Genomic DNA, 115,343 nt, shown 5'->3' with positions numbered 1-115,343 from the left:
TGTTATTGACGTATCACCCTAAAAAACTATGGCAAGCAAATGTGATCGTGACTGTTGTATTTGGGCTACTGCTGATTGTGACCTTGATTTAAGATTTGCTTGTATTGAAGTGACATAAAAAGAGGAAACGGATGTTTCCTCTTTTTATTTTGGTTATGAATTGATTTTCAGAGCTTTAGTAACTTGCTTTTAAAGTCAAAAGGAAGTTACGTGGTTCGCCATAAAAATTACCATAACCTGGATAGCCGATTGTACTGTAATAGGTTTTGTCAAAAATATTGTTTAAGTTAAGTGCGATATTCCATTGCGGATTAATGTCATAAGCGACACGAGCTGACCAAATAGCATAATTAGGTTGAACCAGCTCAATACTTTTCCAAGCACCATCAAACTTTTGTGTTACTGGATTAAACTCTCTGACTGATCCTGCTGCATAGTTTTTACTTTGAGCAATTACACCGCCGCCTATTTCTAAGCCATCGACAATTTGATCAAGCTGATAGGTTGTCCAAATTTTTAACAGATTTTTAGGGGTGTAGCTATTATATGGATTTTCAGTATTATCCTTTTTCTCGTTTTTATTGTAGGTATAACCTACAGATAAATTCCAGTCAGGGCTAATATTGCCATTCAGTTCAACATCAACGCCTTTACTTTCCATAGAACCTGTACCGATATAACAGCAAAGTGAGTTGCTGTTTGGAATGCTGGTATAGGTGTTATACACTTTTTCCTTTTCTTTTTTGATATCGAAATAAGCAATGGATGCAAGCAAGTTTGTATTAATTTGATGCTTGATACCAAATTCAATATTTCGCCCTGTTAATGGTTCGAGTCCTGGGCCATCGGCTGCTGTTAAATAGTTACGCTGATTTTTATAAATTTCTGCAAAGCTTACATAGGCTGTAGTAGAAGGCAAAATATCATAGGTAATTCCATAATAAGGAACAAATTTTTTGTCTTCTGTATAGGTGTTTTCAATATTGCTATTGTGGTTATTGATGGTTAACTCATCTTTAAAGGTGTAGCGGCCACCAAGAATGAGGGCTAAATCATCAACAGGACGTAATTTTAAAGAACCATAAAGTGCAGATTTATTATTCTTGTTGGTCGTATTGGTTGCCCAAGAGAGCGCAGGGTAGTCCCATTCTGGTGGTGCAACGCGATTAAATGCATCGCCATCAGCATAATAGGTCCAATTTAGTCGATAATCTTTTTGGTTGTTACTATGATCAATACCTAAAATCAGATCATGCTTTTGTTCAAATAAATTAAAGCTGCCTTGTAGGTTTAAATCCATTGTTGTTTCTTTAAAGCGTGTATCATCCTGATAGCGCCACCATTGGCTTTGGTGAGTGTCATAACTGACAGCACCTTCCATTTCAGCGCTGTTAATCGCATCATTACCAATGTTGTGACGTACATTCAGTTGTGTTTTCCAGTCATCATTAATTTGGTGTTGAAGATTGGCGAAGAAGGATGTGTTTTTACGTTCGATCCATCCCCAAGGTGCTCCCATCGTTGTACTGCGAGGTAAATGCAGATCTGCGCCATCTTCCCAACGAGGTAAGCTGGCATTAAAAGCATCTACTTTATCTTTTTGATAACTCACACCCGTAAACAATGTTGTTTCGGGTAATAAGTCAAAGCTTAATGCACCGTAGACCATTTCACGGCGGCTTTGTGTTGGTTTGTAGAAGAAGTCTCGATCTTGAAAAACAGTGACCAAACGTCCCTTAACACTTTGATCTTCTGTTAAAGAACCTGTCGCATCAAATTCACCACGATAATTATTCCAGCTACCTGCTGAAATTGATCCATTGATTTCGGTTTCTGCTTTTGGTCGTTTAGAGGTGAGATTAATCACACCGCCAGCTTCACCAGCACCGAATAAACCATCTGCACCACGCAACACCTCAACTGCGTCATATTGTGCCATATCAGCACTGTTACTTCGATCTTCTAGACTTGAAGTACTGCCACCGTCATAACGGATATTTTCAATCTTTAGACCACGTGCACTATAGTTATTATTTAACCAGAGCTGTTCGCGTGTTACACCTGTTGTTTGTACCATGACATCATCAAGGGTTTTTAGGCCTTGCTCATCAAGACGCTGACGAGACATAACTGTTACAGATTGTGGTACGTCTTTAATATTCTGAGCTTGCTTGCCAACATTTGTCATATTTTGGCTGGCAGCTTTGATCGAAATTGTTGGAAGCTGTGTTGAATTGCTTTCTTGCTGAGCGTTGTTATTTTTAGCTTGATCTGCTCGTGTGTGAATCGCTTCTAATTGAACCACTTTCGGTTCAACCGCTGCTACAGTTGCTTTGGCTTGAATGCTGTATCCCGCATTGGCAACTTTAATGGCTTCAAATGCATGGGGTTTAAGCAAAGTCTCTAAAGCAGTTTCTACTGAATAATTCCCTTTGAGTGAAGTGCTTTTTACTTTTGCAAGTGTAGTCGAGTCATAACTGATGGTGGTACCTGTTTGAATGGCGAGTTGCTTCAATGCCTGATCAAGTGTGGTTGAGCTAATCGAAATCTGATAAACATTGGCAGCATAAGCAGAGGTTGTTGCAATGCTGGCAATACTGAGTGGCATGCCCCATAAAATGGCGCGTACAGCCAACGCCAAGGTAGTTTTCGCCTGATAATCCTTCATGTGGTCTTCTCAACTGGGAGTGTATTTCTCTATAAGTCGGATCAGATTGAAAAAAGGATCATGTTTTTATCTTTTTTTTATTTTTAATACATAAGGACTGTAATAACTCAACTCAAGTTGGTGGGTATAGGCCAGCGTTTCTAAGCTTTGTTGAGGATTCTTTAATGAAAACACGCCTGAGACACGAAGGTCTTTTAACGCTGGTTCAATGAAATAAGTACCTTTTTTATAACGATATAGCTCACCAATGACTTTTTCTAGCGGCCATTGTTCTACCACCAGTAATTGTTGAGTCCAATAGGGCTGCTCATTGTTTAGTGGGAGTGGTTTAGAGATTTGTTGGCGGTCGAAATATGCACGTTGACCTTGCTGTAAAATCTGCCGTTGCCCAGAATCCTGCGGCTGTAAAGCAACAGCATGTTGATAGACTTTGACTCGAGTTTGATCATGATGCTCTTGTCTTACCGTAAACTGAGTACCCAAGGCTTCAATCGCACCATCTTTGGTCTTTACCATAAATGGACGATGTTGCGGATCTTTGGCGGTTTGGATATAAATTTCACCTTCGATCAGTTGAATCTGTCGAGTCTGTTCGGAGAAATTCACGTTGATATAACTGTCACTGGCCAAGATCAAGGTTGAACCATCTTGCAGTGCAATAGTTTTAATTTCACCAACTTCGGTATGATCATCAGATTGCCATTTTGCCCAAGGCAATAAATACATTCCGCAACTGATAACCATCAATCCTGACAGGCTAAACAGCATATTTCGTTTTGTGCTCAGATTAAATTTTTGCTTGGACTGGACTAAAGAATCTGAGGGAAAGTGGTTGGATAAACCTGTTAAGCCATGTGTAAATCTAGTGATGTGCTGAATGGCCAAGGCATGTTCTTGTTTTTCTGCTTGCCATTGTTGAAATTGTTGCTGCTCTAACTCAGTCATTTCACCTGAATGTAATAGCACCAGCCAATCTGCGGCTTGGTCCAATACATGATCAGGGATTTTAGGGGCTTGAGACATAGCAGCAAAGCAAATTCAGCAATTAATCGGTCTGATTATAAAGACTTATACAGGCCAAGAAAGCCTGTTTCATATCTCTTTTGACTGTTGCCTCTGAAATATCCAGTTTTTCACTAATCGCACGATAGGTCAGCCCATCCAATTGCGATAATAAAAACACCTGTGCAGTACGTTGAGGCAGTTTTTCCAGCATCAAATGCACTTGATAAAGTGTTTCACGAATACAGACTTCATGTTCAGCAGAGGGGTAATATTCTTCTGGCAGTTGTGCAAGCGCATCTAAGTATAGATGTTCTACATGCTGATGCCGCCAATAATCAATAATCACATGTTTGGCGATGCCCATTAACCATGCCTGAGGTTCTTTAATCTTTTCAAAGCAATAGTCACTTTTTAAGGCACGATAGAATACTTCATGACTCAAGTCTTCCGATTGATGGTGGTGCTGTAGTTTGTGCTTAAACCAAGACAACAGCGAGCTTTGCTGGGTTTGATAAACGTGGCTAAACCATAACTGTTTTTCTACATTCAGGTTCATAGCAAGGAGTCCACAAATGAGCAGGGAGATGCACAATTAAAGGCGGATGGAAAAAATACTTTCAAATAGTAATGATAATTGTTATTAATATCAATAAAATTGTATACATACTTTTACAGAAAAAATTGAGCTGATTTTGATTTTCGTTCGACTAAACCAATGTAGGGGAACATTTTTTGTTTTCTTCATCTCCCATATTTCTAATGAATTTTGTTTGATTAAGTAGAGCATGCCATGAGTGAACAACAGATTGATTTAAAACTACAACAGCATTCTCGATCAAATAAAATCAAATGGTTGATTGCATTGACGGTGCTTTTATTGCTCGTGGCATGGGGTTGGAATTATTGGAAAAAATCCCAAGCCAATAAACAGGAATCGTTTAGCCAATGGAGTAAACCTGTGCCTGTGCGTGTGGTCGGGGTACAACGTGGTGATTTGCAATTACAAATTAAGGCCATTGGTACAGTGGTACCAGCCAATACTGTGAATGTTCAAAGTCAGGTGTCAGGTGTACTGCAAAAGCTGTATTTCCAAGAGGGACAATACATCAAGAAAGGGCAGTTGTTGGCACAAATTGATCCGACCCCATTTCAGGTCACATTGGCACAAGCACAGGGGACACAGCAACAAAATTTAGCACAGTTGCAAAATGCACAAACTGAATTGAATCGTTATCAGTTGCTGTATAAGCAAGACTCGATTGCCAAGCAACAGGTCGACCAACAACAAGCCCTAGTCAATCAGCTCAAGGGACAGATGCAAGCCAATCAGGCACAGGTCGATGCGGCAAAGTTGCAACTGTCTTATACCAAAATATATGCGCCGATAGATGGTCGTGTTGGCTTTCGCTTAAAAGATGCGGGTAATTTAATCCAAGCCAATGAAGCAACAGGTTTATTGAGTATTACTCAAATCCATCCTGTGTATATTCAGTTTGCAGTGGCTGAAAATTATTTAGACACGGTACGCCAAGCCACAAAAAATAAAGAAAGCATTCAGGTGAGTGCTTGGGATCGTGCAGAACAAAAACAATTGGCCACAGGTTCAGTTCAGGCACTGGATAATCAGATTGATCTGAATACGGGCACACTCAAAGTAAAAGCCGTTTTTGCCAATCTCGATGATGCTTTATTCCCCAATCAATTTGTCAATGTTCGATTAAATGCCAAGACCTTGCAAAATGCAGTGCATTTACCGAGTGATGCCATTCAACATGGGGCAAAAGGCACTTATGTTTATATTGTGAATAAAGAAGATAAAGCCGAAGTTCGTATGTTAAAGCTAGGTGCAGTTTCACAAGGACAGACCGAGATCATTGAGGGTTTACAAGGCAATGAGCGTGTTGTTTTAGAGGGGATTGATCGACTTTCAGAAGGACAAGAAGTACAAATCATTCAGAATGATGTTTCTAAGCCACTACCAGCAAAAACAGTAGCTGGATAAGCGTATGAATATTTCCAGATTCTTTATTTTACGACCCGTCGCCACCACTTTATTGATGTTGGCACTGTTTTTTAGTGGCCTACTGGTTTGGCGTTTATTACCCGTATCGGCATTGCCACAAGTCGATTATCCGATTATTCAGATATACACCTTTCAGCCAGGTGCAAATCCAGACACGGTACAGCGAACCATTAGCTCACCTTTAGAACGAGAAATGGGCAAAATTGCAGGTTTGAAGCAAATGTCTTCGAATAGTTCGGTTGGGGCATCGGTGATCACCCTGCAATTTGAGTTAACTGCCGAGCTGGGCATTGTCGAGCAAGAAGTACAGTCGGCATTAAGTACCGCAAGTAGTAAATTGCCCAATGATTTACCCACACCGCCAATCTATCGCAAAGTGAATCCTGCCGATGTGCCCGTGATTACTTTGGCGATTAGTTCTGACAGTTTGCCACTGACCACAGTCTATGACATGGTCGATACCCGAGTGGCGCAAAAACTGTCGCAACTTTCAGGCGTGGGAATGGTCAGTCTTGCAGGCGGGCAACGTCCTGCGATCCGCGTGCAGATGAATCCAGCTGCTTTGGCAGCGTTTAAGCTCAGTGCCGAAGATGTACGTACGGCTATTTCTGCTGCCAATGCTAATCAACCAAAAGGGAGTTTTGATGGGCCTTTTCGATCGACAATGCTCGATGCCAATGATCAGATGCGTTCGATTGCCGATTATGAAAACCTGATTTTACGTTGGAATAATGGCGCACCGATTCGTTTAAAAGATGTTGCACAAGTACTTGAGGGTAGTGAAGATCGCTATATGGCTGCATGGGCGGACAGCCAATCGGCTATTTTGGTAAATATCCAGCGTCAGCCTAATGCCAATGTGATTGAGGTGGCTGATCAGATCAAAAAAATACTGCCTGAGTTACAACAGAATCTACCCGACAATGTTCGTATTCGCGTCCTCACTGACCGAACAGAAAGTATTCGTAGCTCGATTAAAGATGTACAAAAAGAATTGGTCTTCGCCGTGTGTTTGGTGGTGTTGGTCACCTTCTTATTTTTACGTAATTTTGCTGCGACCCTGATTCCGAGTATCGCCGTACCGCTATCGATTATTGGTACGTTTGTATTGATGTATTTTCTTGGCTTCTCGGTGAATAACCTGACTTTAATGGCCTTAACCATCGCAACGGGATTTGTGGTGGATGATGCTATCGTCATGCTCGAAAATATTGCACGACACCGCGAGTCTGGTGAAAGCATGTTGCAAGCGGCATTGAAAGGTTCCAAAGAAATTGGCTTTACCCTGATTTCATTGACGATTTCCTTGATTGCAGTTTTGATTCCTTTGCTTTTTATGGGCGATGTGGTTGGGCGATTGTTCCATGAGTTTGCTGTGACACTGGCTGCTGCAATTGCACTTTCATTGCTCGTTTCGCTGACTTTAACCCCCATGATGTGTGCCTATTTACTGAAAGATGCACCCAAGCATGCACAGCAACCGAGTCGATGGAGTCTGGATCGTGTCATTCAGCACTATGCCAAGTTGTTGCAATGGGTACTTCGACACCAAGTACTGACCTTGATGGTGATGTTGGCAACAGTGCTATTGGCAGGACTGCTGTATTGGTCGATTCCCAAAGGCTTTTTCCCTGTACAGGACAATAGTGTGATTCAGGTGGTGACGGAAGCCCCTGACCAGATTTCATTTCAAGCCATGAGTGAACGCCAACAGGCTTTGGCCGAAGTGATTTTAAAAGATCCTGCGGTTGCCAGCTTATCTTCCTTTATTGGTGTGGATGCCAATAATCCGAAGTTAAGCAATGGGCGTATTTTGGTGAATTTAAAAGCGCATGCCGAACGTGCACCTGCTGCGGAAGTGATGACACGACTGAATGAAAATTTTGCACAGGTACATGGCATTAAAGGTTGGATGCAACCCGTACAAGAACTCAGTATAGAAGACAAAATTAGCCGCACCCAATATCAACTCAGTGTGACTGCACACAAAAATCAATTGGTTGAGGAGTGGACGCCTAAACTGGTTCAGGCCTTGCGTCAGCAGGCTGCATTTGCAGAAGTAACCAGTGAGGATGCAGGGCAAGGTTTACAAGCCTATATTGGGGTCAATCGAGATGCGGCTGCGCGTTTAGGTCTAACCCTTGAAGACATTAGTTTGGCTTTGCAGAATTTATTTGCGCAGCGGCAAATTGCAACTTTATATACACAGTCTAATCAGTACCGCATTGTTTTAGAGTTAGACCCAAAACTCACCCAAGGGATTGAGGCCTTAAACCAAACCTATATTCACAACAACCAAGGACAGCCAATTTTATTGAGCTCTGTCGCCACGATTGTCGAAAAACATGCGCCGATTCTTTTACAGCAACAGTCGCAATTTCCTGCCGTTGGGATTTCTTTTAATTTAGCCAAGGGGGTGTCTTTAGGCGAAGCGATTAATGCAATTGAGCAGGTTAAACAAAGTCTTGAGCTACCGCCAGAGCTACAGGTTCAACTGCAAGGCGCAGCAGCAGCTTTTGAAAACTCACAGCAACATACCTTTTGGTTGGTGATTGCCGCGATTGTGACCATGTATATTGTGCTCGGCATGCTGTATGAAAGCTTTATCCATCCTGTGACCATTCTTTCAACCTTACCTTCTGCCGCGATAGGCGCATTACTAGCCTTGTTCATGGTGGGCCAGCCGTTGGACATGATTGCACTGATCGGGATTATTTTATTGATTGGTTTGGTCAAGAAAAACGGTATCATGATGGTGGATTTTGCACTTGCGGCACAACGTCATCAGGGCTTGTCGGCTGAGCAAGCCATTTATCAGGCTGCTTTATTACGGTTCCGTCCAATTTTGATGACCACACTTGCAGCGGTAGTGGGTGCAATTCCGCTGATGCTGGCTTCGGGTTCTGGGGCTGAACTTCGTCAGCCACTCGGGTTGGTGATGGTCGGTGGTCTATTGGTCAGTCAGGTGCTCACCTTATTTACCACACCCGTGGTATATCTGTTTTTTGATCGCCTGCAAGCCAAGCAACCCGATGCAAACCTACTTTCAGATCAGACAGGAGCATCGCAATGACGTTGCTGTCTGTGTTTGTGCAACGTCCAGTGGCCAGTGTGCTGTTGGGGATTGCGATTGTTTTACTCGGTATATTGGCCTATTTGCGTTTGCCTGTTGCGGCATTGCCACAAGCAGATATTCCGACCATTGTGGTGCGTGCCAATCTGCCCGGTGCCAGTCCAGAAAGTATGTCTGCAACAGTAGCAACCCCGTTGGAACGTGCCATGATGGGGGTATCTGGGGTTAAAGCGATTAATTCATCCAGTAATCAAAGTTCGACACAGGTGGTGTTACATTTTGATTTAAATACCGATATTAACGAAGCGGCGCGTGAAGTTCAGGCCGCCATCAATGCGGCGATGTCACAGCTACCTGCGGGCATGCCGAGTCCGCCTGAGTATTTTAAAATCAATCCGAGTCAAAGTCCGATTTTTTATTTGGCACTCAGCTCAAAACAACTTTCAGCGGCAAAGCTATACGAAATTGCCTCCAATCAATTACAACCGAATTTGGCCCAAATCAGTGGGGTCGGTGAAGTGGCAATTGATGGGGCTTCCATGCCTGCCGTGCGTATCACTATCAATCCAACGGCTTTAGTTTCAACGGGCATTTCTCTCGAACAGGTGCGACAGGCTGTCGCGAAAAGTAATGTGGTGCAGGCATTGGGCGTGGTGGAGCAACAGCAATTACGCTGGCAAGTGGCACTTTCTACAGAATTAAAGACCGCCCAAGATTTTACCGATCTGGTCATCCGACATACCGATCAAGGCATTGTTCGCTTAAAAGATATTGCAGAAGTACATGATTCGGTTGAAAACCGCTATGTCAGTGGTTTTCACAATGGACAGCCTGCGGTGATTTTAAAGATTAGCCGACAGCCAAATGCCAATACTGTGGCGACCATTGATCTGATTAAAGCCAAATTGCCCGTTCTAACAGAACTGATGCCACGTGATGCGCAATTAACTGTGGTGATGGATGGCTCGACTATTGTCCGTAACAGTTTAGAGGAAGCAAGGGATACCTTGTTTTTATCCATGTTGCTGGTGGTCATCGTTGTGGTGCTGATGTTGGGGCGGCTGCAAAGTGCGGTGATTCCTGCAATGGCATTACTGGTCACTTTAATTGGCGTATGTAGTCTGATTTATTTGGCTGGCTTTTCACTGAATAACCTGTCGATTATGGCGATCATCGTGGCGATTGGCTTGGTGGTGGATGATGCCATTGTGGTACTCGAAAATATTGAACGCTATATCGAACAAGGCGATTCACCTGCACAAGCAGCGGTAAAAGGCATCCAAGAGGTTGGCTTTACATTGATTGCCATGAACCTGGCATTGATGGTGATTTTCCTCTCGGTCTTGTTTATGGGCGGTGTGATTGAACGCTTGTTTAGAGAGTTTTCATTGACCTTGGTCTTTGTGGTGTTGCTCTCGGTTTTTGTTTCCTTGATCTTAACCCCCAGCTTATCAGCACGCTGTTTAAAACCTCTATCTCTTAATACCCCTCCACGACTGTATCGTTATAGCCATGATCTGATTCAGGGCTTGACCCAATCTTATATTCGCTCTCTGCATTGGGTACTCAAACATGCTTATCTGATTGTGGTGCTGTGGCTGGCGGCAATCATTGCTTCAGTTTATCTCTACAATTTATTGCCTAAACGTGTTTTGCCTGAACAAGACACAGGGCGAGTTGGTGCCTTTATTCGTGGCGATGATGGTTTTTCTTTTCAGATTATGCAGCCGAAAATTGCTGCATTTAACCAAGCCTTACTCAAAGATCCTGCGGTGCAGGATGTGGTCGGTACTTCAGGTGGCGGTGGTGGCATGACCAACTCATTTTTGATGGTCAGTCTCAAGCCAAAAGCTGAACGTGACGGTTTAAGCTCCAAACAGGTGGTCGAGCGTTTAAAGAAAAATGTACCTTGGCAGGCAGGGGCAGTGTTCTCAGCAGATGTCGAACAAGATTTGGAATTGGATGATCCTTTTTCCAGTGGTAATGCCCAAGAATATTTGCTGTTACTGCAATCTGACAATGTGAGCTTATTACGTGAATGGGCACCCAAAGTGGCCGAGGCCATGCGTAAACTGCCTGAGTTTGAAGAGGTGGAAACACAGGGTGATGAAGGCGCGCAGCATGTTACTTTGGATATTGACCGTGAAGCTGCAAAACGATTGGGCATTGATATTGAAAGTATTTCCAGTGTGCTCAATAACTCCTTTTCGCAACGGCAGATTTCCACAATTTATGATCGCAATGATCAGTTCTATGTGGTGATGGAAGTTGACCAACGTTTTACCGAACATCCAGAAGCCTTGGCGGATGTGAAAGTGCCAAATCAACAAGGGATCTATGTGCCCTTAAGCAATTTTGCTACGTGGAGTTATGGCATTAGCAATGATCGGGTTTATCGCCGTAATCAATTTGCCGCAATGGGGGTGGGTTATGTGGTTAAGAAAGGCTATAGCTATGAACAAGCCGATGCTGCGATCCGTCAGGTCTTGCCAAAGATCATGCTGCCAAAAGAAATCTTTGTAATGACAGATCGCGATGTTGAAACTGAAAGCCTACAGGCAGGTTTGAGTACGCCTGCTTTGATTGCGGCTGTGATCGTGCTGATTTTTATTGTCTTGGGGATCAATTATGAAAGTATTGTGCATCCTTTTACTATTTTATCCACTATTCCAACGGCGGCTTTGGGGGCTTTACTCAGCTTATGGCTGTTTCAGATTCCGTTTAGTCTGATTGCCTTGTTAGGCATCTTTTTGCTAATCGGGATTGTGGTGAAAAATGCGATCTTGCTGATTGATTTTACTTTGCAGCAACGACGCCAAGGTCACACCGATTTAGACAGCATTATTGCTGCGGCAACATTGCGTTTTAGACCGATTTTAATGACCAATACCGCAGCTTTATTGGGTGCGATTCCTTTGGCACTCGGTTGGGGAGAAGGCTCGGAAATGCGGCAACCACTTGGGATTGCCATTGTTGGCGGATTGGCACTGGGGCAATTATTAACCTTATATACCACCCCAGTGATGTATCTCATATTTGAAAAATTTGCTCAATTCCTGAATCGCTTCAAACTGCGATTAAATATCTTGCGTTGGAGTAAATAGGAAGTCGCTATGAAAAAAACAGTTTTTACACTTTCTATCGGTATCGCAGTGACGATGCTGCTCACGGCATGTCAGTCCAGTACTTTTAAGCCAGCAGCCTATCAGCAGCCTGTGATTCAGAGTGCTGCACAATATAAATATGCAGATTTGCAGTGGATTGAAGCTTCCAAGATAGCAGCGACACCGCAGCAATGGTGGGAGATGTATCAGGATCCGATCTTATCCAAGCTGATACAGCAATTGGATCAGGACAACTTGAGCATCCAACAGGCCCAAGCTAAGTATCGCCATGCTATGGCATTGTTGGATGGACAACGTGCCAATGCACTTCCGAGCATCAGCATGGGCGGCAATGCCAATCAAACCGAAAATAAAAACGTTGGCAAGAGTCGTCAATTCGGTGCCAATGTTGCAGTGAGTTGGATCCCTGATCTTTGGGGGAGAGTTGCAAAAGCGGTGGAAGGGCAACAGGCCAACTTGCAAGCATCTACTGCAGATTTAGCTGCCATTCAGCTGAGTCAGCAACTGCTCGCAGCAGAGGCCTATTGGAGCATTCGCTTATTCGACGCCAAACTGGATGTGTTAAATCAGACCCAGCAAAGTGATCAACGATCTGTGCGTATTTTACAGCAGCAATACCAAGCAGGCATGATTGCACGGGCTGATGTGATTCAGGCGGAGACCCAACTTAAACAAGTCGGGTTGCAACTGTTAGAGCTACAACGTAGTCGTGATTTGCAAGAAAATGTGTTGGCAGTCTTAGTTGGACGTAATGTGGCGGACTTTAATTTAAATAAAAATCGCTATCAATTTAGTACCCCTCAAATCCCGACCCAAATTCCAAGTCGGTTGTTGGCACAACGTCCCGATGTGATTCGTAGCGAACGGGAATTGGCAATGACACATGCGCAATTAGGCTTAGCACAAACCGCATGGCTACCTGATTTGACTATCAGCTTGGATAGCAGTGCCAATAGTCAGGTTTTCCATACTTTATTGCAGTCACCCAATACCGCATGGTCAATGGGTGCAAAAGTCTTAGGCACGTTGTTTGATGGGGGAAAACGAAAGGCTGATATTCAACAAGCTCAAGCCAATTACGATGAAAAGCTTGCTGCCTATAAACATTCAGTTTTAACAGGCTGGAAAGAGGTGGAAGATGGTTTGCTGCAAGCAGGTCATTTCCAGCAGCAGATCGTAGCACAACAGCAACTGCTTAAGTTGTCGATTGAAAATGAACGGGTTGCCAAGCAGCGTTATCAAGCAGGTTTGGTCAGTTATCTAGAAGTCGCGACAGCACAGAATCTGCGTTTGAGTGCAGAAGAACGTTTATTGGAATTACAGCAGTTGCATCTCAAAAATTCAGCGCAATTGGTGGCTGCATTGGGTGGTGGGATGAATTCTTTGTCTTAAATTGAGTTGGTTGAGCAAGAGTTGCGGTGATCTAATGTCGGTTTCATAGATACTAGTTCACCGTCGTAATAAGCAGCTTGCCTCAGTTATTTTTTGCCGAGAGCCTTTAAAAGAATAGGGATTGATGATTTTATTTTTGGATTTTTGAGGGAAAGGATTCCAATTTTTTAGAGCGGTATTCTGTTTAGCTCATGATTTTTATTTTTCAGTATCATCTGAATGCCTTTGTGTAAATTTTAGTAGTTAATCAAGCAAATAGCACTTCGATATGTAGAATAAAAAATAGCCGTTTTTATTAAAGAAAGACGTTCATCATAAATTAATTCAGATCTTTCTTATTTCATCTTCATCCCAATCTGAGATAACGGAGCAAATATGATTGTATTATTGATATTGCTTGGCCTATTGATTCAGTTAGTTGTGGTATGGGCTGTTTTTTATTTTGAAGCCAATCGAACTGTTGGCTGTGTTGTTTCCATTGTCGCCGCCATTCTCTGTAGTATGTTGATAACACCGTGGAGTCTGTTACTGGGCATCCCGATTATTCTTGCGAGTGTAATTGTTTTGATTGCACCTTTGCGTGATGCTTTGCTGAGTCGACCTGCGTTTAATATTCTCTCAAAAGCAATGCCGAGTATGAGTGTCACGGAAAGAGAAGCTTTGGAAGCGGGGACCAGTTGGTGGGAAAAAGAACTGTTTATGGGGGCGCCTGATTGGGAAAAGTTTGATCAATATCCTTATCCAACCTTATCTGCAGAAGAACAAGCATTTTTAGATCATGAAGTACAACAGCTCTGTTCCATGTTAGATGAATGGCAGATTCATCATCAAGAAAAAGACCTACCGCCAGAGGTTTGGCAATTTATTAAAGACAACGGCTTTTTAGGTTTGATTATTCCGAAATCATTTGGCGGTAAGCAATTTACACCGTTTGCACAAAGTCGCATTATGAGCAAAATTGCGTCTCGTTCCTTAACTGCTGCAGTCAGTTGTATGGTACCAAATTCGCTTGGGCCAGGTGAGTTACTGCTGCACTATGGGACTGAAGAGCAAAAGCAACGCTATTTACCCGGATTGGCAAAAGGGACAGAAGTGCCTTGTTTTGGTTTGACCAGCCCTGAAGCTGGGTCAGATGCAGGGGCGATTCCTGATACAGGAGTGGTCTGTTATGGGCAGTACCAAGGCCATGAAGTACTCGGTTTAAAAATGAATTTCTCCAAGCGCTGGATTACGCTGGCACCGATTGCCACCGTGATTGGTCTGGCGTTTAAGCTCTATGATCCAGAAGGTTTGCTTGGTGATAAAAGCAAAGTGGAATATGGCATTACCTGTGCCTTGATTCCTGCTGACCATGAAGGTATTCAGATTGGCCCTCGACATAATCCAGGCGCACCGTTTATGAATGGTACGGTTGAGGGCAGTGATGTCTTTATTCCATTGGACTGGATTATTGGTGGCCAGCAAAATGCAGGTAAAGGTTGGCGTATGCTGATGGAGTGCCTAGGCGTGGGTCGAGGTATTTCACTGCCTGCTTTGGCAACGGCTGGAGGAGAAATGAGCTACCTGTTGGTCGGTGCATTTGCCAGTGTGCGTCAACAATTCAAAATCTCGGTTGGGCATTTTGAAGGGGTACAAGAGGCGACCAGTGATATCGCCAGTGATGCCTATATGTTGGAGTCGTTTCGCTATTTAGTCACCTGTGGTTTAAACGAAGGCGGAACGCCAGCGGTGATGACCGCAATGGCCAAATACTATGCCACTGAAACCATGCGCAAAGTGGTCAATCATGGCATGGACGTGGTCGGTGGGCGAGCGATTCAATTAGGTCCACGTAACTTCCTTGCACTGACTTATCAATCTATTCCTGTGGCGATTACGGTAGAAGGGGCCAATATTCTGACTCGTTCATTGATGATTTTTGGTCAAGGCTCAATGCGTTGTCACCCTTATTTATTCGAAGAATTACAGTTATTGCAATCGGAAGATAAGGCATCTGCTTTCAAAACTTTTTCTCCTTTACTATTTAAACATTTGGCTTATACCTTTAATCGTGCGGCGAGAGCAGCGGCATATTCGATTACCGGTGGTTCAGATCAAGGCTCTCAACAAGCAGACGATTTTTCCAAAGCGTATTACAGCAAGATCAACCGTTTCAGTGCCGATTTTGCATTGACGGCAGATATGGCACTTGGAATTTTAGCCGGTGATTTAAAACGTAAAGAAATGCTGTCTGGTCGGTTGGCTGATATCCATGCGAATTTATTTATTGCTACGGCAATTTTGAAATACTATGAGCATGGTCAAAGAACTGAGGCCGAACGAAAACATGCAGAATTGGCCCTCAATAAAGCCTTATATCAAGTGCAAGAAGCGTTCTTTGGCTTCTATGAGAATTTCCCAATGAAGCTTGCTGCGTGTATGGTCAAATTGCTGTGCTTCCCATTTGGTCGTCCAATTGCAGCACCATCGGATCAGTTGAAGCAAGAGGTGGCTCAGCTAATCATGCAAGAACATGCATTCAGAGATCAGTTGAAGCAACATGTTTATTACAACACCGATGCTAACGATGTGATGGGACGTATGGAATCTGCTTTTCAGGCTTTACTACAGCTACAACCGTTGTGGAATAAGTTTAAAAAGGCGGAGTCGAAAGATCAGTTTAGTGGTTTGACCTTTGAGCAACATATTGCTGATGCGATTGAGACAGGTTTCATTACAACTGCTGAGGCAGAGTCACTTGTACAATACAACGCCAAACGTTATGACAGTATGCTGACCGATATTTTTGATGCACATTTAGACAAGGAACTGCCACTGGATAATCCGCATCTTAAAACCTGATTGTTTTTAGTATTTTCAAATTAAGATCGAACAGTCCTGAATATATTGATGATGCTATTGTCCATGTTTTAATAATATTTGGGACTGTTTTCATAACAGTTCTAATTTTTCCAAGCTTATCTGTTATATTTTTTTTAGAAAATTCTGTGTCTTTTTTTTGTCTGTATCTTATTGCACTATAACAACATGAGTTGAGCAAAGACAAAGGTACCGATATGAATTTTTTGAAAAAAAAGAATAATGCCAGTTTTGTATTCTTCATCATTACTCTGTATGCATTTCTTGGATTCGGTCTAGGTTACATAATCTGGGAATATTTTTTATAAGCTGTGATGGCTGTGTCGTGTTGAAGTCGTGATTAATGAAAACAGCCATCTAGGGAATGATGTTATTCCCTAGATGGGCTAAATCTTTATTGAGTTAAAAATGCCACAGCTTCAGTAATTAAAGCAGTTACTTCTTTCGGTTGTGAGGCCAATGAAGCATGACTTGCGTTTAAAGAAATTACTTTTTTAGCATTTAAACGATCAGACATTACTGCTTGGTTTTCTGGGCTGATCATGCGGTCTTGGGTTGAGATTTGATACCAAGAGGGTTTGGTTTTCCAAGCAGGGTTGCTAATGTTATCGCCAAAGGTACTGGCTAAAGGTGCTTTTTGGGTAACGCCCATGGCAAAACCTTCATCTTTGCTCAGGTCTTGGCAGAAACTTTCGTGAAATTTATCGACTTTAAGCCAAAGATAACCATCACTATCTGGTTCGAGATTCGGCGCTGCCACAGGTAAGTGTTGTTGGGTAATTGCCCCAGGGCTTTCATTGCTATCTGGTGCAAAGGCAGCAATATAAACTAAACCCACAACATTTGGATGGTTGCCTGCTTCGGTAATCACTGCGCCGCCGTAAGAGTGACCCACTAACAGTACATCACCATCAACTTGGGCAATCATTTTTTGAGTTCGTTCTACGTCATCTGCAAGCGAGGTTAATGGAAGTTCCACGGCACGTAAGGACTGATAACCTTGATGGGACAATTCATTAATCACTTTGGTCCAATGGGCTGCACCGCCCCAAAAACCGTGTACCAGAATAATGGTCGGTTGAGTACTCATATTTATCTCCTAGCTGAATGCTATTGTATTGAATTTTCGATATTTAATAGTGGAAGTTTTACGGTATAAAGAGATGGGTGGAGGTGGGTGTTTTTTATACTAACGAAATCTTCTCAAAAGATTATTGGTGTTTTGTTATGCTTCCACAATAACTGAAACGCCAATGTTTTTGCAGAAACACTTTTAAGGACAGATGAGCAAAATGAGCGATGAGCATGTTTTAACAGATATCTTTTTTGATATTTATCGTTTCGCCGATATCTCGGGTGAAATCTATGGCGTGGAGCATCTCTCAGCACAAAAGAAACGGTGCTTTCCTGCCCGATATGCCTATATCCATATTATTCAGCAGGCGAGCTGTCGATTGAGAATCAAACGGATGCAAGTCGATTTGATATTGCAGCAAGGTGATATTGTTGTGTTGCCGAGCAAGTTGGAACATTCGCTCGAAGTATGTACGGAGCAGGGTTCAGTTGCGACTGTGATGAGTTGCACGTTTGAATTGAACGGTATTTATGGCGAGGCGATTGCAGAAGGATTACCGAGTTACATTCATGTACCCTCACAGCATAATGCTGAAAAAGTTGCGGAATGGGTGCCTATGACCGTGGCGGCCATTCAGCTCGAACTTGAGCATCCAACATTGGGCAGTCGAGTCATGTTGTCTCGAATTATTGATTTATTATTGATTTGGTCGATACGTTTTTGGTTGGCTAAAGAGCAGATTGAGCATAAAGGCTGGATTTCTGCATTACGTGATCCGATGATGAGCAAGGTATTGTCGTTGATGCATGCACAACCTGCATATGAATGGGATGTAAATTCACTTGCCCAACTGACTAAACAGTCTAGATCCAGTTTTTCCAAAAAATTTGTTGAATGGGTTGGCGTACCCCCGATGCTATATTTAAAAAACTGGCGGATGAAATTAGCCAGCCAATTGCTCCAAGAAACCGATAAAAATATTGCGCAAGTTGCTGAATGCGTCGGCTATTCTTCTCAAGCCGCTTTTAGCCGTGCTTTTGCGCAAAGCTTTGGGTGTGCTCCGAAAGTATTTAGGGCCGCAATAAGTCAGGAAGTATTTTAAAGTGTTCGAGCAAATGTATAGATGAGAATTTGCACTGATGCAGACTGAACAGCATCAGTGCATTGAAATCTAGGTTTGGATTTTATTTGTTCAGTGACCACTGAATTGCAGCATCAAACAGTTTCAATCCATCCTCAGACAGATTGCTAAAGGTCTCGTTATTGAGAAAAAACATCAGTCGTTTTGCCGGCGCTAGCGACTCATAATCCATGGTTGCACCTTTTTCATAACCCCAGATGGCGACTTTTTCAGGTTGCCCATAAATGGTTGCAATGATCGTAGCACCGAGTCCTGGTTTGCCCCAACTCATTGGCGCTTGTGCTTTATAGACGTTACGTGTCCCCGCGGAAAGATGCGCCGACAGGGGATGCGGTGCATTGACCAGCCACAAGTAACGTTCTTTCTTGACTTCACCAAAATCAGTATCAATCCGTTTACCGGTCATGGCCAGATCATCGAGATAATCATTTTCCCATGTCATCAGCGGAATCGGCAGTTGTCGCCAACCCGATTGCAGATTTTTGGATGCCACCGTTGAAGAGATAATCACCAGATCGGTGTTTTTTAAACTGTTGGGGGAAACAGATTGATCGAGTAGCTCAATCTGATAGCCCTTGCGTTGCAAGTAATTTTGAATCGCAACATCAGTGGCAAAGGAAGCCCCTTTGAGCTGTGAAATCAGGGCAATCCGTGTTTGAGCGTAAACAGAGGATGTCCATGTACTAAAGGCAAGGATCATCGTCATGATCGTAATAATTTTTTTCATATTGATCTCAAAAGCGCAGTAATGAACTTACTGCGCTGATCCTTTATTAGAATTTAAAAGTGGCACGTAATACCGCTTGACGAGAATCCCCTTGAGACACCGCCAGATTATTAACGCTGGCTGTATAGTAAGTTTTATCAAAGATATTATTTAAATTAAATTGAAAATTAACCGCTTGTTTGGCAATGGTGGTGTCATAACTGACAAAGGCATTGGCCAGTGCATACTCAGGCAGGTCAAAGCTATTTTCCGAGTCTCCCGCACGTTTGCCGACATAATTGCCACTGAGGCCTAAACGTAATTTGCCATGATAAAGTTCACCGTAATTATAGGCTAAGGCCAGTGATGCAGTATCTCGTGCGACATTACTCAAGCGATTGCCTTGCAGACCAAGCTCATCTTCAGTGACTTTGGCATCGGTATAGGCGTAGGTCAGGGTGGCATCAAGTTGATCAGTCAGACGGCCTGTCAGGTCGAGTTCAGCGCCTTTGGAACGGACTGCGCCTGTGGTATGCAGTTCAACTTCATTACTCGATGAGTTGGTGACTTTGGCTAAAACATTACGTTTTTTAATATCGTAGAGTGCAAAGTTGGCCTTAATACGCTCATTGAACTCGTATTTTGCACCGACTTCATAAGATTTGGCTTGCTCAGGTTTGACATCGGCATCAATGACTGCATTGCCGCCTAAAGGTGCAATTGAAGACGAGGGTTTGAGGGATTCGGTATAGCTGCCATAGAAAGACAGCTGATCATTCCATTGATAGACTAAGCCCGCATGCGGGAGCCAAGCATCGTCTTTGGTATTGGTATTTTCTTTAAATGGTCGTCCACGTCCAGCGGTCTGTTGATAATTCAGATAACGGCCACCGAGTACGGCGATCCAGTTTTCATTTAAGTGAATCGCATCTTGCAGATAAAAACCATAGGTATGCAATTTGTCAGTTTGGTCGCTATCGGATGCAACGATATTTTTAGATGCTTCAACTGTTCCAAACTTGGGATTTAAATAATCTAAGGTTGAGCTATCACCACGAACCATATCTGGACGGAAATATTTACGGTATTCGATATCTGAACCAATTTGAATATCATGCTTTAAACCCAGTAAATTGACCGAACCATTGAGATAGGCTTGGGCATTGCTGTCTATACTTTCTGCATTTAAGGTGGCATCGGTACGGCGTGTCACCGTATGGTTGGCCGTATTTAGCTTGGTCACACGGAGTTGATTGGCATCGTAAGTCTCGTAATTATAGCTATAGCCCAAGTGAGCTGACCAGTTATCATTAAGCTGATGATCAACCAATAGTTGTGCCAAATGAGCTTCACCTTTCATTTGGTTAAAGGCTTCATCCAGACGTTGATATTTCGAGATCGGTAAAGCTTTTTTTGTGTTGGGATCAAAAATGGTTGAGCGATCAAAAGGCACATCAAAGTCACGATATTGATAACTTAAATTGACTTTAGTCTGACCATTATCCCAATCCAATGAGGGCGCAATTAAAGTCTGTTTGAGATTACCGAAATTACGCCAGTAGTCTGCATCGGAATGATCGGCAATAAAACGATAGGCAAAGTTACTGTCGCTGATTGCACCCGTGGTATCCAGAATCGCACCTAGACCATTTTTACCTGCGGCGAAGCTTGAACCATACACTGAAAATTCAGTTTTTTGTGTCGTTTCAGGTTTTTTGGTAATGACATTGACCACACCACCTGGGTCCATAATGCCGTAGAGTAAAGATGCAGGACCTTTTAATACTTCAACCTGCTCAACTGCAGCATTCATGGTGCGACCTTGCACAATTGGCATGCCATTCACGGTAATCGAGCCATCACGATTATCCCCAAAGCCCCGTTTCATGACGGTATCTTGAGTACCCCCCAAAGTATTACCCTGAGTAATACCACTAACTTGGGTTAGTGCATTATCCAAGTTAGCTGGCAAATAATCTTTCATATATTGTTTAGACACCACATTTACCGTTTGTGGGCTTTCTAGATTGTTTTGATTGCCACGTAATGTTGATGCTGTTTGTGCAGCGATATAGCTTGAGGATTGCTCAGCTTGAACATTAATGGTTGCGAGTTGCGTGGGTTGTATCGAGGTCGTTTCTGCCCACGACAGCACCGGTATTAAAGATAAAAGGAATGGGCTGCTTTGTTTTAAAATTTCAACAGTAATGAGGTTTTTGCGTGGCGAAAAAGCAGACATAGAGATACCTGAGCGATACAGAAAATCGGGTTGATGCAGGAGCGTAATCAACGTATTGAGCTAAAAGGGAGGTTTAGCATGCAATAAGGGGCTTAAGTATAGTTAAATAGGAATCATTTACAATAAAGGCAGGATTTATAAAAATTAAAGTATTGATAATGCATTTATTATTTTTACTAATGAATGAATGCTATTCATAGTTAAATATTTAAATAAATCATTTTATTCATAGTGCTTTGTTCAGTAGGCTAAAACAATGAACACTGTATTTAGAAATATTAGAGATGTCATGGATGAGCATCATTTCAGATTTTATGCGCTGAGCTTATATCGAGTACAAGAATGACAAGATTAGATTTTGCAATCATCGACCCGCATATTCATCAATGGGATCCTTATCACACACCGCATTCAGCAGCCTTATTGGTCAAAGCTTTGGGAAAATATCCTGTTGTCATGGATCGAGTGGTCAGGTTGGTCAAGCCTAAGCCTTTATTGGATAGTTTAGGCTTAACAGAGTACGTATTACGTCCTTATTTACCTGAGCATTATCAGGCCGACACTTCGCCATTTTCAGTCGAGAGTGTGGTTCATGTCGAAGCCAACTGGCATCACCACAAAGGCTTTGGTGTGGTTGAAGAAACGGATTGGATTCAGCAATTAGATTTTAAAGCACGGGGTCTAAAATTAGGCGCTATTGTTGCGACAGCTGACCCAAGAGATCGAAAGTTCAAAGATATTCTTAAAGCCCATCAGCAGGCGAGTCCACTTTTTCGCGGTATTCGTAAAATGGCGGCTTGGCATCAAGACAAGGGTGTTTACCGTTGGTGTGATCGGCCACATTTATATCAGAACAGGAGCTTTCTCAAAGGTTTTGAACAACTGGCAAAACTGGATTTATCTTTTGATGCTTGGGGCTATTCCACGCAATTAGCAGAAATCACCAGCTTGGCCAAACAATTTCCTGAAACACGTATTGTGCTTGACCATCTGGCGACACCTGTTGGGCTGTTTGGTGCAGTGGGCAAGAAAACGGGAATGACACAATCGCAGCGTGATGCCATTTTTAAACAATGGCAACAGGATTTGGCACGACTGGCCGAGCAGAAAAATGTCCATGCCAAAATCTCAGGTTTGATGATGCCCGTATTGGGACACCGTTTTTATCAGCAAGATCGAACGGCAAGCATCGCAGAGATGGTGAATTTACTGAGCCCCATGATTCAACATGCAATCACGGTATTTGGTACAGAGCGGATCATGTTTGCATCCAATTTTCCCATGGATAAGCCGAATGCCCGTTTAAATGACTTAATCCACGCCTATATTCAAATGCTGAGTCCTTATGGTGATCAGGCTTTGCATGCCATGTTTAGACAAAACGCTGCCAATTTTTATCAACTTCAAATAGAGCCATCATATGAAAAGTTTTAATCAAAAAGTCGCTGCAATTACAGGTGCAGGATCTGGAATTGGGCAACAACTGGCGATTTTATTGGCACAGCAAGGCGCAGATTTAGCGCTGAGTGATGTCAATGAAAAAGGTTTGGCAGAAACACAGGCATTGTTACAACGGTATCCAGTTAAAGTCACTGTGACCAAACTGGATGTCTCAGATCAACAAGCCGTTCGTGACTGGGCAGAAGACAGCTTCAAAGCACATGGCAAGATCAACCTGATTTTTAATAATGCAGGTGTAGCGCTCGCCAGTACCGTTGAGGGCATGAGCTATGAAGAATTGGAATGGATTTTCAAAATCAACTTCTGGGGCGTGGTCTATGGCACTAAAGAGTTCTTGCCTTATCTCAAGCAAAGTGGAGAAGGGCATGTTATTAATATTTCCAGTTTGTTTGGCTTAACCGCACAACCGACTCAAAGTGCCTATAACGCGACTAAATTTGCAGTTCGTGGTTTTACCGAAGCCCTACGACAAGAATTAAAACTTCAAAATGATGGCGTGAGTGCAACCTGTGTACATCCAGGTGGAATCCGCACCAATATTGCCAATAGTGCACGGATGAGTGACAGTATTCGGAGCTTAGGTATGAATCCAGCCAAAGCCAGTCAGGCATTTAATAAGGTTTTAAAAACACCACCAGAGCAGGCGGCTAAAGTCATTTTAGATGCGGTGAAAGCGGATAAAGCACGGATCTTGATTGGCAATGATGCCAAAGTACTGGATCTGATTCAGCGCATTACACCGACGCATTATTCACATGCCTTAAGTTTTTTCAGCAACAAATCCAAGAAAAATAAGGCTTAAAGTATTCGGACGGGTATTGAAATCATTGAGATTAGATTCAGTTTTAACAAGACAACTTGATGATTTGAACGTGCATAAAAGAAGGTTTTACTGAACTTTCTTTTATGCATATTGCATTTATCCCAAACTTTCTACAATACGGACCATTACATCAGCATCATATTAAATTTTTTGATTTTAGAAAGTTTTTATGTGGATTTATAAAACCCAATTAATATTCTTTATTATCTAGTAACCTTTATCACGGTTGGTATGTTGTGGTTTAGGGTAACTAAAACACTTATCGCTGAAATTTGCTCAGGCGAAATCATCCTTGATCTTTGCAATGTTTTCACGTTTACAGTTTTCATCATTAACCTCAGGCATCTTTTCTGAACAAGCTGAGACAAAGAAAGTAAAAAAAGAATAAGGCCTAATTTTTCATATAAACAACTTTTACATTTTAATAGTCTATTCGTTTCCGGGTTGGGTGAAATTGATTTTTGGGGCTATCACCATCTATGTTTAATTTTTATGGATGAAGGCATTGCTCATGGTCAAACAAGGAGCGTTATAGGGTGAGCAATGCTTTCACTTAGATCATATAAAACTGGCGATCATTTGCAAGAGATAGGGCAAAATTGTCCCATCTTGTGGGTTTTAAAGGGTTTAGCCGTGGTGTGATGAACGATAAGAAGAAAAAAATTTGAAAACTAAATTCAGATGATTGGCATCATGCGATTTTAAAAAAGTAAATTTCCTGTGCTTTAAATAGATTGTTATACCTTGCAGTAGCCACTCCTTATTTAAGACAGATGTCTATTGCAAAGCTTGTAAAACGATATCACTACAATTCTAAAGCGATGTTGGTGCAAAAATAATTCAAAATGTTGCAAGAAGCTTAAAAAGTGATCCAAAACAGGGTTTACTATTTATTTACTAAATGTTGAATTGGTTTACATACCGTCAGTTTATTCGGTTTTGTGCTCCGATTGGTGTAAATTATTACCCATGCCAAAGCACTTTTTGAAAGTACTTCAGCAAATCCATTTTTTGTACATTCGAGAGAGAGTCTAAAGAGTAAAGTATGTCTGTGAACCTTAGTAAAATCAAAAAACCTTTATATATTCACTATGCTGGAAACGCTCTTTTAGAACTCCCTTTGTTAAATAAAGGCTCTGCTTTTTCCGAAGAAGAACGAGAGAATTTTAACTTGCACGGTCTAGTTCCGTACAATATTGAGAATATTGAAGAGCAGACTCAGCGTTCCTATCAGCAGTACCTTTCCTTCGATAGTGACTTGAATAAGCATATTTATTTGCGAAATATTCAAGACACCAATGAAACCCTGTTCTATAACTTATTGAGTCAGCATTTAGATGAAATGCTGCCGATCATTTATACCCCAACAGTTGGTGAGGCTTGTCAGCGCTTTTCGGATATTTACCGTCGTCACCGCGGTATCTTTATTTCTTATCCAGAGCGTCAATACATCGATCAAATTATCCATAACGTTAACAAGAAAAACGTGAAAGTAATTGTGATTACTGACGGTGAACGTATTTTGGGTCTCGGCGATCAGGGTATTGGTGGCATGGGCATTCCAATTGGCAAATTGTCACTCTATACCGCATGTGGTGGGATTAGTCCTGCTTATACTTTGCCGATCACCATTGATGTCGGTACCAATAACCAAGAATTGCTTGATGATCCAATTTATATGGGTTGGAAACAGCCGCGTATCCGTGGTGAGCAATATTATGAATTTGTTGAGCAAATTATTAAGGCAGTGCGTCAGCGTTGGCCAGATGTGCTGATTCAATTTGAAGATTTTGCGCAAACCAATGCCATGCCTTTATTGACTCAGTACCGTGATAAAATTTGCTGTTTTAATGATGATATTCAAGGCACAGCAGCAGTCACTGTTGCGACCCTCATTGCTGCCTCAAGAGCACAAGGCAAACAGCTAAAAGATCAAACGGTTACTTTTGTGGGTGCAGGCTCAGCAGGATGTGGTATTGCTGAACAGATTGTTAGACAGATGATGGACGAAGGTCTGAGTGACCATGAAGCGCGTTCGCGTATCTTTATGGTGGATCGTTTCGGCTTGATGACCGATCAACAACCGAACTTACTCGATTTTCAGCAAAAACTTGCCACACCCGTCAATGCAATCAGTACTTGGGAATATACAGGTGACAACGTCGCTTTGTTGGATGTGGTCAAGAATGCCAAACCAAGTATCTTGATTGGGGTATCCGGACAGGCAGGTTTGTTTAGTGAAGAGGTCATCAAAACCTTAGCTAAATATTATAAGCATCCGATTGTATTGCCGTTGTCGAACCCGACTTCACAAGTGGAAGCACAACCAAAAGATATTATTGAGTGGACGCAAGGCGCTGCAATTGTGGCGACCGGTAGTCCTTTTGCACCGATCTATTACCAAGGCAAGGTCTACGCCATTGCACAGTGTAATAACTCCTATATTTTCCCGGGGATTGGCTTAGGTGTGATTGCTTGTGGTGCAACCCATATCAGTGACTCGATGTTAATGGCTGCAAGTACAGCTTTGGCAGACTGTTCACCGCGTTTGAAAAATGCTGCAGCGGATTTATTGCCAAATATCAACGATATTCAACAGGTGTCTAAGTTTATTGCCTTTAAAGTGGCAAAAGCTGCTATGGCCGATGGTTTGGCTGTACCGTTGAGTAATGATGTGTTGAAACAAGCGATTGAAGATAATTTCTGGACGCCAGAATATCGTAACTATCGCCGTGTTAGTTATTAAGCCATCCGTTGATAAAAAAAGGGACTCTAGCTAGAGTCCCTTTTTTTAGGTCTTATAGGTGGAAAGTAAAATACTGGTTTCACTATTGTAAATCCCTGAAATATTTCGAATTCGTTCCAGCGCTTTATCAAAGTTTTCTAAACTGTCAGATTGCAACTCAACCAGAATATCCCATTTACCATTGGTGGTATGCAGTCGTTCAACGGCTGATTCTAAACGTAACTCTCGAATTACCGCCTGTGCTCGTGTACCTTCAACCATGATATTCATCCATGCCCGAATAATATTTTTTTCAGCATTGGGACGGAAACGCACGGTATAGCCCGTGATAATCCCCGTTGATTCCATATATTCAATTCGTTTCTGCACTGTGGCACGAGACACCCGTGTTTTTGCTGCCAAGTCGGTAATCGACATCCGTGCATTGTCTTTGAGTAAGCCTAATATAATATGATCGATATTGTTCATTTTGATTCTTTCTATTAGCAAATTGATAAAAAATAATTCATTTTAATCATTATAACGAATTTTGTGAATCAATTTGATTCTTAATAATAATAACAATACAACACCCCAAGCATTTTTACTTCGGCACGAAAGAAGCTGAATGCGCATCAGGGAGGATGGGGGTAGGACACCCTTAAACAAAGGGAATCTGTGAATAACAGGGACAATTGATTAATTAAGGAATAGATGATGTCTTTATCATATGCGGCTCAAAATGGCAGTGCTTGGCAAACTTTTCTCACTCAAGTAGATCGAGTGGCACCTTATTTGGATGCTGACCTCAGTAACTTTGTCAACACACTGAAAACCCCAAAGCGTACGCTTATCGTTGATGTTCCAATCGTGATGGACGATGGTTCAATTCGCCATTTTGAAGGTTACCGTGTACAGCACAATTTATCACGTGGTCCAGGTAAAGGCGGTATCCGCTATCACCAAGATGTTGAACTGAATGAAGTGATGGCTTTATCTGCATGGATGACCATTAAAACTGCAGTATTGAACCTGCCGTTCGGTGGTGCTAAAGGCGGTATTCGTGTCAATCCGAAAGAACTTTCACCACGTGAATTAGAGCGTTTAACCCGTCGTTTCACCAGTGAAATCAGTCCAATCATTGGTCCTCAAATTGATATTCCTGCGCCAGATGTCGGCACCAATGCCAATATTATGGGCTGGATGATGGATACCTATTCAAGTATCAAAGGTCATACCGTAACAGGTGTGGTGACGGGTAAGCCAGTTCATTTAGGTGGTTCACTAGGCCGAGTTCGTGCAACAGGCCGTGGTGTATTCGTAACGGGTATGCAGGTTGCGGAACGCATTAAATTACCAGTCGAAGGCAGCAAAGTTGCTGTGCAAGGCTTCGGTAACGTCGGAAATGAAGCCGCTTATTTGTTTAGCCATGCAGGCGCAAAAATCGTTGCTGTACAAGACCATACCGGTACCATTTTCAATGCAGAAGGCTTGGATGTTAAAGCACTGCAAAAGCATGTGGTTGAAACAGGCGGCGTGATGGGCTTTGTTGATTCAACTGTGATCTCAGACGAAGAATTCTGGACGGTTGATATGGACATTCTGATTCCTGCGGCATTGGAAGGTCAGATTACGGTTGAACGTGCACAAAAACTAAAAGCGAAAATCGTACTTGAAGGCGCGAACGGCCCAACCTATCCAGAAGCAGATGATGTATTTGTCAGTCGCGACATTACTGTGGTTCCAGATGTGATCTGTAACGCGGGTGGTGTAACTGTCAGTTATTTTGAATGGGTTCAAGATATGGCGAGTTACTTCTGGAGCGAGGATGAAATCAATGAACGTCTTGATAAGTTGATGATCCAAGCAATTGCTGATGTTTGGAATACGGCAGCACAGAAGGAATGTAGCTTACGTACCGCAGCGTATATTTTGGCATGTGAACGTATTCTGAAAGCGCGTAAAGAACGCGGTATTTTCCCGGGTTAAGTCATTTATAAAATTAAAGAGAAGGGCTTGTTGAGCATTTAACAAGCCTGAAGATTAAACAGGAAGTGAGTAAATAAAATGAGCGAAGTCGCAATTACACGTAGCAATTTTAATGATTGGATGGTTCCAGTTTTTGCCCCAGCAAACTTTATTTTAGTGCGTGGCGAAGGGTCACGTCTTTGGGATCAAAACGATAAAGAATATGTTGATTTTGCAGGTGGGATTGCGGTAAATGCCTTGGGTCATGCACATCCTGTTGCAGTAAAAGCCTTAACTGAACAAGCACAAAAGCTGTGGCACATTGGGAATGGTTATACCAACGAGCCTGTATTGCGCTTAGCGAAACAATTGGTGGATAGCACCTTTGCTGACAAAGTCTTTTTCTGTAACTCTGGTGCAGAAGCCAACGAAGCAGCATTAAAACTGGCGCGTAAAGTCGGTTTGCTCAGTGGTAATGCAAACAAGAACCAGATTGTTGCATTTAAGAATGCTTTCCACGGTCGTACTTTGTTTACCGTAACAGCGGGTGGTCAGCCAAAATATTCTCAAGACTTTGCACCATTACCGGGTGGCATTGAGCATACTGCATTTAATGACCTTGAAGCAGCAAAAGCAGCGATCACTGAAAATACTTGTGCCGTGATTGTCGAGCCGATTCAAGGCGAAGGTGGCGTTCTGCCAGCAGATATCGAATTCTTAAAAGGCTTGCGTGCACTGTGTGATGAAAAAGGTGCTGTGCTGATTTTTGATGAAGTCCAAACGGGTGTCGGTCGTACAGGTTCATTATATGCCTATATGAATACAGGCGTAACACCTGATATTTTGACCACGGCAAAAGCATTGGGTGGTGGTTTCCCGATTGGTGCAATGATCACTACCGATCATTATGCCAACATGTATGCAGTCGGCGATCACGGTACCACTTATGGTGGTAACCCGTTGGCTTGTGCGGTTGCTGGCGCGGTATTTGAATTTATCAATACACCAGAAGTGTTAGATGGCGTTAAACAACGTCATCAATATTTCATCGATGCCTTAAACAAAATCAATGCTGAGTATGGATTGTTCAAAGAAATCCGTGGTCAAGGTTTGTTAATCGGCTGTGTATTGAAAGATGAACATGCTGGCAAAGCGAAGAATATCGTGACCTTAGCGGGTGAAGAAGGGCTATTGGCCTTAGTAGCGGGTGCAGATGTAGTACGCTTTACTCCTTCATTGATCATTCCTCAACACGATATTGATGAAGGTCTAAGCCGTTTTGTTCGTGCATTAGCACGCCTCTAAGTCTGCTGTGAGCATCTGCCCATGATGATTGTTCGACATGCAGCGCATCGGGACTTAGATGATATTTATCGTTTAGCGCAACGAGCGGGGGAGTCTGGCATTGGCCTGACTTCCTTACCACAAAATAAAGACATCTTGGCTGAACGTATTACACGTACCACTCGCACTTTAGACGGCTTATCCGAAAAGTGCGAGGCAAGTTATCTATTTGTATTGGAAGACACCAGCATTCACAAAATTGTGGGTGTGAGTGCAATTGAAGTTGCGGTTGGGTTGAATGAGCCGTTCTACAACTTTCGTGTGGCCAAACAGGTGCATGCCTCTAAAGCTTTAAATGTGTATAAGACTTTAGACACCTTGTTTTTAAGTAATGACCATACTGGTTGTAGCGAACTCTGCACTTTGTTCCTTGATCCTGAATATCGCAAAAACCAAAACGGCAAATTTTTATCCAAAGTTCGTTTTCTGTTTATTGCCGCATTCCGCTCGTTTTTCGAAGAAAGATTGATTGCTGAAATGCGAGGTTTCTCGGATCAAAACGGACAGTCGCCGTTTTGGGATTCCTTGGGCTATTTATTCTTCAATATGGATTTTGCTGCCGCAGATTATCTGAGTGGTGTGGGGCAAAAAGCCTTTATTGCAGAGCTAATGCCGAGATTTCCAGTCTACGTTGACTTGCTGAGTTCAGAGGCGCGTGAGGTGATTGCTGAAGTACACCCACATACGCTGCCTGCGGCAAAAGTATTGATGTCAGAAGGGCTTAAATACCAAGGTTATGTTGATATTTTCGATGCTGGACCAACACTGGAAGCCAATACTGCTGAGTTACGGGCGGTGAAAGAGAGCCGCTTGCTTAAAGTTAAACTCACTGAGCAAGTCGAAAGTACGGAGACACACTTTTTGGTTGCCAATGACCAATACCAAGATTACGCCGTGTTACTGATCAATAACAAAGTTGATGAAAGTGAGACTTTGCATATGACAGCAGCACAAGCACAGGCACTGAATATTGCTGAACACGATCAAGTCCGTGTTTTAGCATTAGAAAAAATGGAGAATAACTAATGTCACAAGGTGCATTATTAATTGATGGTGCTTGGGTTCAAGGACAAGGAAGCGCATTCGAAAAAACCAATCCGGTTAGCAATCAGCAAATTTGGGTGGGGCATGAAGCAAGTCCAGCCGATGTTGCACAGGCTTGCGATGCAGCGCGTCAGGCATTTCCTGCATGGGCACGTTTGCCGATCGAAGACCGTATCGCGACAATTGAACGTTTTGCTGGATTATTAGAACAGAATAAAACCCAATTGGCTGAAGTGATTAGCCAAGAAACCAGTAAACCACTTTGGGAAACTTTGACCGAAGTGCAATCGATGATTGGCAAAGTGGCGATTTCGATTCGGGCCTATCATCAACGGACAGGGTTTAGCGAAACTGAAATGCCAGATGGCGTGGCTTCACTACGTCATCGTCCACATGGTGTTCTGGCTGTATTTGGTTCTTATAATTTTCCGGGTCACTTACCGAATGGCCATATTGTTCCTGCATTGATTGCGGGTAATACCGTGGTATTTAAGCCAAGCGAACTCACCCCTTGGACAGCTGAAGAAACTGCAAAATTATGGCAGCAAGCAGGTCTACCAAACGGTGTGCTGAATATCGTACAAGGTGGACGCAGCACGGGTGAAGCACTTGCAGCAGCAGAACAAATTGATGGCTTACTGTTTACGGGTAGTGCCAATACGGGCTATCACTTGCATAAACAAATGGCAGGTGCACCTGAAAAAATCCTTGCTTTGGAAATGGGCGGCAATAATGCTTTGATCATTGATGAAGCCAGCGATATCGATGCTGTGGTGAATCTCGCGATTCAATCCGCTTTCGTTTCTGCGGGACAACGTTGTACTTGTGCACGCCGCATTATTGTTAAACACGGTGCCAATGGTGATGCTTTCATTCAACGTTTTGTTGATGTAGCAAAGAACTTAGTCGTAGGAAGCTGGAATGCTGAACCGCAACCCTTTATGGGCGGTGTCATCTCTGCGCATGCAGCAGAACAAATGTTGGCAGCGCAAAGCAAACTGATTGCTTTGGGTGCAAAACCATTATTAGAAATGACCCGTCCACAAGCCGATAGTTCATTGCTGACCGCAGGCATTTTAGATGTTACTGAGGTGACCGATATTCCTGATGATGAATACTTTGGTCCACTCACCACGATTTATCGCTATAACAGTTTCGATGAAGCCTTAAGTATTGCCAATAACACTCGCTTTGGTTTGGCAGTGGGCTTGGTTTCACCTGAGCGTGATTTATTTGATCGTGTACTGATTGAAGCGCGTGCAGGCATTGTGAACTGGAATAAACCATTAACAGGTGCTTCAAGTGCCGCACCATTTGGTGGTGTTGGGGCATCGGGTAATCATCGTGCCAGTGCCTTCTATGCCGCAGACTATAGTGCATGGCCAATGGCTTCACTGGAAAGTGACAGCGTTACTTTACCTTCAAAATTATCACCGGGCATTGTGCTGTAAGTCGGCTCGTATCGGGACACAGGGAGAATAAAATGTCAGGTTATGAAATTAATTTTGATGGTTTAGTGGGGCCGACGCATCATTATGCAGGCTTATCGTTTGGTAATGTTGCATCAACCAAGAACCGTAATAATGCGTCAAATCCGAAACTAGCAGCTAAGCAAGGCTTAAAGAAAATGAAAGCCCTTGCGGATTTAGGCCTCAAGCAAGGGGTGTTTGCCCCACAAGAGCGTCCGCATGTACCAACGCTACGCCGTTTGGGTTTTACGGGTAGTGATATTGACGTGATTAGCCAAGCGATGCGTACTGCGCCAGCCTTATTATCATCGTTGAGCTCTGCTTCTTCGATGTGGACGGCCAACTCGTGTACGGTGTCACCATCGGCAGATAGTGCTGACGGACGTATGCATTTTACCGCTGCAAACCTGAATAATAAGTTCCATCGATCAATTGAGCATCATACGACCACGCGTATTCTTCAAGCGATGTTCAATAATGATGTATATTTCGCGCATCATGAAGCACTGCCTGAAGCCGCCTTATTTGGTGATGAAGGGGCAGCCAATCATAACCGCCTTGGTGGTGGATATGATCAGGCGGGTGTACAGGTTTTTGTTTATGGACAGCAACAACTGGGTGGAACGGTTGCACCGCAGAAATTTCCTGCGCGTCAAACCCGTGAAGCAAGTGAGGCAATTGCTCGTTTACATCGTTTAGATGCGAAACGAACCGTGTTTATTCAGCAAAATCCAGATGTGATTGATCAAGGTGTATTTCATAACGATGTGATCGCCGTGAGTAATCAACAGGTCTTGTTCCACCATCAACAAGCCTTTTTGAATCAAGCTGCGGCATTGGATGAAATCCGTCAAAAAATGGCGGGGATCGAACAAGATTTTATCTCGATTGAAGTCCCTGACAATCGTGTCAGCGTTGCAGATGCGGTCTCGACTTATTTGTTCAACAGTCAGATTTTGACTCGTGCAGATGGTGGTATGAGCATTGTGGTACCAGAGGAATCACGCCATAACAAGGCGGTATGGAGCTACCTGAATGACATGATTCAAATGGGTACGCCAATTGATGACATCAAGGTGTTTGATCTGCGTGAAAGTATGCGTAATGGTGGTGGACCTGCATGTTTGAGATTGCGTGTTGCCGTGAATGAAGCGGAACTAAATGCGGTGAATCCAAACTTGTTTATGAATGATGCATTGTTCAAAACGCTGAATCAGTGGGTCGATCAGCACTATCGTGATGAGTTAACACAAGACGATTTGGCTGATCCAAGTTTATTGATCGAGAGCCGTACAGCACTAGATGAGTTAACCAAAATTTTAGCTTTAGGTTCGGTTTATCACTTCCAAAGATAAACAGTAAACAACGGCTTTTAAGGATGAAAGTACATGGTTGATCTATTAACGTTGACTTTAACGCAACGAATGCCTGTGCAGATGCAAGGTGAGACGACAGGATTTACATGGCAGTGGTTGGGTGAAGGGCTATTGCAATGTACACCGAAGACAAACTATGGAAAGACCATGGTACTTTCTGCTGGGATTCATGGCAATGAAACTGCACCGATCGAGCTATTGGACCAAATTATTCATGACCTATTTGCCGAGCGTTTAACGCTTGCAGTACGCGTACTGTTTGTGTTGGGGAATCCTGAAGCGATTCGACATGGGGTGCGCTATCTTGAAAATGATATGAACCGCATGTTTTGTGGTGCGTATCAAGATTTAATTCAAGATCAGGAAACCGAACGAGCTGCTCACTTAGAGCAAGTAACAGCACAGTTTTTTGAACAAAGTCAGCCGCAAGCACAGCGCTATCATTTTGATCTGCATACGGCAATTCGTGCCTCATTGTTACCCGTTTTTGCACTATTTCCATACCAAAGCCAGCCTTATGATGAATTCCTCATTCAAAGTCTAGAGGCTGCTGATTTGGATGCCTTGGTCTATCACAATGCCGCAGGCAAAACCTTTACTCACTTTACGGCTGAAAAATTTCAGGCAGCGAGTAGTACTTTGGAGCTAGGCAAGGCCAAACCTTTTGGGGCCAATGATTTAGCCCAGTTTGCCAGTACTGACCAGATGCTGCGCGCAGTTCTTGCAGATCAAGCATTGCCGATCAGACAGAAATCCGACATTCGCCAGTTTAAGGTGGTGGATTCAATCTTAAAACAAAGTGAAGATTTTCAACTTAAATTGAGTGCTGACGCACCAAACTTTTCTACTTTTCAGAAAGGCGAGTTGATTGCAACACAACAGGCTGGGGATTATGCCGCGCATGATCAACAAGTCTGGATTTTATTTCCAAACCCTAAGGTAAAAACAGGGCTTCGAGCAGGGCTGATTTTAAAAGAAATTGAATAAACAGTCGCCGCTTTAACAGTTTAACTGTCGGCAAGGAATAGATGAAATGGAGTTTGAATATGGATGTTCAATAGAACAAAACGTGTCAAAGAATATCGTTTAGATATTCGTTTTTATGAAAGTGAAACAGCAAGGACAGGTTGTCATAAGAATACAGTTGGAGTGACCGTGTATGAGTAACAATAACGAAAAGACATTTCCCTCAGGCCAAGCCCTGAGTGGACAATATGTACCACAGCAGGATGTTGCCAGTTTATCGGAAACTTCGAGCGCAGAGATTGAAGTGGGTAAACCATTGAAACGTGCCATGACCAAACGTCATCTGGTCATGATTTCTTTAGGTGGTGCAATTGGAACAGGGTTGTTTTTAGGCTCTGGTGATGTCATTTCTCAGGCTGGTCCAGTCGGTGCGATTCTCTCTTACCTACTGGGTGGTGTGATTGCATACATGGTGATGTTGTGTTTAGGTGAACTCGCTGTACAAATGCCAGTTTCAGGTTCTTTTGGTGAATATGCCAGAACCTATATTGGCCCAGGCACAGGCTATATGATCACGTGGTTGTATTGGCTGACATGGACTGCAACATTAGGGACTGAATTTACAGCCGCTGCTTTATTGATGCAGGAATGGTTTCCGTCTATTTCCATGTGGACCTGGACCTTATTATTTGCAGGGTTGGTATTTAGCTTAAATGTCAGTTCGACACGGCTATTTGCTGAGTCAGAGTTCTGGCTGTCTTTGGTTAAAGTCCTGACCATTATCTGTTTTATTGGATTGGGTTTAGCCGCTATCTTTGGCTTTATTTCTTATCATGGGCATGAGTCTGCACCGCTGTTCAGTAAGTTGACGGAACATGGCTGGTTTCCAAATGGTATTTTCCCAATTTTCGCGACCATGTTGATCGTGAACTTTGCATTCTCTGGCACAGAGTTGATTGGTGTCGCTGCAGGTGAAGCAGAAGAACCTGCGAAAACAGTACCTAAAGCAATCAATGCTGCGATTTGGCGTTTGTTGATTTTCTTTGTGGGTACCATTGTGGTGATTTGTGCATTACTGCCTTATGAAATGGCAGGTATAAATGCCAATAGTGTCAGCAATAGCCCATTCGTTACCGTATTTAATTATATTGGTATTCCATACGCAGAAGATATTATTCGTTTTGTGATTATTACTGCGCTTTTATCTGCTGCAAACTCAGGTTTATTTGCTGCATCGCGGATGATGTGGTCATTGTCTGCAAAGAATCAGTTGCCGAAGGTATTTTCAAAATTAACTCGTTCAGGCACACCGATTATCGCGATTATTGTGACCATGTTTGGCGCGATTCCAGGGTTATTATCGGAACATTTTGCACCTGAAACAATTTTCAAAAATTTATTGGGTGTTGCCGCTTTTACCATGGTGGTGGTATGGATTTCGATTTGTGTTTCCCAATTTAACTTCCGCAGACAATGGATCAAATCGGGTAAAACAGTCAAAGACTTAAAATTTGCTGCACCATTATTCCCACTCACCCCGATTTTAGGTGGTGTGTTCTGTGTGATTACCTGTATCAGTATGGTGACCGATCCATCAATGCAAGTGGGTTTTGTCTGTTGTGTATTATTTATTATCGCCTGTTATGCGAGCTACAATATTTTTTATAAAAACAAAGCCATTTAAATAAAATTTTTATTTAAAAATAAACGTATAGACGAATAGGTTGTAGGCGTGATCTGCAACCTATTCGTCTTTTTTATGTATGATGATAGGGCGATCTCTCGGTCGGTGATAGACTACCTATACCTGAGCTTTGCTCTTTCAGATAAAGACTGAATAAGCCATCAATCGATATGATTAAGAATGCTTTTAGATGATGATTTGTTTACATATTGTGTAAGAAATACAGTCCTTGGTTGTGATTGCAAAAATAAAAGGTATAAATGGGTTAAGTCGATTTCTTAAACAACAAACAATCTGTGTGATGAGTTTGACTTTATGGCGAATAAAAATAATCCATCCTTCGTGATTGGTCAGCAAGTCAGACCCACTGAACTGGCGGGTTGTGAAGAATGTGACGCGATTTACCGTAAGGTTGAGTTGGCGTCGGGCGAACGCGCTTATTGTACTTGTTGTGGTGCTGAACTTTATCGCCGTAGCCGTTCGTTTTCATCCCTACTGGCGCTGGTCATTACTGCATTGATTATCTTCGTGATTGCCAATAGTTTTCCCATCGTCATTGTGGAGCTACAGGGCAATACCTCTCAGACCACTTTAATCGGTGCTGCATGGACCATGTTTCATATTGATCGTGCCTTAGTCGGGGTGCTGATTCTGATTACAACTTTTATTGTGCCTTTGGTTGAGCTGTTATTGCTGAGCTATGTGCTTTTCTTTATTAGTGTGTTGAAGGTCAGGCCTCAATTTTTGACTTTGGCATTGAGAGCCTTATTTTTGTTTCGGACATGGGGCATGGTTGAGGTTTTCTTAATTGGTGTACTGGTAACCTTGGTCAAACTTGTGGGCATGGTCACCGTTATTCCTGGTGTTGCACTTTGGGCATTTACATTATTGAGCGTGCTTTTGGTCTATATCGCTTCGGTCAAGATTAAAGATATCTGGGATGAAGTTGATCGGAGTCTTGGATGAAGCAAAAACACGACCATGACACCGAGATTGGTTCAATTGTAGAACACCTTTCCGATGTTGATTTACAGATCAAAAACTATGTCAGGGCAAAACAGGTTGGGCTCATTCAATGTCATTGCTGTGGATTACTGAATGCTGTAGCGAGTCACGCAGATCAGCAAAATCATGCTCAATGTTCAAGATGCAAAAGTACCTTGCACTCACGTAAACCACAAAGTTTAAATCGTACTTTTGCTTTGGTGGTCGCTGCAGCAATTTTATATATTCCAGCAAATGTGCTACCCATGACCGTTACCGATTCTTTGCTGGGGCGTCAGCAAGATACCATTATCAGTGGTGTGATCTATTTTTGGCAAAATAGTGATTATCTGGTGTCCGTGGTTATTTTTATGGCCAGTATTTTTATCCCGATTTTAAAATTATTGATTCTGATTTTTTTATTAATTTCAGTCTATATGCAGTCATCATCGAGATGGCATTTTACCCCTGAACAATGTGCGCTGATGTATCGTATTGTCGAATTTATTGGGCGGTGGTCAATGATCGATGTTTTTGTGGTTGCATTGCTGACCGCATTGATTCAAATTCAGTCATTGGCGACTATTTTGGCCGGACCGGGTGCAGTCGCATTTGGCGCTGTTGTGGTGTTAACCATGTTGGCTTCACTTAGTTTTGATCCTAGAATTATTTGGGACAATTATTTCAAGGCGCGTCATGCAAATGCGCAACAATTAAATCATTTGAAAGGAACGGCGATTCATCAATTAAAGAGTTAAGATTGACGATGAGCCTTATTTTTGACCTATAAAAGAAAGATCACTATGTCAGAAAATACCCCGAATAGCCAAGATTCTGAAGAAAACACCGCGGTGTTAACGCAGAACGATGCAATCTTTGACGAACCTGAAAAAAAGAAGGGACGTTGGAGACCTGCGTTGATTTGGCTGGTTCCATTTGTTGCGCTGTTAATCGCACTTTCGCTTGCAGCAAAAGCGGTTTTGGATACAGGCCCAACCATTGAAGTGTCTTTCCGGACAGCAGAAGGCTTGGTTGCAGGGAAAACCACGGTACGTTATAAACAGGTCGATATTGGCTTGGTTCGACAAATTGATCTTTCGGATGATCGTTCGCATGTCATTGCCAAAATCGAATTACGTAAAGATGCCAGTAATTTTGCTGCCAAAGATTCGCGTTTTTGGGTGGTGAGACCTCGAGTGGGAACTGGCGGTATTTCGGGTATTGATACCTTACTCTCAGGCGCATACATTGAAGTAGATGGGGGGAAGGCTGAACAGAAGCAAGAGAATTTTACTGGGCTCGAAGTTCCACCTGTAGTGTCATCGGATATACCGGGTAAGGTGTTTTTCTTAAAAGCACAGGACTTGGGATCACTTGATGTTGGCGTGCCGATTTACTATCGCAGAATTAATGTCGGGCAGATTACGGCATATAAATTGGCAGCTGATGGTAAAAGTGTTGAACTACAAACCTTTATTCAATCTCCTTACGATAAGTTCGTAACCACAGATGCACGTTTTTGGCAGGCCAGTGGGGTTGATGTGACCTTAAATGCCTCAGGATTTAATCTGGATACGCAATCGCTGGCCAGTATTATTGCGGGTGGTATTGCCTTTGGCTATCCAGAAAACTCTGCTGGCGCTATTGCACCAGACAATAGTTATTTTACTTTATCAGATTCTCGCAAAGAGGCGATGAAGGAGCCTGATGGTAAGCCGCGTCCAATTATTATGTACTTTGATCATTCGCTGCGTGGTTTAACCGCGGGTGCACCAATTGACTTTATGGGCATTGAGATTGGTAATGTCAAAGCAATCAATGTCGAATTTGATCAGTCTTATACGCATTTAAGAATGCGCGTGGATGCAGTGATTTATCCATCACGTTTAGCGCATGGCAAAGAACTTGATCCAGATGGCGAAATTTTTAAATACTTTATTGAGAGAGGTTGGCGTGCGCAGATGCGGACAGGTAATTTATTAACAGGTCAGAACTATATTGCCTTTGATAAGTTTCCAAAAGCCAAAGCCGCGTCTTTAATCACGAGACCAGATGGGCGTGTTGAAGTACCAACCACGGCAACAGAGTTGAGTGGCTTACAGGCACAAGTTTCACAAATCGCGGATAAAGTGAGTAAGTTCCCACTCGAAGAAATTGGACAAGATGTTCGTAAGACGCTTAATAATATGAACACCACCATTGAATCGACAGACAAACTGGTGAAACAGTTGGATGGTAAAGTCGCACCTGGTTTACAAGCGACGCTGAATGATGTGCGTAAAACCATGCAATCGAGTGAATCCATTTTATCTAGTGATGCACCGATGCAGCAGGATGTGCGTAAAGCATTGCAGCAAATGACTCGAGCTGCGGCATCTTTACAATTAATGGCTGATTATATTGAACAGCATCCTGAATCATTGATTCGGGGTAAAAAAGCAGAGGCAAACAAATGATAAGAACAATCATCGCTAAACATTCATCTGCTGTAGCAGGAGTGCTCAGCAGCGTGAGCATCTTATCTGCTGCGGTATTACTCACAGCTTGTTCGGGTTCACCCACACCGAACTATTACACCTTGGCAAGCAAAGTTTCTCCATTGCCAAGTTCAAAGGTCAGAGTCATTGAAGTATTGCCTGTTGGATTGCCAGATCGTATCAATCGTGCGCCGATCGTGATACAGGATGCAGCGGGTAAATCTAAAATTATGGAAAACGAGCGTTGGACGTCTACGCTTGGGGCTGAATTAAGAGATAACCTATCTGCTGGCCTACAGCAAAAACTTGGTGCGGTTGATCGTTATAACAGCGGTATGGTGGGCGGCAAGGTGTCTTATCGTGTTGCAACTGATTTTTCACATTTTGATATCATTAATACATCCGATATCGCCAACAAAAATGTTGAAGTTTCTGTTGCGTGGATCATTAAGCGTAATGATCCAAATATCACCTTAGATCAGAACTCAACCCAAAATCAGCAGCTGGCATGTCGTATGACCTTTACTCAGCCAGTATCGGGTAAGAACAATCAGATACAAGACATTGTGACTGGTGCGAGTAGTTCATTGAGTCGAGTGATTGATGCAATGGCGCTGTCAATTGTGTCCTTAGATGCAAAAACTTCACCTAACATAAATGAGGTAATTTGTTCATAATTTGGATAAAAAGTGGTCATATTGATCACTTTTGTTCTGTTCAAGTTTTATTGTTTATTCAGACATCGCGCTTTAATGTTGTTTTAAGTTGCTCTCTTTAATTTACCAGCGAATACGAACACCTCATTTCGTCTTTAGCTAAATCAAAACATTAAAGAGAGCATAAAAATGAATCAATGTGTGATGAGCGCAAAAAATATTATTCGTGGTAAGCACCACCCAGAATTTTTACAACAAGAAGTCCTTGCTGATATTTTTATTCAGACGGCACAAACATTTCCTGAAAAAGTCGCCCTGATTGAAGCTGAACGAACGTTGAGCTATGGCGAGTTATATCAACAAGCTTTATTGATGGCACAGCATCTGACGCTGAAAGGAATTAAAGCGGGTGATATTGTTGGTTTATGGCTACCTCGTGGTATTGAATTATTAAAATCACAGTTAGCCATTTGTTTAAGTGGTGCGGCTTGGCTACCATTTGATATGGATACTCCCGCAGACCGAATCGCCGTCTGTCTTGAAGATGCTGCGGCAGTGGGCATGATTACCAGTCATGAATGGTATGAACACTTACAAGACGTCCCACAGACCAAATGGACCAATACTGAATTGCAGCGACCACTGCATGAGACTGTGGAACTAGCTAAAACCACGCCTGAACAGCCTGCCTATATTATTTATACCTCGGGTTCAACAGGAAAGCCGAAAGGCATCGTGATCACGCAGAAAAATATTTGTCATTTCCTACGTAGTGAAAACAGTATCTTAGGGATTCAAGAGCAGGATAAGGTCTATCAAGGTTTCTCGGTTGCTTTTGATATGTCCTTTGAAGAGATTTGGTTGTCTTATCTGGTGGGAGCAAGCTTATGGATTGCACCAAAGTCCTTAGTCAGTGATCCAGAGCGACTTTGTCAAACGCTGAAACAACAACAGATTACCGTATTACATGCGGTACCCACCTTGTTGGCTCTATTTCCAGAAGATGTCCCGAACTTACGTATCATCAACCTAGGCGGGGAAATGTGCCCTGATTCATTGGTGGAACGTTGGGCTTTACCACACCATCAAATGTTTAATACCTATGGTCCGACTGAAACCACGGTATCGGCTAGTTTAGAATTATTACAGCAAGGAAAACCCGTCACCATTGGTAAGCCATTACCAAATTACGGCATGTTGGTGATTAATGCAGAGCGAGAGTTATTAGCTCAAGGCGAAACGGGGGAGCTGTGTATTTTTGGTCCGAGTGTGGCACAAGGTTATTTAGGACGGCCCGATTTAACCGCTGATAAATTTATTGAGAATCCTTGGGCAAATAATGAGGATGAAATCAGCTTGTATCGTACAGGAGACCTCGCCAAAATCGATGAGTTCGGTCAGGTGCATTGTTTAGGTCGTGCCGATGATCAAATTAAAATTCGTGGTTTCCGTGTCGAACTCGGTGAAATTGAAGCAGCGCTATGTGATCTGGATAGAATTGGTACGGCAGCAGTCATTCTAAGAGCTGAAGATGGTATTGATCAGCTGATTGCTTTTATTGCACCAGAATTAGAGGCAAAACAAGCGATTGAAATTAAACAGCTCAGATACCAGCTTAGTCAGCGTTTACCGCCGTATATGGTGCCAAATCGCTTTGAAATTATTGAAGAAGTACCACGGTTATTGTCTGGGAAAATTGACCGTAAGGCATTGAAGGCTCGCCCATTAACCAGTGTGATTGATCGGAGTGAATCTGACCAGCCACAGAATGAAGCTGAACAGATTTTATTTGAGATTCTAGGTCGTTTATTTCCGAATATCCCAATTAAGTTAGACTCAGATTTCTTTGATGATCTCGGAGGTCATTCCTTACTCGCTGCGGTATTGATCTCGAATTTACGTGAACACCCTCAATATAGCCATCTGACCATTCAAAGCTTATATCAGGCCAGAAAAGTCGGCGCGATTGCAGCTTTAATGTTAGAACAACCTGAACCCTCCTTATTTGATCGCCAGATTGGACAAGATAATCCACGTAATCAGGCTTATAAATGGCTGTGTGGGATTGCACAGGCGGTGACGATCCCTGTATTGATCTCGATCAATATTCTGCAATGGTTGGCACCATTCTTTACTTATCACTATTTCACAGGCGGCACACGAGACAGTATTCCTTATGCGATCGTGCTGTCGTTATTGGTTTATATTAGTGTGATTATTGCCAGTTTTGCAGTTTCAATTACGGTAAAACGGTTATTGATGTTAGGGGTTGGCGCAGGTCGATATCCATTATGGGGAATGACCTATTTCCGTTGGTGGTTAGCTGATCGGATCAGCAGTATTTCACCTGTATATCTACTCTCTGGTTCAACCTTACTGAATTTATATCTCAAAGCACTTGGGGCGAAGATTGGGCATGATGTCACCATTAGCTCAGTGCATATCCGTATGCCATCTTTGTTAAAGATTGAAGATGGGGTCAGTATTGGTTCCAATGTAAATCTGGAAAATGCCAAGGTTGAGCACGGACACCTCGTATTGGGTTCAATCCAACTCAAACAAGACAGTTATGTGGGATCTTATGCAGTATTGGAAGAAAATACCGTGTTAGAACCGCAAGCGCATGTCAATGCCTTGACCTCGATTGAATATGGCACGACGGTACCTGCAGGCGAAATTTGGGATGGAACACCAGCCAAAAAAATAGGTCATATTGATGAGCTTGAATCATTAGCAGCACGTCCAAAATTCTCTTTATTGCGCAAATTTTCTGAATATGGCTATTACAGTGTCAGTGCTTTAATCATTGCCTGTTTGTTCTTTATCCCGATTTTTCCAAGCTTTTTATTGGTTGATTGGTTAGATGTCAATGTGTTTAATATTGATCCGAATAACCATATTCAAACCGCACTGTATTATTTCGTCCTTGCGATTCCTGCTAGTGCCATGATGATGGTCATTACTGCATTAATTTCATCGGCTATCCGTAAAGTGGCGTTGCCGCATTTAGAGACGGGTACTTATGCGGTACATGGTGCTACTTATTATCGTAAATGGTTTGCAGCTCAGATTTTAGAAACCAGTTTACAGACTTTGCATGGCTTGTTTGCAACCCTATATGCCCCAACATGGTTCCGTATGCTGGGCGCGAAGGTGGGTAAAAATACAGAAATTTCGACAGCTACAGGCGTGATCCCGGAGATGCTGACCTTAGGGGAGGAAAGCTTTATTGCTGATGCGGTGATGCTTGGTGATGAAGAGATTAAAGGCGGTTGGATGTCGTTAAAATCCACTCAAATTGGCAATCGTAGCTTTGTTGGGAATAGTGCTTATATCGCAGATGGTACGGTATTACCAGATAATGTTTTGATTGGGGTACAGTCTAAAACACCAGATAACCGAGCAATGTATTCAAGCCAAACTTGGTTTGGTTCTCCGCCATTATTGTTACCTGCGCGTGAAGCTGCCGAACAGTATCCAGATCATCTGACCTTTAAACCGAGTATCAAGCGCCGTTTAATGCGTGCTTTGATTGAAGGCTTGCGTATCGTATTACCGACAGCACTCGCCATTGGTGTGGGGTATATGATTGTTTTAGAAGTGATCGATGTGATTAATGATTATAGTATTGCCATGGGGCTATTGGCTTTAACTATGGCTGGACTGTTATACGGCGTCGGTTGTTTTGTCATCGTGACCGTATTGAAATGGGCTTTAATTGGACGTTATCAACCACGTTCAGCACCGATGTGGACCATGTTCGTTTGGCTCAGTGAAGGCATTACCAGTCTCTATGAATCTGTTGCGATTCCAAACTTTTTAAACTATTTAAGAGGGACACCGATGTTGCCATTCTTTTTACGCCTGTTAGGAGTGAAAATTGGTAAAGATGTCTATCTGGATACGGCTGATATGACTGAATTCGACTGCGTGAAGATTGGCGACCGTGCAGAATTTAACAGCTTCTCTGGGCCACAAACGCATCTATTTGAAGACCGTATCATGAAAATTGGTCAAGTAAATGTGGGCAGTGATGTTGTGGTGAATTCGCGTAGTATCATTTTATACAATGCCAATGTAGCTGATCATGCGGTATTAGGTCCACTGACATTGGTGATGAAAGGAGAGAATATTCCTGCAAAATCAGCATGGATTGGCTCACCTGCAGTGCCTTGGAAGCAGGTTTAAGATTCGATAACGGGTCAACAAAGGAAAGGGATAAGAATATGATTTTCTTATCCCTTTTTTATCTGTGCAGTGAAGAGGATTGAAGAAAATACAACGCCTATTTATCCAGAATATATATGAAATTTAATTTTAATTTAAGGTTGTTTTTATAATATTTTTTTATATAAAGTCATCATGGAACGATTGACGATGTCAATTGAAACGATAGATATCAGCTTATTTAATTGGATTAACTCGGCTGCTACTCGAAATCCGGTTTTAGATAAAGCTGCATTATTCGCATCACATAATCTAATTGCAGTATTATTTGTATTTTTAATTGCCTCATTGTGTTTTAAGGATAAGAGATATCGAGTACAGTTCATCAAGATGCTCATTACCATCGTCGTTTCTTTATTGGTCACCCAGTTCATTCACGCGGTCTATTATCATCCACGACCGTTTGATCTGGGAATCGGGCATATCTTGACTGGGCATGGTTCATCTTCTTCATTTCCAAGCCAGCATACCTTGACTGTAGCAACCATCGCTTTTTCTTACTTATTTTCAGGCTATCGAAAAATAGGCAGTGCAGCATTGTTATTGGGTTTAATGGTAGGTTGGTCAAGGATTTATATTGGTGTTCATTTTCCTTTCGATGTCCTTGGATCATTTATTATTGCTTTATTCTTAGTTTTGGGAATGAATGTAATATTTAAAGAGTTTATCTTTAAAGTTAAAAGAACTGTCTCGATAGCTGTTATTGATTAAGATTATTTTAATTTTAGTGTGATTTATATTTAGTTAAAATATTATAATTTGATATTAAAACAAAACCTCTCTATAGAATAAATAGAGAGGTTTTATTTAACCACGTTTTAGATATATTTAAGAGTCATCCACTCTTGCGTTTAATTGTCCTTCTGCGGTGAGTTGTTCTGCCATTTCCTTGGTTTTTCTTAGACCTGGCATACGGTATTCGGTATGGCCATAATCTTGAATAGATTTCCAACGACCACCCCAAGTTAAACCAACTGATTCAGCAACTTGCCCATAGAGTTGATAACCACGCATTGCCCAAGGGTCACGTTCTGAGATAACGACTTTACCGTTGCGTTTAAAAGCAACATCGGCAGCTAAACCAAATTGGTGATAGCTTTGATAACCTTTGGCACGGGTTGTATTTGGATTCCCTGCAAGCATATTTTGCCGGCTTGGACTGCGGTAACCTTCAAGTAACACCAACTCATAACCATGCTGTTCTTTCATGATTTTAAATACCATCAGTAGGCGTTGCTTATAGCGAGGATTAATTTTGTCCCATTTACGATCAACCATGGATACATCAAAACTACCATGTGAATGTGTAAGTGGAATCTCAATTTGAGATGCATTAATACTCGGATCTGTTGGATGCTGGGCTTGATAGGCCTGTTCAAGCCGAGTTGCTTCGACAATGGCATCTTCAATCAAGTTGGCATCGACTTCTGGTGGTGGGCTCAGCATTTCACCATTGAGTAGCGTATAAATTTGCGGATCAGTTTCTTTTAAATATTCAGCTTCAATTCGTGTGGAATTGATCGGGCGGGTAAACGCAAAAATCAGGATGCTGGCAAATAAAAAGAAACCTGCGATTAAAATCCACCATTGTTGTAAGTGCCAATGCGATTGTAATTTTTCTGGCGAGGCCGCTTGATGCATATTCTCTGCAAACTGCATCGCATTGGCAATTTTCTTTTTGCTACTTGGAAGTAATGATTGCAACAACTGCTTGCATTTATAACGCAGCTCATATGACATGAGCAGGGTTAATCCGATCGCGACAGCGACAAAGCAGAAGAAGATGATAAAAATCATTGTTTACTTGAGTTCATTCACAGCAAAAGGTTTTTGTGTCACTTTAATTTGTACAGTTGCTTCGGGTGCTTCCGCTTCAACTTCTGCTGCTTTCGCTGGTACAGCCTTGGTTGCAGGTGGAGCAGGTTTAGCGACTATTTTATTCGTTGCCGGAGCAACGGTTTCATTTTTGCTATGTGGCCCTTTTACTGATGTTACTGTTGTGGGTTTCGCATTTGGCTCATTGGCAAATGGAGAAACATGCTGTCCATTCGGAGCGGGTGCAGCAGGCGGCGGTGTGCGTTGGAAAAATTTGTTTAAATCATTGCTTTCGGGTTGAGCAAAATTATTGTCTTCCACCGATTCGGTTGTTTCATGATGATTTGGAGTAGTCACTTCTACTTCATGACTTTGTGCTGTTGCTTTGGTGGCAGTTTGAACCGGATCAGTTTCTTCAACCGTTTGTGGCACACTCGGTGCTGGGTTGTTGGTGTCGCTTGCAAAAATGAAAAAAAACAATGCAGCAAAGATGATTCCTGAAACAAATCCGATCAGTAAATAAATGACAGGCGATAAGGTTTTTTTCTTATTGGTCTGTAATATTCGTAAAGAAGTTGTTCTTTCCTGAGTCATACGTTATCAACTAAGGCAAATGGATGGTGATATGTGCTTCTTCGGCAGGTGCTGAAATCACATTCTGATAAGGAGCTAAAGCACTCTGATTCTGTTTGGATAGCATAAACTTTAAGCCTGCAAAAGTGAGCGCAGCAAACATGAGCAAGAAGATTAGAATCCAGAAAAAGGGTAACTCGTGATGAATAATGTGTTTAATATGGTCAGGAATTGCGGCAAAAGGAGAAAATGCTGCTTTTTTCCCTTTGAGATAATCAATTTCATCTCCAACACGAGCCACGAGGTGGTTTAGACTTTCTACAGATTCCAGACGGTATTTGCCCTGAAAACCGAGTAAGAGGCAGTAGTGGAAAACCTCAAGCGATGCTAGGCGGTCTTTGCCACGACTGCGCAGTTGTTCCAAGATTTCAAAAAAACGATAACCCGCCAGTTGAGAGCCAAACAGGCTCAATTGCAATGGGCTGATCAGCCATGAATTCTGTAAGTTAAAATAGGCAGCATCCTGTTGCGTCGCAATCGTTTCATCAATCAAGGCACAAAATGCATATTTGGCGTCGTGAATATCATCAGCAGAAAATTGTAAGCGTTTGGCTTGCTGCTCGAAACGGTTCAATAAATCGACGATTTTTTCACGAAAATCAGTTGGATTTGCAGGTATATAGCGATTGCGAAGTAAAAAAACCAGATAGAACCCATCATGTAATAGGTCAATCAAGTTGGTCGCTTGCGCTTTATTTTGTGGCTGATCAGACGAAGGTAAGCCTGAACCAATTTTTCCATCATCAAATAAAGAGGGGATGCCTGTGGGTTGAGTCATTGTGATTCTCTTAACTATTCATTACAGCAATGAGTTCAATACTAATATCTTGGAAACCAGCAGGTACATAGACACAGATGGTTTCTGACTCAAGCATACGTTGATAGAGTTCATGATGTGGTTCAATTTCAAAATAGCTGACACCAGAACGGACTGGAATTGCTGTCGGAACTTGCATTAAATGATGGAGTGGAACAGCAGGAAGTGCCGCAATCACACGCTGTTCTACGTCTATCGTACTGCCCACTTTGAAGCGCAAAGGTACGATTTGAATGAGTTCATGGGTTTGCATCATGCTGCTTGAAACTGCAATGTAAAGACGCGTATCACGGGTAATTTTGTCTGACTCAAGACTACCCACCCAATAAGACGGTCGCGTTTCTTTTAAAGCAATGCTGAAATAACGGCTCGAAATAATGGTATCCAGTAAATCTCTTAAGATCAGATCAAGCTGTTGAAAACTGTCTTGAAGCTGATGATGTTTATACTGTGGTAAATGGTCCACATCATAGGCCGTAGAGAAGGTGAGTAATGACCCAGTTAAACGCAATAATTCTGAGAACAAGCGTTCTGGGTGAATTAAAGGATATTGGAGTAAGTGATTCAGTCCGGCATAGGCAGTATTTAAGGCATTGATTAACCAGAAGGAAACAATGTCACCGGAACGGAATTCAATTAGTTTTTGTTCGTTCTCACGGTTATTGCTCTGGATGGTTTTAATTTTTGCCTTAATGACGTTGAGCGTACGCTTTAGATTGTTAATTAGAGATTCAGACGCTGCAATATGTAAAATTGGCGGGATAAACTTATTGTCTAACTCAAAGTGACCTGAGCTTTGACGCTTAATTTTAGCGACAGGGATATACAAGAAACCATCTAAATTTTGGCTCGGCTGAATATGTTGCTCTAATAACTTAAATTCTGCACGACGACGCAACAGATTCAGTTCAGCAGGGCTGGCATCGGTAAACAGATCATGGGTTTCTGTCAAATAGTTATGATAGCGACTAGACACTGAGCGTGTTTCATCTGCGATATTTTTCTTGTTGGCTTGCAAGATTGGCAGCGCCAGATAAACCGTCATTTCACCTTGTAGATTAAGATCATCTAGCAATAACGGCTCTGGTAATAAATCTTGAGCAGGTGCGTGATAAATCTCACCATCCTGCCAAATAATTTCCACTTCTTGGAGTGCCAGAATATGGGTCGAAAGTTGAACCTCGTCAAATTTCAACTTTTGTACGCCATAGGCATGTGGAATCATCGCACGAATCGTATGATTCAAACGTTGTTCATGATAGGTATCTTGGATCTGAAAATGCTGAGGACGTAAAAATAAGCCTTCACCCCAAAGAATCTTTTCTGCTTTAAACATATGTATTTACCAACAATTATTCGTATTCATTCTTTGGCTGAACACCAAGGGTGTCCTGTAGCATTTGTAAAGGATGTTCGTCCTTAATCACCTGAGTTAACCATTCATGCAGTGGCATTTGGCTCCACTTGATGGTTTTTTGCAGCATATAGCTGACTGGGCTATGCGGTTCATTTTTCTGAAAATAAGTGGCAATTTCTTGCAGCACACGCATCGCCTGTTCTCGGTTTTCAACATGCGATTGAACTTGCGGCTGAAAAGACAGCTGATTTTGAGGTGCAGCAGATTGAGTCGTCACGTGTTGTACCATCGGTGTAGTCGATGTTTCGATTTCTGTAATGACCGTCTGAGTGCTTTGTTCAAACAGGTCGCTTTTATAAATTTTTTTCAGTGTGATATGAATGGTATCTAAACTTGAGTCAATTGCCGCAAAACTCGGTGAATCTAAACCAAGTAGATCATCTAAAACCTGTTTCAAGGTCGCCCATTGTTGCAGAATTTCATTAAAACTTTGATAGTTCTGTCGCTGAAAACTCTTATCTGTATTAGATAAGGCTTGTTCAAATTGCTCTAATTCGGTTGAACCACTTGAGTCTTCATAATCATCGCTTTGTTTGCGACGGATATTTTCGTGATAAAGAAAGTTGTCGTAGTCGAGCAAATGATAATATGGCGCATGGTTAATTAATGACACCTTTTTGATCAGCAAAGGGAGCTGATTAATTAAACCTTGTAATAAGCCAATACGTTGATCTAAATCATCATCTTCTACTTCTGGATGTAAGGTTAACCAATACTGTTCCAATATGCGATGACTGAGTTCCAGACTTTTGCTAATGCCTTCAAAGCCATACAGATTTGCCCAAGCTTCAGACAGCCATGTGAGCAAACGGATATCTTTACTTTTTGATTGCAGTAAATCTATAGATGTGCTGGAGACAAAGTCCCAATCCGCCTGTTTGGGTTCAGTCACCCAATCCCCTTGATCAAGTAATACATCATCTTGGGTTTTTGCTTTTTTAATGGCGTGGAATTCATTTGAAAATGAGTAATCCTCACCACACGGTGACTGCTCATTAATCGGCGTTAGTAAAGATAAAATATCCATATGCATCACAAATTTAGCTCAATCTTTAAATTTTAAACTTCAGCTTTGGCTTTTTTACTCGAACGTTTCTTGGTTGCTTTTTCGACTGGATCTAATTGATAGGTAATTTCATCGTCTTGGGTATCAATTACAATCAACTTCGGCAATTTATGCTCAGCTAAGGCGACTAAAATTTCAGTTGCTAAAGCTGGCAAGACAGTAGAGTTAAGGATATTGTCCACATTTCGTGCACCACTATCGACTTCAGTACAACGGTTTAGGAGTAATTCGATTAAATCATCAGAATACTGAACCTTAGTTGCATATTGTTTTTCAATACGATCAACAATTTTTCCAAGTTTGTGTTTAATGATGCGAATAAGCAACTCATCATGCAGCGGAAAGTAAGGCACAATGCGCATACGGCCAATAAATGCAGGCTTAAATTGTTTATATAAACTAGGTTTTAAATGCTCGATCAAATCTTCGGCATGTGGCCAGTCTTCGACAGGCTGATTTAAACAGGCCTGCATGATGGCACTTGAACCCGTATTCGAGGTTAGCAAAATAGTGGTGTTTTTAAAGTCAATTACGCGACCTTCACCATCTTCAAGCATACCTTTATCGAAGACTTGATAGAATAATTCTTGTACATCGCTGTGGGCTTTTTCAACCTCGTCCAACAGGACAACACTATAGGGATTGCGACGAACAGCTTCAGTGAGAACACCACCTTGACCATAACCGACATAACCAGGAGGCGCACCTTTTAAGGATGAAACAGTATGTGCCTCTTGGTATTCAGACATATTGATGGTGATGAGATGTTGTTCGCCACCATATAGCTCATTGGCGAGAGCAAGGGCAGTTTCAGTTTTACCCACTCCGCTTGGGCCAACCAGCAGAAATACACCTTGGGGTTTGTTTGGATCTTCTAATTTGGCTTTAGAGGTTTTAATGCCTTGAACCAGCTGGGTGAGGGCATAATCTTGGCCCATCACACGTTCACCCAATTTATCTTCAAGACTGAGAATTTGTTTGATTTCATCATTGACCATTTTACCAACTGGAATACCGGTCCAATCAGAAATAATTTCATTGATGATCTGTGCATTGACACGTTCAAATACTAAGGGTGTTTGACCCTGTAATTGAGCTAAATCAGCTCTTAATGTCGCGATTTGCGCTTTATGGTCTTGTTCTGTTTGTGCATTTAGTGCTTGAATTTGTTTAACCAAAGCAAGCTCTTGTTGCCATTTACTTTCAGTTGCTTGAATCTCTTTTTCCAAGCTTGTCAGCTGTTGACTGAGCTCATCTAAACGTTCGTGGTGTACAGGGAACTGCTGGTGTTCATTGTTGATAATTTGATGTTCTAACTGAAGATTGTGCTGCTGTGCTTTGAGTTGATCCAGAACCACGGGTTGTGCATTGTGTGTCAAAGCAACACGAGCCGAAGCAGTATCGAGTACGCTCACTGCTTTATCTGGAAGTTGACGACCACTGATATAGCGATGCGATGCTTGCACAGCGGTAATGATGGCTTGATCATCAATTTGTAAGTTAAAGTGACTTTGCATGACGGGGATCATGGCACGCAACATATCAATCGCGACTTCTTCGGTTGGTTCTTCAACTTTAACCACTTGAAAACGGCGGCTGAGTGCAGCATCTTTTTCAAAGTACTGTTTGTATTCAGCCCAAGTCGTTGCCGCAATGGTTCTTAATTCACCACGCGCTAATGCAGGTTTGAGTAAGTTTGCAGCATCGTTTTGTCCAGCCTGACCACCAGCACCAATCATGGTGTGTGCTTCATCGATAAACAAGATGATCGGATGGGCCGAGGCTTGCACTTCCTGAATCACTTGTTTTAAGCGATTTTCAAACTCACCTTTAACACTGGCACCAGCCTGTAATAAACCCATGTCTAAGACATGCAGGTGAACATTTTTTAATGCCTCAGGAACCTGACCTTGTGCAATTTTTAAGGCCAAGCCTTCAACAACGGCGGTTTTACCGACACCTGGTTCGCCAGTTAAAATCGGATTGTTTTGGCGGCGACGCATCAAGATATCGAGCATCAGGCGAATTTCAAATTCACGGCCAATAACAGGATCAATACCCCCTTGTTTGGCTTTTTCAGTAAGGTTGATGGTGTATTGATCAAGGGCAGGGGTTTTTGCAGCAGTCACTGTTGATTCGGAATGGGTTACAGGCTCTATCGTTGTGCTTGAATCTTCAGTCTGTGGTTGTTCACTGCTTTTCCCACAAATATCGAGAAACTTGTGTTTCATGGTATCGATTGGGAAGCGTTCAAATAAACTAGATGCTCTAAACGCAATTTGTTGCAAATCGGGAGCTGTTAATAAAGCAATTAATAAATGACTACTACGAATTATAGGGGTTTGTTCAGCAGAAGCGAGCAACCAGGCCTGCTCAAATAATCGAACGATTGATTTTGCAAAGATGGGGGTACGAGTATTACCTTTAGGTAAAGAGGCTATAGTTTCTTTTAAATCAGTCAGTAAGGCATCCGGAGAGATATTATTTTTTTTTAATAAAATATGTAAATCATTGACTATATTTTGATTTAGTAATTCAACAAATAGATGTTCAATCTCAATTTCATAATTCAATTGGTTAATACAGTAATTTGCAGACTTTTCTAATGCAGTACGAGTAGGAGCTGATAGTTTTGTAATTAAAACCTTTAAGTTACTCATTTATTACTCACAATAATTTTTAAATACCAAGTTCTATTTGCTGAGTTCTAACTTGGTATCGTTGTTTTTGCTAGAAATATTTTTTGAATAAAATCAAAAACTTAACATAACTCAATACGAGTATACAGATTATTCTACAACAAAAAATGTCACTTTTAAACAAAAAATGCACTCGATTAAAGTTTTTTTTTACATGAATCTCTGTCATGAAAATTTAATAATGTTAATAAACGTAACTAGTATTGACTTTGTATGTGTTTTTTTTGTTAAATTCGCGGAAATGATGTAAATGTACAAAAATTGACGAGTAAGAGGGTTTTTTAACAATAATTGTCAGCTCTTCAATTATAAGTTAAATAATGACGAGGCATATTTTGAAAAAAGGTATTGTAATATCAATTCTTTGTATAACAGCAGGTTTAATAGGTAATTCAGCTTATGCTGATGATAAAGAAATAAAACCAATTAAATTAAAAAGTAAATGTCTAAAACAGAATCCGTTGGCAGTAAACCAAACGGATCATGCTTTATTAGATATTTATCAACAAGTTTGTGACAAAGATAATGCTTCGCGTGTAAACGATTTGTTGGCTCAGGCTGCGATGCGTATGTATGAATTAAAGCAACCGATGAATGCTTTAAAACTGGCAACGCAGTTACAAGAGCAAAATGTACGCGGTACCACTTTAACAGATGTCACTTTTTTAGCCAGTGTTCAAATTGCCAATGATGCTTTGCAACAGATGCGTTCAAGTGAAATGCGCTATTTGAGCAATGAGCTCACTTATCCACCAGCAAAACAGTTGAGTGACAGTATTCGTGTTGCCGTACCTGCTCCTGATACCTCAACGAGCAAGGCGATTACAGATGAATCCCTCAAGAAAGAAATACGAAATACGTCGACCAATAACACAACGCGACGTACAACGAACAGAAAAGTACGTACAACTCAACCAACACGTAGTAATGTAACTCAATCTGTTGCGCCGGTAAAACGTCAAACGGCTGTAACACCAACAGTTAGCAAACAACCAAATACTGTTCAAAAGACAGGTTCGAATCCATTCGATTCGTTGAAATAATAATCAAGGGTGAAAAGTTATGGCAAAGAGAGAAAGCGTACAGAAGAAACTGCAACGCATACGTCCCCCTCGTGTACAGCTGACATATGATGTCGAAGTTGGTGATGGCAAAGAGTCAAAAGAACTCCCTTTTGTTGTGGGTGTGATGGGGGATTTCTCCGCTGCATCAGAGCTAGAAAAGACTAAGTTAAAAGACAAAAAATTTATCAATGTTGATTTAGATAATATTGATGAAGTGATGGAATCTTTAGCACCACGTGCTGCTTTCCAAGTTGAAAATACTTTGACGGAAGAAGGCGGTCGTATGTCAGTGGACCTCACTTTTAACTCGATGGAAGACTTCCGTCCAGAACAAGTGGTGCAACAGGTTGATCCATTGCGTAAGTTGGTTGCAGCGCGTGAACGTTTAACTGATTTACGTAATAAGATTTCAAACAGTGAGCGTTTGGAAGACTTGCTGGATGAAGTGTTGAAAAATACAGATCAGATTCGTCAGTTAAGCGCGGAGGCTGAAAATGAGTAATTTACAAGCAGCCGCAGCAGCGAGTGTTGAAGCAGAATCAGTGAATTTACTGGATTCAATTGTAGAGCAAAGCCGCATTGCCCGTAATGATGATGAGCATGTTCGTGCAAAAAGCCTAATTGGTGAATTGGCAAAAGAAGTCATGGCGGGAACAATTACGGTTTCTGAAAATATGACCTTGTCGATTGATAAGCGTATTGCAGAAATTGATGCCTTAATCTCGAATCAATTGAGCGAGATTATGCACCATGAACAGTTCCAAACCATCGAATCGACGTGGCGTGGTCTTTACTATTTCTGTCAAGAAACACCGTCTAACTCGATGATTAAAATTCGTATGTTGAATACGACGAAAAAAGAGTTGGTGAAAGACTTTCAAGGTGCAACAGATTTTGATCAAAGCACCTTGTTTAAGAAAATTTATGAAGAAGAATATGGCTCATTTGGTGGTGCACCTTATGCAGCGTTGATTGGTGATTTTGAGTTTGATCGTACACCGTCAGATATGTATTTATTGGAACAGATTTCTCATGTTGCTGCTGCAGCACATGCGCCATTTGTTTCGGCAGCAAGCCCAAGCATTCTGGGTCTTGAGTCGTTCACCGATATTGATCGTCCACGTGATGTTTCAAAAATCTTTGAAACAGCTGAATACGTCCAATGGCGTTCTTTCCGTGACAGCGAAGATTCACGTTATGTCGCATTGACCATGCCACATGTCTTAGGTCGCTTGCCATACCATCCGAAAGAAGGCACTGCAACTGAAGGCTTTAACTTCGTTGAAGATGTTTCTGGTGAAAACCATGATGATTATCTGTGGATGAATGCGGCTTATGCGTTCGGAACACGTTTAACCAACGCCTTTGATATGCATGGTTGGTGTGCTGCGATTCGTGGTGTTGAGGGTGGTGGTTTAGTTGAAGGTTTGCCAGTACACACCTTTAAAACCTCAGATGGTGAAGTGGTGTTTAAATGCCCAACTGAAATTGCCATTACAGACCGTCGTGAAAAAGAACTCAGCGACCTTGGCTTTATTCCATTGGTTCACTGCAAGAACACAGATTATGCAGCTTTCTTTGGTGCACAATCTGCTCAAAAACCAAAGAAATATGACAGTGATACGGCGAATGCAAACTCTGCACTTTCTAGCCAAATCCAATACATCATGGCGGTATCGCGCATTGCACATTACTTAAAAGCAATGATGCGTGACAAAGTGGGAAGTTTTGCATCTGCAGGCAATGTCGAAGCGTTTTTAAATGAATGGCTCTCGCAATATGTCTTGCTAGATGATGGTGCATCTCAAGAAGCAAAAGCACAATATCCGCTTCGCGAGGCATCTGTAAAAGTTGTAGAAGATCCAGCTCAACCGGGTCACTACAAGTCTGTGGTTTTCTTAAGACCACATTTCCAGCTGGATGAGTTGTCTGTTTCTTTACGACTCGTGACTGAACTACCTCAGTCCTCAAATTAACAATGAGATCAGCTAGATAATAACTTTAAATAAAATAGAGGTAATTTTTAAATGAAAGATATATATGTTGAGTTTCGTGGTAAGTACAAGGTAGACGGAGAATCTCGCGATTCTGAACACAAAGGTTGGCTTGAAGTTAACTCTTGGTCTCATAACATTCGTCAACCTAAATCTGCGACTTCTAGTAGCGTAGGTGGCCATACAGCTGAACGTGTTGAGCACTCAGACATGATCTTCGTTAAAGATTTGGACGCAACTAGTCCTAAGCTTTGGGAAGCTTGTTCAGCGGGTTATACATTTGATGAAGTACAGATTGATTACTACCGTGCAAATGGTGATAAGCGCATCAAGTACTTACAAATCAAATTGAAACACGTTCTTGTTTCTAGCGTAACACCGACTGTAAACGAAGAAGGTGTTCCAACAGAAACATTTGGTTTGAAATACGCTGCTGTTGAGTGGACTTATAACCAACAAGACATTAACGGTACTGCGAAAGGTGCTGTTACTAAGAAATGGTCACTTTCTAATAACACAGCTTCATACGCTGCGTAATCAGTATCGTGATTTTCTGATAGAGGTTAATAGGTGCCTATTAACCTCTATTTTTCCAAGATGCTGTTCTTATAAAAATGAATTTAGATCATCTATATCCTTATGGATTCAGATCAACATTATTTGATCGTTTAGTACCAGAGCAAGAAGATTATTTAAGAGGGATGTCGATTCAGCAGTTACGAGAGTCTGTTGCTCGTGATTTGGAAGACTTGTTGAATAGTCGGATCGCACAATTTGATCGAGATATGGATGAATTTCCGCTGGCAAAAAAATCAATTTTGCAGTTTGGAATTATCGATTTCGTAGGCTTGTCGACGGCCAATCCATTGGATCGAGATAAAATTTGTCAATCGATTGAGCAGTCTATTGCAGCACATGAGCCGAGATTGCGGCAGATCAAAGTTGAGATGCTATTGGATGGTCATAATATGGGATCGCTGTGTTTAAGTATTCAGGCTTACTTAAATATTCACCCTTTATATGAACCTGTTTTTTTCGATGCTTTACTCAAACCAACAACACAACAATATGTTATTTCTGCCAGAACTTAGTGTGAGCGAACAGTGATAGAGCAACTTTTACCGTATTATGAAAAACAACTACAAGAATTCGGTCAACAATCTCGAGAGTTCGCGCAGAAATATCCGAAGATTGCGCAACGTCTATCGCTTAACCAAGAACAAATTGATGACCCGCATATTGAACGCTTGATTCAGGCCTTTTCCCTGATTGCTGCACGGATTGATAAAAAATTAGCCGATAGCTATGAGCTGTTTACTCATTCTTTATTTGAAGTGATGTTCCCGCAATATTTGCGTCATTTCCCAGCCTGTACTGTGGTCAGTTTTGAAGATACCAATAAACTTAAACAATTAACAGCAGCACATTTGATTCCACAAAAAACAGCGTTGAAGTCACGCAGTTTTAAAGGCGTGCAATGCGAGTTTAACACCAGTAATGAGGTTCGATTATTACCGATCGCATTGACGCATTTGGAGTTTCAAACTTCGCCTAGCACGCATATGCATTTGAATCAAAATGCGACCTTGAGTTTGAAATTTGAAATCTTTAATGATGCCCAACAATGGATTTTGGATGAAAAATTACCGATCTATTTAGATGCAATTTCAAATTTTCCATTGCAAGTTTTGGATAGTATTTTTCGTAAAGATACAGGTTTTGCACTTCGGGTGGGGCCGCGGGTATTGGAGATCGCCAATCCCTTTGAGGTCATGGGCTTTAGTGAGCAAGAAAGTTTATTGCCGATTGATCAGCATACCCATCATGCCTATCGTTTATTGATGGAATATTTTTGTTTCCCTGAGAAGTTTAATTACTTAAATTTGGATTTGAGTGTCCTCAAAGGATTATTGCAGCAGCACAACAGCTTTGAAATTTTGATCCATCTTAAACTCAATTTGAATGATCAAGCGGTGGTTCGCAATTATTCCGAGCTCAATATAGCTAACTTTAAATTATTTACCACACCAGCAATTAATCTGTTCGAAAAGCAGGCCGAACCGCAAAAGATTTCACATACCCAATTACAATATCCATTGGTCACGGATGCACATCATCCTGAATTGTATCAAGTCTATTCTATCCTTGAGATGAATATGGTGCGTGAAAAGACCAATCAAGAGCAAACGCATCTCCCTGTATTGCCTTTTTTTGCAATGAGTCATTATCACAATGATAAGGTTCAATTTTTTTATTCTTTAAATTATCTGCCTTCGCAGACTAAAATCATGCAAATGGGGTATTCGATTGTTTCCAAGCATTTGAAACCTTATGAAATCAAATCCGATTTTATTAGTACGCGTTTGCTGTGCTCCAATGGTGATTTGCCGCATGAAGCATTAAGTCAGAGCAATAATATTCTGAATTTAAATGACAGTAGTTTGGCAAGACGTGCCTTGATTTTAAAGCGTCCGACATCGCCTTATCATTTTGATAAAAACAGCAATGAGCAATGGCGCATTATTTCGCATCTTTCGTTGAATACCTTGGCATTGATGAAAGGCGATGCGCTGAGTCATGTGAAGGAGCTTTTGGCTTTATATAACTTACCGCATTCTAAAGAAAATATTTTATTGATTGATGCATTGAAACAGCTCAACTTCTCAACCACCAATAAATTGATGAATGCAAAACCTTTCCCGATGTTTATTCGTGGGGTTAAGGCTGAGCTCTCGGTGAATAAGAGCGTTTTCCGTGGACATAGTCTCTATATTTTCAGCCAGTTATTAAGCCATATTTTTAATTTAAAGGTTCAAATCAATAGTTTTGTTGATGTGGTCGTCAAAGACAGTCTTAACCAACAGGAGATATACCAATGCGTGCAGAACGTTGGTGGCAAGACTCTTCTGTAGTCGACCAAGTTTTTAAAAAGTCAGGGTCATTTGAATTTATTCAATCTACACGCTTGTTGCGCCACCACCCACAGGTATCACAAGCACAGGGTTGGTCTGAAGATTTTAAATTTGGCACCTCATTTAGTTTAAGTTTCCCTGCGACTGAAATTGAAGAACTCAGTTATCAAGATCAGCGGGTCCATTTAACCAATCTGGTGGTAGGGCTCACAGGAACACAAGGGGCGCTACCTTATACCTATACCAATAAATTAAAACAAAGTAGCCGACAGCAGCGACTCGAGATTAAAGAATTTTTAGGTCTGTTCAATCATAAGCTGACAGCCAAATATGTTGATGCCAGCTTGGCCTATAATTTGGCGGTACGTTATGAGATTGAACAAGACAATCATTATCTGGACATTCTGCATGCCTTAAATGGCTATATTCGTTCTCAGCATGAACAACAAGATCTAGATGAGTATTTTGCCGAATTTTCTGGTTTGATGCAGGGGCAAAACAATACTGCGCATGCGTTAAAAACAGTGTTGTCATGTGTGTTTAATCAACAGGTTCAGATCCAAGAATTTGTCAAAGAAACCTTTCATCTGGCTGATGAGCAGAAGACCCGCTTAGGCGGTAGCAATCCAAGCCTACTGGGTGTGAATACCTTTTGTGGCGATACGGTTCAACAAATTGATGGCAAAATCGAAATTCAAATTGGGCCATTATCTCGAGAGCAGTATTTAGCTTTCCTGCCTGAGCAGCATTTGAATAAAAAATTAAAACATCTGATCCAGACATGGTGCAGCCCAACACTGTTTATTGATGTACGTTTGATTTTAGATAAACGTGAAATCAATCCAATCTGTTTAAATTCTGGGCATCAGATTGGTCTGGGCCAAGGGGCATTTTTAATGCCATCCGAACAATTACAACATAACACGGAAACACGTTATGCACTTTTAGGAGCCGCATAATGGTGAAGAAAATTTTAGCCACACTCATCAGTTGTTTTATCTTGGTCGGTTTAGTGGTGGTTTATTACTGGCGTGATATTCAATATCAGCCAGAATCTGCCGATTTAATTAATTATTTCCTGATCTTGCCCGTCGTGATGACCTTGGTGTTACTGTCACCTTGGCTGATCTATAAGGCATATCAACATCATAAAGAAAAAAAGCAACACGCTTTGCAGGCTGAACAAAACGCAGAGCAGAACACAACTGAGCCACAGCCGATTGTGTTGGAGAGTAAGTGGTTAAAACTGAATCTGTATGCGGCAGGCGCATATAGTGCACTGGGTGAAAATGATTCGATTCTGGATGGAATCAAGCAGTTTACCAGTCCCCAGTTAGATCAGGATCTGGTGAATTTTCATGGTATCCCCATTCTTTCTTATCGCATTGCAGACTTAGATCAACAGGTCCAAAGCGAGGATGATGAGGAATTGCAGTTCTTGTCGATTCGACAGCAGCGCATCATGGCTTTGATCCACCATCAAATTGAACAACACACTGAACTTTTGGCCTCGATTTCAGACCACTTAAAGCGGTCTAGTTTGTTTTATGAAAGCCAAAATCTGCATGAATACCGAATGCACCCTGCGTGGATTGATCCAAGTTTTTCGGGTGATGAGGCGCATGAGTCCATTCAGGTAGAGCAGGTCTATCGTTTGGATAAATTAAATCTACACATTTTATTGTCTGAAGATGTGGTGCATACCTGGAATGACTTGAGTAGCAATGAAAGTATTCAGGCCATTTTTTACGATCTTGGCATCATTCCCCAAAAGTTCCATATTGAATATCACTACCTCAGTGCGGCATCGACTGAGCAACATCTGCTGGAGTTACTTGAGCGGATTCAAAACCAAGCTCATGAAATTTCATTGATCATTGCGGCAGATTCAGAAATTGATCAAGAAATTATTGATGAAAAATCTTGGGGAGCAAGTGCTTATATCCCTGCGGAATTTGTGAGCAGTAGTTGTCTGGCGAATCCTGCGGTGCAGCTAGAACAGTTACAACCCGAGAAGACCTTTAAGCTGGTCAGCAACCAAAATAATATCGATCAAATTTTCAAAGAGTTGGGGATTGATGACTTACCCCAGTATCAGGCTGAAGACCCTTTTGTATTGGTGGTTGAGGATGGTGCTGATGTCAAGGTGTCCAAAAAATTGGAACAGTTTTTTAAGCAAAGTCCAGTCGAGGCACACCATTACTTGTACTGCAAACCGATTTTTGGACAAACCCAAAACGTGGCAAAACTGTTTGGATTAATGTTGGGGGCGCATTTTTCTGAGTCACAGGTTGCCTTTGTTTATGGACAAAATTTACAAGCATTTATCCAAGCTGTTCCTGAGATCACACAAGATCAGGAAAGTGTAGCAATTGCTGATTAATTAACTTTATTAAGAATTCGAGAACTCAATGTATATCATTTTAGGTTATCTGTGGCAGTACATCACGAATCCTAAAGCTATTATTGCTTTATCCTTATTCGTGGCACTGATTTCTTCATACTCGTCTATTCCTCGGCATATTTTTTGGGCATTGGCAGCAACCTATGCATTGGGTTTAATCGTCTATGGCATCTATTGGCTGATTCAAAGAAAACGCCATGCTGAACAAGGTGAAGAACTGGCCAATGCGATTGAGCAAGACAGCCAAGCTGAATATGGTCAACATAAAGACAAAGCCGAGCTACAGTTAATTCAGCAGCAGATGAAAGAATCAATTCAATTGATTCGTAAATCTAAATTGGGTGATAAAAAGGGCAATGCTGCATTGTACGAATTGCCTTGGTATATGGTGATTGGTAATCCTGCAGCGGGTAAAAGTTCTGCGATCTATAATTCTGGTTTGAAGTTTCCCTTTGAAGAAACCCATCAGAAAATGGTTTCAGCGGGTTTAAGTGGAACACGAAACTGTGATTGGTTTTTTTCTACAGAAGGGATTTTGCTGGATACTGCAGGGCGTTATTCGGTTTATTCCGAAGATCATTCTGAATGGTTGGGCTTTTTAAATATTTTAAAGAAAAATCGTTCCAAAGCGCCTGTTAATGGTTTGGTCCTGATTGTCAGTATTGCTGAATTGATCAGCCAGAGTCCTGAGAACTCAATAAAATTAGCCAAAAATCTGCGCGCTCGAATTCAAGACTTAACGGAAAAACTTGAGGTCGTGGTTCCTGTTTATTTAGTCTTTTCTAAAATGGACTTGATTGCAGGCTTTACCGAGTTCTTTGATTGCTATGAGTCACAAGAATATAATCAGGCATGGGGTGCAACCTTACCTTATGAGCAGAACTCGTCCCAGAATGCAGTGGAATTATTCGAAAAACATTACAGCATTCTTTATGACGGTTTAAAAAGTGTCAGTACTACGCATTTAAGTCGTCGCCATTCGCAGAATATTTCGCCAAGTGTCATGACCTTCCCATTGGAATTTAAAACACTCAAACCTGCGCTAAAAAGTTTTGTCGGCACATTATTTGAAGATAACCCATACCAGTTCCAACCGATTTTCCGTGGTTTCTATTTTACCAGTGCCTTACAAGAAGGTGTGATTGAAAGCCCAATGACGGAGAACATTGCGCAAGAGTTTCAACTGCAGCAAGTTCAGGGCAATGGACAAGACAGCGTAAATGCTTCGCTTGCACCCAACCATGGTTATTTCTTACAAGGTCTATTCTCTAATGTGATTTTACGAGACAAAGATCTGGTGAAACAGCACATCAATCCTGCCAAAAAACGTCAGCGTTATATTGGCTTTATTGCGGCATTGGTTGGGGTTTCTTTGGTCTTGGGTGTTTGGGTCTGGTCATATCGTAATAACCAGCAGTTGATTGCGGATGTACAGGCTGACTTAGATAAAGTGGTACACCTAGAAAAAACTTCTGGACAGCAATTATCAACTCAACTCGAAGCCTTATTGATTCTGCAAGAACGCTTGCAGCAGCTCGATGAGTTTGATGAGCATCGTCCGCTTAAATTCAGCTTTGGTCTCTATCAAGGTAATCAATTACGCGAGAGCTTAAAAGCCGAGTATTTGAAAGGGATCAAGCAAATTGTTCTGACTCCAACACAGCAAAATATTGCGCAATATTTACAGCGTGTTAAAAATAATGAGGCAACTTTAAAAGCCAATCACGTCAATGTCGAAATCAAGCAAGTTGCGAAAACACAGCAGTATTTAGAGCCTTCGGATAGCAATCCACAAGATGCTTATAACGCATTAAAAGCCTATTTGATGATGAGTAACCATGAATATATGGATACCAGTCATTTAAGTGACCAAGTGTCTCGTTTCTGGCGTTCTTGGTTGGATGCCAATCGTGGGCAAATGCCACGTGGTGAAATGATTCAGGATGCAGAGAAGATCCTTTCTTATGCCATGACCTTGGCCAATCAAGACGGCTTCCCTGTACTTGAAACCGATGCACAAGTGGTCGACCAAACCCGTCAAGTTTTATTGTCAGTAATTCGTGGTATGCCAGCACGTGACCGTGTCTATAACGAGATTAAGATGCGTGCAGCGGTACGCTTCCCAGCAGTCACGGTTGGGCAAATTGTGGGTGAACAAAACCGTGCCATTGTTTTGGGTAGCTATGCATTACCAGGTGTGTTTACGCAAAAGGCATGGGATGAGTATGTTGAAAAGGCAATTGATGAGGCTGCGAATAAGCCAACAGACAGCAAAGATTGGGTATTGAATAGTCGTCAATCGGATGATTTAACCTTCTCTGGTAGCCCAGAACAAATCCGCAAACAATTGGTCGCACTGTATAAGCAAGAATATGTGGCGGAATGGAAAAAATTCCTGAACGGCATTTATTATGCCAAAAACGATCAATTTGCTCAGCAAGTGAAGAGTATTGATGTTTTAGGCGAACCACAAAATTCACCAATTCGTACTTTATTACAACGCATTGCAATTGAAACCAACTGGGATAATCCAATTGTACAGGCGGAACTGGCTGTTCCTGAAAAAGGCTTTGTCGCTTGGTTTAAACGTAAAGTTCTGAACAATTCAGATGATAGAGCAGCGGCTCAAGCGATGGATCGTGCCCAAGGTGCAATTTCGCAAGAATATCAAATGTTCTATCAGTTGGTACGCAAGCGCGATGATTTACAAGATAAATCGTTATTCGATGAGTACATGAATAATCTTGCTCAAGTGCGTAGTAAGTTCAATGATCTGAAAACAGCAGGTGAGATTGGTCCAAGTGCCATGGCTTTGGTGAAACAGACCATCAATGATCAAACTTCAGTCTTTAATACCACACAGAAATATGTAGATGAGAAAATGATGGTGGGTCTAAAAGACACCGATCAACAAGTATTACAAAAATTGTTGATGACGCCACTGACACAATCTTTTGCTAGCTTGATTGTACCGACTCAGGATGAGTTGAATAAATTGTGGGGTATTCAAGCGTATCAACCATTTAAAACCAATTTGAGTCAGAAATATCCATTTAATTCAGGTGTGACTTTACAGGCCACCAGTAGTGAAATTGGTCAAATCTTTGGTGAGACGGGTAGCATTGCACGCTTTGTAAAAGAAGCTTTAGATCCATTTGTGATTCGCCGTGGTTATGTCCTGACCTCGAAAACATGGAAAGACTTAGGCATTAGCCTAAATCCACAATTTGTGGTGGCATTCCAGCAATATGTGGCACCGATCAATGGTATGGCGACAGGGAGCCTCGATCAACCTGCGGCTGCACCTGTATCCAACCAGTCTAACTTCCAGTTCTATCCATTACCGAACCCGCAATACCTATCGTATACCATTGATATTGATGGTCAACGGATGGTGTTTGAAAATGGAATTCAACAATGGGTGAACTTTGTTTGGCCAAATCAGGGAGCAGTCCCAGGCGCACGCATTACGGCAGTTGATTTGGAAGGCAAAACCCATACGATTTTTGAAGAGCCAGGTGAATATGGGATTAACCGTTTGATCGATGCTGCGCAGCGTAAAGAGCAAAATGGTAGTTTTGAAATGACATGGACCAGCAAAGCTGAACCATCTTTAACACTGAAAGTGAATTTCCGACTCATTAGTGGTAATAGCTCAGGTAGTATTGGCTCTAGCCGTGGTTATGCAGGCTTGCAACTGGTGGATAAGGTGGTGACAGAGAAAGCGGTACGGGTGGTCTCTGCGCAAGCGACACCTGCGGGGGCAGCAGCAGCTGTCTCTCCAAAACCACAAACGCCAGCGCCTGCCCAGCCAGGAGTAACGCCGTAATGTTAGGGATGATCAGGGAACAGCAGGAGGTGCTTGGATGCAACAAGTAAAAACGACAGCTTTGTACTACGGAAAGACGCCCGCTCGTGGTGACTTTCTGAAATCCAAAGGGCAATACGCATTAATCCAGGTACTTGATCAGTGGATTACAGAAGCACTTGAACATGCCATGCGTGTCCCTGAGTTTAAGCAGCGTTATGAGTCTTTGCCTTCTTTGGATTTTTTTATTGCCAATCCTGCCGAGTCGATGTTTTTGGCTGCCAATTTAATTGCCAGCCAAGACAGCTCTGGGCGCGCATTTCCGATGGTACTGAGTCAATTGCTTGAAGTTGAGCAGCCTTATCAAAATTTATTATTGGCGCCGTTTTACTACAAGTCAGTTTTGGTCGATTTATTTCAGCGCAATCGCGTATTACGTAGTATTCGTGATACCAATATTATGCTGGAAAAGCTGAATAACCTACCGAATGTGGTTCAGATTTTCACTGCCGAAGAATGTAATGGTTTTTATGAAAATCACACTATGCATTCCTTTGCCCAATTGATGAAAATCAATGTCTATGAACTGGCACAGAGCATGATTGGATTGGGACTTTTGCTGCAACCAATCTTAAAAAATGGTACCAGTCGATTAAATAAGGTACTGATCCTGCCGATCAATAACGCGATATACTGCTATGAAATCGCAGCATTTTGGGTTGGGATGATTGGACGCTTCTTAGGCATCAATAATACTGAAATCCTGATTGGCATCTTGCATCGTGAGGAACCAATTTTATTCATTGGTTTTCAAGGCGCGGATATCATGGCGCTCAGCGATATTTTTACCCAAAACATGCAGAGCGAGCATTGGGTATCCTTAATCCAAGCACAATGGATTGATGCCTATCTGGAGCAGAATGCAGGCCTTGCTACACTCGAACAATCACTTTGTCAGCGTCAGTTGAGCCTTAACCAAGGTTTGAAGCTGTTCAGACAAACTTTTTTAGATGAATGAATATGAGAAATAATCCGAAATCTATCTGGGCAAGTTTACTGTTTGGCTTATGTGTTATAGGCCAAAGCCATCTGCTCCACGCTGCGCCGATTGTAGTAGAGGGTGTGGTGCCCAATGAGGAGAGCAAGCAGGCAATCTTGGTCAAAATGCAGTCTGTTTATGGTGCAGATCAAGTCGTGGACAAAATTCAGGTGCGCCCAGTTTCAGCGCCGAGCGGCTGGAGTGATTCAGTGACCCGTGTCATCACTCCTGATCTGAAGAAGATTTCACAAGGGCAACTAAGAGTGAAAGGAACTCAGGTCGATTTAACTGGTAAAATGACCGACCCAAATCAGATTCAACCGACCACCAATAATTTTCAGGCTTTGGTCCAACAACCGTATCGATTCAATGCACAACTTTCAGTAAATCAGGCTGAGCAAAAAATCATTGATGATGCTTTGAAGAACCGAATCATTGAATTTGAATCAGGGAGTGCCATTCTGACTGCAGCAGGACAACAGATTCTGGATGAAATGGCAGTGGCGTTAAATAAGGTTGGTGGCAAAAAAGTCAAAATTATTGGACATACCGATAGCTCTGGTGATGCCAATAAGAATACGGTATTAAGTCAGCAACGTGCTGCAGCGGTACAAAGTTATCTGGTGGGTAAAAGTATTGCTGCGGATCGTTTAAGTACCGAAGGTAAAGGTTCTAGTCAGCCAGTTGCGGATAATGCAACTGCAGACGGTCGTAAGAAAAACCGCCGCATTGAATTTGAAGTACTTTAATCATTCATAAATCCAAATGTGAGGGATGGGATTATGGCAACACCCTATATCGTTGTTGGTTGTCCAACCACAGGTGGTGGGCAGGTCATCAGTGGAAATAGCAGCTTTCTCATTGAAGGCATTCCGATTGCTTGTGTTGGGGATAAGGCAACCTGTCCAAAACATAAAGCTGTGGCGACGATAGTCGCTGGTGATCCGAATATGCAAGTCATGGGTAAAGCTGCTGCTAGAGTGAATGACCCACTATCTTGCGGCTGTAAATTATTGCCTAAACAGAATTTAGCCGTTAGAGGGTAAAGACTTTTAACGCCCTTTGATTTAGCAAAGGGCTCAAATTGTTCTTATTACTGAGTTAGAAAATTGCCCGAAAGAACAGGTTATTGATCAAATAACAGATAGAGCATGAATAGATCGAAGGAGGTTCCGCATTTCATTTTGGGATGAGATTGTGGTGGTGTTAAAACAAATTTCTATCATCTTATTGCTTGTTTTTCTTTTAGGTTGTAAAGAAAAGCGGGTTGAAGATTTTAAGTATGAGTTTTCGGGTCATCGGCTTTGTGCAGTCAAAACAAATGACATTAATGCCGCGAGTGAGTTTGGTTTATTTGATAGCTCATTTAACGATGAAGGAAATTTATTTGACGAACAAATGTCTGTTGAAATCTATAAAGAAAGTTTAGAGAACTTATCGAATAAAAATAGTCCGTATATTTTCTGCTTTGACAGTTCAAAATTAAAAGATGGAACTTTAGAGACACAAATTAGATTAGAAATTAAAAAGGGGAAATATCTACGACAATATGAGTTCATCAATCATTCATGTTTATCTAGGTCTGGTTCAGCGCTTAATCTATCAAAAGATCAAGCAGTTCAAGTGTGTAGTTCAAAAGGAAGAAGATTCACAAACGATAGCGGTTAATTCTGCGTGAGTGATGAAGGGGTTTATATGAATTTTTAAGGTATGTAATTTATTTATAAATATTTTATTTCTGAGGGATAGCGTAAAAGAGTGATACTTATAGGGGGGAGTCCAGAGATGTATTTATATAAGTATCAAGGACTAAAGGGATCTAAAAAATGAAAAAAAGTATTTTATGGTTTTCTCTTTCTTTTGTGATACTAATTAGTCAGGCCTGTACAAAGCACACTCTATATTTCACACCTGAAATTGTAGGGTATATTTATGATCGTAGGACTAAATTGCCTTTAGCCAACCAAACTGGTGAAATGGGTTTTAATGGGCAAACCAGTGACAAAGATGCACAAGTAAAATTAAAAGCGGATGGTCATTTTACAATTCCTTCTGTTAGAAAAACCTATTATTTTATAAAACCGAATACACGGAAACATAGTTATTTGCCTGCTGAAATTTTTATAAATTTTAAAAAATATGATTCTAAAATTCTTGATTATTCAAATGCATATGTAGAACAAGTCCCAGAATTGAAATCTAATTTTAGTTATTCCAAAAAAATTGATTTGGGTATTATCTATCTGGATCCTGAAATATAAGTGATATGCTGATATCGGATTTTATCTAAGCAGATCTACTCCTGTTTTTTGCTTAGTGTAAAGAAAGTTATAAAGCGAGGTCATTAGCTCAAAGAAGGCCAAAGCAGATTCCTACCAAAAATGAGTGTTGATCAAGTTATATCCTGATCGAACAGCTCAATGTTGTCTCATCATTGTTTGAACTGAATTTTTTACTGTCTATTTTTAAAGCTTTTAGGCCAATATTCGGCAATAAAATTATTGTAAATAAAAATGCAATTGATTATGATTCGCATTTATTAAATCTGTGTATATTTGTAATTGATACGATCAATCACTTTCTGGGTGGGGTGGATCAATACATATCGACATGTTTAATGATTATCAATATCATTTAAAAAAGGCTCTCCCTATGAACGCAAACCCGCTTGAGCTGTATAGCCCAACGAAGTCTAATATCACTGTTTTAAAACCACGTTATTTGTCTTTATGTTTGGCTGCGCTTATGGCCTCAGGTGTAAGTTCTGGGAGTTATGCAGAAGAGGGTAAGGATAAAGCTTATACCTCATTATCGACGATTACAGTCTATGCGGAACATGAAAACGAGTCTCCTGTCTCTCGTACCAGTATTAATCGAGATAACATGGATAAGACTGGTGTAACGGACATGGCCAGTATTGTGAAATACTTGCCCTTAGTCAATGCACCATTTTCTGTTGCAGGCAGTGGGACATTTTTCGACGGAACTGGCACAAGCAGCTATAACATCCGTGGTATTGATGCCAACCGAATTGGTCTAGATGTCGATGGTGTTGATCTTGCTGATGCAACAGTCAGTACATATATTCCACCGAAAAGTATGGGCAAGCGTGGAGCAGGGCGAGATTATATCGAACCTGAAATGTTCAGTACGGTTGATATTGTCTCTGGTACAACAGATGTTTCAACCGATGGTATTGGTGGCCGAGTTTCTTTTAAAAATAAATCACCAGAAGATTACTTGGTTGACGGTAAGACAGTTGCTGGTACATTGAAAACGGGTTATAGCTCAGCTGATCAGGCTTGGTTGGCATCTGTAACAGGTGCGATTGGCAACGATGATCTCAAGGCATTAGTTGCTTATGCGCATCGTGATGGACAAGAAACCAAACCGAATTCTAAAACTAGGGCTTTTCCAGCAGATTGGAACTCTGATGCTGTTTTAACCCGTATTTTATGGACCCTATCTGATCAGCACCAATTAAACTTTACCGCAGACTACTATAAGAAAAAGACTGATACCAAAGAGATTGCGGCGAATTTATTTACGAACTATAAGAGTGACGCACAGCAACACCAAGATATTGATCGCACCCAATTCAGTATTCAACATATTTATAAGCCAAACGATTTCTTATTGTTTGATAAGTTGAATAGTAAAATCTGGTATCAAGAATCCAATAATGATACCGATACTTCATTTATGAATAGTACGACTGTGGCACGGAATTTTTCGACCACATATAAAGAAAAAAATGTCGGGCTAAAAATTGATGCGACTAAAGCCGTCAACAATCACCGTCTCAGTTATGGTTTAACTGCAGATCAAAAAGAATTTTCAAGTACCAAACTCGATGTTCGAAATGGTATACCGAGTATGTCCGTATACCAAGGGGGGTATTTGTTAGATTCGGAATTAAAGCGCTATTCTGCTTATGTCGCAGATGAGATGACATTTGATCTATTGGGAAGAGATTTGAAGCTGACGCCATCACTACGTTTAGAGCGTCAAGAGTTCAGACCTGAGATTAGCTCTTATAGTGATGTGCAGGCAAAAGATTTTAATTATGTTTCTCCAAGCTTTTCAGCAAGCTATCAATTTAGTCCTGCAAATTATAGTTATTTGAAATATTCAAAAGGCAATCGTATTCCATCACCAACGGAGATGGGCGGGATTTACCAAACCACACCAGGGAATCCTAGTTATATCGTGATTGGTAATTCGAACTTAAAGAAAGAAAGCAGTGATGCATTTGAGATTGGTTTAAGAAATACCTCAATTAATGGAATTAAATTCGATCTGACCGGATTTTATACGCAATACAAAGATTTTATCGATTACTACAACTATGGCACCACTCCACAATATCCCTATGGTTATTATCGTGCAGAGAACTTAGCCGATGCTCAAATCTGGGGTGGAGAATTGTCAACCCGTATTGATTTAGGTCAGTTTATTCCGAACTCAGATGGCTTTAGCCTTGCCTTGGTTGCAGGAAAAACCAAGGGTACTGCCAAAAATAAAAATGGTGCGAAGAGTGGCGTCAATTCAGTTCAACCAGAAAAAGGCAGTTTAACCTTTGCCTATGATGATCCGAATAAAGTGTTTGGCTTAGGTCTGACTGCAACGGCTGTGGGTGGCAGAGTTGCAACCCAAGATGTCAGTTCTTATCAAGAAGATACGCAATACCAACGTGTGGCTGGTTATAGCGTATTTGATTTATCCGCTTATTGGAATGTCACAAAGTTTGCCAAACTCAATGTCGCTTTTAATAACATCTTTGATAAGACCTACTGGGACTATGCAGCGGTTGGCACAATTAACGGTACCAATCAGGCCAGCTTGATCGACCGTGCGGCTGAACCAGGTCGTAACGTTGTCGCAAGTATCGAATTTAAATATTAATTTTATTTTAGTAGCAAGATAGAAAAAGGTTTTCGATCTAGCAAATGTTTACATCTAAGGAAATGAACATGAAAAAATTGGCTTTAATACTTGCGGGTTTAACTGCAATGGCGACTTCGGTGACCTCTGCGGCAGAAACAGTTGATCAGTCAAGTGCATATCAACAAGCCTATGCATTATATGTGCTTTATCATCCAGACAATAAAGCGCAGAGCAGTGCAGCTTTGTTAAAGCAATATACGCAGGATTATGCTGAATTATTTAAAAACAATAAAAAAGTCAATCAACAGCAGTTTGTACAATATGAACAAACACGCTTAGAGCCTTTATTAAAACAACGTCGTGACATGTCTGAGAAGCAGGCACATGTTCGTTATGGCATTTTGGACAGTAATAAAGATCAGAAGCTCACTTTAAAAGAGTTTCAGGAAACAGGCCTAAAAACATTTAATGAGTTCGATAAAAATCAGGATGGCTTAATTAACGCGGAAGATGCCAAACTATCTGAGAATAGTACGGCAACCCATGATGGTTTCCGTGTCAAACTTCCAATTTCGATGCCAATGCCAAGTAATATCAATGAGTTCATCACACAATATGGCCAAGGAAAGGTGTATGTGACACTTGGTGATTATTTGACTGCGCGAGATAAGCAATTCTTTGAAACCGATGCCAATGGCGACCATATCGTGACTGAAAAAGAATATGTTGATGAGTTTATGGGACGCTTTGACCGTAATATTACATCAGGCAAAATCAAGATGCAGGAAATGGCAGCACAGCAATTCCAAGCGATCAGCGAAGATAAAGCTACGATCCAAAGCAGTGATATTCAAAAATTTGCGAAGAAGATTGACCAAGCCATTAGTCAATAAGCTCAATATCAATTGCAGAGTTATGCCTATATTAAGTTAGTCATGGCATATCTTTTGCTAAAACAGCAATAGGGTAGCGATCTAGGCTATCTTTAGAAATAGACAAAGGCGTCTATTCAGCATCATTTGGTTGGTGTTTGGATAGACGTCTTTTTATTTTGGAAAGCAAAATAGGGCTGATCGCTATATTTTTCGGTAACTAACGATTGATCGAGCACATGTTTGATCTAGATGAAGCGATCTATCGCTCATATCGAAATTTAGATGAAGATGCCCTGAATTGGTGAAAAACTGATTTTTTGCACCAAATGATGATCATGGTACCTATGATGAGATTATTCAGGTTCTAAATACGCAGATGATGGATTAGGGATAACAAGACTGGCGAATTGTTATTTTTAGTGTATCTTTATTAAGCGATATATTTTTAAAAACATATCGAAATTTGAGGACAAAACAATGCCAACAATGATGAAAAAAACCTATCTCTGTGCTGTCGCTTTTGGGGCGAGTTTATTGATGCAGACCCATGCGGTTGCCGCAGATGCGATTACAGTGTACGCAGCTGCAAGCTTAACCAACGCAGTCAATGAACTCGATGCAATCTATGAGCAAAAAAATAAAACTGAGGTCAAAACGTCTTATGCAGGGTCTTCGACCTTAGCCAAGCAAATTGAAGCTGGCGCACCTGCAGATGTGTTTATGTCAGCTGATGTGCAATGGATGGACTATTTACAGAATAAACAGCTGGTTGCGCCAACTGATCGTATTAATTTACTGGGCAATCGACTGGTTGTGATTACGCCTAAGGAGCATCCGATTAAATTAAAAATGGATAAAAGTTTTGATCCAACTCAAGTAATTCAAGGCAAGCTGTGTACTGGGGACACCAAGAGCGTACCAGTTGGGAAATATGCTAAACAGGCGTTGACCTCACTAGGGTGGTGGGACAAAGTTCAACCACGACTGGTTGAAACGGAAGATGTACGTGCTGCCTTAAACTTTGTAGCGCGTGGTGAGTGTCAGGTGGGGATTGTGTATGCGACGGATGCTGCCATCAGCAAAGATGTGGTTGTGGCAGGTATCTTCCCCGAAAATACGCATCCACCCATTATTTATCCCGTGGGTTTAACCAAGAAGAATGCGGAATCGGTCAAATTCTATAAATTTCTACAAAGCGGACAGGCAAAAACGATATTTAAAAAATATGGGTTTAGCGTGTTGCAGTAACTAAATGATGATCTTAAGCCCTGAAGAAATTGAAGTTCTCAAGCTGTCCTGCAAAGTGGCAGCAGCGTGTCTGGTGTTTAGTTTAATTCCTGCAACTTTAGTGGCTTGGGTATTGGCCCGCAAAGAATTTTGGGGAAAGTCACTATTTGAGACCTTGGTGTTCTTACCTTTGGTTTTGCCACCTGTCGTGCCCGGCTACTTATTGCTGCAATTGTTTGGTAATCGGGGACTGTTGGGGCAATATCTTGCACCGCTGGGTTTAGAGTTTGCTTTTAACTGGAAAGGCGCGGTATTGGCATCCGCGGTGATGGGCTTTCCTTTATTGGTACAATCGATTCGGCTGGCGATTGAACTGGTCGATCAACGCTTGGAGCTGGCTGCGAAAACCTTGGGTGCATCTTCCTTTGGGGCGTTTATGCAGGTGACATTACCGCTCGCCAGTAGTGGTATTTTGGTCGGTGCTATTTTATGTTTTTGCCGAAGTTTAGGTGAGTTTGGTGCAACGATTACCTTTGTTGGCAATATTGCTGGCGAAACCCGCACTTTACCGTTGGCAATGTATAGTTTGATGCAGCAACCCGATACCGAAGCCGCAGTATGGCGATTGATTATCCTGTCTTTATCGGTGGCATTCTTTGCCTTATGGTTTGCACAGTGGTTCAATCGTTATCAGAAAAATAAGCGTGGATATTCAACATGATTGATTGTCATATACAGCTACAACAAGGGCAATTTTGTCTGGATCAACGCTTTCAATCTGATCAGACGGTAATTGGATTATTTGGGGCTTCGGGTTCGGGGAAAACCACCATATTACACAGCATTGCAGGCTTAATCCGACCTCAATCGGGCTGGATTAGAATCCAGAATCAGACTTGGTTCGATCAAGGTCAGAATATTCATCTCAGTACGCAACAACGCCGTGTCGGTTTAGTCTTTCAGGATGCGCAATTGTTCCCACATAAAAACGTCAAACAGAATTTACTGTTTGGTTTTAAGCATATTACGCCACAACAACGTCAGTTCGAAGTGGACTATATTGTAGAGTTGCTGAAATTGGCGCATTTGCTGGAACGTATGCCGATTAAGCTCTCTGGGGGAGAAAAACAGCGAGTGGCTTTGGGACGAGCCTTACTGTACTCGCCACAATTACTTCTTTTAGATGAGCCACTGTCTGCACTGGATACCGCGCATAAAGCCGAGATCATTCCCTTTTTTCAACGCGTTAAACAGGAAATCAAGATCCCAATGTTGTATGTGAGTCATGATCATTCCGAGCTAGAACAACTGAGTGACGCCATTTGGTATTTATAGATAGCGTTGTAATAAGGTGAAAAACTTTTCGACTTCTTCCTCATCGACGTGATCAGCACCTTTTAATACATGCTCTTTTAGGTGTTGTTCGATCAATTGATTCATTAAACCATTTACCGCACCTTTGACTGCTGCAACCTGCTGTAGAACTTCTATGCAAGAACTGTCAGGATTTGTGATTGATTTCTCGACTGCTGCGAACTGTCCTTGAATCCGCTTAAGACGATTTAAAATTTTCTTATCTTGATGGAGGTGAGACATACTTTTTTTCCTAAAAAAATATATACTAGGGGGAGTATATTGGAAGACTAAAATAAATGCAGCATAGTAACCTAGAACGACGTCATTCTCATCAGTTTGATCAAGGAAATCCCTTGGCTCAAAAAAGAATTTTAATTGCCACCATTCTGACCGCAGTGATGATGGTCTTGGAAATTCTGGGTGGCTGGTTTTTTAATTCAATGGCTTTACTTGCCGATGGTTGGCACATGAGTTCACATATGCTGGCCTTGGGACTGGCTTATTTTGCCTATCGTATGGCGCGACATTATGCGCAGGATCAACGCTTTAGCTTCGGTACATGGAAAATTGAAATCTTGGCAGGGTATAGCAGTGCGATTTTACTGATGGTGGTGGCACTGTTGATGGGGATTCAGTCACTTGAGCGTTTATTTAATCCTGTCACCATTCATTTTAATGAAGCAATTCCCATTGCGATTGTGGGGCTGATCGTCAATCTAATGTGTGCATGGTTACTACATGATGGGGGACATGAGCATCATCACCATCATTCACATCATCACTCTCATGGTGACGCAGATCATCACGGCCATGATCATCATCATGATTTGAATCAAAAAGCAGCTTTTTTACATGTGGTTGCTGATGCTGTCACTTCGGTGCTCGCGATTATTGCCTTATTTGCGGCCAAATATTTTGGCTGGAATTTCTTAGATGCTTTGCTTGGGATCGTCGGCGCATTACTGGTTGCAAAATGGTCTTGGGGGCTGATGCAGGAAACAGGAAAAACTCTATTGGATGCTGAAATGGGGCATCCTGTGGTTGAAGAAATACGTGAGGTGATTGCCCAGTTTGCACAGGTTGAAATTACTGATCTACATGTATGGAAGGTCGGGAAAGGCAAGTTCTCTTGTATTTTAGGATTGGAAACCACCATGGCTGATTTGAATCCTGATCAGATTAAAGCGGAATTGTCGATTCATGAGGAAATTGTGCACGCCTCAGTCGAAATTCATCATATTTAAGCTAGAACGTCATCGAGTAGCGTTTTGAGCTACTCGATGTATTGAATTAAGCACCAATATATAAAATTAAACCGCAAAAGGCCGATGCAAAAATTACATATAACACATTGAGCTGAAATTTGAATAAAGCAATCAATGCTGCAATGGTAATAAAGGCCGCTTCATAATTAAAGGCATGATCAAAACCATTTGGCCAGAGCACATGATAGCTAAAGAATAAGGCCAGATTTAAAATTACCCCGACCACAGCAGCGGTAATCGCAGTAAGTGGTGCGGTAAATTTCAGTTCATTATGTGTAGATTCGATAATTGGTGCACCTGCCAGAATAAACACAAAGGAAAATAAGAAGGTAAACCAAGTCACGATCACCGCACCCATTGCGCCTGCTAAAAATAGCTGATCAGCACCCAATACAGCATGGTTATAAGCACCCAAAAAACCAACAAATGCCACCACCATAATCAATGGACCAGGAGTACTTTCACCGAGTGCCAGACCATCAATCATTTGGGTTGGACTTAGCCATGCATAATGATTGACTGCACCTTGGTACACGTAGGGCAGAACTGCATAAGCACCGCCGAAGGTCAGTAAGGCTGCTTTGCTAAAGAACCACGCCATTTGAGTATAAGCATGTTGCCATCCTAATCCTAGAGTCAAAAGCAGCATCGGCACAAACCATAGGAACGCAGCAATGATCAGGATTTTGGCGAGGTTGCTCCAGCGGAAAATTGCATGGGCAGGCGTTGGTGTCTCATCATCAATCAGGGCGGCCCCATAACTTTTATGACTATTTTGATGGGAAGCCTGAGCCATAAATAAATCGGGCTTTTGCTTACTCAGCACGTAGCCTGATATTGCAGCTGCTAACACGATCAGGGGGAAAGGGACATTAAACAAAAAGATGGCAATAAATGCGGCAGCAGCAATGCTCCATAAAAACGGATTCTTTAATGAGCGACTGCCAATACGATAAGTCGCATGAAAGACAATTGCCGTAACCGCAGGTTTAATCCCATAAAACAAGCCTGCAATGATGGGGACATCACCAAACTGCACATAAATCCATGACAGGGCAATCAGGATAAACAGTGAGGGGAGAACAAACAGAACACCTGCAACGAGCCCACCCGTAGTTCGATGCATCAGCCAACCAATATAAGTGGCGAGCTGTTGTGCCTCAGGACCAGGGAGTAACATGCAGTAATTCAGCGCATGTAAAAATCTTTTTTCAGAGATCCAACGTTTATTTTCTACCAATTCCTGATGCATTACTGCAATTTGTCCAGCGGGTCCGCCAAAGCTAATAAATCCCAATTTCAGCCAGAATAAAAAGGCTTGCCAGAAAGGGACAACGGGTATTGGCTGATCGAGTACATGGTTTTGTTTTTGTTGCATGATCATTCTCGAGAAAAATTGGTATATAGGCCATCAAAAACATAATTGGAAAGTTCAAGTAACTGATCATCATCCGTAATTTTAGCTCTTAAACCTTGAATGACTTTTTCAATCCCGATTGCTTCAGGTGGCTCCACACCACCGACATCGAGAAAATGCACAATTTCTGCAATATGCTTTAAAGCAGATTGTTGATAAAGGTCAAAGCTGTGTAATAAGGTTTCAAACGTGACCCAATGATCAAGATGGCTAAAGCTCGCACCATCAAAATCAAAACCCAAGGCTGTAGCAGGACAATCGTTGGGTGTGTCTAACCAAATGAAGGTTGCATCAGGATCAATAAAATTTTGGATCAGCCAGGCGGAAGCTAAACGATCAATCCATGGGCGTTTTCTTGTGGCCCAAATTCTATTCTGAAAGTCCTGTTTGCGTAGTACTTGAATGTCACCGTGTAGAGCATGGGGTTCATCGGTTTCGCCAAAACGTAAAATGCTCTGTTCAACCGCATTCAGTTCCCGAATAGTTTGCTGCTTTGCCTCGGTTGGGAAATAGTCAATTTCAATTAATGCATCAAGCTGTTTACGTAATTTACGAATCTGTTTAAGAAGCTCTTTTTTATTGGTCTGATTTAACTCCTGTCGAAGTTGTATGAGGTGTTGATAGAGTGCATCGTATTCTTCTTTTCGGTTAAATAGCTGTATCAGATCCAGATTTTCTGCGGTAATGGTCTGAAATAGATAGGCACTACCATTTTCTGTAATTAAATCCTCAGCAATCGCATCAAATTTTTCTGAATGTTGCTCAGGCAAAGCATAAACACCATCGCGTAGTGTTGCAGCACCGCTGGCTTTTAGTGCTCGCCATACTCGCATACGGGTTGTCGTGTTCTGGGTTGGCAGGGATGAAATGAGTAAGGTTATTTTCATGTAATATACTCAACTTATTTGTTAAATATATTACACATAAATTTTATTTTATAAATCTAAAAATTTCATATCGTTTGAGGGTTTATACATAAGTCTTTTGAATGTTTTATGACGAATTCAATGCTTTTAAAAAAGCCCAAGGGAAAATCCCTTTGTCATGTCCATCATCAAAACAGATTTGAATTCCATAACCTTGTGAGTAGATCGCAGAGATGGCAACATGATCTGGATATTGAACATCTTGTTGCCTTAGACGCTTTGCTCGACAAAAGCCGCATGGACAACTGGCTCTCAGCTGTGCATGACTAAAATTCTTTTCAGTACCATCCTCCCAAGAGAGAACGAGGCGTTGCTGTTCGATATTGACGTTCAGTTGATGCGGTTCAAGTGACATATTGTCTCTCCTGAATCAGTGCCAGTCCAATACGAATCGATTTACGTACTTCTGGATCTGGGTCTTCCGCATGTTGTAATAAAATATGCTGAGCTGATTCTCCGCCAATTTCACCAAAGGCAATGGCAACTTCTTTGCGTAGATTACTGATGTCATGCTGGAAATTTTCTTGGAGTTTGGCAATCGCAGTTTTGGATTTAAGCTGTCCTAAACTGCGTGTAACCGCAATGCGAACTTGCCAGTAAGTATCATCCAGTTGCTGTAAAAGCGGCTGTTCTAATTCAAGGACTTTTAATTTTCCAATGGTCAAGGCGGCTTCGACCCGTAGTTGCCATGCATCAGCGGTGAGAGAACTGCGTAAGGCCGATAAAATTTCGGGCGTTGGCGTTTGAGTTGCCGCCAAGCCACCTGTGGAGATGCGACGAATTTCGTTATCAACATCATGCTGTGCGATATGTGCCAGCGTTGCTAAGCCTTCCTGTTTCTGCAACCAACTCAGCGTACTCACAGCTTCTTTACGTACTGAGGCATTGCTATGCTGAACATGTTTGAGGATGGCTTTAAATAGAGGTTCAGCCCGTAGCTCTTTAATTGCTCTCAAAATTGCAGCAAGGACAAAGTCATCGTGATGCTGCAAATATGTTGCCAGATGATGGGCAGATTCAGCATGTTTAATTTCACTTAAGCTTTGTGCTGCTGCAACACGCACATTTTCATGTGGATCACTCAAAGCTTGCGCCAAAGTATGTAAAGATGTCGCATCCTCCCATCCTTCTAAACGGATAGCAGCTTGCTCACGTACTTTGCTTGCTGGGTCATGTAACACTGCGTGCTGTAACCAAGCCAATAATTCTGTTTGTTCCTCATCGGCAATATTCATAATTGCGACAAAGCGGATATTTTCATCATCCTGATTAAGCTGAAACAGATAATCAACATAATCCTCATCAATATCCGTCAGGATTGGGTAATTTAAGCTCATTTTTTATGGTTCCTAAACAGCGACTTTCTGATTTAAACCGAGTGGATTTAACCGACTCAGTTCCGCTTGAGTGGCGTGTTTTAATACCTGAATGCAATGTTTTTTAATTTGAGTAAATTCGGTCGAAGTCACTAGATCAACATGTCTTGGGCGGGGGAAATCCAGTTTGATTTCTTCAATAATACGTCCCGGACGATGGCTCATAATCAAGACCCGATCTGCCAAAAATAAAGCTTCATCAATATCATGGGTAATGAACAGCACCGAGGTTTGGATGCTTTGCCAGATTTCAAGCAGCAGTTCCTGCATCTTTAAACGAGTCTGAGCATCCAGTGCACCAAAGGGTTCATCCATCAGTAATACGCGAGGCTGATTAATCAGCACGCGTGCAATTTCAACCCGTTGTTGCATTCCGCCTGACAATTCAGCGGGATATTTATGTTCAAAACCTTTTAAGCCGACCAGTTCAATCATTTGCTGGGCTTGTTCTAGGCGTTGGGCTTTAGAGATGCCTTTCATTTTTAAGCCAAAGCACACATTCTCTAGCACACTTTTCCATGGAAATAGGGTGTGCTGTTGAAACACCAAACCACGATCAGAAGAAGGTTTTTCAATGGCTTTTTGGTCCAGCAACATGGTGCCTGAACTAATCGGCAAATGGCCTGCCAGTGCACCGAGTAAAGTTGATTTACCGCAACCCGATGGTCCAAGCAAACAGACAAATTCACCCGCCTGAAGATCAAAAGAGACATGATCTAAGGCCTGAAAACGTTGTTTGTCTTGCCCAAGGTGCAGATCGATATTATTTAAATGGATATGACCGTATTGACTCATGTTATGCCTTCCTTAACTGATACCAAGGGGTAAGCTTTTTGCCTAGATAACGTAGAAAAGCACTACTGAACATACCTAATGCACCGATCAACAACATGCCAACAATAATGTCAGCATAGTTTTGTAAGGTGAAGGATTCCCAAGTGAAATAGCCGATACCGAGCTGACCAGAGATCATTTCAGCCGTAACCAGACAGAACCAGCAAGTGCCCATGCCAATTGCAAGACCAGTGGTGATACTGGGCAAGGAACCTGGAATGATGACTTCACGCAAAATGGCAAACTGACCCGCACCTAGACTTTTTGCGGAAGCAATTAAACGTTGATCAACGGCCTCAACGCCATGAATGGTATTGAGCAAGATTGGAAATAGCGCACCTAAAAAGGTAATAAAAATCATCGAGGCTTCTGATGATGGAAACATTAGAATTGCCAAGGGAATCCATGCGACGGCTGGAATCGGACGCAAGATTTCTAAGGGTGGCATCAAGAGGGCAGCCAAGGTTTTAGAATAACCAATCAATAATCCTAGAATGACACCGACTACGGATGCGAGTAAGAAGCCAATCAACACTCGAGTAATACTGGCTTTGACATGTGCAAGGGCTGTATCCAATTCGGCAAAAGCAAGTAGAGACTGAATAACATCTCGTGGCGAAGGCACATTGGCAAAGTTGATCAGTCCCAAATTTAAATGGTACTGCGAGGCGAGTTGCCAAAACACAAGACTGAACACCAGTGACACTACACTTAAGCTGTATGAAATCACACGGCTTTTTGAAAATATCAGCACAGGGCGGATTGCCTTAGACTGAATCGGTTGGGTATCCGCTAAACTATTCATATTTATTTCTCCTGAATCTCAAAATCCCCCTAAATCCCCCTTTTAAAGGGGGACTTTTCACGAGTCTAAAGACTGACTAAGATTCGTGAGGCTCCTCCCTTTCTAAAGGGAGGTTAGGAGGGATTTCATTACTTCACCAGCTTTTGGGCATTATTAAAGTCATAGACTTTGCCGCCATGTGTTTTGGCCCAATTGTTGGCATCTCCACGCAATAAGAAGGCGCTGATCTGACCGTTTTTATCGGTGGCATACCACGCCAGATTCGCCAGCAATTTGATTTTTAAATTACGGTCTTGGTTGTAGACCACACGGATATTTTTACCGCTCTGCTTTAATTTATTTAAATCTGTAAAGGCTGTTTCAGGTGTGGCATAACTACGCACTTTGGCTTCACCTTTGACCCAAATCTGTGTGACTCGATCAAAACTTTGAATCGGTTTTTGAGTCAGGGCATCTTTGGCAACGAGAGGGGATTGAGCGTAATTTTTGAGTTGTTGCGCGTAATTCAAGCCCGCGCTTTGGAAGGCTTTTTTGATGTATTGATCATCAATGAATTGATTGACATTGATATCAACATCATCACGACCCAGATATTTCAAGGTGTCGACTGCGGTTTGAGTGGCTTGTTTGTATTCAGGTTTCCAGGTCAGGTCACGGGTTTGTACGCCGAGAGGTCCGTGAAATAAATACACAACTTCGGCTGGAATCCCTGTTTTGGCTGCAATCAGTTCACTATATTTTTCAGGTTCTTTACGGATTAGTTGATCGGCTTCAATGGTTGCGCGTAAGTAGGCCTGAATAATTTCTGGATATTGTTGCGCATAGGATTTGCTGGCTAAAGAACCATGAAAGGTGGGGGTTTTAGCCTGTGCGCCGTCATAAATTTTGCGGGCAAAACCCTGATAGGGAAATAATTCTGCAAAAGGAACAAAATCTGCATGTGCATCAACCTTATTGCTTTTGAGTGCTGGACCTGCTACTTCAGGGGCTTGGGCAATAATTTTGACATCCTTTTTCGGGTCCCAACCTTGTGCCGCAATGGCACGCAGTAATAGACCATGTGCGGTTGAGGCAAAAGGTACAGAAATCGTTTTTCCTTTTAAATCTTGGATCGAGTTAAGCTCAGAATCCAGCGGAACCACGATGCCGTTACCACTGCCAGTGGTACTGCCAGAGAGCACACTCAGAAAAATACTTTCTTTACCTGTCTTTTTAAACGCGACATTGTTATTGACCGCTGGGAAGTCTGCCATTGCGCCGATATCTAAACGACCAGCCACCATTTCACTGGTCAATGGTGCGCCAGAGGTAAAATTTTTCCAGACGATATCGTAGTTGGCATCTTTATATTTGCCTGTTTTTGGCAAATATTTGGGTAGTAGATTTAACTCGCGAATCAGCAAGCCGCCTGTGGCACAGTTAATAGTGGTATCTTGGGTACCAATTGCAATCCGAATATTTTCTGCATGTGCTGAGCTAAAGATTGTCAGCAAACTACTGCTCAGAATCAGGCTTTTGGCTAAGTGGTTGAGTCTCATATTTTTCCCCTCATTTAAGTAAATATGGAATGTTGACTTGAATGGCATCGGTCGGGCAGTCCTTCTCGCATGGCATGCAATACCAACATTCATCAAACTGCATATAGGCTTTTTTACTTTCTGGATGAATTGCCAATAAGTCCATTGGGCAAACATCAACACAGACGGTACAGCCTTTGTCGGCAATACATTTATCTTCATCCACCAACACAGGTGCGGCAGTGCGGTGGGCAATTTCTTTAAAAATAAAAGCCATGTGATGTTCCTTATTCGACTGTTTCAGCGACTAATTTTTTTTGAATACGCAACAGGTTGTAAGCGTTGGCTTCATCTTCCTTAATTGGGATGAAATAAGGCTCAACTGCTTTTTTAAAGCTGACCATATTGCCGTGCTGATCTTTTTTCAGATGGGTATGACAGAACCAATCCTGATCATTTTTTTCAGGGCAATCTGCACGGTAGTGATAGAGTCCCCAACGGCTTTCTTCACGGAAGAGTGAAGCACGTGCGGCCATTTCAGCACAGTCCCGAATCACCGCTACTTCGGCAACGCGCATCAATTCATGGGGATGGCTGGCATTGATCTGCTCAATATCAGTTTTAATTTCTTCAAATCGTTTCAGCGCAATCTCAATTTTTTGTCGGGTTTTGGGTGGTTGTAAGTAGTCATTGACCATACGACGCAACTTGTATTCCACTTGTTCCGATGACAATCCTTCTGGACGGTGTAAAGGTGCAAAAACACGGGCTTTTTCAGCTTCAATTTCATTGGTGTTCAGTTCTGAATCAGCCAGTTCGGCGACATATTCAGCAGCATTGATCCCAGCAAACCAGCCATAGGTAAAGGCACCCAACATATAGTTATGTGGAACGGCTGCCATATCACCCGCGCTATACAGGCCTTTGACGGAGGTTTCAGCTTTTTCATTGACCCACACCCCAGAAGCACTGTGACCACTACAGAATCCAATTTCTGAAATCTGCATTTCCACCATATCTTGTCGGTAATCGGTACCACGACCTTCATGGAAACGGCCACGACTTGGGCGTTCATTGCTATGCAGAATTTCTTCAATGGTTTGAATGGTTTCTTCCGCCAAATGATCCATTTTCAGGAACACTGGGCCATTGCCACTTTGCAGTTCCTGATAAAATTCCCACATCATTTGGCCTGACCAGTAGTCACATTCAATAAAACGTTCGCCTTTGCTGTTGGCGGTATAACCACCCAATGGACCTGTCACATAGGCACAGGCAGGGCCGTTATAATCTTTAATCAGCGGATTGATCTGGAAGCATTCCAGATTGGAAAGTTCAGCCCCTGCATGGTAAGCCATGGCATAACCATCGCCTGCGTTGGTTGGATTCTCATAGGTTCCCATCAAATAGCCAGATGCAGGTAGACCCAAACGTCCAGCAGCCCCACAACATAAAATCGCAGCCTTGGTTTTGATCACATAGAAATCACCAGTACGGCAATCAAAGCCGAGGACACCGTTAATGGCTCCCTCGGCATTTTTCAGTAGGCGAGTAGTGATAATGCGATTATTGATTTTGACCTGAGCACGTTTCAGTTGGCGATACAGGACTTTTTTAATGTCATGGCCTTCAGGCATTGGCAGTACATACGCGCCCATGTGATGGACTTTTTTGACCGCATATTCACCTGTTTGATCTTTTTCAAATTTCACGCCCCATTGATCTAACTGCTGAATCGTGGTGAAACTGTGTTTAGCATAGGCATACACGGTGGCTTGATTGACAATGCCATCATTGGCAATGGTAATTTCCTTGGTGTATTGCTCAGGCGTGGCGTAGCCCGGAATCACGGCATTATTCAAACCATCCATGCCCATTGAGATTGCGCCGCTGCGTTTCACATTGGCTTTTTCAATCAATAAAACCTTCAGGTTGGGGTTGGCTGTTTTGGCTTTGATGGCTGCCATAGGGCCAGCCGTCCCCCCACCGATGACGACAATGTCATAGTCCAGTGTAATCGTATTCATGTTGTGCCTTTTTGAGTGCGTTTTAATTCACACGGTTGGTAACGTTAGGTATTTCTTTTTCGATCTACTCTTAAACGGTATTGGAAGGTCTCTCCTGAGAAGTAGAGATATTCGAAGTCAATTGGGTGTCCAGCATGATCGTGAGTCAGTCGCTCCACTCGTAATAGTGGTGCATTGATATCGACGTGCAGCAGTTCACTGAGTTCTTCATCAGCAAGGGTGGCATCTATGTTTAAATCGGCGTGTCCCAAGGCAATCGATAAATCTTCTTCAATCGCTAAAAACACATCGCGCGTGGAGAGGTTGATCTCTTGCAAAGCTAAACCAATCGATTCGGGTAAATAAGTTAGTTCAAATGAAACGGGTTTACGATTGAGCAGGCGAATGCGTTTAATTTCCACCACGGTACTGTTCACTGAAACTTTTAATTTCGATGCAATTTGCGGTGTGGCGGGAATAAAGCGAAATTCTTTGACCACGTTAAACACCTCATGTCCCATATTGGTCATGGCTTCTGCAAAGCCTTGCAATTGGGAAATGTTTTGGAAGGTTTTCGGTGCGCTCACGAAAGTGCCTTTGCCTTGAATCTTGTAAACCAAATGTTCGAGCTGAAGTTGATTGAGTGCCTGACGAATGGTGATACGGCTGACATTAAATAATTCACTCAGTTCTTTTTCAGATGGCAACTGTTGATGAATCTGATAGCTACCCTCGACGATCTGTTGCAGTAGGGCTTGATAGACTTGATCATACAGCGGGCGTTCGCCATTCGCTTTATTTACAATCGATTGGTTCATTGCACTTAAACTTGTTATAACAACTTGGTTGTTAGATTAGCGATTATGCAAAATGAAGAAAAATAACTTATGCAGCAAAAAATATCTGTTTTTGTGCATTGTCTATCATGCAGGATGAAAGTAAAGATGCTTTTTATTGTTTTATGAATGGATGATTTCTATTGATATATAAATGAAAATCAATATTTTAAGCTTTATTGATTTTCATTTGGTTTACTATTTTCGCCAGATTTATAAATGAAAGTGATCGTTTTAGCTCGGCGTATTTTGCGGAAATAAAACTGGTTCTGCGGCTAATTTTTCCGCCAGATATTGAATGAACACACTGAGTTTTGGTGGCACATGACGGGTAGGTGGATAGAGCAACCATGCGCCACCACTGTAATGGGTCTTAAAATGCCAATCAGGTAAGACCTGCACCAAAGAACCTTGTTCTAAGGCATGGCGTGCCACGAAGTAAGGCAAACTGGCTATGCCTAAATGTTGTAAAGCGGCACTGAGGCGTACGCCAGTATGATTGGCTGCATAACGACCACGCACCGCAACGGTAATGGATTTCTGTTCTTGCTGGAATTTCCATTTAGAATCATTGGGTTGTTCGCCCAAATAGATACATTGATGCTGCTTTAAATCGTGGGGATGCTGTGGGATGCCATTTTTCTGCAAATATTCAGGTGTGGCACAAATCAAATGATCAATATCAATCAATTTACGTCCCATCAATCCACCGGGCGGTTGTTCGGTAATGCGAATTGCCAGATCTACACCGTCATCAATCAAGTCAATGTAGCGGTCTTCCAATAGCAGTTGAATATCAATCTTTGGATACAGTGCCAAGAATTCGGGTAAATGTGGATGCAGCATAAAATGCCCAACGGCTTTGGGCACACTGATCCGAATCACGCCTTGAGGTTCGATATGAAACTGTCCCGAACTTTCCATCACTGCCTGTGCGGCATTGACCATGTCGACACAACGTTCATAGACCTGTTGACCACTTTCACTTAAGCGCAGTTTGCGGGTAGTACGATGCAATAAGCGTGTGCCTAAAGCCCGTTCTAAACGGGCAATGGCGCGACTCACGGCAGACGGGGTTGAACCAAGCTGTCGTGCAGTTTCAGAAAAGCTTTCCGTTTCGACAACTTTGACAAAGGTTGCCATTTCATTTAATAGAACCAGACTTTGATTTGTGCTCATGAAGCAAAAGTTATTTGGATTTTGATTGGATTATCGCGCTTTAAAAATCGCAATACAATCTTTTTTCTGTAGTCATGATGGAGATAAATCAAATGTGGCAGTTGTATGGACATGAGTTTCTGGCCTTGGCATTGATCCATTTTATGGCAGTTGTTTTACCGGGTCCTGATTTTATTATTACAGTACGGCAGAGTGTTCGATATGGCTATTTGATTGGCTGTATTACTGCAATCGGCATTGGTGTCGGCATTTCGGTGCATGTGTTTTATACCTTGGTGGGTGTTGGCGTGCTGATCCAGCAAAGTGTCTGGTTAATGTCGGTATTACGCATAGCTGGGGCGGCTTATTTGATTTATTTGGGTTGGCAATGTTTACGCAGTCAGCCGAATAACAATCTGGATATTTTGGCTGGTGAGGCGATGGGCAAACCGAGCTTAATCCAAGCCTTTAATATGGGATTTCTAACCAATGCCTTGAATCCCAAAGCAACCGTTTTCTTTCTGGCAATTTTTACCACCATTGTGAGCCCGACCACACCGTTAAAGGTTCAAATTGGTTATGGCATCTGGATGTGTCTAGTCAATGCAGTGTGGTTTATTTTGGTCAGCATTATGTTTGCTCAGCCTATTGTTCGGAAACGCTTTTTAGAGTTTGGGGTGTATTTTGAACGGGTAATGGGGGTTATTCTGGGTGTAGTTGCAATACGATTGATTTGGAGTGTGGCCTTTGCCTGAACATAAAAAAGACTGCACTGAGGCAGTCTTTTTTATTGGAGTGGATTTAAGCACTGCGTTTGTTTCTGCTCAGTTGATGTAAGACTGACACTAGCAAATCAATTTCTTCAGTGGTGTTATAAAACGCTAAGGAAGGACGCACAGTTTGTTCTACACCAAAACGACGCAAGATCGGCTGAGCACAATGATGCCCTGAACGCACTGCAATGCCATGTTGATTCAGTGCTTTACCCACTTGTTCAGTGGAATAACCTGCAAGTGTAAAAGACATCACGCTGGCTTTGTTTCTTGCCGTACCAATTGGTCTTAAACCTGAAACCGTACTCAATGCATGCTGACCATATTCCAGTAAGTCATGTTCATAACGAGCAATATTATGAATGCCAAGGCGTTCCACATATTCCAGTGCTGCACCTAAACCCACGGCATCGGCAATATTGCCTGTGCCTGCTTCAAATTTATTTGGAGCAGGTTGATAAACCACTTGTTCAAAGCTTACATCCTGAATCATATTACCGCCGCCTTCCCAAACGGGCATGGTTTCCAGAATTTCAGGCTTGGCATAGACTGCACCAATCCCTGTTGGCCCAAACACTTTATGCCCTGAGAACACAAAGAAGTCGGCATCAATCGCTTGAACATCGGTTGGCATATGTGAAACCGATTGAGCACCATCGACCAAGACCCGCACACCTTTGGCATGTGCGATTTTGATCACCTCAGCCACAGGTGTTACCGTACCTAAGGCGTTGGATACTTGGGTAATTGAGATCAGTTTAGTCCGTTCATTGATCAGTTTTGGTATTTCTTCCAAAATGATTTGACCGGTATCATCCACAGGAATGACGCGGAGTTTGGCGCCAACTTTTTTGGTGAGCTGGAACCACGGTACGATGTTGGCGTGATGCTCAAGATGAGACACGATGATCTCATCACCTTCACCAATATTTTGTTCACCCCACGTTTTGGCAATCAGGTTAATGCCTTCAGTGGTACCACGTACAAAAATGATTTCCTTGGATGATTTTGCTCCAATAAAACGGGCCACCACATTACGCGCATGTTCATAGGCATCGGTTGCACGTGCTGCCAGTTCATGTGCGGCACGATGAATATTGGAATTTTCATGCTGATAAAAATAGGCAATACGATCAATCACGCTTTGTGGTTTCTGCGTGGTCGCTGCATTATCAAACCAGACCAGAGGTCGACCATTGACGCGTTCTTGCAGAATGGGAAAATCACGACGGATCGCTTGAATATCCAAAGGTTGCGCTGCATGGGCAACAAACTGTGGTTGTGAAGCTTGGTAATTACCATAACTCGCATTGCTTTGTGGCAAATCCAAAAAATAGAAACCTGTAGAAGCGGTACTTTTAGGTTGAGCTAAACTTGGTTGGTCTTGCTGCAACAAGCTTTTTAGCGCATCGCCATGTGGTAATTGAAATGATTGTGCTGTTGCAAAACTGGCAGCATCAAATTCAGAACTTGAAGTGTTGGGTGCTGCAAAATCATTTAAAAAATAAAATGGTGATGCCTCACTTGCCGATGGGCGAGAAGGTTCAACCAAAGGCACATTCGGTGCACTATGAATGGCCTGTGGAAAATTAGGTTCAATTGGTGGACGAGGCAAGTTCGCCCCACCGACTACTGGCGCAGAGGCAATCGCACGACGTTCAGGATAATCGGGATAGTTTGGGATATGCTCAGGATATTCAGGATTCAAACTTTTTTCATAGGCAATATTGGGCGCACGTCCACTTAACGCTGCTAAAGGTTCAGCAGGCTGAGGTTGATGTGGCGGTGTACCGACATTGGGCAAGTCCAAATTCAAACCAGAGGGGTGACCACTGCCTGAGCTTGGCAGCGCAGCAAAAAATTCAGAGGCAAGCCTTGAAAGTGTTGCTTCATCTGGGAAGTTGGACGGTGGACTAACACCGACCACTTCTGAACCCGTTGGACCACCTTGCCCAGTACCTGTAGAAGATAGCTTACTTGTAGTTAACTGGGTAGTCATGATATTTGTCCACCTCCACATCTTCGAGCACAGCCAACGCATCCTCAGTCAATACCGCCAATGAGCAGTACAGTGAGATTAGATAAGACGCAATCGCATTGCGGTTGATGCCCATGAAGCGTACAGAAAGCCCAGGGGATTGCTCACCTGCCAAGCCCGGTTGGAATAAGCCCACCACACCTTGGCGTTTTTCACCCACACGCAGTAACAAGATTTTGGTTTTACCATCTTCCACCGGAATTTTATTCGATGGAATCAGTGGGACACCACGCCATGTGATGAACTGCGAACCGAATAAACTGACGGTTGGTGGTGGCACGCCACGACGGGTACATTCACGACCGAATGCAGCAATCGCATCTGGATGTGCCAAGAAGAAACCTGGTTCTTTCCAGACTTTACGGAGTAAATCATCAAAGTCATCTGGTGTTGGGGGACCATTTAAAGTTGAGATACGCTGTTCATCTGCGACACTGGCCAATAAACCATATTCAGGGTTGTTGATCAGCTCGCTTTCTTGGCGTTCTTTAATGGTTTCAATGGTTAAGCGTAATTGTTCTTTAATTTGATCATGTGGGCTGCTGTAAAGATCGGCCACTCGGGTATGAATATCCAAGACGGTAGACACACCATTTAAGAAATATTCACGCGGTTGCGCATCATAATCAACAAAGGTTTGTGGCAAAGTCGCTTCATCACGTTGTGTGCAGGCCACTTGGATATCATCGGTGTTGCTGACACGGTTAACGCGATAAATACCTGCTTCAACAGGAATCCATTGCAATAAATGTGTGAGCCAACGTGGGGTAATGGTCGAAAGTTGTGGAACGGTCTTGGTGGCATTGGCAAGCTGTCTAGCTGCATGATCTCCAAGTGCAAGTTGGGCTTTATCTGTGGTTTTTGCCATGAATCAATTTTCCTGTTGTCTTTGGCTTTGTTAATAAAAATTGGTTTTATTGCAATAATATTTAATGATTTATTTCGTTAGACTAGAGGCTATTTAGTTTTTTTAAAAATATTATTATGAGATAAATAATGGTGAATTATTTGCTTATTACTCATAAGAATATAATTATGAAAAATAAATATAAGTATTGAATATACGTTATTTATTCTTGCGCCTTTTATTTACTTGGTTAAATAATTCATTAAATTAAACTTTACTATTATGTAATGACTCACTAGGTGACTGTAAAATCTGACTGCCTGCTGCAACACTATGGGTGAGCCACACATTCCCGCCAATAATTGACCCTTTACCAATGGTGATACAGCCTAAAATTGTTGCACCTGCATAAATCACCACATGGTCTTCCACGATTGGATGACGGGCATAATCTTTTTTCAGTGCGCCATCTTCATTCAGTTCGAAGCGTTTTGCACCGAGCGTCACCGCCTGATAGATACGCACATATTCACCAATCACGGAGGTTTCACCAATCACTACACCTGTGCCGTGATCGATAAAGAAGCCTTTCCCAATTTGCGCACCCGGATGAATATCAATACCTGTTGCAGAATGGGCCAATTCAGAAATAATCCGTGAGAGCAGCGGTACACTGTGATAGAGCTGATGTGCTACACGATGATGAATAATCGCTAAAATCCCTGGGTAGCAGAGGAGGACTTCATCGACGCTATGCGCAGCAGGATCACCTTCATAGGCTGCACAGACATCTGCATCCAACAAGCGGCGAATGTCAGGCAAGGTATTGGCAAAGTCCTGTACGATGGTTTGGGCCAAAGCGACTTGCTGTTCATACAGCAGACGTTCATTGCTTGAAACAGGGACCGGTTTGACTCGACTTTTGGCTTCGTAATTTAAAGCCAACTTGACCTGTGCAAACAGTTCATTCAAAACACGGTCAAGGGTATAGGCAATATAGTAATCCTCAGTTTCTTGGCGTAGATCGCTCGGCCCAAGCCGCATTGGAAATAAGATCCCACACAGATCATCTAAAATTGACTTCAGTGCATCCTTAGATGGGAGTTCACGTCCACCAAATTCTTTGATGCGATGTTGACGCTCCCGCCATTCATGTCGTGCTTGTTGTAGGCCTTCAACGACAGGCTGTATTTTCCATTGGCTCACGCGAGTTCCTTGCAAAACGAGATCTTAAATAAATCGTAAAATAATTGCTTAAAAAAGCAGCGCTAATCTTGTAACCAAGGTAACTGATGTGTACGCCAGCCATTGCTTTGATTACGTTGTTGTTGCTCGTTTAAATCACCTTCAAAGCCTTCTTGCACGTTATAAACTTGAGCAAAACCTGCACTAAATGCTGCTGCAGCCGCCAAAGCTGAGCGTTTACCACTACGGCAGAGCAGCAGAATGGTTTTGTCTTTGCCAACTTTGCTATCCAGTTCTTTCAGAAAGCGTGGGTTTCGGTTAAATGATGTGCCCGTTGCCCATGCAACGTGGATGCTTTCAGGGATATAGCCGACAAATTTGCGTTCTTCATTGGTACGTACATCGACCAATACCGCTAGGCCTTGTTCAACCAAATACCAAGCTTCTGGTGGAGGTACACTGCCAGTGAAATCGAGTTCATTTTCTTCAGCATAATGTTGCGCACGCGCTAAGATATCTTGTGGATTGTTTGGTAAACCGTGAATCGTAGATGTCGATTCTGCTAGATCAGTAGAATCAAATTGAGCATTCATTTTTATAACCTTTCATACATCAGCGGGATGATGTTTTTATCTTAGGACTGTTTTTATGTTCAGGAAAATAAGCAAAATTTATTTATATATCTATTTTTGATAAATAATAGGTTTTTATTAACTTATTCGGAATATAGTTTGGAGCTATATTTTAAAATGGAAATGCTTATTTAATTTAAAGATGAAATTATCAGGATTAAATATTTTACTTTTCAATTAAACAGAGGGATAAATATTTAAAAGGCTTCATTAGGAAATTAAATGAAACAACACTAAAAATAAACCAATTGAGTATAAAAACAGCAAAAATTGCCTCAGTCTTATTCTTATCTCATAAAGGAATAAGCAACTCACTTTTTCTTATTTTTAATCATAAAGCATGCCGCATACCATAAGCCTATATTGTTGAAAGATCATCTAATTATGGGCATCAAGAACTCTAAGCCGTTAATTGTTACAGCGATCGTCCTTGTGGCGATTGTTGCTTTTATTGTCTATCAAAATCAAAAAGATGCTGCACCTGTTCAGTCTAAAAACAACAAGGCAGTGGTGATTGCCTATCAAACTGGTGTGGATCCAACCAAAGTTGCACAAGCCAATGGTGATTATGAACGTGATAGTAATCAAGCAATTCAATGGCGCAAATTTGATGCAGGTTCAGATGTGGTTAATGCATTGGCTTCGGGTGATGTGGTAATCGGCAATATTGGTTCTAGTCCTCTAGCTGCTGCTGCAAGTCGTGATTTACCGATTGAAGTCTTTCTGGTGACGGCTAAATTAGGCGGTTCAGAAGCATTGGTGGTGAGTAACAAATCAGGTATTCAAAATCCGCAAGATTTGATTGGCAAAACCATTGCCGTACCATTTGTTTCAACTACGCATTACAGCTTGTTGTCAGCACTCAAGCATTGGAATATTGCGGATAATCAAGTCAAGATTATTAACTTACGTCCACCAGAAATCACAGCAGCTTGGGAACGTGGTGATATCGATGCAACTTATGTTTGGGAACCTGCATTGAGTAAAGTCAAAGCCAGTGGCCATGTATTAACAGACTCGAAACAAGTCGGCGAGTGGGGCGCACCAACCTATGATTTATGGGTGGTTCGTAAAGATTTCGCTGAAAAAAATCCAGAGTTCTTAAAAGCATTTGTAAAAACCAGCTTGAAACAAGTTGAGGCGTATCAGCAGGATCCAAAAGCATTTGAACAAAATGCGGACAATATCCAGAAAATTGCTCAGCTGACAGGCTCTGATGTGAAAGATATTCCTTTACTGTTGTCCGGCAATATTTATCTGAATGGCCAGCAACAACACGCGACTTTAGCGGGTGAGTTCGCCAAAAATATTTTCGATACCGCAACCTTCCTCAAAAGCCAAGGCAAGGTGGATCAAGTAAAACCTGATTATCAAGCGAATGTCACCACCCAATTCTTACAGCCCTAGGAGATCTAAATGAGCGTATTAGCTGCAGAGCATCTTCATTTAACCTTTCCAAAACAGACCGTGCCTGTATTACAAGATATCAATCTGAAGATTGAGGAAGGCACTTTGACTGTGATTTTGGGTGAGTCTGGTTGTGGTAAAACAACATTACTGAATATTCTGGCGGGTTTTCAAAAGCCAAGTTCGGGGCAGATTACACTGGATCATGAGGTGGTCACTGCGCCAGATGCACGCCGTGCGGTGGTATTTCAGGATCATGCGCTATTACCTTGGTTAAATGTCTCTGAAAATATTGGTTTTGCTTTGCAGCTCAAAGGTTTAAAAGAGCAAGAAATTCAACAGCAAGTCGATGCAATTCTTAAAATTGTCGGCTTGAGTCATGTGGCTAAAGCCAATATTTGGGAATTGTCAGGTGGCATGAAACAGCGTGTCGGTATTGCGCGTGCTTTGATTAGCCACGCAGCCTTTATTTTATTGGATGAGCCTTTTGCTGCGCTTGATGCTTTTACTCGTGAAACCATGCAGCAGTTGGTGCTGGACTTATGGATTGAACAAAATAAATCCTTCTTCCTGATCACACATGATATTGAGGAAGCGCTATTGCTGAGTAATCAATTGGTGTTGATGACGGCTCGTCCTGGTAAGATTGTCGAAACTTTAAAACTGGATTTCGCTGACCGTTATAAGCAAGGTGAATCCATCCGTGCGATTAAATCGGATCCTAAATTTATTCAATTACGCGAGCAATTGTTTGAACGCCTGCGTGTGCAGAAACAAGCTGGGCATGAGGTGGCTGTATGACGGGGCAAGCAAAAAATACAGCTTATGAGGTGAGTAAGGCCGAGGAACTGCAATCGACGAATCAAGCACAGTCGGGTTCGGTTTTTAGTCTAATAGGCGCCTTTTTTACTCGCCATCGTAGTCTAGTGCTCAGTCTTGCCAGTGTCTTGAGCGTACTGGTGATTTGGTATTTGATCACAGCATTAAAAATTGTCCCGAGTCTATTTCTACCAAGCCCACAAGCGGTATGGCAGAAGTTCCTTGAGGTCAGTCAGCAAGGTTTTATGAAAGCCACCTTATGGCAGCATTTGGCAGCAAGTATTTCCCGTGTCTTATTGGCTTTAGTGGCTGCGATTGCCATTGGTGTGCCTTTAGGTTTATGGATGGGTTTGAACAAATGGGTGCGTGCGGTGCTTGATCCATTGGTTGAGTTATTACGTCCAATTCCACCTTTGGCATATTTACCTTTATTGGTGATCTGGTTCGGGATTGGTGAAACCACCAAAGTACTTTTGATCTTCTTTTCAATCCTTGCCCCTGTGATTATCAGTAGTACCCATGGTGTGCTGAGTCACCAACTCAATCGTGAACGTGCCGCCTTATCTTTAGGGGCAAGCCAATCCCAAGTGTTTTGGCATGTGATTCTGCCGACCGCTTTACCGCATATTTTAACGGGTATTCGTATTGGTCTTGGCGTGGGCTGGTCAACTTTAGTGGCTTCGGAATTGGTCGCAGCAGATCGTGGTATTGGTTTTATGGTGCAGTCTGCAGCACAGTTCCTGATCACCGATACTGTAGTTCTGGGCATTATTGTGATTGCGATTGTCGCCGTTAGTTTTGAATTGTTTTTGCGTTGGTTACAGAAGCAATTATCTCCTTGGTATGGCCAACAGTTATAAGTGTGAGTAGTAGAAGATGACCTTAAATATTGAAGTTATTAAACCAACGATTGGTGCAATTATTCACGATGTTGATTTAAACACGGCTGATGAAAATACGACGCAACAAATTCAACAGGCTTTGCTGGATCATCATGTGATTTTCTTCCGCAATCAGCAGCTTGCACCTCAAGCACAAGCGGAGTTGGCGCGTGGTTTTGGTTCTTTACATATTCATCCGATTTACCCATCTATTGATAATGTGCCTGAAATCATTGTATTGGATAGCTGGAAACAAGACTTACGTGATAATGAACTATGGCACACCGATGTGACTTTCAGTCAGAAACCGCCATTGGGTTGTGTATTACAAGCCATCAAGATTCCACCTGTTGGTGGTGATACGCTTTGGTCGAGTGGCGCAGCTGCATTTGCTGCCTTGGATCAAGGTTTACAGCAAAAGTTAAAAGGCTTAACCGCAACACATGACATTCGTCAGTCTTTCCCGATTGAGCGTTTCGCGCATAATGATGTTGAGCGTAAAAAACTGGAAGAAACCTTTAAGCGCAATCCACCTGTCGTTCATCCTGTAGTGAGAACGCATCCGGTAACGGGTCAGCCGATTTTGTTCGTGAGTGAAGGTTTTACTACGCGTATTAATGAGCTTGATGAAACTGAAAGCGCTGAATTGCTACAGTACTTATTTGCGCATGCAACCAATGAACAGTTTCATTTACGTTGGCAGTGGCAGGCAGGTGATGTGGCGATTTGGGATAATCGTTGTACACAGCATAAGGCTTTATTTGATTATGGTGATGCGCATCGAATTATGCATCGTGCCACGATTAATGGTGATGTGCCGTTTTATCAAGCGGCAAGTTAAGATTCTATTTCGATTATAAAGCTTGGGTAAAATCCTGAGCTTTTTTTATTCTTGGGGCTGAGGTTATTTCCAGTATTTGATACTCGGTAATCTCATCCACAACCTGCGTGGTTTTTAAAAAGTTTAGTTTCTGCGAAAGATTTAAAAAGATTACAAGAAGTGGACAGGTTTTGTGGATGAGGATGCTTTTGGTTACTTTGGGCAAAACCAAAGTAACTCCAGCTGAAGGCTTATCCTTAAATTGGATGAGAGCACGGCACGATTCCGTTAACGTCCATCTTTCAATAAATTAACTCAATATTTAAAGCAGAAATTAGTGGTTGAATTCATCCATGCTGCCGAGCGCGGTAGTGAATATTTGCGAGAATTTAAAATTACAAGATAAAGCATTTACGGTTCGGTTTTATCTGCGCTTGGAAATTTCTAGACCGTTTGATTCTTAGGCATTAAGTAAGGTGAGTCTCTTGTTTATAAACCGAAGGCGCTTGTCCGGTCCAACGTTTAAAGGCACGTCGGAATTCACGTAATTCGCTAAAACCCAATTGCAGGCTAATCTCACTCATGGATAGGTTCTGTTCGAGGAGTTGCTTGGCTTTACGCTCCAAGACATTTTGCCGAATTTGTTGAAAACTCAGACCTTCTAATAATAATTGCCGTCTTAAATGGCGTTCGCTGATGCGTAATTGTTCAGCAGCTTGCTGCATCTCAAAACGTTCAGGTAAATGCTGTTCAATCAAATGATCAAGTAAATGTACATAGCCAACTTGGTTGAGCTGGTCTATTTCTTTTAAGGCCTGTTCACAGATTTGGATGGCAGTTGCGTAGTTGGCAGGACTGTAATTTTTTAAGCTGCGCTGCAACAGGCTGCTGCTAAAGCGCATGATATTTTTATCGCGGTTAAACTGGATTGGGCAGCCAAAGAGTTCGTTATATTGTTGTTGATATTCGCTTGGTAAATAGCTGAGCTCAAGACTGATCACATCATCATGATCGCCCAACATGGCGTTTAAACAGGTGATGATGCTGCTAAATAATTCATCATAAAAAAAGGCTTTCAGTTCATTGCAGGGATAGGGTTCAGTGACTTCCAATTCACAAAGATCAGCGTGGATGGAAAAGTTGATATTCAAGACACTGCCAGAAATCCGATGGTAGCGCAGTGCAATGTCTAGAGCATCTGCAACTGTTTTACAGGATTGCATGGCAAAACCCAAAATCCCCATCGAAATCAGACCTTCGCTACTGCCAAGCTTTAAGCCTAAGTTAGGTTGTTGATAGGCGGTCATTGCTTGATGAACAACATCACAGAGTTGGCTAAAGCGAACCACACCTTGTGTTTGCTGTATTTGCGCAATGTCTAAACCGGAATTCTGAAACCATGCAGCATAATCCCACTGCTGTTGCTCTGCATAATGGATCAGGCTTGCCAGAATGGTGGGTGGAATAAATTGCTGTTGTTCATTTTTATCGCCGCTACGTATAGGCATAAGTCCGTTTTGCCCCCCAAAGAAAAGTGTCTTTAACCCTGTTGGGTATCGCATAATTTTGATTAACTTTCAACATGCTTTAACACAGTTAGAAAAAGAATTGAAAGGAAGTCGTGATGTATCAGGTGGGTTTGGACAAGCAGAAAATCAAAATTACACCGAAAGGCTATGCAATGTTTGGTTATGGGCAATGGTCACATCGGGCCTATGAACAGCGCACAGCTTTATTTGCACGTAGCGTGAGCATTGTCGATCAGCAACATAACCGACTTCTGATCTGTTGTTTGGATTTAGGGTGCATTACCCATGCCATACGCAGCCAAACCGTAGCGCGACTCACACAGATCCTAGACTTGCCATTTGATGAAAATCAATTGGTCCTCATGGCAACCCATACTCACTCAGGACCTGGCGGTTGTGGCTATGAAGCTTTATACAATATGCCAACGCCTGGTTTTGTACCTGAACATTTAACTGCCATTGTTGAGGCGATTGTACTGAGTATTCAAAATGCGATTGCATCTGAACAAGACACCGAGATTTTTATCAGTACACAGCATTTTCCAGAACAGACACCTGTCGCATGGAATCGTTCAATCAAAGCCTATAATCGTAATCCAGAGGTTCTGCCACGTACCGAAGCTGAAACGCATTTAGCCTTGAACCGAGAAATGCAGTTGATCGGTTTCTATCGTGAGCAAAAACTACAGTCCTTTATTTCCTTATTTGGGGTACATGCAACCTGTTTAGGAAATTCCTTAAACGCCTATGATGGCGATAATAAAGGCTATGCAGCCGCATTCTCTGAGCAGGCTTTAATTGAGCAAGGGATTCAAAATCCAGTTACGCTTTTTGCTCAAGCAACTGCAGGGGACGTATCACCGCATTTTCATGGCAAAGATCAGCTGAAGATTCGCAATAAGATTAAAGGCGAGCAGGAATATCAATACGCACAACAAAATGGTCGTTATCAAAGTGAGCTGGCTTTGACGGCTTTACAGTCCAATATTCCTAAAAATTTACATAAAGTTGAAGGCAAGATCGATGCTGTTTTGTCCTATGTTGATCTGAGTAATATTGAGATTCCAGATGAGTTCGCAGCGGGGCAAAAGAATGCCAAGACCAGTCAGCCTTGTCATGGCACCGCATTTTTTGCAGGCACGCCTGTCGATGGTTTAGGTGCACCCAAACCCTTAATTATGGGGATGCAATTTTTAGCGGATCAATTTCGCAAACAAAAAATCAAGCATCCCAAAGCTGCTGATTTTGCAGACTATCAGCAGTTGTATGCCTCTCAAGGGCCAAAACAGATTTTACTGGAAGCAGGTGCTAAAAAAATTTTAGGCCAACCGATTGGTTTTCCGCCGAGTTTTCTTGATCCGTTGATTGCAGAAATGAACAGACAAGTGAAAGCGGGAGCGATTCAGCACAGTCTTTTAGTCCCGAGCGTGGTTCCTTTGCAGATTGTGCGATTAGGTCGATTGGCTTTGATTTGCTGTCCAGGTGAATTTACCACTATTGCTGGGCAGCGGGTCATTGATACGGTTAAACAGACGCTTGCCGCGCAGGCTTCGGTTGAAAGTGTTTGGTTAGCATCCTACTGCAATGATTATATGGGTTATGTCACGACCTATGAAGAATACCAAGCGCAAGCTTATGAAGGTGGACATACCTTATTTGGTCAATGGACGCTAGCTGCCTGTCAGAGCAAATTCAAAGGCTTAACAGAACAATTGTTATTAGAGAAAAATAAACGTCATTATGATGAAATGACACGACCACAACCGATTCCAGCACAGGAACTCGAAAAACGTACCAATCATGGCAATTTAAAAACTGCCGTTAGCCAAGGAGAGGCAGTATGAGTGATTTGACACAAGGCATCTGGACGAACTGGTCTGGTTTCCAAAAATCTATGCCGCAACAGATTTTACAACCAGCCAATGTGCAAGAACTACAGTCCATTGTTAAAGCGCAACAAAAAATACGGGTAGTCGGTGCAGGGCATTCATTTACGCCCTTAGTCTGTACTGATGCAACCTTATTGTCTTTGGATCATATTGCAGGCATTGCATCGACAAATCTTGAACGATGTCAGAGCAGCATTTATGCAGGTACGCGTTTATATGATCTAGACCAACATTTACAGCAGCAATCGATTAATCAGGCTTTGATGAATCAGGGTGATATTGATCAGCAAAGTCTAGCGGGGGCTGTCTCCACAGGCACGCATGGGACAGGAGCCGATTTGCATTGTATTTCGGCCTATGTGGAAGCTTTCGAGTTATTGATGGCATCAGGTGAAATCCTAAAATGTAGTCGCACAGAACATCCTGAAATCTTTGCCGCAGGACGGGTTTCTTTAGGTAGTTTGGGAATCTTAACTAAGATCACCATGCAGAACCGTCCTCGCTATAAGCTCAAAGAACATATTGAACTTTGTCCTGTTGAAGACATGATGCAGCATATTCAGCAATGGAAGCATCAGCATCGACATATTGAGTGCTTTGTGTTTTCCCATGGAAAGAAGTTGATGCTGAAAACCTTGGATGAGACCGATGAAGCGGTTTTGCCACGGAAGGAAAATTTTCCATCGGATGATACCTTGCTAACTTTGTGTTCAGAACTGACCAAAAACTTTCCTTCGTTGAATCCTTATTTACAGAAACTATTAGGCATCTTTGTCAAACCGACCACCTATATCGATTGGTCGAGCAAGATATTTCCAACACCGCGTAATACCAAGTTCAATGAAATGGAGTATCAGATTCCTGTTGATCGTGGAATTGAGTGTTTGGATGAAATATTGCATGCCTTAAGAAAGTATAAAGTGGCCACCTTTTTTCCGCTCGAATTCCGCTTTGTCAAAGGCGATGATATTTGGCTCAGTCCCTTTTATCAGCAGGACTCGATTTCGATCTCGGTGCATCAATATCATAAGCAAGATCCGAAGTTGATTTTTGATGTGGTTGAGCCGATTTTGCAGAAATATCGAGGGCGTCCGCATTGGGGGAAAATGCATCATATGACCAGCACACAGCTTCGGGCTTTATATCCAAAGTGGGATGATTTTATGGCGTTGCGTCAGCAGCTTGACCCAGAAGCCAAGTTTTTAAATCTCTATCTGGAAAAGCTGTTTTTAGGTTAGTTTTAACTTGGGTTCGACTTAAATGTTTATTTAATTTATTGAGAAAGGTATAGCCATGTTGGATCATTATTTTAAACAACTCAATCTCGACCTAAAAAAGCAGGGGATTGCGACTCCGCAACTGATCATCGATGAAGCAGCGTTAACACAAAATATTCAACATGTTCAGATTCGTCTTGCTCATGCCAAACATTTAAAAGCACGCTTGGTGGTGAAATCATTAGCAAGCCTAGACCTACTTAAATTGTTATCTGAACAGATCAATACGCAACGCTTTATGGTATTTCATCAACCGCATATTGTTTCGATCCTAGAAAATTTTGCCGAAGCCGATATCTTGTTGGGTAAACCAATGCCTGCTCAAGCAGTACGTCATTTTTTTGATCAGTATGCGGAGTGGTCGAATGCCAAAATTCAGTGGCTGATTGATACCAAGCAACGCTTACAGCAATATCTCGAGATTGCCCAGCTCTATTCTCTTTGCTTAGATGTGAATATTGAAATTGACGTCGGCTTACATCGCGGTGGGGTACAGTCGACACAGCAACTAACCGAAATTTTAAAGCTGATTCAGCAATATCCGCAGTATTTAAAACTTTCTGGTTTGATGGGCTATGATGCGCATGTCACCAAAATTCCAGCCATCATTAAAAAACCTGAACTGGCTTATCACAGTTCACAGCAAACCTATGCCCGTTATCAACAACTGATTCAAAAACAGTTCCCAACGCTGTGGCATGATGAACTATGTTTTAATGGCGGTGGTAGCCCAACCTTTAGCTTGCATACCACTGAAAGTGTTTGCAATGATCTGTCCTTTGGCTCAATGCTCTTAAAACCAAGTGATTTTGACAGTGATTTCTTAAGGGCATTACAGCCTGCGTTATGGATTGCTGCGCCTGTATTAAAGATATTGCCGTTTACTCAGCTTCCCTCTATGTCTTTATTGGATAAATTGCCACATAAATGTAAGGCGCTGTTTATTTACGGGGGCTATTGGCTGGCTGATTATGTCTATCCTGATCAAGCACATACCCATGCATTGTACGGGCGTAGCAGTAATCAAGAATTGGTCAACGTACCGAAGGATTGTGATATTCAGGTCGATGATTTTGTGTTTTTAAGACCGACACAGAGTGAAGCAATTATTACCCAGTTTTCCGAGTTGAAGCTGTATCGCACACATGCTTTTGAGACATGGCAAACGTTTAGTGAGTGATGGAGCTTTGCTCATCAATATTCGAGCTAAAAGCTTGCCGTGTATTTGGAGTTTTAAAATAAATCGGCCAAATGACAGCTTTTCGCTTCAGTCAGATTTTCAATGGAATCGACCAATAGAATATTGATATCTTTTTCACTTTTATACGCTGCGATCACTTCTGCATAAATCGGCTGTTTTAGTTTCGTGGCTTTGGAGAGAAAACTTGATACGGCCTTTTGCTTAGACCAATCTGCATCTTTCAACACATATTCATTCTGCGCAATATCGCATCGCGTTAAAATGGCTTTGTTATCCTGAATAGTTAAGGTGCCAATAAACATATCCATGCTTTCTTTAGGGTCAGTCGAATTGGCAAAAGCGGTAAAAGGAAAAACGAAGCTAGATATAAAGATTGAAAAGACAAGAGCGATTTTTTTCATTGGATTTTTCCTAGAGATGACATTCATTATTAAAATAATGCTTTGAGATTCTAAGCTAATCCTTTCATTGAAAGCCAGAAAAGAGCCAAGTAAGAGCAAGACTAGAAGTAGATCTGTTCCTACTTAGCATGATGAGTTTTTGTGACTAAAAACGATAGCCCATTTTCAAACCATAAGCGATTGCACTGTTATCTTTAAAATCGGCCTGTTCAGCAATGGGTTTAATTCCTGCTACAGGAATGTAATAGGTGCCGTCTTCGGCAACCACATCACCTAACCAGAAGTATTTAACGCCAGCAGCAATAAAGTAGTTCGGGGCAGGGTTGAACTGAGCACCTAGACCAATCCCCCAAGAGCCTTTGGTTGGATTTAATGTGGATGCAGGGTCGCCTGTACCGGAGTCCCAACTGACTTCAGTGGATGCACTCCATTTCTCAGTAAACTGATGTCCAAGTCCGACATTGACCGTCCATTGATCCTTTTGGTAGCTGTCCAGATCAAAACCACCTGTGTAGGTTCCTTCGCTGATTACGCCAGTAAGATATTCCGTCACTGCGCCAAATTGCGTCGGCCGAATATGAAAATCTTTCCAGTTGACCCAACGTAGATTGGTATAGAGCAGTGTGTCTTTATACACACCCGTTTGAAAATCAACATTCACCGATTGTGGCGTGGAAATTTTGGTTTTACTTGGCGTAGTCACTTCTAAAGGCTGACCGAACATGGTCTCAGTCACTTGCATATCGTGGTCAATCTTGGAGCGATAGGTCAGCGCAGCTTTTAAGGCAATATCTGGGATTTGATAACTCAGGCCTGCCAGCCAACCGACTGCATGATCCTGTTTAAATTTGGCATCATAGCCATTAAAAGCTTCACTGTATGAATTACCACGCAGCGCGACATCCCCTTTGACCGATTGATAGACAGCACCGCCATAGAGTTGAAAATTGCTAAAAGGACTGACACCCAAAATCATGCTAATACTTTCGGTATCAACATTGACCGATGTGCCTTGCTGGGTAAATTCATTGTCCGAGAAGGTGTTATTCGATTGCATCGGATAGCTAATGTCGGCGCCAAAAGGCTGGTCATAGAGCAGACCAAAGCTGATTCGATCAGTCAGTTGAAGTTTGAGCGCGGCGCTATAATATTGAAAGCTATTGCCCATATTGCCTGAGTTCAGGTTCTGTGGATCATTGACCAGTTCAGGACGATTACGGATTTTCCCCGAAATGTCAGCATCAACGGCTGTGGCATTGACTTCAACATAGTTACCATTTTCCAGAAAAGGGAGAATGGATTGTCCTGATTGGTCCAGTGCTGCTGCGTGATTCAATGTACTGATACATATCCCACACAGACCAATCACCATTGGATTGAGTTTCATATTGATCATCCTTGTAAAACCGTGTCTTATTCTTAAACATGCTGTTTTTATTGACGGTCATTTTTTCTGGCGATAGTAAGCTGATTCGACTCACTATTTTGACTTGAAAATAAATGTCCAATTGCTAGTGAAGCATCTTTTTAAATCATGGAACAGGGTTATAAATGATCAATATGGGGGGCGAATCGGTCATTTCTACAACTTTGAGACAATAAAAAAACCTTGTATCGAGACACAAGGTTTTTTTAATTAAAGCAAATCGTTATTGCTTCACAATCAGCACTGGAATATGTGATTCTGTTAAAACAGCACGTGCCACACTACCCAGCAATAAACGTTTTACCCCTGTGCGGCCATGTGAACCCATAATAATCAGGTCTGCACCGATTTCATCGGCAACAAAGATAATGCCTTCACTGGCTGAGCCATGATGAATTTTGGTATTCACCTGAATGCCATCACGGACAAAGGATTGAGAAATGTCTTGTAGTTGTGTTTTGGCTTGTGCTTCGGCTTGCATAAAGTAATCGGTCACCGCAGGGGCAACTTGATAAAAATCCACACCGACAAATGGGTCAACCGCAACCACACTCAGAATGGTGACTTGTGCCCCAGAGAGTTTTGCTAAAGAAAGCGCATGTTCGACTGCAGCATAAGAAATTGGAGAGTCATCAACAGGAACTAAAATATTTTGATAAGACATATTTACTCCTTATAGTTTATCGTTGTAAAAATAGAAAACATAATAAGGTGATAACATATTGAGTCTGCGCTAGCAAATCAGCTCGGCCTGAAAATATATGATAAAACTGAAAATAATGTAGAAAAACAGCGTATTCCGCAGCAAAATAGAGACATAAGAAAATCACTGTATTTTTGTAAGTCAGTTAAAGATTAGGCGGAAAGTTAACCATGCAATTCAAGTACAATTTAAATCAGAAGGACGCTTTGTGTTACTCAGTTTAGAGGCATTTAAACAACAAAAATTTGATCAGATGGCAGCTAAAATTATGGCCGATCCTGAGCACTACCTGACTTTTGATTCGGTTTCAGACTTTTACAAAGCGGCATGGTTAGATGAATTTCCGCAAGGCACCACATGGTCAGCTACAGGTTTGGATGATGGCGCAGAGCAGTTTTATGCGGTGATTGAATATGGGGATCATTATCTGTATATCAGCCGTATGGAACGGGTCACGGTCAAATTAGGCATACGGCATCATTACAATAAAAATAACTAATCCAAGCAGTCATCCTTTTTTGTCTGATCAGATTTAGAGATGCAAATGAGAATGCTATACTTTTGCGCAATGATGAAATCCTAATAAAACGAAATGGACATTTAAAAATGGCACATCAATTTACGGTTAATGAAACAATTCATGGTGTTTCAATTGAGGACTTTTCAAGACTGGTGGCGGATACTTCATTGCATGAAGCAGTGTGTAAACGTATTCCGGGTGAAAATTTGGAAATTATTGAATCGAATATCAATGGCGATATTTATACGCTACGCCGTGAATATAATCTGGATGTCAATATTCCAGAGGTGGCGAAAAAATTATTAAAAAATGCGTTCCGCTTAAAACGTGCTGATATTACCCATTTGAAAAACTTAACCTCGACGGTTGAATTGGGTGCAAACTTACCTTTGGAAGCGAAGGGTGAGCGTAGCGTCACTGGTGACAGCGAAAAAGTGAATATCTCTTTAACATGGACTGTGAAAGTCAAAGTACCATTGATTGGTGGCATGTTAGAAAAGCATGCAGAAGGTGAAATTCGTAAATTCAGCACGCTTGAAATCGAGATCGTAGCTGATGAATTAAAGAAACACCTTTAATTTTCTTAGAAAACAAAGCTCTCCATTTGGGGAGTTTTTTTATTTAGAAGCGCAGGAAATAGGGAACAATTGAAAGCGCCACGCCAATGATACTGATCATGGCTGTGCTATCAATAAAATAGGTAAAGAGCATCAAGATAAGACCACATACCAAAGGCACGGTCATTTTCTGCTTTTTGCCATACATAAAATAGCCTAAGCCAATCGAACTAAAGATGACACCTAAAAACAGTTGGGTTGCATTCATGTGCTTTGCCATTCATTATTTTTTTCGCGAATATATTATGACAAGATTCTTAAATGAAAATTATGGTAACGCGATAAAATATCCAATACGATAATATTCACTATTTGGTCAAAACAATTATAAGGGCGTGGGATGAGTGTAATTCTACCTGTAGCACAACGTGGTGAAGAGGTTTTAAAAATTAAAGCGGCAGCTGTCGCAAACGGGGAATTTAACAGCGAGTGGTTATTGCAATTGGCTTCCGCTATGCATGCGACCATGTTGGAGCGCAATGGGGTTGGGATTGCTGCGCCACAAGTTTATATTTCAAAGCGCTTAATTATTGTGGCATCGCGTCCGAATCCACGTTATCCCGATGCACCCGAAATGGATGCGGTGGTGATGGTTAATCCAGAGATTTTGGCATTTTCCCAAGAATCTTGTTTGGGCGAGGAAGGTTGCTTAAGTGTGCCAGATGAGCGTGGGCAGGTCGAACGGGCGCAAGCAATCAAAGTGCGTTATCACACTTTACAGGGTGAAGTGATTGAAACTGCTTTTGAGGGTTTTCCTGCGCGAATCGTTCAGCATGAGGTGGATCATTTAGATGGCATTTTATTTGTAGAGCGTTTGCATTAGTTAAGTATGTAAGCTCATAAAATCATTACAAAAGCTATAATTTTAATATGATCAGTCCTCTGTACTATAAGCGCTTATCTAAATTAAAACTTGAAACAATTAAAGGCTAGATGACCATGAAAACTCCACTTCCTGATTATTTGGCACATGTGATTGATGCCTGCGATATTGATAACCGTGGGTATCTCGCCGATTATATTCCTGAACTGGCCAATGCCAATCCCAATCGTTTGGCGCTGGCCTTGTCTACTGTCGATGGTGAAATCTATTCCGTTGGGGATGATGAGATTGAATTCACGATTCAATCGATGTCTAAACCGTTTACTTATGCCTATGTGCTACAACAGCTTGGCATTGACGCAGTATTAGAGAAAGTTGGGGTTGAACCTTCGGGTGAAGCCTTTAATGAAATTTCATTGGGTAAAGATCGCCGTCCTAAAAATCCGATGATTAATTCAGGTGCAATCACCACGCATTCATTGGTTCCAAGTAAAGAGGATCTATCAGGCGCAGAAATCTTACGTCGATTTATGAGCGAGCTGGCAGGGCGTGAACTGCAATTTGATGATGCAGTATATGAATCTGAGGTGAAAACGGCCTATCGGAACCTCTCGATTGGTTATATGTTGCGAACCGTGGGAATATTGGAAACCGATCCTGTTGATATCGTGAATGGTTATATTCGCCAATGCGCGATCTTGGTCACTGTCAAAGATCTAGTACGGATGGGCAGTGTTTTTGCCAATGGCGGGGTTGATCCTAAAACTGGAAAGCGCTTATTGAATCGTGCTGTGGTACGTCAAGTTCTGAGTGTGATGATGAGCTGCGGTATGTACGATGCCGCGGGGGATTGGCTCACAACGGTTGGTATTCCTGCCAAAAGTGGTGTTGCAGGTGGAATTTTGGGTGTGTTACCCGGTCAGGTGAGTATTGCTGCTTTTTCTCCTCGACTCGATGAGCATGGCAATAGTGTACGTGGTATAGATATCTTGGAACGGCTCTCCCGTGATATGGGCTTGCATTTGATGGAAGGCACACCTTCCGCACAAACCATTGTGCAGAGCCATTATCGAACTGGAAAAGATGCTTCTTTAAGTGTGTATGTACTTCGCGGTGTATTGAAATTTACTGAAGCGGAAATGTTGTTACGGACCTTGCAATGTGAGCCTGTCAATAAAAGTTCTATTGTAATTGATTTAACTCAGATTTCCTTGATTCATGATGTCGGAAAACGGATGTTTTTGGAAGGCATCGATCGCTTGATTGATGATGGTCATACTTTACTTTTGGTTGATCCTGAGCAGCGTCTGGATCATGCACGAACGCATAAAGATCGAGTCTTGCATGTTTATCAGAATCTTGAGGATTTGATTGAGAAGCATAAAGAGCTGTAGGCGTAGAGAGCCTATATTGAAATGATATAGGTTCTAAATAGCATTTATATATTGTGCTTAATATAGTCGGATGAATTTTATTTAGTGGAGGGAGAATTTAATTTAAATTGTATTTATAATGAGCCGATTAGTTTTTGAAGAATATCTCATATGAAAAATAAAATATTGGGTTTTGTATTGATGTTTATGGCTTCACAGTCATTGTTTGCAGCTCCATTTGTGCAGCCTGTTATTCAAGGTAAAACTTACAATAATTGGGAAGTACCAATACGCTCATTAGCTAAGCCGAAAAGCGTCATTAAAGGAAAACCAGACGAGTGTAATGGTGGTTATTTCCCTGATGAATATGATTATGGCAGTTTTAAAATTTTAGACACAGGCGTCATTAAAGAGGTTCATTTAAGCCAGAACAATGCGCTAGTGTTTCATGGACAAAAAATTCGTGGTGGGATAGATCAAAAGACTTTTATGCAACAATTTAAAAAATATGAATTGTGGATGGATGCTGAAAACAAGAATGTTGTTTATAGTGGGCTTGCCGAAAGTGGAAATGATTCAATAGCGTTTGTCTTTAAAAATGGAAAACTTTTAAAATATAAATTGTTCTTTGATAATTGTTAGTTTTGACAAGAGTAAGTATAAAAATAAACCAGTCGCTGAAATGTAGCAGTTTAGCCAATTTAAAATGTATTTTAGGGGCTGGAAAAGCAAGTTAGTGAGAGTTAAATTTTTTTTAAAATAAATTGATAAATATGGCCCCAAAAGATCATAAAAAGCCCTCCGCAACTCAACAATAAGAAGACAGCTATAGCTACATAGGAGACGTTGCTTTTAGCTTCATATAATTTCATGAGCTGGTGGTCTGCCAATGTATGTTGAAATTGCTTTTTATTAACAGCGTCGACCCAAGTCATATCTTTGATCATAAACCTATCGTTTATTTTTATAATATCTGCCGTTTTGATTTGATAGTTGAAAACTTGGTCTTGATCATGGCTGCAGATAGTTTCCAAATAATTTGAACAGTCAAAAAGATAAATTCTTTTTTGATTTTCAGTGATAAATATCGTATCTAACTTATTAAACTTTTTAATGCTGAATTCATAATTCATGCTTTTATCTGTTTCCAGATGCTGATAAGGCATTACTTTAATTATCTTCTTTGGTGTGAGAAGTTCATAAACACTTAAAGCTAATATAAGAAGAAGGAATGCTGTAAAGATTAAAGCGATGATTGTTGCTAAATTCCTTTTCTTTTTTTCATTTAATCTAAAACCTATAGTCATTTGAAATTTGATGCTGGTCAATTCTATTTATATTAAATTTTACTACAACTTTTTGAAATCTAGAAATTAAGCATTGATAGGATTAATTTCAAAAAATAGTTTTATTCGCGAGCAAGATCTATGTAGAAACGGATGTCTTTGGTAAACAATCTCTACTTTTGGATCATATAAAAATCCCCTCAATTGAGGGGATTCTTTTGATCACTTACGCAATCGAATCATCTAAATTTGGTGCTAACCAACGTTTCGCTTCATCCAGTGTCCAGCCTTTACGTTTCGCATAATCCTCAAGCTGATCTTGAGCAATTTTACCCACGTTAAAGTATTCACTTTCAGGGTGCGAATAATAGAAACCACTGACAGAGGAAGGCGGCATCATCGCAAAGTGTTCAGTCAATTTGGTACCGATTTTCGCTTCCGAACCTAACCAATCAAATAACACTGCTTTTTCAGAATGCTCTGGGCAAGCAGGGTATCCTGGTGCAGGACGAATACCGACATACTTCTCTTTGATCAATTCTTCATTGCCTAAAGTCTCATCGGCTTTATAGCCCCAGAACTCTTTACGGATACGCTCATGCAAATGCTCAGCAAAGGCTTCGGCAAAACGATCTGCTAACGACTGAACCAAGATTGCTGAATAATCATCACCTTTGGCTTTATATTCATTTGCCAATTCTTCAGCACCAAAGATCGATACAGTAAAACCACCGAGATAATCAGTCTTGTCTTTAGAAGTGCTAATAAAGTCCGCTAAAGATAAATTTGGTTTGCCTGTGACTTTGTCAGATTGCTGACGAATATGCTCAAAGGTATGTGTAACCTTTTGACCCGCTTCATCAAACACGCTGACGGTATCTGCGCCTGTACGTTGTGCAGGGTATAGACCAAACACCGCACGTGCATCGAAACGATGATTCTCGATAATGTCTTTCAACATGGCTTGCGCTTGGTTATATAAATCAGTGGCTGCTTCACCCACAACTTCATCTGTCAGGATTTTCGGGAATTTACCCGCCAAGCTCCAAGAGATAAAGAATGGTGTCCAGTCAAAGTACTCAACCAAGGTTGCCAATGGATAATTGCTAATGACTTGCGTACCTAAACGATTTGGAATTGGTGGCACATAGTTATCATCCACCTTGAAACCATTTTCAATGGATTCGGCATAGCTAAGTTTGGCTGCTTTCGGTTGCTTGTTGGCTAGGCGTTCACGAATCTTGGCATATTCAGCACGATGCTCAGCAATAAAATTGCCACGCATTTCTTTTGATAGCAGGGTCGTTGCAACACCGACCGCACGCGAAGCATCGGCCACATAAATCACTGCATCGTTTTGATACTGCGGATCAATCTTCACTGCGGTATGTGCTTTCGATGTAGTTGCACCGCCAATCAACAGTGGAATGTTAAAGCCTTTGCGCTGCATTTCTTTGGCAACAAACACCATTTCATCCAAAGACGGGGTAATCAAACCAGACAAACCAATGATGTCACATTTCTCATCAATCGCAGTTTGCAGGATTTTTTCTGCTGGTACCATCACACCAAGGTCAACGATGTCATAACCATTACAGCCCAAGACTACGCCCACGATATTTTTACCAATATCGTGTACGTCACCTTTTACCGTTGCCATCAACACTTTACCTTTAGACTGGCTACCCGTTTTTTCCGCTTCGATGTACGGGTTCAACCATGCAACGGCTTGTTTCATTACGCGTGCAGATTTCACGACTTGTGGCAGGAACATTTTACCTGAACCAAACAGGTCGCCGACCACGTTCATGCCATCCATCAATGCACCTTCAATCACATCAAGAGGGCGTTTGGCTTTTAAACGGGCTTCTTCGGTATCTTCATCAATATACGTGGTGATACCTTTTACCAATGCATATTCAAGACGTTTTTCAACCGATTCATTGCGCCATTCAAGGTTTTCGGCTTCGCGTTGTGCGCCACTATGACCACGGAATTTTTCCGCGACTTCAAGCAGTTTTTCTGTAGCGTTTTGACCTGATTCACCTTGGTTTTGGTTCAGAACTACATCTTCAACCGCATCTTTTAGTTCTTTTGGAATATCGTCATAAATCGCCATTTGACCAGCGTTCACGATCCCCATAGTCATGCCTTGTTTAATGGCATGGTAAAGGAATACCGAGTGAATCGCTTCACGCACAGGCTCATTACCACGGAAGGAGAAGGAAACGTTAGAAACACCACCTGAAATCATGGCATGCGGCAAGTTCTGTTTGATCCAACCTGTGGCTTCAATAAAATCGACACCATAGTTGTTGTGTTCTTCGATCCCTGTTGCCACGGCAAACACGTTCGGGTCAAAAATAATATCTTCAGCAGGGAAGCCGACATCATTGACCAAAACATCATAAGAACGTTTACAGATTTCGCGCTTACGTGCAGCAGTATCTGCCTGACCTGTTTCATCAAAGGCCATCACAATAATCGCAGCACCGTACTGACGGCATAGGCGAGCCTTTTCGACAAACTCGTCATAACCTTCTTTTAAGGAAATCGAGTTAACAACAGGTTTACCTTGCACACATTTTAAGCCTGCTTCAATGATTTCCCATTTCGATGAGTCAATCATGATCGGCACACGAGAGATATCTGGCTCAGATGCAACCAGATTCAGGAAATGCACCATCGCATTTTGCGAATCCAGCATGCCTTCATCCATGTTGATGTCGATGATCTGTGCACCAGCTTCAACTTGTTGCTGAGCTACTTCTAAAGCTTCGGCAAACTTTTCTTCACGGATGAGACGCAGGAATTTTTTGGAACCCGTCACGTTGGTACGTTCACCGACGTTAACGAACAGAGAATTTTCATCAATGTTAAATGGTTCTAAACCACTTAAACGACAAGCTGGAATCGTTTCAGGCACTTGGCGTGGTTGAATATCTTTAACGGCATTATAAATGGCACGGATATGGTCAGGTGTGGTACCACAGCAACCCCCCGTAATATTGATTAAACCACTTTCAGCAAATTCTTTGATGAATGCTGCCGTTTGTTCAGGGGTTTCATCATATTCACCAAAGGCATTCGGTAAACCCGCGTTTGGATGGGCAGAAACAAAGGTATCTGCAACATCAGAAATCGTCTTAACGTGTGGACGCATCGCGTCTGCACCCAAGGCACAGTTAAAACCAATTGAGAGTAAATCACCGTGACGAACTGAGTTCCAGAACGCTTCTGCGGTTTGGCCTGTTAAGGTACGACCTGATGCATCGGTAATGGTGCCTGAAATCATCAATGGCAGTTCATGACCAATTTGTTTGAATACTTCTTTCACTGCAAAGATCGCGGCTTTACAGTTCAAGGTATCAAATACAGTCTCGATCAAGAGGATGTCTGCACCGCCTTCAATCAAGGCGTGGGCAGCTTCAATATAATTTTCTTTGAGTTCATCAAAAGTAATATTACGGAATGCAGGGTCGTTAACATTCGGTGAAATCGAACAGGTACGTGAGGTAGGGCCAAGTACGCCTGCAACAAAACGCGGTTTCTCTGGGGTTGAGTATTTTTCACATGCTGCTTTGGCTAAGCGTGCCGCTTCGCGGTTGATCTCTGGAACAAGGTCTTCCATGTGGTAGTCAGACATTGAAACACGGGTGCCGTTAAAGCTGTTGGTTTCGATAATATCTGCGCCTGCATCCAAATAAGCTTCATGGATGCCTTGAATAATCTGAGGTTGGGTTAAAACCAATAAGTCATTATTACCTTTAAGGTCTGATGCCCAATCTGCAAAACGTTCACCACGATAATCTTCTTCTTCTAGTTTATGGCGTTGAATCATGGTTCCCATTGCACCATCAATAATCAGGATGCGTTGGGCAAGAAGTGATTGTAGGGTGGTAAGCGTGGACATTCAGAAACCCCAGTCGATGATCAAGATAAAAAGCAGGGGCATTGTAACAGAAGCTACGTCAAAGCGCGTATTTTCAGCAAGCTTGAACAGTGATTCATCGGGTCACTTAGAAAATGTCATAAAATGTTCATGAAGTTGTCACAATTGAATTGAATAATGCTTAAAAAGAAAACATCCAGTTCGAAATGTGACAGTTTAATGTCATATTTCGTAGCGTTTGTTGCAAAATCAGACAAACAGTTCTATCGCTGTTTTTGATTTTATAATGCATTGTTTTTTATTAATTAAAATAAAAAATAAGGTGGATTTATTACTGAAAAATACAAAAAAATGTGATGAAAACATGAAATTTTGGCTTTATGTGACAGTCCTTTGTCATATAATTGTCATAATTTAATTAAACAATACAGGGGATTTTATTATCCTCTAACCGTCTACATGAATTCTAATCTTCCTCCTGCTTCGGATTCACCGCTTGCCAGCTCTCAGGCAAAATCGACGAATGTACATGTACCAACACCGAAATTTTTTATGCCGGTGTTCTTAACAGTTATTGTTGCAACACTGATTTATATCGGTTTTCAGCTTAGTGCTGACTTGGCACATGTACCGCCTTTAAGTTTATATTCAGTTATTCTTTTATCGACGGCACTTTTCATTGCTTTAGGCTTTGAATTTGTAAATGGTTTTCACGATACGGCGAACGCTGTAGCGACGGTTATCTATACCAATGCATTACCTGCTCCAGCGGCAGTAATGTGGGCTGGTTTCTGTAACTTCCTTGGGGTTATGGTGGCGAGTGGTGCAGTAGCGTACGGTATTATTGCATTACTCCCAGTAGAAATGATCATGAATGTCGGCAGTGGTGCTGGCTTTGCGATGGTTTTTGCACTGTTAATCGCGGCAATCCTATGGAATTTAGGAACGTGGTTTTTGGGGATTCCTGCATCAAGTTCACATACCTTAATCGGTTCGATTTTGGGTGTGGGCATCATGAACCATATTTTAAATGCGTCTGCTGGTGCGACCAGTAGTGGTATTGATATGGATCAGGTGATTAAAGTCGGTAAGGCTTTATTGTTCTCGCCATTGATTGGTTTTGCCTTTGCCGCAATCCTATTCTTATTGGTGAAGAAAGTCTTTAAACGCCAAATGGAGCTGTTTCAGCCACCAGAAGGCAATAAGCCACCACCACCACTGATTCGTGCAATCTTGATTTTTACCTGTACGGGTGTAAGTTTTGCACACGGTTCAAATGACGGTCAAAAAGGCATGGGCTTGATCATGTTGATCTTGATCGGTTTGGTTCCATTGGCTTATTCATTGAACAAAAACTTGGATGCGCAGCATTTACAGTCTTTTGAGCAGCTTTCTTCACAAACTGCGACGGTTTTAAATGTTAATCAAAACGAGCTGACAGATGAAAAAGCGCGTGATGTATTAACCAAGTATATTCAAACCAAAGAACAGACTGCTGAAGTTGTACCTGCACTTGCAAGTATGACGGCTCATTTAGGTACACGTGTTGCAGGTTATGGCGATCTTAAGGCGATTCCTGAAGCTGCTGTCAGTGAAATCCGCAATGACATGTATTTAAGTACCACCACGTTCAAACGTTTAGACAAAGCGGAAGCTTTACCAGAAATGGATAAAGACCAAGCGAAAGTGGTTAAAGAATATCGTAGTAGCTTGGATTCATTCCTCCAATATATTCCAAACTGGGTGAAAGTTGCGGTAGCACTGGCACTTGGTCTAGGTACGATGGTGGGTTGGAAGCGCATTGTAGTGACTGTTGGTGAGCGTATTGGTAAGAACCATATGACTTATGGTCAGGGGATGTCAGCTGAATTGGTCGCGATGAGTACTATTGCTGCAGCAGATGGCTTAGGTATGCCGGTATCAACCACACACGTATTAAACAGTGCGGTTGCAGGTACTATGGTTGCGAATAGATCTGGTCTGAATTTCGCAACAGTAAAAACCATTCTTTCGGCGTGGATCTTTACTTTACCCGCGACCATTGCATTGTCAGGTGGCTTATACTGGTTGTTCTTGCAGTTCGTTTCATAATGTTGAATTCTTAAGTTTCAGATAGAATTTAAAGGCTTTGCTTCGGCAAAGCTTTTTTATGTCTGTTCCTTTCGTTTTTCTTCAAGATTGTCTGATTTTAGCTATGAGTTGTCCTTTTAAAGTGGGTCAGCATACTCCTGTCAATTTATGATGCCCTGAATGGCTGAATGGCTGAATGGCTGAATGGCTGAATGGCTGAATGGCTGAATGGCTGAATGGCTGAATGGCTGAATGGCTGAATGGCTGAATG

At 41.9% G+C, this 115,343-nt stretch carries 96 protein-coding genes (2 of these 96 running past the window's edge); 58 read left to right on the top strand and 38 right to left on the bottom strand.

Annotated elements, in window-relative coordinates:
• Positions 1–92 carry the end of a DUF3325 domain-containing protein gene (locus tag NDN13_RS08930; RefSeq protein WP_251117981.1) on the top strand. 244 nt of this gene lie to the left of the window's left edge, so only the last 92 of its 336 coding nucleotides appear in the window; the start codon falls outside the window, past its left edge; it ends in the stop codon at positions 90–92.
• A gap of 83 nt (positions 93–175) precedes the next feature.
• Here the strand turns inward: NDN13_RS08930 and NDN13_RS08925 are convergent, their stop codons facing one another.
• From NDN13_RS08925 to NDN13_RS08915, 3 genes are all read right to left on the bottom strand, one after another.
• Positions 176–2,668 carry a TonB-dependent siderophore receptor gene (locus tag NDN13_RS08925; protein WP_251117980.1) on the bottom strand — a complete coding sequence of 831 codons (2,493 nt, stop codon included), beginning with the start codon at positions 2,666–2,668 and terminating at the stop codon, positions 176–178.
• A 66-nt stretch (positions 2,669–2,734) separates the two neighbouring features.
• Positions 2,735–3,691 carry a FecR family protein gene (locus tag NDN13_RS08920; protein WP_251117979.1) on the bottom strand — a complete coding sequence of 319 codons (957 nt, stop codon included), beginning with the start codon at positions 3,689–3,691 and terminating at the stop codon, positions 2,735–2,737.
• Between the two features lie 22 nt (positions 3,692–3,713).
• A complete protein-coding gene (locus tag NDN13_RS08915) occupies positions 3,714–4,229 on the bottom strand; it encodes a sigma-70 family RNA polymerase sigma factor (protein WP_251117978.1) in 516 nt (171 codons plus the stop codon).
• A gap of 234 nt (positions 4,230–4,463) precedes the next feature.
• Between NDN13_RS08915 and NDN13_RS08910 the strand changes: the two genes are divergently transcribed.
• The 6 genes from NDN13_RS08910 (at position 4,464) to NDN13_RS08885 (ending at position 16,453) form a co-directional block, all read left to right on the top strand.
• Entirely contained in the window at positions 4,464–5,675 is a 1,212-nt protein-coding gene (locus NDN13_RS08910) for an efflux RND transporter periplasmic adaptor subunit (protein WP_251117977.1), read from the top strand.
• Positions 5,676–5,679: 4 nt separating this feature from the next.
• Complete coding sequence (locus tag NDN13_RS08905; protein WP_251117976.1) at positions 5,680–8,769, top strand: multidrug efflux RND transporter permease subunit; 3,090 nt, start codon at positions 5,680–5,682, stop codon at positions 8,767–8,769.
• Positions 8,766–11,873: an efflux RND transporter permease subunit gene (locus NDN13_RS08900; RefSeq protein WP_251117975.1), complete on the top strand. Its 3,108-nt coding sequence runs from the start codon at positions 8,766–8,768 to the stop codon at positions 11,871–11,873. Before NDN13_RS08905 ends, NDN13_RS08900 begins: the two co-directional genes overlap by 4 nt.
• A 9-nt stretch (positions 11,874–11,882) precedes the next feature.
• Complete coding sequence (locus NDN13_RS08895; protein WP_251117974.1) at positions 11,883–13,286, top strand: efflux transporter outer membrane subunit; 1,404 nt, start codon at positions 11,883–11,885, stop codon at positions 13,284–13,286.
• 375 nt (positions 13,287–13,661) lie between these two features.
• Positions 13,662–16,127 carry an acyl-CoA dehydrogenase gene (locus NDN13_RS08890; protein ID WP_251117973.1) on the top strand — a complete coding sequence of 822 codons (2,466 nt, stop codon included), beginning with the start codon at positions 13,662–13,664 and terminating at the stop codon, positions 16,125–16,127.
• Positions 16,128–16,342: 215 nt separating this feature from the next.
• Positions 16,343–16,453, top strand: a complete 111-nt coding sequence (locus tag NDN13_RS08885; protein WP_085944200.1) for a hypothetical protein — start codon at positions 16,343–16,345, stop codon at positions 16,451–16,453.
• A gap of 86 nt (positions 16,454–16,539) precedes the next feature.
• Here the strand turns inward: NDN13_RS08885 and NDN13_RS08880 are convergent, their stop codons facing one another.
• Positions 16,540–17,235, bottom strand: a complete 696-nt coding sequence (locus NDN13_RS08880; RefSeq protein ID WP_005321760.1) for an alpha/beta hydrolase — start codon at positions 17,233–17,235, stop codon at positions 16,540–16,542.
• Positions 17,236–17,437: 202 nt separating this feature from the next.
• On the opposite strand from NDN13_RS08880, the gene NDN13_RS08875 reads away from it, so the two are divergent.
• Positions 17,438–18,322, top strand: coding sequence for a helix-turn-helix transcriptional regulator (locus tag NDN13_RS08875; RefSeq protein ID WP_251117972.1), 885 nt, complete (start codon positions 17,438–17,440; stop codon positions 18,320–18,322).
• 82 nt (positions 18,323–18,404) lie between these two features.
• Here NDN13_RS08875 and NDN13_RS08870 read toward each other — a convergent pair whose 3' ends face one another.
• A complete protein-coding gene (locus tag NDN13_RS08870) occupies positions 18,405–19,088 on the bottom strand; it encodes a hypothetical protein (protein ID WP_251117971.1) in 684 nt (227 codons plus the stop codon).
• Between the two features lie 46 nt (positions 19,089–19,134).
• Entirely contained in the window at positions 19,135–21,306 is a 2,172-nt protein-coding gene (locus NDN13_RS08865) for a TonB-dependent siderophore receptor (RefSeq protein ID WP_251117970.1), read from the bottom strand.
• 342 nt (positions 21,307–21,648) lie between these two features.
• On the opposite strand from NDN13_RS08865, the gene NDN13_RS08860 reads away from it, so the two are divergent.
• Positions 21,649–22,740, top strand: a complete 1,092-nt coding sequence (locus NDN13_RS08860) for an amidohydrolase family protein (protein WP_251117969.1) — start codon at positions 21,649–21,651, stop codon at positions 22,738–22,740.
• Complete coding sequence (locus tag NDN13_RS08855; protein WP_251117968.1) at positions 22,727–23,569, top strand: SDR family NAD(P)-dependent oxidoreductase; 843 nt, start codon at positions 22,727–22,729, stop codon at positions 23,567–23,569. Before NDN13_RS08860 ends, NDN13_RS08855 begins: the two co-directional genes overlap by 14 nt.
• Before the next feature lie 297 nt (positions 23,570–23,866).
• On the opposite strand, the gene trbK is transcribed toward NDN13_RS08855, so the two are convergent.
• Positions 23,867–23,935: an entry exclusion lipoprotein TrbK gene (gene trbK, locus NDN13_RS08850; RefSeq protein ID WP_251118202.1), complete on the bottom strand. Its 69-nt coding sequence runs from the start codon at positions 23,933–23,935 to the stop codon at positions 23,867–23,869.
• A 700-nt stretch (positions 23,936–24,635) separates the two neighbouring features.
• On the opposite strand from trbK, the gene NDN13_RS08845 reads away from it, so the two are divergent.
• Complete coding sequence (locus NDN13_RS08845) at positions 24,636–26,336, top strand: NAD-dependent malic enzyme (RefSeq protein ID WP_033133160.1); 1,701 nt, start codon at positions 24,636–24,638, stop codon at positions 26,334–26,336.
• Between the two features lie 45 nt (positions 26,337–26,381).
• Here NDN13_RS08845 and NDN13_RS08840 read toward each other — a convergent pair whose 3' ends face one another.
• A complete protein-coding gene (locus NDN13_RS08840) occupies positions 26,382–26,804 on the bottom strand; it encodes an Lrp/AsnC family transcriptional regulator (protein ID WP_004654809.1) in 423 nt (140 codons plus the stop codon).
• 225 nt (positions 26,805–27,029) lie between these two features.
• Here NDN13_RS08840 and NDN13_RS08835 point away from each other — a divergent pair, with 225 nt between their 5' ends.
• The 13 genes from NDN13_RS08835 (at position 27,030) to NDN13_RS08775 (ending at position 45,221) form a co-directional block, all read left to right on the top strand.
• On the top strand, positions 27,030–28,304 hold the full coding sequence (locus NDN13_RS08835) for a Glu/Leu/Phe/Val family dehydrogenase (protein WP_167353089.1): 1,275 nt from the start codon (positions 27,030–27,032) through the stop codon (positions 28,302–28,304).
• Positions 28,305–28,382: 78 nt separating this feature from the next.
• Positions 28,383–29,588 (top strand): aspartate aminotransferase family protein, encoded by a 1,206-nt coding sequence (locus NDN13_RS08830; protein WP_251117967.1) that lies wholly within the window; start codon positions 28,383–28,385, stop codon positions 29,586–29,588.
• A 21-nt stretch (positions 29,589–29,609) separates the two neighbouring features.
• Positions 29,610–30,653, top strand: coding sequence for an arginine N-succinyltransferase (gene astA, locus NDN13_RS08825; protein WP_016164353.1), 1,044 nt, complete (start codon positions 29,610–29,612; stop codon positions 30,651–30,653).
• Positions 30,653–32,122: a succinylglutamate-semialdehyde dehydrogenase gene (gene astD, locus NDN13_RS08820; protein WP_251117966.1), complete on the top strand. Its 1,470-nt coding sequence runs from the start codon at positions 30,653–30,655 to the stop codon at positions 32,120–32,122. The genes astA and astD overlap by 1 nt, the downstream gene beginning before the upstream one ends.
• A 32-nt stretch (positions 32,123–32,154) precedes the next feature.
• Positions 32,155–33,495, top strand: coding sequence for an N-succinylarginine dihydrolase (gene astB, locus NDN13_RS08815; RefSeq protein WP_251117965.1), 1,341 nt, complete (start codon positions 32,155–32,157; stop codon positions 33,493–33,495).
• A 33-nt stretch (positions 33,496–33,528) separates the two neighbouring features.
• Entirely contained in the window at positions 33,529–34,503 is a 975-nt protein-coding gene (gene astE / locus NDN13_RS08810; protein ID WP_251117964.1) for a succinylglutamate desuccinylase, read from the top strand.
• A gap of 172 nt (positions 34,504–34,675) precedes the next feature.
• Complete coding sequence (locus NDN13_RS08805) at positions 34,676–36,166, top strand: amino acid permease (protein ID WP_159884556.1); 1,491 nt, start codon at positions 34,676–34,678, stop codon at positions 36,164–36,166.
• Positions 36,167–36,481: 315 nt separating this feature from the next.
• Positions 36,482–37,132, top strand: coding sequence for a paraquat-inducible protein A (locus NDN13_RS08800; protein ID WP_251117963.1), 651 nt, complete (start codon positions 36,482–36,484; stop codon positions 37,130–37,132).
• Positions 37,129–37,908 carry a paraquat-inducible protein A gene (locus tag NDN13_RS08795; RefSeq protein ID WP_251117962.1) on the top strand — a complete coding sequence of 260 codons (780 nt, stop codon included), beginning with the start codon at positions 37,129–37,131 and terminating at the stop codon, positions 37,906–37,908. The genes NDN13_RS08800 and NDN13_RS08795 overlap by 4 nt, the downstream gene beginning before the upstream one ends.
• Before the next feature lie 45 nt (positions 37,909–37,953).
• Positions 37,954–39,606, top strand: a complete 1,653-nt coding sequence (locus NDN13_RS08790; protein ID WP_502799559.1) for a PqiB family protein — start codon at positions 37,954–37,956, stop codon at positions 39,604–39,606.
• The gene (locus NDN13_RS08785; protein WP_251117961.1) at positions 39,603–40,304 is read left to right on the top strand and encodes a PqiC family protein; all 702 of its coding nucleotides are present in this window, start codon (positions 39,603–39,605) and stop codon (positions 40,302–40,304) included. The genes NDN13_RS08790 and NDN13_RS08785 overlap by 4 nt, the downstream gene beginning before the upstream one ends.
• Positions 40,305–40,472: 168 nt before the next feature.
• Positions 40,473–44,471 (top strand): delta-poly-L-ornithine synthetase PosA, encoded by a 3,999-nt coding sequence (gene posA, locus NDN13_RS08780; protein ID WP_251117960.1) that lies wholly within the window; start codon positions 40,473–40,475, stop codon positions 44,469–44,471.
• Between the two features lie 189 nt (positions 44,472–44,660).
• Positions 44,661–45,221, top strand: coding sequence for an undecaprenyl-diphosphatase (locus tag NDN13_RS08775; protein WP_251117959.1), 561 nt, complete (start codon positions 44,661–44,663; stop codon positions 45,219–45,221).
• Between the two features lie 117 nt (positions 45,222–45,338).
• On the opposite strand, the gene NDN13_RS08770 is transcribed toward NDN13_RS08775, so the two are convergent.
• Genes NDN13_RS08770 through tssH form a run of 6 tightly spaced genes read right to left on the bottom strand, consistent with a single transcriptional unit; the run spans position 45,339 to position 52,918 of the window.
• A complete protein-coding gene (locus NDN13_RS08770; protein ID WP_251117958.1) occupies positions 45,339–46,307 on the bottom strand; it encodes a M15 family metallopeptidase in 969 nt (322 codons plus the stop codon).
• A gap of 3 nt (positions 46,308–46,310) precedes the next feature.
• Complete coding sequence (locus NDN13_RS08765; protein WP_251117957.1) at positions 46,311–46,919, bottom strand: hypothetical protein; 609 nt, start codon at positions 46,917–46,919, stop codon at positions 46,311–46,313.
• A gap of 10 nt (positions 46,920–46,929) precedes the next feature.
• Positions 46,930–47,736 (bottom strand): type IVB secretion system protein IcmH/DotU, encoded by an 807-nt coding sequence (gene icmH / locus NDN13_RS08760; RefSeq protein ID WP_251117956.1) that lies wholly within the window; start codon positions 47,734–47,736, stop codon positions 46,930–46,932.
• A gap of 10 nt (positions 47,737–47,746) precedes the next feature.
• Complete coding sequence (tssK, locus tag NDN13_RS08755) at positions 47,747–49,111, bottom strand: type VI secretion system baseplate subunit TssK (RefSeq protein WP_251117955.1); 1,365 nt, start codon at positions 49,109–49,111, stop codon at positions 47,747–47,749.
• Positions 49,112–49,127: 16 nt separating this feature from the next.
• Complete coding sequence (tssA, locus tag NDN13_RS08750; protein ID WP_251117954.1) at positions 49,128–50,225, bottom strand: type VI secretion system protein TssA; 1,098 nt, start codon at positions 50,223–50,225, stop codon at positions 49,128–49,130.
• A 26-nt stretch (positions 50,226–50,251) separates the two neighbouring features.
• Positions 50,252–52,918, bottom strand: a complete 2,667-nt coding sequence (gene tssH, locus NDN13_RS08745) for a type VI secretion system ATPase TssH (protein ID WP_251117953.1) — start codon at positions 52,916–52,918, stop codon at positions 50,252–50,254.
• A gap of 374 nt (positions 52,919–53,292) precedes the next feature.
• Between tssH and NDN13_RS08740 the strand changes: the two genes are divergently transcribed.
• The 19 genes from NDN13_RS08740 to NDN13_RS08650 all read left to right on the top strand — a co-directional run bounded on the left by NDN13_RS08740 (position 53,293) and on the right by NDN13_RS08650 (position 74,502).
• Positions 53,293–54,000, top strand: a complete 708-nt coding sequence (locus tag NDN13_RS08740) for a hypothetical protein (protein WP_251117952.1) — start codon at positions 53,293–53,295, stop codon at positions 53,998–54,000.
• 19 nt (positions 54,001–54,019) lie between these two features.
• Positions 54,020–54,523, top strand: coding sequence for a type VI secretion system contractile sheath small subunit (tssB, locus tag NDN13_RS08735; RefSeq protein ID WP_004654766.1), 504 nt, complete (start codon positions 54,020–54,022; stop codon positions 54,521–54,523).
• On the top strand, positions 54,516–55,997 hold the full coding sequence (tssC, locus tag NDN13_RS08730; RefSeq protein WP_004654763.1) for a type VI secretion system contractile sheath large subunit: 1,482 nt from the start codon (positions 54,516–54,518) through the stop codon (positions 55,995–55,997). The genes tssB and tssC overlap by 8 nt, the downstream gene beginning before the upstream one ends.
• Positions 55,998–56,048: 51 nt before the next feature.
• Complete coding sequence (locus NDN13_RS08725) at positions 56,049–56,552, top strand: Hcp family type VI secretion system effector (protein WP_004654761.1); 504 nt, start codon at positions 56,049–56,051, stop codon at positions 56,550–56,552.
• Between the two features lie 77 nt (positions 56,553–56,629).
• On the top strand, positions 56,630–57,106 hold the full coding sequence (tssE, locus tag NDN13_RS08720; protein ID WP_004654759.1) for a type VI secretion system baseplate subunit TssE: 477 nt from the start codon (positions 56,630–56,632) through the stop codon (positions 57,104–57,106).
• A gap of 12 nt (positions 57,107–57,118) precedes the next feature.
• Positions 57,119–58,927, top strand: coding sequence for a type VI secretion system baseplate subunit TssF (gene tssF / locus NDN13_RS08715; RefSeq protein WP_251117951.1), 1,809 nt, complete (start codon positions 57,119–57,121; stop codon positions 58,925–58,927).
• Positions 58,891–59,886, top strand: coding sequence for a type VI secretion system baseplate subunit TssG (gene tssG, locus NDN13_RS08710; protein ID WP_251117950.1), 996 nt, complete (start codon positions 58,891–58,893; stop codon positions 59,884–59,886). Before tssF ends, tssG begins: the two co-directional genes overlap by 37 nt.
• Positions 59,886–61,310, top strand: coding sequence for a hypothetical protein (locus NDN13_RS08705; RefSeq protein WP_251117949.1), 1,425 nt, complete (start codon positions 59,886–59,888; stop codon positions 61,308–61,310). Before tssG ends, NDN13_RS08705 begins: the two co-directional genes overlap by 1 nt.
• A 28-nt stretch (positions 61,311–61,338) precedes the next feature.
• Positions 61,339–65,160, top strand: coding sequence for a type VI secretion system membrane subunit TssM (gene tssM / locus NDN13_RS08700; protein WP_251117948.1), 3,822 nt, complete (start codon positions 61,339–61,341; stop codon positions 65,158–65,160).
• A gap of 37 nt (positions 65,161–65,197) precedes the next feature.
• Positions 65,198–66,157: a type VI secretion system-associated protein TagF gene (tagF, locus tag NDN13_RS08695; RefSeq protein ID WP_251117947.1), complete on the top strand. Its 960-nt coding sequence runs from the start codon at positions 65,198–65,200 to the stop codon at positions 66,155–66,157.
• A complete protein-coding gene (locus tag NDN13_RS08690; RefSeq protein ID WP_251117946.1) occupies positions 66,154–66,927 on the top strand; it encodes an OmpA family protein in 774 nt (257 codons plus the stop codon). The genes tagF and NDN13_RS08690 overlap by 4 nt, the downstream gene beginning before the upstream one ends.
• Before the next feature lie 33 nt (positions 66,928–66,960).
• On the top strand, positions 66,961–67,224 hold the full coding sequence (locus tag NDN13_RS08685; protein ID WP_251117945.1) for a PAAR domain-containing protein: 264 nt from the start codon (positions 66,961–66,963) through the stop codon (positions 67,222–67,224).
• A gap of 151 nt (positions 67,225–67,375) precedes the next feature.
• Entirely contained in the window at positions 67,376–67,846 is a 471-nt protein-coding gene (locus NDN13_RS08680; RefSeq protein ID WP_251117944.1) for a hypothetical protein, read from the top strand.
• 158 nt (positions 67,847–68,004) lie between these two features.
• Positions 68,005–68,439, top strand: coding sequence for a hypothetical protein (locus NDN13_RS08675; RefSeq protein WP_251117943.1), 435 nt, complete (start codon positions 68,005–68,007; stop codon positions 68,437–68,439).
• A 391-nt stretch (positions 68,440–68,830) separates the two neighbouring features.
• Positions 68,831–71,083, top strand: coding sequence for a TonB-dependent hemoglobin/transferrin/lactoferrin family receptor (locus NDN13_RS08670; protein ID WP_251117942.1), 2,253 nt, complete (start codon positions 68,831–68,833; stop codon positions 71,081–71,083).
• A 68-nt stretch (positions 71,084–71,151) separates the two neighbouring features.
• Positions 71,152–71,958 (top strand): hypothetical protein, encoded by an 807-nt coding sequence (locus tag NDN13_RS08665; RefSeq protein WP_251117941.1) that lies wholly within the window; start codon positions 71,152–71,154, stop codon positions 71,956–71,958.
• 459 nt (positions 71,959–72,417) lie between these two features.
• Positions 72,418–73,188 (top strand): molybdate ABC transporter substrate-binding protein, encoded by a 771-nt coding sequence (modA, locus tag NDN13_RS08660; protein WP_251117940.1) that lies wholly within the window; start codon positions 72,418–72,420, stop codon positions 73,186–73,188.
• Between the two features lie 4 nt (positions 73,189–73,192).
• Positions 73,193–73,888, top strand: coding sequence for a molybdate ABC transporter permease subunit (gene modB, locus NDN13_RS08655; RefSeq protein ID WP_004654738.1), 696 nt, complete (start codon positions 73,193–73,195; stop codon positions 73,886–73,888).
• A complete protein-coding gene (locus NDN13_RS08650) occupies positions 73,885–74,502 on the top strand; it encodes an ATP-binding cassette domain-containing protein (protein ID WP_004805532.1) in 618 nt (205 codons plus the stop codon). The genes modB and NDN13_RS08650 overlap by 4 nt, the downstream gene beginning before the upstream one ends.
• Here NDN13_RS08650 and NDN13_RS08645 read toward each other — a convergent pair.
• The gene (locus NDN13_RS08645; RefSeq protein ID WP_004805533.1) at positions 74,497–74,763 is read right to left on the bottom strand and encodes a metal/formaldehyde-sensitive transcriptional repressor; all 267 of its coding nucleotides are present in this window, start codon (positions 74,761–74,763) and stop codon (positions 74,497–74,499) included. The two genes, NDN13_RS08650 and NDN13_RS08645, sit on opposite strands and share 6 nt — an antisense overlap.
• 56 nt (positions 74,764–74,819) lie before the next feature.
• Between NDN13_RS08645 and dmeF the strand changes: the two genes are divergently transcribed.
• On the top strand, positions 74,820–75,767 hold the full coding sequence (dmeF, locus tag NDN13_RS08640) for a CDF family Co(II)/Ni(II) efflux transporter DmeF (protein ID WP_251117939.1): 948 nt from the start codon (positions 74,820–74,822) through the stop codon (positions 75,765–75,767).
• 46 nt (positions 75,768–75,813) lie between these two features.
• Here the strand turns inward: dmeF and chrA are convergent, their stop codons facing one another.
• From chrA to NDN13_RS08585, 11 genes are all read right to left on the bottom strand, one after another.
• Complete coding sequence (gene chrA / locus NDN13_RS08635) at positions 75,814–77,166, bottom strand: chromate efflux transporter (protein ID WP_251117938.1); 1,353 nt, start codon at positions 77,164–77,166, stop codon at positions 75,814–75,816.
• Positions 77,167–77,168: 2 nt separating this feature from the next.
• Positions 77,169–78,092, bottom strand: coding sequence for a chromate resistance protein ChrB domain-containing protein (locus NDN13_RS08630; RefSeq protein WP_251117937.1), 924 nt, complete (start codon positions 78,090–78,092; stop codon positions 77,169–77,171).
• Positions 78,093–78,198: 106 nt separating this feature from the next.
• Positions 78,199–78,486: a DUF971 domain-containing protein gene (locus NDN13_RS08625; protein ID WP_251117936.1), complete on the bottom strand. Its 288-nt coding sequence runs from the start codon at positions 78,484–78,486 to the stop codon at positions 78,199–78,201.
• Positions 78,476–79,468 (bottom strand): HEAT repeat domain-containing protein, encoded by a 993-nt coding sequence (locus NDN13_RS08620; protein WP_251117935.1) that lies wholly within the window; start codon positions 79,466–79,468, stop codon positions 78,476–78,478. Before NDN13_RS08620 ends, NDN13_RS08625 begins: the two co-directional genes overlap by 11 nt.
• Positions 79,469–79,480: 12 nt before the next feature.
• Positions 79,481–80,302 (bottom strand): ABC transporter ATP-binding protein, encoded by an 822-nt coding sequence (locus NDN13_RS08615; protein WP_241271385.1) that lies wholly within the window; start codon positions 80,300–80,302, stop codon positions 79,481–79,483.
• 1 nt (position 80,303) lies between these two features.
• On the bottom strand, positions 80,304–81,146 hold the full coding sequence (locus NDN13_RS08610; protein ID WP_251117934.1) for an ABC transporter permease: 843 nt from the start codon (positions 81,144–81,146) through the stop codon (positions 80,304–80,306).
• Between the two features lie 128 nt (positions 81,147–81,274).
• Complete coding sequence (locus NDN13_RS08605) at positions 81,275–82,684, bottom strand: ABC transporter substrate-binding protein (protein ID WP_251117933.1); 1,410 nt, start codon at positions 82,682–82,684, stop codon at positions 81,275–81,277.
• Between the two features lie 10 nt (positions 82,685–82,694).
• The gene (locus NDN13_RS08600) at positions 82,695–82,940 is read right to left on the bottom strand and encodes a 4Fe-4S dicluster domain-containing protein (protein WP_004654721.1); all 246 of its coding nucleotides are present in this window, start codon (positions 82,938–82,940) and stop codon (positions 82,695–82,697) included.
• Between the two features lie 10 nt (positions 82,941–82,950).
• A complete protein-coding gene (locus NDN13_RS08595; protein WP_251117932.1) occupies positions 82,951–84,690 on the bottom strand; it encodes a fumarate reductase/succinate dehydrogenase flavoprotein subunit in 1,740 nt (579 codons plus the stop codon).
• 44 nt (positions 84,691–84,734) lie between these two features.
• Positions 84,735–85,487: a GntR family transcriptional regulator gene (locus tag NDN13_RS08590; protein WP_251117931.1), complete on the bottom strand. Its 753-nt coding sequence runs from the start codon at positions 85,485–85,487 to the stop codon at positions 84,735–84,737.
• A 252-nt stretch (positions 85,488–85,739) separates the two neighbouring features.
• Positions 85,740–86,684 (bottom strand): LysR family transcriptional regulator, encoded by a 945-nt coding sequence (locus NDN13_RS08585; protein WP_005190338.1) that lies wholly within the window; start codon positions 86,682–86,684, stop codon positions 85,740–85,742.
• A 92-nt stretch (positions 86,685–86,776) separates the two neighbouring features.
• Between NDN13_RS08585 and NDN13_RS08580 the strand changes: the two genes are divergently transcribed.
• Entirely contained in the window at positions 86,777–87,418 is a 642-nt protein-coding gene (locus NDN13_RS08580; RefSeq protein ID WP_251117930.1) for a LysE family translocator, read from the top strand.
• 46 nt (positions 87,419–87,464) lie between these two features.
• Here the strand turns inward: NDN13_RS08580 and NDN13_RS08575 are convergent, their stop codons facing one another.
• The 4 genes from NDN13_RS08575 to NDN13_RS08560 form a co-directional block, all read right to left on the bottom strand.
• Positions 87,465–89,435: a family 2A encapsulin nanocompartment cargo protein cysteine desulfurase gene (locus tag NDN13_RS08575; protein WP_251117929.1), complete on the bottom strand. Its 1,971-nt coding sequence runs from the start codon at positions 89,433–89,435 to the stop codon at positions 87,465–87,467.
• Positions 89,410–90,342: a family 2A encapsulin nanocompartment shell protein gene (locus tag NDN13_RS08570; protein WP_005284419.1), complete on the bottom strand. Its 933-nt coding sequence runs from the start codon at positions 90,340–90,342 to the stop codon at positions 89,410–89,412. Before NDN13_RS08570 ends, NDN13_RS08575 begins: the two co-directional genes overlap by 26 nt.
• Positions 90,343–90,588: 246 nt before the next feature.
• Positions 90,589–91,527, bottom strand: a complete 939-nt coding sequence (gene epsC / locus NDN13_RS08565; protein ID WP_251117928.1) for a serine O-acetyltransferase EpsC — start codon at positions 91,525–91,527, stop codon at positions 90,589–90,591.
• 62 nt (positions 91,528–91,589) lie between these two features.
• A complete protein-coding gene (locus NDN13_RS08560; RefSeq protein ID WP_251117927.1) occupies positions 91,590–92,099 on the bottom strand; it encodes a rhodanese-like domain-containing protein in 510 nt (169 codons plus the stop codon).
• A gap of 405 nt (positions 92,100–92,504) precedes the next feature.
• Here NDN13_RS08560 and tauA point away from each other — a divergent pair, with 405 nt between their 5' ends.
• The 4 genes from tauA to tauD are packed head-to-tail and all read left to right on the top strand — an operon-like array spanning position 92,505 to position 96,086.
• Entirely contained in the window at positions 92,505–93,545 is a 1,041-nt protein-coding gene (gene tauA / locus NDN13_RS08555) for a taurine ABC transporter substrate-binding protein (protein WP_250748288.1), read from the top strand.
• A 9-nt stretch (positions 93,546–93,554) separates the two neighbouring features.
• Positions 93,555–94,346: a taurine ABC transporter ATP-binding protein gene (locus tag NDN13_RS08550; RefSeq protein ID WP_251117926.1), complete on the top strand. Its 792-nt coding sequence runs from the start codon at positions 93,555–93,557 to the stop codon at positions 94,344–94,346.
• Complete coding sequence (gene tauC / locus NDN13_RS08545; RefSeq protein WP_251117925.1) at positions 94,343–95,224, top strand: taurine ABC transporter permease TauC; 882 nt, start codon at positions 94,343–94,345, stop codon at positions 95,222–95,224. Before NDN13_RS08550 ends, tauC begins: the two co-directional genes overlap by 4 nt.
• A 16-nt stretch (positions 95,225–95,240) precedes the next feature.
• Positions 95,241–96,086, top strand: coding sequence for a taurine dioxygenase (tauD, locus tag NDN13_RS08540; RefSeq protein ID WP_151714796.1), 846 nt, complete (start codon positions 95,241–95,243; stop codon positions 96,084–96,086).
• A gap of 446 nt (positions 96,087–96,532) precedes the next feature.
• On the opposite strand, the gene NDN13_RS08535 is transcribed toward tauD, so the two are convergent.
• Entirely contained in the window at positions 96,533–97,627 is a 1,095-nt protein-coding gene (locus NDN13_RS08535; protein WP_251117924.1) for an AraC family transcriptional regulator, read from the bottom strand.
• Positions 97,628–97,689: 62 nt separating this feature from the next.
• Between NDN13_RS08535 and NDN13_RS08530 the strand changes: the two genes are divergently transcribed.
• Genes NDN13_RS08530 through NDN13_RS08520 form a run of 3 tightly spaced genes read left to right on the top strand, consistent with a single transcriptional unit; the run spans position 97,690 to position 101,940 of the window.
• Positions 97,690–99,438 (top strand): neutral/alkaline non-lysosomal ceramidase N-terminal domain-containing protein, encoded by a 1,749-nt coding sequence (locus tag NDN13_RS08530; protein ID WP_251117923.1) that lies wholly within the window; start codon positions 97,690–97,692, stop codon positions 99,436–99,438.
• Positions 99,435–100,721, top strand: coding sequence for a D-arabinono-1,4-lactone oxidase (locus NDN13_RS08525; protein ID WP_251117922.1), 1,287 nt, complete (start codon positions 99,435–99,437; stop codon positions 100,719–100,721). Before NDN13_RS08530 ends, NDN13_RS08525 begins: the two co-directional genes overlap by 4 nt.
• A 55-nt stretch (positions 100,722–100,776) precedes the next feature.
• Positions 100,777–101,940 (top strand): alanine racemase, encoded by a 1,164-nt coding sequence (locus NDN13_RS08520; protein ID WP_251117921.1) that lies wholly within the window; start codon positions 100,777–100,779, stop codon positions 101,938–101,940.
• 53 nt (positions 101,941–101,993) lie between these two features.
• Here the strand turns inward: NDN13_RS08520 and NDN13_RS08515 are convergent, their stop codons facing one another.
• The 3 genes from NDN13_RS08515 to NDN13_RS08505 form a co-directional block, all read right to left on the bottom strand.
• Positions 101,994–102,362, bottom strand: a complete 369-nt coding sequence (locus NDN13_RS08515) for a hypothetical protein (RefSeq protein WP_251117920.1) — start codon at positions 102,360–102,362, stop codon at positions 101,994–101,996.
• A 145-nt stretch (positions 102,363–102,507) separates the two neighbouring features.
• A complete protein-coding gene (locus tag NDN13_RS08510) occupies positions 102,508–103,749 on the bottom strand; it encodes an OmpP1/FadL family transporter (protein ID WP_251117919.1) in 1,242 nt (413 codons plus the stop codon).
• Positions 103,750–104,011: 262 nt separating this feature from the next.
• Positions 104,012–104,452, bottom strand: a complete 441-nt coding sequence (locus NDN13_RS08505; protein ID WP_101236262.1) for a universal stress protein — start codon at positions 104,450–104,452, stop codon at positions 104,012–104,014.
• 247 nt (positions 104,453–104,699) lie between these two features.
• Between NDN13_RS08505 and NDN13_RS08500 the strand changes: the two genes are divergently transcribed.
• Both NDN13_RS08500 and NDN13_RS08495 read left to right on the top strand, forming a co-directional pair.
• On the top strand, positions 104,700–104,990 hold the full coding sequence (locus NDN13_RS08500; RefSeq protein ID WP_005190302.1) for a hypothetical protein: 291 nt from the start codon (positions 104,700–104,702) through the stop codon (positions 104,988–104,990).
• 107 nt (positions 104,991–105,097) lie between these two features.
• Positions 105,098–105,589 carry a DUF2505 family protein gene (locus tag NDN13_RS08495; RefSeq protein ID WP_016541745.1) on the top strand — a complete coding sequence of 164 codons (492 nt, stop codon included), beginning with the start codon at positions 105,098–105,100 and terminating at the stop codon, positions 105,587–105,589.
• Positions 105,590–105,632: 43 nt separating this feature from the next.
• On the opposite strand, the gene NDN13_RS08490 is transcribed toward NDN13_RS08495, so the two are convergent.
• Positions 105,633–105,836, bottom strand: a complete 204-nt coding sequence (locus NDN13_RS08490; RefSeq protein WP_033133115.1) for a hypothetical protein — start codon at positions 105,834–105,836, stop codon at positions 105,633–105,635.
• Between the two features lie 132 nt (positions 105,837–105,968).
• On the opposite strand from NDN13_RS08490, the gene def reads away from it, so the two are divergent.
• From def to NDN13_RS08475, 3 genes are all read left to right on the top strand, one after another.
• Positions 105,969–106,451 (top strand): peptide deformylase, encoded by a 483-nt coding sequence (def, locus tag NDN13_RS08485; protein WP_251117918.1) that lies wholly within the window; start codon positions 105,969–105,971, stop codon positions 106,449–106,451.
• A 116-nt stretch (positions 106,452–106,567) separates the two neighbouring features.
• Positions 106,568–107,845: a glutaminase gene (locus NDN13_RS08480; protein ID WP_251117917.1), complete on the top strand. Its 1,278-nt coding sequence runs from the start codon at positions 106,568–106,570 to the stop codon at positions 107,843–107,845.
• Positions 107,846–107,995: 150 nt separating this feature from the next.
• Complete coding sequence (locus tag NDN13_RS08475; protein ID WP_251117916.1) at positions 107,996–108,466, top strand: hypothetical protein; 471 nt, start codon at positions 107,996–107,998, stop codon at positions 108,464–108,466.
• A gap of 101 nt (positions 108,467–108,567) precedes the next feature.
• On the opposite strand, the gene NDN13_RS08470 is transcribed toward NDN13_RS08475, so the two are convergent.
• Both NDN13_RS08470 and metH read right to left on the bottom strand, forming a co-directional pair.
• Positions 108,568–109,131 carry a hypothetical protein gene (locus tag NDN13_RS08470; RefSeq protein WP_005205063.1) on the bottom strand — a complete coding sequence of 188 codons (564 nt, stop codon included), beginning with the start codon at positions 109,129–109,131 and terminating at the stop codon, positions 108,568–108,570.
• A gap of 205 nt (positions 109,132–109,336) precedes the next feature.
• Positions 109,337–113,023, bottom strand: a complete 3,687-nt coding sequence (metH, locus tag NDN13_RS08465; RefSeq protein WP_251117915.1) for a methionine synthase — start codon at positions 113,021–113,023, stop codon at positions 109,337–109,339.
• A 438-nt stretch (positions 113,024–113,461) separates the two neighbouring features.
• On the opposite strand from metH, the gene NDN13_RS08460 reads away from it, so the two are divergent.
• Positions 113,462–115,093, top strand: a complete 1,632-nt coding sequence (locus NDN13_RS08460; RefSeq protein WP_251117914.1) for an inorganic phosphate transporter — start codon at positions 113,462–113,464, stop codon at positions 115,091–115,093.
• A gap of 126 nt (positions 115,094–115,219) precedes the next feature.
• Here NDN13_RS08460 and NDN13_RS08455 read toward each other — a convergent pair whose 3' ends face one another.
• Positions 115,220–115,343 carry the end of a hypothetical protein gene (locus NDN13_RS08455; RefSeq protein ID WP_251117913.1) on the bottom strand. 203 nt of this gene lie beyond the right edge of the window, so only the last 124 of its 327 coding nucleotides appear in the window; its start codon lies beyond the right edge, outside the window — the gene reads right to left on this strand; its stop codon occupies positions 115,220–115,222.

It is taken from the genome of Acinetobacter sp. C32I (genome assembly GCF_023702715.1).
In the GTDB taxonomy this organism is placed as follows: domain Bacteria; phylum Pseudomonadota; class Gammaproteobacteria; order Pseudomonadales; family Moraxellaceae; genus Acinetobacter.
The sequence above is the reverse complement of the archived record's forward strand: the minus strand, read 5'-3'. Positions and strand labels throughout refer to the sequence as shown.

Excerpts from the sequence above, each read along its gene's own strand:
- NDN13_RS08925 (WP_251117980.1), bottom strand. The coding sequence starts at position 2,668 with ATGAAGGATTATCAGGCGAAAACTACCTTGGCGTTGGCTGTACGCGCC.
- NDN13_RS08920 (WP_251117979.1), bottom strand. The coding sequence starts at position 3,691 with ATGTCTCAAGCCCCTAAAATCCCTGATCATGTATTGGACCAAGCCGCA.
- NDN13_RS08915 (WP_251117978.1), bottom strand. The coding sequence starts at position 4,229 with ATGAACCTGAATGTAGAAAAACAGTTATGGTTTAGCCACGTTTATCAA.
- NDN13_RS08910 (WP_251117977.1), top strand. The coding sequence starts at position 4,464 with ATGAGTGAACAACAGATTGATTTAAAACTACAACAGCATTCTCGATCA.
- NDN13_RS08905 (WP_251117976.1), top strand. The coding sequence starts at position 5,680 with ATGAATATTTCCAGATTCTTTATTTTACGACCCGTCGCCACCACTTTA.
- NDN13_RS08900 (WP_251117975.1), top strand. The coding sequence starts at position 8,766 with ATGACGTTGCTGTCTGTGTTTGTGCAACGTCCAGTGGCCAGTGTGCTG.
- NDN13_RS08895 (WP_251117974.1), top strand. The coding sequence starts at position 11,883 with ATGAAAAAAACAGTTTTTACACTTTCTATCGGTATCGCAGTGACGATG.
- NDN13_RS08890 (WP_251117973.1), top strand. The coding sequence starts at position 13,662 with ATGATTGTATTATTGATATTGCTTGGCCTATTGATTCAGTTAGTTGTG.
- NDN13_RS08885 (WP_085944200.1), top strand. The coding sequence starts at position 16,343 with ATGAATTTTTTGAAAAAAAAGAATAATGCCAGTTTTGTATTCTTCATC.
- NDN13_RS08880 (WP_005321760.1), bottom strand. The coding sequence starts at position 17,235 with ATGAGTACTCAACCGACCATTATTCTGGTACACGGTTTTTGGGGCGGT.
- NDN13_RS08875 (WP_251117972.1), top strand. The coding sequence starts at position 17,438 with ATGAGCGATGAGCATGTTTTAACAGATATCTTTTTTGATATTTATCGT.
- NDN13_RS08870 (WP_251117971.1), bottom strand. The coding sequence starts at position 19,088 with ATGAAAAAAATTATTACGATCATGACGATGATCCTTGCCTTTAGTACA.
- NDN13_RS08865 (WP_251117970.1), bottom strand. The coding sequence starts at position 21,306 with ATGTCTGCTTTTTCGCCACGCAAAAACCTCATTACTGTTGAAATTTTA.
- NDN13_RS08860 (WP_251117969.1), top strand. The coding sequence starts at position 21,649 with ATGACAAGATTAGATTTTGCAATCATCGACCCGCATATTCATCAATGG.
- NDN13_RS08855 (WP_251117968.1), top strand. The coding sequence starts at position 22,727 with ATGAAAAGTTTTAATCAAAAAGTCGCTGCAATTACAGGTGCAGGATCT.
- NDN13_RS08845 (WP_033133160.1), top strand. The coding sequence starts at position 24,636 with ATGTCTGTGAACCTTAGTAAAATCAAAAAACCTTTATATATTCACTAT.
- NDN13_RS08840 (WP_004654809.1), bottom strand. The coding sequence starts at position 26,804 with ATGAACAATATCGATCATATTATATTAGGCTTACTCAAAGACAATGCA.
- NDN13_RS08835 (WP_167353089.1), top strand. The coding sequence starts at position 27,030 with ATGATGTCTTTATCATATGCGGCTCAAAATGGCAGTGCTTGGCAAACT.
- NDN13_RS08830 (WP_251117967.1), top strand. The coding sequence starts at position 28,383 with ATGAGCGAAGTCGCAATTACACGTAGCAATTTTAATGATTGGATGGTT.
- astA (WP_016164353.1), top strand. The coding sequence starts at position 29,610 with ATGATGATTGTTCGACATGCAGCGCATCGGGACTTAGATGATATTTAT.
- astD (WP_251117966.1), top strand. The coding sequence starts at position 30,653 with ATGTCACAAGGTGCATTATTAATTGATGGTGCTTGGGTTCAAGGACAA.
- astB (WP_251117965.1), top strand. The coding sequence starts at position 32,155 with ATGTCAGGTTATGAAATTAATTTTGATGGTTTAGTGGGGCCGACGCAT.
- astE (WP_251117964.1), top strand. The coding sequence starts at position 33,529 with ATGGTTGATCTATTAACGTTGACTTTAACGCAACGAATGCCTGTGCAG.
- NDN13_RS08805 (WP_159884556.1), top strand. The coding sequence starts at position 34,676 with ATGAGTAACAATAACGAAAAGACATTTCCCTCAGGCCAAGCCCTGAGT.
- NDN13_RS08800 (WP_251117963.1), top strand. The coding sequence starts at position 36,482 with ATGGCGAATAAAAATAATCCATCCTTCGTGATTGGTCAGCAAGTCAGA.
- NDN13_RS08795 (WP_251117962.1), top strand. The coding sequence starts at position 37,129 with ATGAAGCAAAAACACGACCATGACACCGAGATTGGTTCAATTGTAGAA.
- NDN13_RS08790 (WP_502799559.1), top strand. The coding sequence starts at position 37,954 with ATGTCAGAAAATACCCCGAATAGCCAAGATTCTGAAGAAAACACCGCG.
- NDN13_RS08785 (WP_251117961.1), top strand. The coding sequence starts at position 39,603 with ATGATAAGAACAATCATCGCTAAACATTCATCTGCTGTAGCAGGAGTG.
- posA (WP_251117960.1), top strand. The coding sequence starts at position 40,473 with ATGAATCAATGTGTGATGAGCGCAAAAAATATTATTCGTGGTAAGCAC.
- NDN13_RS08775 (WP_251117959.1), top strand. The coding sequence starts at position 44,661 with ATGTCAATTGAAACGATAGATATCAGCTTATTTAATTGGATTAACTCG.
- NDN13_RS08770 (WP_251117958.1), bottom strand. The coding sequence starts at position 46,307 with ATGATTTTTATCATCTTCTTCTGCTTTGTCGCTGTCGCGATCGGATTA.
- NDN13_RS08765 (WP_251117957.1), bottom strand. The coding sequence starts at position 46,919 with ATGACTCAGGAAAGAACAACTTCTTTACGAATATTACAGACCAATAAG.
- icmH (WP_251117956.1), bottom strand. The coding sequence starts at position 47,736 with ATGACTCAACCCACAGGCATCCCCTCTTTATTTGATGATGGAAAAATT.
- tssK (WP_251117955.1), bottom strand. The coding sequence starts at position 49,111 with ATGTTTAAAGCAGAAAAGATTCTTTGGGGTGAAGGCTTATTTTTACGT.
- tssA (WP_251117954.1), bottom strand. The coding sequence starts at position 50,225 with ATGCATATGGATATTTTATCTTTACTAACGCCGATTAATGAGCAGTCA.
- tssH (WP_251117953.1), bottom strand. The coding sequence starts at position 52,918 with ATGAGTAACTTAAAGGTTTTAATTACAAAACTATCAGCTCCTACTCGT.
- tssB (WP_004654766.1), top strand. The coding sequence starts at position 54,020 with ATGGCAAAGAGAGAAAGCGTACAGAAGAAACTGCAACGCATACGTCCC.
- tssC (WP_004654763.1), top strand. The coding sequence starts at position 54,516 with ATGAGTAATTTACAAGCAGCCGCAGCAGCGAGTGTTGAAGCAGAATCA.
- NDN13_RS08725 (WP_004654761.1), top strand. The coding sequence starts at position 56,049 with ATGAAAGATATATATGTTGAGTTTCGTGGTAAGTACAAGGTAGACGGA.
- tssE (WP_004654759.1), top strand. The coding sequence starts at position 56,630 with ATGAATTTAGATCATCTATATCCTTATGGATTCAGATCAACATTATTT.
- tssG (WP_251117950.1), top strand. The coding sequence starts at position 58,891 with ATGCGTGCAGAACGTTGGTGGCAAGACTCTTCTGTAGTCGACCAAGTT.
- NDN13_RS08705 (WP_251117949.1), top strand. The coding sequence starts at position 59,886 with ATGGTGAAGAAAATTTTAGCCACACTCATCAGTTGTTTTATCTTGGTC.
- tssM (WP_251117948.1), top strand. The coding sequence starts at position 61,339 with ATGTATATCATTTTAGGTTATCTGTGGCAGTACATCACGAATCCTAAA.
- tagF (WP_251117947.1), top strand. The coding sequence starts at position 65,198 with ATGCAACAAGTAAAAACGACAGCTTTGTACTACGGAAAGACGCCCGCT.
- NDN13_RS08690 (WP_251117946.1), top strand. The coding sequence starts at position 66,154 with ATGAATATGAGAAATAATCCGAAATCTATCTGGGCAAGTTTACTGTTT.
- NDN13_RS08685 (WP_251117945.1), top strand. The coding sequence starts at position 66,961 with ATGGCAACACCCTATATCGTTGTTGGTTGTCCAACCACAGGTGGTGGG.
- NDN13_RS08675 (WP_251117943.1), top strand. The coding sequence starts at position 68,005 with ATGAAAAAAAGTATTTTATGGTTTTCTCTTTCTTTTGTGATACTAATT.
- NDN13_RS08670 (WP_251117942.1), top strand. The coding sequence starts at position 68,831 with ATGAACGCAAACCCGCTTGAGCTGTATAGCCCAACGAAGTCTAATATC.
- NDN13_RS08665 (WP_251117941.1), top strand. The coding sequence starts at position 71,152 with ATGAAAAAATTGGCTTTAATACTTGCGGGTTTAACTGCAATGGCGACT.
- modA (WP_251117940.1), top strand. The coding sequence starts at position 72,418 with ATGCCAACAATGATGAAAAAAACCTATCTCTGTGCTGTCGCTTTTGGG.
- modB (WP_004654738.1), top strand. The coding sequence starts at position 73,193 with ATGATGATCTTAAGCCCTGAAGAAATTGAAGTTCTCAAGCTGTCCTGC.
- NDN13_RS08650 (WP_004805532.1), top strand. The coding sequence starts at position 73,885 with ATGATTGATTGTCATATACAGCTACAACAAGGGCAATTTTGTCTGGAT.
- NDN13_RS08645 (WP_004805533.1), bottom strand. The coding sequence starts at position 74,763 with ATGTCTCACCTCCATCAAGATAAGAAAATTTTAAATCGTCTTAAGCGG.
- dmeF (WP_251117939.1), top strand. The coding sequence starts at position 74,820 with ATGCAGCATAGTAACCTAGAACGACGTCATTCTCATCAGTTTGATCAA.
- chrA (WP_251117938.1), bottom strand. The coding sequence starts at position 77,166 with ATGCAACAAAAACAAAACCATGTACTCGATCAGCCAATACCCGTTGTC.
- NDN13_RS08630 (WP_251117937.1), bottom strand. The coding sequence starts at position 78,092 with ATGAAAATAACCTTACTCATTTCATCCCTGCCAACCCAGAACACGACA.
- NDN13_RS08625 (WP_251117936.1), bottom strand. The coding sequence starts at position 78,486 with ATGTCACTTGAACCGCATCAACTGAACGTCAATATCGAACAGCAACGC.
- NDN13_RS08620 (WP_251117935.1), bottom strand. The coding sequence starts at position 79,468 with ATGAGCTTAAATTACCCAATCCTGACGGATATTGATGAGGATTATGTT.
- NDN13_RS08615 (WP_241271385.1), bottom strand. The coding sequence starts at position 80,302 with ATGAGTCAATACGGTCATATCCATTTAAATAATATCGATCTGCACCTT.
- NDN13_RS08610 (WP_251117934.1), bottom strand. The coding sequence starts at position 81,146 with ATGAATAGTTTAGCGGATACCCAACCGATTCAGTCTAAGGCAATCCGC.
- NDN13_RS08605 (WP_251117933.1), bottom strand. The coding sequence starts at position 82,684 with ATGAGACTCAACCACTTAGCCAAAAGCCTGATTCTGAGCAGTAGTTTG.
- NDN13_RS08600 (WP_004654721.1), bottom strand. The coding sequence starts at position 82,940 with ATGGCTTTTATTTTTAAAGAAATTGCCCACCGCACTGCCGCACCTGTG.
- NDN13_RS08595 (WP_251117932.1), bottom strand. The coding sequence starts at position 84,690 with ATGAATACGATTACACTGGACTATGACATTGTCGTCATCGGTGGGGGG.
- NDN13_RS08590 (WP_251117931.1), bottom strand. The coding sequence starts at position 85,487 with ATGAACCAATCGATTGTAAATAAAGCGAATGGCGAACGCCCGCTGTAT.
- NDN13_RS08585 (WP_005190338.1), bottom strand. The coding sequence starts at position 86,684 with ATGAGCACAAATCAAAGTCTGGTTCTATTAAATGAAATGGCAACCTTT.
- NDN13_RS08580 (WP_251117930.1), top strand. The coding sequence starts at position 86,777 with ATGTGGCAGTTGTATGGACATGAGTTTCTGGCCTTGGCATTGATCCAT.
- NDN13_RS08575 (WP_251117929.1), bottom strand. The coding sequence starts at position 89,435 with ATGACTACCCAGTTAACTACAAGTAAGCTATCTTCTACAGGTACTGGG.
- NDN13_RS08570 (WP_005284419.1), bottom strand. The coding sequence starts at position 90,342 with ATGGCAAAAACCACAGATAAAGCCCAACTTGCACTTGGAGATCATGCA.
- NDN13_RS08560 (WP_251117927.1), bottom strand. The coding sequence starts at position 92,099 with ATGAATGCTCAATTTGATTCTACTGATCTAGCAGAATCGACATCTACG.
- NDN13_RS08550 (WP_251117926.1), top strand. The coding sequence starts at position 93,555 with ATGAGCGTATTAGCTGCAGAGCATCTTCATTTAACCTTTCCAAAACAG.
- tauC (WP_251117925.1), top strand. The coding sequence starts at position 94,343 with ATGACGGGGCAAGCAAAAAATACAGCTTATGAGGTGAGTAAGGCCGAG.
- tauD (WP_151714796.1), top strand. The coding sequence starts at position 95,241 with ATGACCTTAAATATTGAAGTTATTAAACCAACGATTGGTGCAATTATT.
- NDN13_RS08535 (WP_251117924.1), bottom strand. The coding sequence starts at position 97,627 with ATGCGATACCCAACAGGGTTAAAGACACTTTTCTTTGGGGGGCAAAAC.
- NDN13_RS08530 (WP_251117923.1), top strand. The coding sequence starts at position 97,690 with ATGTATCAGGTGGGTTTGGACAAGCAGAAAATCAAAATTACACCGAAA.
- NDN13_RS08525 (WP_251117922.1), top strand. The coding sequence starts at position 99,435 with ATGAGTGATTTGACACAAGGCATCTGGACGAACTGGTCTGGTTTCCAA.
- NDN13_RS08520 (WP_251117921.1), top strand. The coding sequence starts at position 100,777 with ATGTTGGATCATTATTTTAAACAACTCAATCTCGACCTAAAAAAGCAG.
- NDN13_RS08515 (WP_251117920.1), bottom strand. The coding sequence starts at position 102,362 with ATGAAAAAAATCGCTCTTGTCTTTTCAATCTTTATATCTAGCTTCGTT.
- NDN13_RS08510 (WP_251117919.1), bottom strand. The coding sequence starts at position 103,749 with ATGAAACTCAATCCAATGGTGATTGGTCTGTGTGGGATATGTATCAGT.
- NDN13_RS08505 (WP_101236262.1), bottom strand. The coding sequence starts at position 104,452 with ATGTCTTATCAAAATATTTTAGTTCCTGTTGATGACTCTCCAATTTCT.
- NDN13_RS08495 (WP_016541745.1), top strand. The coding sequence starts at position 105,098 with ATGGCACATCAATTTACGGTTAATGAAACAATTCATGGTGTTTCAATT.
- NDN13_RS08490 (WP_033133115.1), bottom strand. The coding sequence starts at position 105,836 with ATGAATGCAACCCAACTGTTTTTAGGTGTCATCTTTAGTTCGATTGGC.
- def (WP_251117918.1), top strand. The coding sequence starts at position 105,969 with ATGAGTGTAATTCTACCTGTAGCACAACGTGGTGAAGAGGTTTTAAAA.
- NDN13_RS08480 (WP_251117917.1), top strand. The coding sequence starts at position 106,568 with ATGAAAACTCCACTTCCTGATTATTTGGCACATGTGATTGATGCCTGC.
- NDN13_RS08475 (WP_251117916.1), top strand. The coding sequence starts at position 107,996 with ATGAAAAATAAAATATTGGGTTTTGTATTGATGTTTATGGCTTCACAG.
- NDN13_RS08470 (WP_005205063.1), bottom strand. The coding sequence starts at position 109,131 with ATGACTATAGGTTTTAGATTAAATGAAAAAAAGAAAAGGAATTTAGCA.
- metH (WP_251117915.1), bottom strand. The coding sequence starts at position 113,023 with ATGTCCACGCTTACCACCCTACAATCACTTCTTGCCCAACGCATCCTG.
- NDN13_RS08460 (WP_251117914.1), top strand. The coding sequence starts at position 113,462 with ATGAATTCTAATCTTCCTCCTGCTTCGGATTCACCGCTTGCCAGCTCT.